The following is a 113486-nucleotide window of genomic DNA, read 5'->3' as shown; positions in this document are numbered from 1 at the left end:
GGTGAGGCCGCCCAACCGGCAGCCGTTGCCGACGACGACGATCCGCGCGGGGGCGAGATCCTGCTTGGCCACGGACTCCAGCAGCGCGTCCAGCTCCGCGGGCCGGTTCCCCATGGTGACCACGGCCACCGCGATCCTCGGCTCCGTCAACGCCCCTCACTCCATCCGACCGACCGGGGCGCGTGTCCGTGCACTGATCGCCCGGCGCCCTTCGTTCACCACGATGTTGCTTCCCGGGCGCCATGAAAACTGATACCGATTCACTTTGCGCCGTTTTTACAGCGGTTTTCCCCACGCCGCACGTATCTCCGGCACCGGAGCGTCCGGGGCCCGCCCACCCGGTACGGATCAGCCCGCTCCGGCCGCCCGCCGCCCGGATCAGGCGGACGGAGCCGTGTACAAGCCCTTCCGGCCGAGCAGTTCGAGGAAGGCCGCGGTCTGCCGTTCGTCCAGGGCCGCGGTCGGAAGGGCCATGGCCGATCGCGGAGACGTCCGCAGGACCCAGAAGCCGTCGACGCGTGAGACGCTCCGGAACGCCGTCCACGCCCGGGAGGTCGCCCGGTCAGGCCCCTGGGCGCGGTACTCCGTGTCCGTCATGGTCACCGTGACTTCCCGCTGTCTCCTGAGACAGGGCCTCAGCTGCAGCCGGACGGCGGTCTCGCCCAGCAGGAGGACGAGCGCTCCGTAGCACGCCGGCGTCGCGCCGGCCGCAGCGGCGTCGGGCACTCCGGCGAGTCCGGCGGCCGTCGCGGCGGCCCCGATCGTCACCGACCCGACGGTGACGGCCCTACGGCGGGTGTACGCGCGCCGGGAGCAGGCCCGACAGGAGCGCAGCGCCGGCGCGGGCGTGGTCACGAAGGTGGTCGTGACCAGCGTCTCGGACACGCCTGCTCTCGCGTCTCGGTAGAGGGACAAGCCGAGGAGGCGGATCAGCCGGATGCGGGACGGCCACGGCGGCCACCCCGGCGATCGGACCCACGTCCACCGGTACCGCCGCCGGTCCCGGCGCTCCGCGCGGTGCCACCGCCCGCGGCCCCGTCGGAGCGGTCGCCCGCCGCCCGCCGCCCGGATCCACGGACAGCCTTGCCGGTGCCGGTGCCGATGCCGGTGCCGGAACCGGAGCCACTGCCCGCGCCGGTGCCGGTGCCGGGCGCGGACCGGCGGCCGGAACCGCGTCGGCCGGTCGCCGACGTGTCCCCCGCCGCTGCCGCCCCGGCCCCGGCCGCGGTCCGCCGTTCCGAGCCCCGGCGCCCGGCTCCGAGAGCCGCATCCGTCGTGGCCCCCGCGCCGCCGCCGTTGCGGCGGCGGCGCGACCGGTCGCCGCCGGGCTGGGCGGCGGTGGTCCTCCGGCCCTGGCGGGACGGCGCCGTCGGCGTCGCCTGCTGCGGGATCTCGATGGTGACGGCCTCGCCGGACGGCTCGCGGGCGCCGGTGATGGTGGTGAGTTCCACGTCGTCCGACGTGACGCGTGCGGTCCGGGGGCGGACACCGGCGTCCGACATGAGCCGGGTGACGTCCCGCTTCTGTTCGGGCAGCACCAGGGTGACCACGCTGCCGGAGCCGCCGGCGCGGGCCGTGCGGCCGCCCCGGTGGAGGTAGTCCTTGTGGTCGGCGGGGGGATCGACGTTGACGACGAGGTCGAGATCGTCGATGTGTATGCCACGGGCCGCGACGTTCGTCGCCACCAGGGCGGTGACCTGGCCGTTCTTGAACTGTTCCAGGGTGCGGTTGCGCTGCGGCTGGCTGCGGCCCCCGTGCAGTGCCGCCGCGCGCACGCCGACGGCCAGGAGCCGCTTGGCGAGCCGGTCCGCGGACCGCTTGGTGTCGAGGAAGAGGAGGACCCGGCCGTCACGGGCGGCGATGCGCGTGGTGACGGCCTTCTTGTCGGTCTCGTCCTGGACGTGCAGCACATGGTGTTCCATGGTGGCCACCGCGCCCGCGGAGGGGTCCACGGAGTGCACCACGGGGTCGGTCAGGAACCGCTGCACCAGCTGGTCGATGTTGCGGTCCAGGGTGGCCGAGAAGAGCAGGTGCTGTCCGTCGGGCCGTACCTGCCGGATCAGCTTGGTGATCTGCGGCATGAAGCCCATGTCGGTCATCTGGTCGGCCTCGTCCAGCACCGTGATGCGTACGTCGCCGAGTACGCAGTCCCCGCGTTCCACGAGGTCGTTGAGCCGGCCGGGACTGGCCACGACCACCTCGGCGCCGCGCCGGAGCACAGCCGCCTGCTTGGTGAGGGAGAGCCCGCCGACCACGGTGGCAAGGCGCAGGTTCACGGCCGTCGCGTAGGGGGTCAGCGCGTCGGTGACCTGCTGGGCGAGTTCGCGGGTGGGCACCAGTACGAGGGCGAGGGGCGCCCTGGGCTCCGCGCGCAGACCGGCCGTGCGGGCCAGGAGCGCCAGCCCGAACGCGAGGGTCTTGCCGGAACCGGTGCGGCCCCGTCCCAGCAGGTCACGGCCGGCGAGCGAGTTCGGCAGGGTGGCGGCCTGGATGGGGAAAGGCGTGGTCACACCCTGAGCGGTGAGGGTCTTCAGGAGCCCCGCCGGCATGTCCAGATCGGCGAAGTGCTCGACGGCGGGAAGCGCGGGTGTCGTGCTCTCCGGCAGCCGGAATTCCCGCGACGCCGACACGGACGGCGGCGGTGACGAGGCGCGCCGGTTGGATTTCTGGGGTCTGCGGGACATGCCGTGGTCTGCCTTTCCTGGGAACAGCACAAACCGGGGTCCGCACCATGACGGTGCGGACCCCGGTGAGCGGATACGCGTCCGGCGATCAGGCGGGGACGATGTTCTCCGCCTGCGGGCCCTTCTGGCCCTGCGTGACGTCGAAGGAGACCCGCTGGCCCTCCTGGAGCTCACGGAAGCCCTGGGTGGCGATGTTCGAGTAGTGGGCGAAGACGTCGGGGCCGCCGCCGTCCTGCTGGATGAAGCCGAAACCCTTTTCGGCGTTGAACCACTTCACGGTTCCCTGAGTCTGTGCCATGACCTTCTCCTTCTGTAGGCAGAGGCCCCATCCGGAGATTCCGGAAAAAAACAATGCGCCTGAAGGAGAAACATTCCCGTCAGGCGCACATGGGTTCATGGGTACCACAACTGCAACACTCACAGCGTAGCACGGCACCCCGACCAGCGGTGGCCGACCGGTCGGTACGCGATCAGCCGGTACCCGATCAGCCGGTGGCGCGGCGCAGCCGGACGACGTTCCAGGAGACGGGCGGGAGGTGTACGGCGAGACGGCCGCCGGTGACGTCACCGGTGCCGGCGGCGCGCGGGCGGACCCGGTCGGGATGCTGCTCGGTGTTCGTGGCGCGGAGGTCCGGGTCGCTGAGCACCGAGTGTTCCACCGGCACGTAGCCGGGGAAGGCCCGCAGGTCGAGGGCGAGTTCGACGGTCTCGGACCGGTGCCGGTTGACGGCGAGGACGGTGAGTTCGTCGGCGCCCCCGTCCCCGGCCAGATGGGTGGCGACCGCGTCGACGACGGAGACCTCGCCGAACCTCGCGGTGTCGTACACCGGTGCCACCGGCTCCACCCGCAGGACGGTGCCGCGGGCGTGCCGGGCGGCCTGGGCGAAGGGGTGGAAGGTGGTCTGGCGCCAGCTGGGGCCGCCGGGCTCGCTGCGGATGGGGGCGATGACGTTGACGAGCTGGGCGAGGCAGGCGGCGGTGACGCGGTCGCTGTTGCGCAGCAGGCTGATCAGCAGCCCGCCGACGACGACGGCGTCGGCGACGCTGTACTCGTCCTCGATGACGCGCGGGGCGACCGCCCAGTCGGCGGGCTTGTCCTGTGCCTCGAAGCGGGACAGGTACCAGACGTTCCACTCGTCGAAGGAGATGTTGATCCGCTTCTTCTTGCGCTGCTTGGCCCGGACGTGGTCGGCGGTGGCGACCACCGACTCCACGAACCGGTCCATGTCGACCGGCGAGGCGAGGAAACTGCCGAGGTCTCCGTCGAGTTCCTCGTAGTAGGCGTGGCAGGAGATGTAGTCGACCTCGTCGTAGGCCTCCTCCAGGACGGTGGCCTCCCAGGCACCGAAGGTCGGCATCGAGGAACTGGAGCTGCCGCAGGCCACCAGTTCCAGGCCGGGGTCGATCATGCGCATGGCGCGGGCGGTCTCGGCGGCGAGGCGGCCGTACTCCGCGGCGGTCTTGTGGCCGGTCTGCCAGGGGCCGTCCAGCTCGTTGCCCAGGCACCACATCCGGATGCCGAAGGGGTCCCGGGCGCCGTTCTTGATCCGCTGTTCGGACCGGGCGGTCCCGCCGGGGTGGTTGCAGTACTCCAGCAGGTCCAGTGCCTCCTGCACACCGCGGGTGCCGAGGTTGAGGGCCATCATCGGCTCGACGCCGGCCTTGGCGGCCCAGGAGGTGAACTCGTGCAGGCCGAAGGCGTTGGTCTCCGTGCTGTGCCAGGCGAGGTCGAGGCGTGCGGGCCGGTCGGCCACCGGGCCGACGCTGTCCTCCCAGCGGAAGCCGGAGACGAAGTTGCCGCCGGGGTAGCGGACGGTGGTCACACCGAGTTCGCGGACCAGGTCGAGCACGTCACCGCGCAGGCCGTCCTCGTCGGCGCTCGGATGGCCGGGTTCGTAGATGCCGGTGTACACGCACCGGCCCATGTGCTCGACGAACGAGCCGAAGGTGCGGGGGCTGACGTCGGCGACGCGGAAGGCGGGGTCGACGGTCAGGGAGGCGTGCAGCATGAGTCGCTCCGTGGAGAAAGGACGCGGGGAGGGCCGCGACGCTGCGGCCGACACGGGAGGGGAGGTACGCGCGGGAGGAGGAACACGCGTGAGGAGGGGAGAGGAGGGGAAGGGACGCGTGAGGTGGGTGGGTGGGTGGGGGGAAGGGGCCCGGGCCGGGGCTACTTGAGGCTGCCGACGGTCAGACCGCCGCGCCAGTACCGCTGGAGGAGGAGGAACGTGGCGATCAGGGGCAGGATCGCCACCAGCGACCCCACGACCACCAGCGTGAACAGCACGTTGGCACCGCTCTGCACCATCGCACCCGCGTACCAGGACTGCAGGCCGACGGTGAGCGGGAACAACTTGTCGTTGTTGAGCATCACCAGCGGCAGGAAGAAGTTGTTCCAGGTGCCGACCACGGAGAACAGCAGCACGGTCACCAGCGCGGGCCGCAGCGTGGGCAGCGCGACGCTGAACAGCACGCGCATCTCACCGGCCCCGTCGACGCGGGCCGCCTCGAGCAGTTCGTCGGGCAGGGACTCCTGGACGTACACCCGCACCAGGTAGACGCCGAACGGGTTGAGCAGCGAGGGCAGGATGACCGCCCACATGGTGTCCGTCAGGGCCACCTTGCTCAGCAGCAGATAGGTGGGGATGGCCAGCGCCGTCGCGGGGACCATGATCGCGCCGAGCAGCGTGGAGAACAGCAGGTTCCGGCCGGGGAAGCGGTACTTGGCGAACGCGTACCCGGCGAGGGTGGCCACCGCGGTGGCGCCGACGCCGCTGACGCCCGCGTAGACGGCCGTGTTGCCCAGCCAGCGCAGGTACTCGCCGTCGTTGTAGGTGAACAACTGCCGGAGGTTGTCGAAGAAGGATCCCGGCGAGTGGAACCACAGGGCGGCGGTGGAGAACAGCGCGTCGGTGTTCTTGGTGGAGGCGACCGCCAGCCACCAGAACGGCATCAGGAAGTAGAGGATCATCGCCACCATCACCACGTTGACGGTGACGCGCCCCGTGGAGACGCGCGGCCTGCGGCGCCCCGGACGGGCCGTGGGAACGGCGGGGGCGGCGGGGGTGCCGGGAGTGGCTACGGCGCTCGTCACTTCAGTCCGCTCCTTCGGCGTGCGGCGAACAGGAACACGTAGGAGCCGACGAAGACCGCCGCGCCGAGGGCGAAGGAGATCGCGGCGGAGTAGTTGAACTCGGAGTACTGGAAGGCGAGGTTGTAGGCGTAGAGGTTCGGCGTGTAGTCCGGGGTGATCACCGAGGACGCGATGGGCCGGAGGACGCGCGGCTCGGTGAAGAACTGGAGCGTGCCGATGATGGTGAACATCAGTGTGAGCACCAGCGCCGAGGAGATCATCGGGACCTTGACGCGCAGCGCCGTCTGCACCGGGCCGGCCCCGTCGAGCTTCGCCGCCTCGTAGACCTCACGGGGCAGGCCCTGCAGGGCCGCGTAGAGGACGATCATGTTGTAGCCGGTCCACTGCCAGGTCACGATGTTGCCCAGTGAGGTGAGCATCAGGCTGTGGGACAGCAGGTCGACCGAGCCCAGGCCCAGCGCGCTGCTGACCGACTGTACGGGGCCGAACGTCGGGCTGTAGAGGAAGCCCCACATCAGGGCGCCGATCACCGCGGGCACGGCGTACGGCATGAACAGGGTCATCCGGAAGACCTTGGCGAGGCGGCTGCCGATCTCGTCGATGAGCAGGGCCCCGAGGAGTGCGAGACCCAGCATCAGCGGGATCTGCACGAGGCCGAAGACCGCCACCCGGGCCAGCCCGGACAGGAACTGATGGTCCGTGAACGCCTGCCGGTAGTTGGCGAACCAGCTGAAGTGGTCGCCGCCGACCAGGGTGGAGGTGCGCAGACTCAGCCAGAACGCGTAGCCGAGCGGAGCCACCAGGAAGGCGAGGAACAGCAGGGTGAACGGGGTCACCAGGAACAGGCCCATCGCCTTGTGCCGGGTACGGGAGGACAGCCGCCGGCCGGTGAGCGGTCCGCGGTTCCCGCCGGCCGTCGCGGCGTCGCGGGTGGCGCGGGTGGCGCGGGCGTCGCGGCCCCTCCGGACCGGCGGGTCGGGGGGCACGGACGCGGCGTCCGCCGCGGCTCCCTGCCTGAGCGGGTTCATGGAGAACTCCTTGCGCGTCTGGAGGCCCCCGCCGGCGGGACACGGAGCGCGACGGCGCGGACGGGGGCGGTTCGGAGGGACACCGGGGCAGGCGGGACTACTTGCTGACCTTGAATCCCTGCTTGCTCGCGTAGGAGGACACCAGCTGCTGGATGTTGTCCGCGACGGACGACCACGGGGTCCCGCCCTGGATGGCCTTGCCGACCTCGGTGGTCTGCGTGTTGTAGGAGTAGTCCTGGAACGGGCTCCAGTCGAAGGTCCCGATGCTGTTGGCGGCGGGCACGAATATCTTGTTGACCTGCTGGCCGCCGAAGAAGTCGTACTTCTTGTCGTTGAAGTACGCGCCGTTCAGGATGGGTTTGACGGTCGGGAAGAGGTAGGCCTGGTCGATGCCGATCTTCCAGGCGGCCTGCGAGGTGCCGAACAGTTCCCGGGCGACCTGGGTGGCCTCCTTGGGGTGCTGGGTCTGCTTGGTGACCGAGAAGGACGAACCGCCCCAGTCGCCCTGGGCGTTGGCACCGGCCGTCCACTGCGGCAGCGGAGCCGCGCGCCACTTGCCCGAGGTCTTCTTCGCCACGCTGGAGAGGTAGCCGGGACCCCAGCCCGCGGCGAGGTAGGTGACGTACTTGCCGCTGCTGAGCCCGTTGTAGAAGTCGGTGGTCGCGTACGACGCGGTGTCCACGAGCTTGTTCTTCACCAGGTCGCCCCAGTAGTCGTACACCTGCTTGGCACCGGCGTCGTTCAGCTTGACCCCGATGTCCGGCAGCTTGCTCGCCGAGTAGTCGTACGGGCGGGAGCCGGCCTGCCACTGCAGACCCTGGAGCCAGCCCGCGGCCGACTCGTCGCTGCCGAAGTCGGTGATGTACGCCTTGGGATCGGCCTTGTGCAGCTTGACGGCCTCCTCCTTGTACTCCGCCCAGGTCGTCGGGACCTTCAGGCCGTACTTCTTGAAGAGGTCCGCCCGGTAGAGCATCGCCATGGGACCGGCGTCGACGGGGATGGCGTAGACCTGGTCGCCGTCGGAGACCTGCTTCCAGGCCCAGTCCACGTAGTTCGCCTTGTCGTCGTTGGCGCCGTACTTGCTCATGTCGAGCAGGCCCTTGGTGAGCTGGATGGTCGGCAGCTCCTGGAACTCCAGCATGACGACGTCCGGTGCGCCCTGCCCGGCCTTGAGCACCGTCTTGAGCTTGGTGTACTCGTCCTGGCCGACGCCGGCCTGCACCCAGTCGACCTGGACGTCCTTGTGCGTCCTGTTGAACTCGGCCACGACCTGCTTGAAGTCGGGGTACCAGGCCCACACCTTGATGTGCACCGGGCCGTTCCCGGAGGCACCCGAACCGCTGCCGCCACCACCGCCGCCGCAGGCGGCGAGGAGCGCCGTCACCACGGCGGTGGACACCGCCGCGGTCATGACCCGGCGTCGGACGGGACGGGCTGCGCGGCGCGAGCCGCCCAGGGGATGCAGTCTGCTGGAAGACATCGTCGTTCTCCTCGGTCAGGTGCTGCGGGGCGAGGGGTATGGGGGGCGGGGTATGGGGGGCGGGGAGGGCGGAGTACGGGGGCGGGGACGGGGGCGGGGACGGGGGCGGAGGAGTGGATGACGGAGCGACGGCGCCGTGAAGCGCGACCGCTTCAGCATGTTCGATATCTCGAACGACGTTCGGGACGCAGGTCAGGGGACAGGTGTCTCCCTGATCACAGCACTGCTTGATCGGGCAGCCGGACCGGCTCTGTTACGCTTTTTGCAGCGCTGCAGAAGTCTTGCCCAACACCTTGCCGCGCTGCAATAGGTAACTTCGCGGAAACGCGAAGAAACTTTCAGCGCCGCAATACGACAGATCCGGCAAAAGGTGAGCCATGGGAAGAGACGTCACCCTCCGCGATGTGGCGCTGCGCGCCGGCGTCTCCAGCCGCACCGTGTCCAACGTCGTCAACGGCTACGCCCGGGTCGCCGAGGCCACCCGCGCCCGTGTGCAGCAGGCCGTGGACGAACTCGGCTACCGGCCCAACGTACTGGCCCGCAACCTCGCCGCCGGACGCTCCGGGCAGATCGCGGTGGTCGTGCCGTACCTGGACACGCCGTACTTCTCCGAGCTGTTGCAGGGCATCATCCGCGCCGCCCGCGTCCAGGGCTACAACGTCCTGATCGACCAGACCGACGGCGACGCGGAGCACGAGAAGCTGTTCCTCACGCACGGCTCCGCGCGGCTGCTCTTCGACGGCGTGATCTTCAGCCCCCTGGGCCTGGCCCAGGCGGACCTGTCGGCCAGGGACCCCGGCCTGCCGCTCGTCGTCCTCGGCGAACGGGTCAGCGACGGCACCTTCGACCATGTCGGGATCGACGACGTCACCGCGTCCCGGGAGGCCACGGAGCACCTGATCGGCCTCGGCCGGCGCCGCATCGCGGCGATCGGCGACCAGCCGTACCGCACCGGCGAGGCGGCCCAGCTGCGTACCCGCGGCTTCCGGCTGGCCCACGAGCGCGCCGGACTGCCGGTCCACGAGGACCTCGTCGTCTCCACACCACGCTTCAACCGCCCCGACGGCGCCGCCGCCATGGCACATCTCCTCGACCTGGAGAAGCCGCCGGACGCGGTCTTCTGCTACAGCGACCTGGTCGCCCTGGGCGCCCTGCACACCCTGGCCTCCCGCGGACTGCGCGTCCCCGAGGACATCGCCATCGTCGGCTACGACGACATCGAGGACGGCAGGTACGCCAGCCCGTCCGTCACGACGATCTCACCGGACAAGAAGCTCATCGCGGAAACGGCGGTCGACCGGCTCCTCACCCGCATCACCAGCCCGTCCCCCGTACCGGGCCTGGAGATCCGGGCCCCGCACCGGCTCATCGTCCGCGAGAGCACGGCGGGCCGGCAGCACGGGCAGTCCGGGCACGACGAAGCTCCCCAGGTGACCCCTCGGTCACCCGAGGACGAAGGCACGGATCTCGTCACCCACTGAGGCGACGGGCCGGCACGGTTGAGACCACCGAACGTCCGCCGATCGCCGCCACGGCCGAAATACCAAGAGAAAAGGCCCAGCTCAGGGATACGGAGCTGGGCCTTTCCACAGAGCCGCCTTCGGGATTCGAACCCGAGACCTACGCATTACGAGTTGTCCGATCTTGGTCCGTGGGCGTCCGTGGACATCTGCGACTGTGGGGAAGATGCAGGTCAACGGCGGGGATGGACGACCGTGGACGCGAGCAGAGCACGGCGGACCAACAGTCAGTTGAGACCGCAATTGAGACCGCTCGTTGTATCTCAACCACCCCGCCGCCTCGCCCCAGACCTCCAGTCCCAACCCCGCGACTACCTGCGACGCTCGACTCACGCCGAGCAGCACGACGCTCCCGCTTGTTCCCTCACCGGAAAAGCACGACCCCCCTTAAGGAGGTGGGTAGGATTAGGAAGACGCCAGCAAGAAGGAGCCATCGGTGGATGATTTCGCTTCTGAGTCCGATTTGGCAGCTTGCCGAATCCCACCTTCCGGGCTGTGCTGGTGGTGTGGGGCAGTCGCCGGTACTCGCGAGCACAAGTTCAAGCTTAGCGACCTTAAACGACTCTCGGTCGACAGTTCCGAGCCGCTAATTTGGGGAGACGGCGAAACTCAAGCCAACGTTCGCTCGCTACGGAAGAGCGACAAGGTAAAATTCAGCGCCAACCTTTGCGCAAACTGCAATAATTCACGTAGCCAAAAATTTGATTTTGCCTACGAAAAGTTTAGCGACTACGTCTGGCAGCGACAAAAGAGCCTGTGGCGGGCACGCTACATCGACATGCATCAGATCTACGGTGCGAACTGGGGAGACGAGGTGCTAAACCTGGCTCGGTACATCGTCAAGCACGCTGGATGCCGGATCGCGAATGACGGCTTTCCCGTACCGCCAGCGTTCTCCGATTTTCTAAACGGAGCCAACTTCCTAAATAATTTCCATGTCTGCGCCTTCAAAAATCCCCTCGTATATCGCGCACAACGACAAATTTCGGGAGTAAAATGTGACCCGTTCGGGGTATGGATCGGACCGATGACAGGTCGTGTAAATCGACACAAGAAGACACTCGCCGGTTTTGACAGCACACTATCCATTGGGTTCATCGGATTCGCCTATCGCTGGTACGCCGACGTCCCCGACACGGACCCTTTCTACCTTTACCGTAAAGCGCGAATTCACCGACTTGATCGAATTCCTGATTTTTGAGATCCCGAACCGGAAAATGTCGCTTCGGCCGCCTGCCGCATCGCCTTCAGGACGTGGGAAGCTTGAGCCGGACCGTGAGCCAGGCAGGGAGGGACAGTACGTGTCGCAGCCAGCGAGCCCCCGGGGGACCTTCTTGAAGGTCGCAGACGCAGTGAGAGCCCTGATCCAGGCCGACCCAGACATGACGCAACTTCCCTCCCTGGCTGAAGTCATGAATGACCACAAGGTCTCGCGTGGGGTCGCCCTCCGCGCGTTCGGTGTGCTGAGGCAGGAAGGCGTGGCCGAACCAGCGCCGGGGGGTCGGTGGCGTGTCGTACGCACGGGTGCAGGAGTGGACCGGCGCCCGCTCGATCAGCAGATCGCGGACATCATCACGGCTGAGGGACTCGAAGCAGGGGAAGCCTTCCCGAGCGCTTCCGCGCTGGCCGATCGGTTCGGGGTATCCCGTCCCACTGTGACCAAGGCACTGGAGAAGTTGGAGACCGCCGGCGTCCTGGCGGGGGGAGGACAGGGCAAGGTGCGGACCGTCCGTACCGTGCCGACGCGAGAGGAGCGTTCCTAGCTTGCCGAAGTTGACAGAGTGGGCCTATCCCCTGGCGGAGTCCCTACTCGCCGAACCTCTGCCGCGCCGTTGGCGACATTGTCTCGGGGTCGCAGAGCGAGCGCGCACCCTCGCGCTCATCCTTGACCAGGACGCGGATCTACTGGAGGCCGCGGCAGTCCTGCACGACATCGGGTATGCGCCGGATCTGGCCAAGACGGGTTTTCACCCGCTGGACGGCGCACGCTATCTCCGGGACGTGGCCGGGGCGGACAAGCGGGTCGTCAACCTGGTTGCCCACCACTCCGGCGCGTGGATGGAGGCGGAGGCCCGCGGTATGCGCGAGGAGCTGGAGGGCGAGTTCTCGCGCGAGAGTGAGCACCTGAATGACGCCCTGTGCTACTGCGACATGAACACCACGCCGGACGGCACGCCGACCAATCCTGTCGACAGGATCAACGAGATTGCGGGACGGTACGGGCCCGACAGCCTGATCGGGAAGTTCATCCGACGCGCGGAACCCGAGATCCATATGTGCACGTCCCGCGTCCTCGAACGGGTTGCCGCGGCCAAGCGTCAGCCGATGTAGGGCACCGTCCTCGCCCGGTCCATGGCGTGCTCGATGCGGAGCCGCATGGTCGGGTGGACGTCCAGCGCCGTCAGGTCCGCGGGGTCGACCCAGCGGACCTGAGTCGTCTCATCGCTGGTCCGGAGTTCGCCCCCGACCGGCCGCGCGCGGAAGCAGATGCTGAACTGCTGCCTCACCTCCCCGTCGTCGTACTGCATCACGTGGCCGGGGTCGGTGTAGAGCCCCGTGACGTCGACGACTTCCGCCTTGATGCCGGTCTCTTCCCAGACTTCCCGTACGACGGTGTCGCTGATGGACTCCCCGACGTCGTGTCCGCCGCCGGGCAGAGCCCACCGCCCGTTGTCGGAGCGCTGGATCATCAGCACGTGCCCCGCCTCGTTCTGCACGAACGCGACGACGGAGGGCACGACCGAGTTGGCCGGCGGGGCAGCAGGGTCATGGAGGTAGTCGATTCGTCCCATGCTCAGACTCCTGTGATGTCTTGGTCCGTGACCTGGCGGGCACCGCCCCAGGTCTGTTCGATGCTATTCGCATAGGTGTCGAACAGGCCGCCGCCCGGCAACCGCCGCAGGTGGAACACGGGCGCCATGTAGGCGCCGATCCCGTAGACGTGGGGGTTCACGAGCATCTCGTCATCGGACCGATAGATGGAGTTGTAGAGCGTCGTCGCATGGAGCCTGAACCCGATCTCGGGGTGGCTCGCGAAGAGTGGCCGGTAGTTCACCAACGCATTACGGATCTTGCCGTCCATGATCCGGTGTCCTTCGTCGACACCGCGTTGCCGGACGGCCTCACAGTCCGGGTCCCCCAGCAGGATGCGCACTTGGGTCGACCCTCGGACCTTCTTCTTCAGAAGATCGTGGAACAACGGATCTTCGGACAGGAAGAGCCCGGAGTAGACCAGAACGTCTAGGTTGGCCTCCGCTCGCGCATAGATGTCACGCCAGAGCCCAGACGGCACGGTGTGCCGGTGCGGGTAGACGGCCACGATCTCCGCCTTGGACAGATCCGTCGCACTCTCGACCGCACGGTCGTCGTCCCAGAGCGTTGTCACGTCGACCTTGAGCACTGCCGCCGTCGCGTACTGGTGACGCCGGTACGGCACCTTGCCCTGCGTGATCCAGCGTTCGACCGTCTTCGGACTGACCTCGATCGCTTCAGCGAGACCCTGCACGGTCATACCACGCGCGAGCAGGGCGGACCGTAAACGCTCGTTCGACATCTGCACCCCCGTAGGGACTTCTAGGGACCTCTTGACCGTAGCCACAAGTCGCACAGCTGTCCACGCATGGGGTGCCCAACTCCCCTGACCAGCAGCGATTCTGAATGTGCGCCAAGAAGTTCCGGCGCGAAACCGAGAGGGCCCGTCGCGGTACTTGACGAACCCTCATGCAGTACCTGTAAAACAGGTACTGCAAGCCGGATGCGGCAACCCAGACGGGGCGCCGCGTACGGCGTGCCTGCACAAGCCGCGCCCGGAGGAAAGCCCGCAGGGGTGAGTACGAAGGAAGCGCCAGTTGATTGAGAACTCCACAGAGTGCCTAGTTCGACGGGGTGTGACCCCCCGTCCCCGTATCGGCCCGGGTGACGGCCGTTGGCGGCCCCTTCGCGGCAGGAGAACGCGTTCTGCCCTGCGTGTCGGCTCTGGAGAAACGCCAGGGGATCGGTGGGAACCGGACCCCTTGCGCGCCACCCGCCACGCGCCGCCCTGCTGGCGTCAGAACAGCGACGATGACGCGCCCGACTCCCCCGGCTCGGGGCCGGTACTCCGTGGCAACGGCGTACCGGCGAAAGCCGTGTCCCGCTTCGTGCTGGAGGTCGGTGTGAACCGACGACATACCTGGGGCGCCGCCGCGACGGACCGGCCGCCGGCGTCCGCATCCTGCCCGGTCCATCTCTTCCGGATTCCGCAGCACTGAAGTGCTGCGGCCGGTTGCCTCCCCCGCCCGTCCGGCCCGCACGATGTGCGGCGGTCGTACGGGCGGGGTGGGGGAGCCGAGATCGTCCCGGCTTCAACGGCGAGCACCCTCCGGAGGGCGAACTCCGGAGGGTGCGGTTCGGGCCGTTCACCCTGCGAGAGGAACCACGACCCATGAAGCACATCGGTGCTGTTCGGGCGGTTGTTACCGCCGACGACTTCGACCGCGAGCCGACGGCCGCGGAGTTGGACGCGATCGAGCAGGAGATGCCGCTGATCCTGGCGCGCGTCGACCTGTTGGACGCGCAGATCATCACCCTGGACCGCCCCCCGTCCGAGCTGGACGCCCGCCGGCTGCGCCGCGCCCGCCGCAAGGTGCTCGCCGCCCGCCGGACTCTCGCCAACACCGCCGCCGCGACCGTGCCCGGTGGTGCGGCATGAGCGCCCGGACGCCGTCCCCGACGATTCACGCCCTGGCCCTGGTCCTGGTGGGCGTCGTCATCGCACTCACCGCGTCGATCACCGCCCTGGTGACCGGGCACCGGCCGCTGATGGTCGTGGCCGCGGTCGGGTTTGCCCTCCAGGTCGCCGGTTGGGTGGCCCACGGCCGCCGGAACGGCGGCGGGGCATGAGCAGCAACGAGACGGGACGTGCGGCGGTCCCGCCGCTGACGCGCCCGGAGATGGGCCTGGCCGGTCTCGGGGCGCTCGCCGCCGCGGGCGTCGGCGCGCTCGGGCTGATCGCCTCCTTCGACGCGGTGTCGGCCGCGGCCGGGCGGTGGGGGTTCGGCGAGCCGTGGATGCTGCCGATCGGCATCGACACGGCGATCCCGGTGTTCACCGTGGCCAATCTGCTGCTGATCCGGATGGACATGGCGTTGGCGTGGGTGCGGTTCGTGCCCTGGCTGCTCACCCTGGTCACCTGCGGCCTGAACGTGGCCGCGGGAAACAGCCTGTGGGCGAAGGTCGCACACGGCACCATGCCGCTGCTGTGGGTGGTGTTTTCCGAGATCGGCGCGCACGTCTACGCCGTGCGGATCGGCGCCGCCACCGGACGCAGGATGGAGAAGATCCGGTTCTCCCGGTGGGTGCTCGCCCCGGTGTCGACGTTCGCCCTGTGGCGGCGCATGACCCTGTGGGAGGTCACCTCCTACAGCCTGGCGCTCGGCTGCGAGCGCGAGCGGCTGCTTGCCCGTGCGGACCTGCGCGAGCGCTACGGCACCTGGTGGCGGTGGAAGACGCCACGCCGCGAGCGGGTCATGCTCCGGATGGGCGAACTCACCCCCGCCGCGCCGGAGCCGACACCGGCACCCACGCCCCTCACGCCCGCCCCAGTCCCGGAGCTGGCCCCCGCCCCGGCGGATGCGCCCAGGACTCCCCGGCCGGCTCGCCCGCGCAGCCCGAAACCGCGGGGCAAGGCCAAGCCCGCCCCGGTGCAGCGCACGGCGGGCGAGCTGCTCGCCGAAGCGCGCACGCTCACCGCCGACTGGCCGACGGACCAGATCAACGCCGAAGCGCTGCGCAAGGCGCTGCGCTGCGGCTCGGGCCCGGCCCGGCAGGTGCGTGACGCCCTGCTCGCCGACCCCACCGCAACCCCCGCCGCGCCCGTCGTCGACACCGACGCGCCCGCGCTGGCGTCCAGCGCGGTGGCCGAGGAGGTGGCCGCATGAACACCCCGGTCATAGTCCTGTTAGCCGTGCTCCCACTCGCCGCAGGGTGGGCGGCGCACGTGTGGTGGCTGCGCGCCTGTCTGAACACCGCGCGGCGTGACCCGCTCACCGGGCTGCGCACCCGCGACGGCTTCACCCGCCGCGCCACCCGCCTGTTACGGGACCCGCGGGCGATCGTCGTCCTCGCCGACGTCGACCGCTTCAAGCGGGTGAACGACACGTTCGGGCACGCTGCCGGGGATGCGCTGCTGAAGGCGACCGCGGACCGGCTCGCCCGCCACGCCGGACGCTCCGGGGTAGCCGGACGCCTGGGAGGCGACGAGTTCGCCGCCGTCCTGCTCGACGAGCACGGCACCGCCGCCGATCTGCTCGCCGTGCTGCACCACGCCCTCGCCCGCCCGGTCGACGGGCAGGACCCCGACATGCGGACCACGGTGTCGCTCGGCTGGGTGCGCGCTGCCGACTTCCCCGCCGATGACCTGTCCGGGCTGCTGCGGCGGGCGGACGAAGCGATGTACGCCGCCAAACAGGGCCGCACAGGCGCCCGCCGGGCGGGACTGGGGCGGCTGTTCGCCACCGTCGCCGGACGGCGCTCCGGCCGCACCGGCGCCCCGAGCATGGGGGTGGCGGCGTGAGCGGCCCGCGGATCGGCTCGGTGTGCACCGGGTACGGCGGGCTGGACATGGCCGTCCGGGCGGTGTTCGGCGGGGAACTGGTGTGGGTGGCGGACAACGACCCCGGCGCCGCGCTGATCCTCGCCCACCACCACCCGCAGGTTTCCAACCTGGGGGACATCACCGCTCTGGACTGGCACGGCGTCGGACCGGTCGACATTCTCACCGGGGGCTACCCGTGCCAGCCGTTCAGCACGGCGGGCAAGCGGAAGGGGACCAAGGATGAGCGGCACATCTGGCCGTACATCGCCCGTGCCCTTGGCGTTCTACGACCCCGGCTCGCGGTCTTTGAGAACGTCGCAGGGCACCTTTCTCTCGGATTCGACACCGTCCTCGCCGACCTTGCCGCCGGCGGGTTCGATGCGGAGTGGTGCTGTCTGCGCGCGTCCGACGTCGGCGCAGCCCACCGCCGCAACCGGCTCTTCCTGCTCGCCTGGCCTGCCGACCCCGACGGCCCGGGACTGGCGCGGCGGTGGGCAGCGCGGACAGCTCCCGACCGCCGTCACGTCGCTGCTGCCGACCCCGTCGACCTCGGAGAGCACCGGAGCCGGACACGCGGCGCAGGGCGGCATGAACCTGCGCCACGTCGTCTCGCTGCTGCCGACCCCCAGGGCGTCGGCGAACGAGAACCGGCAGACCAAACGCTCCCCCTCTCAGGAAGCCGGGACGCACGGCAGGAGCCTGGCCGCCGAGGTGGGCTCGCTGCTGCCGACACCGAGGGCGACGGACGAGAGCAAGGGCGGCCCGAACCAGCGCGGCAGCAAGGGCGACCTGACACTCCCGTCGGCGGCGCACCGGATTGGGGCACCTACGCCCCCGCCGTCGCGCGCTGGGAGACGGTCGTCGGCCGCCGCGCCCCCGGGCCAGTTGACGCTCTGGGACGGCTGAACCCGCCCTTCGTGGAATGGCTCATGGGCCTCCCCCCGGGGCACGTCACCGCCGTCCCGGACCTGTCCCGCACGGCGCAGTTGAAGGCGCTCGGCAACGGCGTGGTGCCGCTCCAAGCCACCGCCGCCCTGCACCTCCTGCTCGACCGCACCCTCCCTGTCGACGGCCCGGCTCTGGGGGTGGCGGCATGAGGTCACAGCCGATCGTCGGCGGCGCCGTCTTCACCACCGTGATGCGGGTGGCCGGCTACCGCTGCCAGTGCGGCGGGGAGTGCGGCAACCCGCACGGACGGGACGGCGGGCGCTGCCCGCGCGAGCACGACCACTACACCAGTAAGCACGGCCGACGGGTCCGGCTCATGGCCGCCCCGGTCGACCCGCTCGCTTCGGACGTCACCGCGGCCGCACTGCCCGCGAGCGGACTGCGGGCGTGGTGCCCCGACTGCCACACCGCCGCCGCCCGGCTCGCCCGCAAGCACCTGCCCGCCGCCTGTGAGGACCAGGGCGGCCTGTTCGACCTGTAGCCGACCGGGGCCCGGTCACAACCCGCCAAGACCGCGACCGGGCCCCGTCGTCCCTCCCGAGAGAAGGAACCCTCAGTGAAGCACCCCGACGACGACAACGAACTCTTCGACCGGCTGGAAGCCGAACTGTCGGCCGACTCGCACGCCGAGGTGGTCGACCTCGACAAGGCCCGGTCGGCCCGCACCGGGTCGCCCGACCCGACCGCCCGACCCGCCGCCGACCGGTCGGCCGACTCGCAGCCCGACCCGGAGCCTGTCCGGTCGGGTGACGGGTCGGGCGACCCGACCGCGCCCGTGATGGTCGACCAGCCCACCCCGACCGCGGCCGGGCCCGGCTATCTCGGTCGGCTCGCCGCCGCGCAGCGCCGGGCGGTCGTGCCGGTGTGGCTGCGCTCGCTCGCCGAACTCAAGACGGCCACGGGGTGGGTGGCGCGGCACTACGCGCACGCCGCCGGGTACCACGCCCTTCGTGCCCCGGTCTACGCCGCCCGGCTCGCCCTCCAGGCCCCGACCGGGGCCGCCCGCTTCGTGGGCGGCGCGATGCGGTGGGTGGCCGACCGCGAGGGCGAGCCGGTCCGCCTGGCCGCTGTCCGGCGTGAGGATGCCGCCGAATACCTCAAGCTGTCCCGGCAGCGCGACGGCCGGGTCCGGCTGCGGACCCTGGTGATGGTGCTGGGCATGTTCACCGGGCTCGCCGTCGCTCTGGCCGTCTACGTGCTCGCCCCGGAGTGGCTTCAGGCCCTGTCGGTCGGCGCCCTGGTCATGGCGCTCGGAGCGGTCGGCCGTCGGGCGGACGCCCCGGTCGTGCACCGCGCGGTGGAGCTGCCCCGGGCGACCAAGCTGACGTCAGACATCGTGCTGCGGGCCCTGGGGGCGCTCGGTATTCCGGCGATCAATCAGGCGCAGGGCAAGGGGCGGGACGGGTTCGAGTTCACCGCCCCGATCACCCGCGACGGCCCCGGCTGGCGCGCGGAGGGAAACCTCCCCTACGGCGTCACCGTCACCGACATCATCGAAAAGCGGGACCGGCTCGCGTCCGGGCTGCGCCGCCCGCTGGGCTGCGTGTGGCCGGAGGCGGTGCCCGACGAGCACACCGGGCACCTCGTGCTGTGGGTCGGCGACCAGGACCTCTCCCAGGCGAAGAAACCCGCCTGGCCGCTGGCCAAGTCGGGAATGGTCGACCTGTTCAAGCCCGTCCCGTTCGGCACCGACCAGCGCGGACGCTGGGTCGACGTCACCCTCATGTACATCGCCGGGGTCATCGGCGCCATCCCCCGGATGGGCAAGACGTTCCTCCTGCGGCTGCTGCTGCTGATCGCGGCGCTGGACCCGCGGGCGGAACTGCACACCTACGACATGAAGGGCACCGGCGACCTGGACCCGGTCGGCGACAACGTCTCCCACCGGCACGCCGCCGGCGACGACGACGAAGCCATCGGCTACGCGCTCGCCGACTGGCGCGCGCTGCGCGAGGAACTGCGCCGCCGCACCAAGGTGATCCGCTCCCTGCCCCGCGATGTCTGCCCCGAGTCGAAGGTGACCAGCGCCCTCGCCGACAAACGCTCCCTCGGGCTGCACCCGATCGTGGTCGGGGTCGACGAGTGCCAGGTGCTGTTCGAGCACCCCGAGCACGGCAAGGAGTTCGAGGAGATCGGCACCGACCTGGTCAAGCGGGGCCCGGCCACCGGCATCGTGCTGCTGCTGGCCACGCAGCGCCCGGACGCCAAGTCGCTGCCCACCGGCATCTCCGCGAATGCGTCCGCCCGCTGGTGCATGAAGGTCATGGGCCAGACCGAGAACGACATGGTCCTCGGTACGTCCGCCTACAAGCGCGGGGTGCGGGCGACCATGTTCGCCTGGGGTGACAAGGGCCTGCACTACTTCGTGGGCGAGGGAGCCGACGCCCGGATCGTCGCCGGAACCTTCGTGGACGCCCCCGGCGCCGCCGCCGTCGCCGCCCGCGCCCGCAAGGCCAGGGAAACGGCCGGGCTGCTGTCCGGGTACGCGCTCGGGGAGGCCCCGGAGGCGGTGACCGGCCCGTCCTACGACCTGCTCGCCGACATCCTCGCCGTCGTCCCGGCCGACGAGGCCAAGGTGTGGTCGGAAACCGTCGTCACCCGGCTCGCCGACCTGCGACCGGAGGTCTACGCCGGCTGGGACCCCGAAGCCCTCACCGCGGCACTGAAGCCGCACGGCGTGTCCACGGTTCAGGTGGGCCGCCGCATCGGCGGCAAGTTCACCAACAAGCGCGGTATCGACCGCTCCCACATCACGACCGCGATTGCGGAGCGTGACGGAAAGCGGGACGCGGGCTGAGGCTCCGGAGCCGCTATCGATAGCGGCACGCCCTGCTATCGATAGCGGCCCCGCTAGCACCCCAAAGCCCGCGTGATCAGGCCGCTAGCGGATAGCGGCCCACCTGCGCAAACCCCCGAAACACCACCCGGAGGGCCCCGATGACCCCCATCCTCGTTGCTATCGCCTGCCCGATAGTCGCCACGATCTGTTACGGCGGGCTGTGTGCGGTCTCGCCGTTCGGCGACTGCCGCAGGTGCCGCGGCATGGGCCACGCGCTGAAGACGGACCGCAAGGGCCGCCTCAAGCGCGGCAAGGACTGCCGCCGCTGCAAGGCGACCGGCAAACGCATCCGCGCCGGCCGCTGGCTCTACAACCGCTGGGCGCGCGTCTACCGCGCCGGAACCGGCTGACACGGCGACCGGCGACCGCCCGTCATGAGACGGACCCCGCATCACGCAGACGCCAGGCGGGCGCGGTCGCCGGTCCTCGCCCCGAGCTTGCCGGCACCCGGGCCCCCGCAGCCTATCCACCCCTCCCCATCGCTTGAAAGCGAGATTGCCGCCGTGCTGTTCACCGTCTCCGCCGTGCTGCTGTTCGGCACCGCGTCCGCGTTCGCCGTCCGCACCCGCTCCGCCGGGGCGGGCGCCGCCGCCGTGCTGTTCCTGTTCGGGTTCTTCACCGCCGGGACCGGCGCCGAAGAGCCCATCCGCGCCCTCGTCGAGGCGTTCGCCCACGCCGCCAACGACCTCGCCAACTGACCCGCAGGGAGCCCACCGTCATGACCGAACCCCTCCCCGTCCCCCGGACGGACACGCCCGCGGTCCCCGCGCCCGCATACGTCCCGGCGCCGCTGAGCCCCTACGAGCCCGCCCCGGCGGGCGTCGAACTCGCCGCGGAGCGCGGCCCGGTGGTGTGGGTGCCGGACGCCTACGGGCGCATGGTCCCCATGCCCAAGCACCTCGCCCCGCCCCCCACGCCCATGCCCGAGCCGCGCGACCTCACCCCGCTCCCGCTGCTGGACCCCGTCGCGCAGCGCTTCGTGGGCGCCGGTATCGGCGGCGGCGCGCTGGCCGCCGGGGTCGGCTACGGCGTCGGCGAGATCGTCAATGCCGCCGCCGGATTCGGCTCCGGCGCCCTCATGTGGGCCGCCCTCGCAGTCCTCGCCTGGCGCATGCCCATCCGCGCCGTCCACGGCGGCCGGAACGGCAGCACGGTCCACATCCGCAAGGCCGTCATCAAGCGCAGCCACTTCCACGGCTGAACACCCCACCGAGGAGAACCGTGTTCGAGATCCGCGTCATCTGCGACCCCGCCGACACCGACCGCGTCAGCGCGGCCCTGGCCCAAGCCTTCACCGTCGGCGCGGTGCGCCGGCACCCCACCCGCGACGGCGAGCGGCTGCGCCTGTACGTCACGGCCGACCACCACACCGGCCCGTGGCCGACGCCGGAAGAGGCGTACGCCCTCGCCCCGAGCATCGTCCGCGAGATCGGATGGACCGCCGACCAGGCCGCCAGCAAGCCGTTCGGCACCGCGCTGCCGCGCGACTTCTGGCTCCGCAAGGCCGCCCTCCTGGACCGCATCGCCCTGCACGACGTGGGCGACGACACGGCCGAGGTCGCGACCGAGGCCGCCGAACGACTGATGCGCCTGGACGACGCGGCCGTCATCTGCGACCCGCGCCACTACGTCCGCCAGCAGTACGCCCACTGGATCAACCACCAGTAGCCACGCCAAGGGCGGCCCCCACCTCACGCCAATGACGCGGGGCCGCCCTTGCCAACCAGCACCAACCAAGGAACTGGAGACACCCAGCATGACCCAACCCGCCACCGTTCGGCGAGCACCCACCCCGCCGGACCCGCTGCGCACCGCGCTCGCCCTCGCCGCCCGCGGCGTGCCCGTGCTGCCCCTGCGGGCGGGGAAACGGCCGTTCGGCAACTGCCCCGACTGCGCGGGCAGCGCGTGCGGCGACCGCCCCCACATGCGCGCCCAGGGCCCCTGCTGGTGCCCGGCCCCCTGCCACGGATGGGCCGCCGCCACCACCGACCCCCACACCCTCACCTCCCCCGCATGGGCCCCGGCGTGGCGGCGGGCGCATGGCGTCGGCTACCACCCCGGCGGCGCCGGCGTGACCGTCGTCGACCTCGACGACCCCGCCGCCGTCGCCTGGGCCCACGCCACCCTGCCCGCCACCCGCACCGTACCCACCACCCGCGGGGAGCACTGGATCTACCGCGGCGTGATGCGCTCCGCCAACGCCGTACGCCCCGGCGTCGACCTCAAGTCCCACATGCAGTACGCCCGATGGCTCGGCACCGGCACCGGGCACATGACGGAACTGCCGCCGGCCGTGCGCGCCCTGCTCGTGAGGGAAGACACCACCCCGCCCCGGGCAGGGGTGGTGTCTTCCCTCCTCGCACGGCCGGTGTGGGACCGGTCGGTCGCCACCGGATGCCGCCACACCGAACGCTTCGTGCGCACCGGCCTGGAACGGGGCCTGGCCCTGGTGCGGGCCCGGACCGAGTCGGGTGCGGGGTCGCAGGCGTTCGGCGCCGCGCGGTTCCTCGCCGTCCAGCACACCGCCTGTCCCGGCCCCTGCGGGCTCGCCGTGCTCGGGGAGGAGATCGTGGCCGCCGCCGTCGCCGTCGGTGTCCCGGAGCCCTACGCCCGCCGCGCCGTCGCCAACGGACTCGACACCGGCCAGGGAGCCGCCGCATGAGCACCCGCCCCACCACCGGCCCGCACGCCGCCGAACCCGCCCCGCCCCCGATGGGCGTGGGCGAGCCGACAGGCGCCGCCCGCAAGGGCGTCCCCACTGCCCCTGGTCCTGAGCCGCGGGCGGAGGAGCTGCCGCCGCCGTCCAACCCCCTCGCCGTCGCGCGCCGGCTGCTGCCTGACTGGCAGACCGAGGACGGACAACTCATCTGCCGCCGCTGGCGCGCCTCCTGGATGCGCTGGAACGGCGCGAGCTGGCGTGAGGTGGACGACGCGCAGATGCGCGCGGACCTCTACCGGCGTTTGGAGCACGCCGTCTACCTCGCCCCCGGCAAGGACGGACAGCCCGAGGAACGGGACTGGGCGCCGACGAAGCAGAAGATCGGCAACCTTCTGGACGCGCTCGGGGCCGTGACGCTGCTGCCCACCGGCACCGACGCCCCTGCCTGGCTCACCCCCACCGGCCCGGACGCGCCGGAGGACGGCGGGCCGATCGTGGCGTGCGCGAACGGGCTGCTCCGCATCCGCGACCGCGCCCTGCTGCCGCACACCCCGGGCTTCTTCAACCTCGTGTCCGTGCCGTTCGCCTACGACCCGCACGCCACCGCGCCGGCGTGGGAACGGTTCCTCACGCAGCTCTGGCCCGACAACCCCGACGCCGTCCGAGCGGTCCAGGAATGGTTCGGCTACGTCCTGTCCGGCCGCACCGACCAACAGAAGATCCTTCTCATGGTCGGCCCGACACGGTCCGGCAAGGGCACCATCGCGCGTGTGCTGAAAGAGCTGGTCGGCAAGGAGAACCTCGCCGGGCCCACCCTCGCCGGACTCGGCTCGAACTTCGGGATGTCGACCCTGATCGGCAAGCCGCTCGCCGTCATCTCCGATGCCCGCCTGTCCGGCAAGGACGGCGGACAGGTGGTCGAACGGCTGCTCACCCTCTCCGGTGAGGACACCATCGACATCGACCGCAAGTTCCGCGACCTGTGGACCGGCAAGCTGCCCACCCGGCTGATGATTCTGTCCAACGAGCTGCCGCACTTCGGCGACTCCTCCGGCGTCATCGCCCGCCGGTTCGTCGTGCTCACCATGACGGCGTCCTGGCTGGGCAGGGAAGACACCACCCTGACCGACCGGCTCACTGCGGAGATGCCCGGCATCCTGAACTGGGCCCTCGACGGACTCGCGCGCCTTCAGCGCAACGGCCGGATCACCGAACCGTCCTCCAGCCGTGAGGCCGTCGCCACCATGCAGGACACCGCCTCACCCACCAGCGCTTTCATCCGCGAGCGATGCACCGTCGGCCCGACATACAGCGTGCCCGTCGACACCCTGTGGAGCGTCTGGCGCGAGTGGGCCGAGGACAACGGCGTCCCGCTCGGCACGAAGCAGATGTTCGGCCGCAACCTCCTGTCCGTCGTACCCCAGCTCAACCGCACCCGCCCCCGCGACGCCTACGGCCGTCAGGTGATCACGTACCGGGGGATCACGCTCGCCCCGCGCGAGACACAGTCCGTTGAGTCGCGACTCAACGCGTCTCAAGACCCTTCCGAGAGCCGTTGAGTGCCGATGAGTCGCCACTCAACGCAATGTGAATCCAACTCCGCTCCGGCCCTGGGTCCGTTTCATCACGGAGGTGCACCCCGATGAGTACAGCCATCGAGCCGATCACTGACCAGTTGCTCTACACCCCCGAAGAGGCTGCCCGAGTTCTGCGCTTCGGCCGTTCCACCGTCTACGAGCTGATGGCAGAGGGCTCCCTGAGGTACGTCAAGCGCGGTCGTTCTCGCCGGATCCGCCGCAGCGACTTGGAGGCGTTCGTGAACGGCCTCGAACCGGTCGCTGCCTGACGCGCACGAGCACACCCCAACTACGGCTCCGGGCCCTGTGCCCGGGGCCGTTTCGCTGCACAGAGGAAAACATGAGCCCCCGCCCCAAGAAACCGAACATGGAGTCATCCATCTACCTGGGCAACGATGGTTGGTGGCACGGTCGCGTCACCATGGGCGTCAAGGATGACGGCAGCTACGACAGGCGCCACCGCCGGGCCCGGACGGAAACCGAAGTGCGCCGCAAAGTCCGCGCGTTGGAGGAGCAGCGGGACAGGGGCCGCGCTCCCAAGGCGGGACGCAAGCCGACCGTTGAACAGTGGATGAGCACCTATCTGACGAACATCGCGTCCCTGAAGCTCAAGCCGCGCTCCTTGGATGACTACTGGTCCAAGACCAGGAACGACATCATCCCCGGTATCGGAAAGCACCGGCTCGACAAGCTACAGCCGGAGCACCTGGAACGGATGTACCGCGTCATGCTCGACGAGGGGCACGCGCCGTCCCATGTGCTGAAGGTGCACCGGATCCTGTCCCGTGCCCTGAAAATCGCCCACCGCCGGCGCCTCATCGTGGAAAACGTGGCCACCCTCGTGGACCCACCCACAGTCGACGAGACTGAGGCGAACCCCTTCACTACCGAAGAGGCCAAGGCGTTCCTGGAGGCCGCCGCCAAGCGCCCCACGTTCATGCGGTGGTGCGTCGGCGTCGGCATGGGCTTTCGGCAGGGTGAGACCCTGGGCCTGAGGTGGTCGTACGTCGACCTCGAAAGTGAGCTGTTCCGCCCCGAGTGGCAGCTTCAGCGCCTTACGTGGCGGCACGGCTGCGCAGACCCGCATGGGTGCGGCGCCAAGTTCCACCGGTTCGAGCCGTGCCCACCGGACTGCGCTACCCACAAGGGCTACAAGCGCGGGTGTCCACCACCGTGCCCGAGCGGCTGTGTGAAGCACGCTCGCGCCTGCCCCGAGCGCAAGAACGGCGGTCTGACTTTCACCCGTCCCAAGACCAAGAAGAGCCGCAACGCCGTGCCCATCCCGCCGCCGTTCATCCCGTATCTGCTCCAGCACAAGGCGCGGCAAGACGAGGCACGGGACGCGGCCGGGGAAGCCTGGCAGGAACACCATCTGGTTTTCACCCGCCCCGACGGACGTCCGCTCGACCCGCGGCAGGACTGGCAAGAGTTCAAGGAACTGTTGGAAGAAGCCGGAATCGACGACCGTCGTCTGTACGACGGGAGTCGTCACACCGCCGGAACAATCCTGAACGAACTCGGGGTGGACATGCCCACCATCATGGAGATCCTTCGGCACACCCAGATCAGCCAGACCCGGCGGTACGTAAAGGGACGCTCGCACCTGTCCAAGGATGCTATGAGGCGCATCGGCAACACCTTCATGCCGGACGCTGGACCCGGCCCGGAGTCTCAGCCGCAGCCACGTCCTGAGCCGTCCGTTGAGACCAGGATTGAGACCACGGACAGCCGCACGGCCCGCGCCCGCCGCCGTCGTCGTATTCGATGAACACAAATGCCCAGGTCAGACAGTGTCTGACCTGGGCATGAAGAGAGCCGCCTTCGGGATTCGAACCCGAGACCTACGCATTACGAGTGCGTTGCTCTGGCCATCTGAGCTAAGGCGGCAGGCCGTCCGCACCATGGTGCGATCGGCAACGTCGGTAAGTCTACACAGTTTCGGAGGGTGCTCCGAACAGGGCCCGGAGGGGCGGGTTCCGGGGTGGGCGGAGGGGTCAGGAGCAGCGTTTTCCGTTGACGGGCGGGGTGCCTTTGAGGAGGTAGGCGTTGATCGTGGAGTCGATGCAGGTGCTGCCGCGGCGGTAGGCGGTGTGGCCGTCGCCGTCGTAGGTGAGGAGACGGGCCGAGGTCAGCTGGCGGGCCAGGGCGCGGGCCCAGGGGTAGGGAGTGGCGGGATCCCGGGTGGTGCCCACGACGACGATGGGGGCGGCGCCGCGTGCTTCGATGCGGTGCGGTTCGCCCGTCGGACGCACCGGCCAGTACGCGCAGCTCAGGGAAGCCCAGGCGAGTCCCCGGCCGAAGACCGGGGACGCCTTCTCGAAGGCGGGCAGGGCTTCCTCCACCTGTTCGGTGGTCGTGTAGGCCGCGGGCAGGTCCAGGCAGTTCACGGCGGCGTTGGCGGACATCAGGTTCGTGTAGCGGCCGTCGGCGTCGCGCTCGTAGTAGCTGTCGGAGAGGACCAGCAGGCCGGCGCCGTCGTTCTCCTTCGCCGCCGAGGACAGTGCCTCACGCAGCTGGGGCCATGCCGACTCGTCGTACATCGCCGCGATCACGCCGGTCGTGGCGAGTGCCTCGCCGAGTCTGCGGCCGTCCGCGTCGCCGGTCGGGAGGGGGCGGGCGTCCAGTCTGCGGAAGAACGCCTTCAGGGCGCGGGCCACTCCGGAGGGGGGCGTGCCCTGGTGGCCCAGGGTGCAGTCGGGGTGCCGTACGCAGTCCTTCGCGAAGGACTGGAACGCCGTCTCGAAGCCCGCCGTCTGGCCGAGGTTCATCCGGCGCGCCGGGAGTGAGGGGTCCATCGCGCCGTCCAGCACCAGTCTGCCCACCCGGGACGGGAACAGCCCGGCGTAGGTCGCCCCGAGGAAGGTGCCGTAGGAGGCGCCCACGTAGTTCAGCCGCCCGTCGCCCAGCACCGCCCGCAGGATGTCCATGTCCCGGGCCGCCTCCTCCGTGGAGACATGGCGCAGCAGGCCCGGCGAGCGGGTGCCGCAGCCCTCCGCGAACTTCTTGTCCGCGGCGACCAGCGCCTCCGTCTCCCGCGCGTTGTCGGGGGTGGGGTCGGTCTGGGTGTACGCGTCCATCGCGCGCCCGTTGAGACATTCGACGGGCTCGCTCCGTGCGACGCCGCGCGGGTCCATCGCGACCATGTCGTAGCGGGCGCGCACCTCGGCGGGGTAGCCGATGCCGGCGTACTGCTCCAGATAGCCCACCGCCGAGCCTCCGGGACCGCCCGGGTTGACCAGGAGCGAGCCCAGCCGTCCGCCCGGACCGGTGGCCTTCTTCCGTGCCACGGCCAGCCGTACGTCTCCCGCGGAGGGCTTCGCGTAGTTCAGCGGTGCCTTCAGCGTGGCGCACCGGAAACCCTCCGTTCCGCAGGGCCGCCAGGTCAGATGCTGCCGGTAGTACGGAGCCAGAGCGGGCGGCGTCGCCCTCGGCAGCGGGGACAGCAGCGCCTGCGCGGCGGCGGCCGCGGCCGTCGTGCCCGGGGAGGTCGCCGCGGGGCGGTCGGCGGAGCAGGCGGTGAGGAGGAGGGCCGCGGTGGCCGTCGCCGTGGCGGTGAGGGCGGCCAGGGTGGCGCGTACGGGTGCGGGCCCGAGACGGCGGGAGGCTGCGGGGTGAGGGGGAGTGACGGTGCGGGCGGAGGAGCGCCTGAGGTGCATCCATCGATGGTAACCCTGCGTGATCAGGCTTGGGCGATCCGTATCGATTTCCGCCCATACGGGTTACGGAGTCAACTCAGCGTGACCAGAAAGGGCGCCGACTACGCCCCGGCTTCGTCCCGGGTACGCCCTGGCTGCGCCCGCCCGTGTCAGCCCGCTCTCAGCGCCATCGTCATCGCCTCCACCGCCAGCAGCGGCGCCACATTGCGGTCGAGGGCCTGGCGGCAGGCGGCGATCGCCTCGATACGGCGCAGGGTGGACTCCGGGGCGCTGGAGCGGGCCAGACGCTCCAGGGCGTCCTCCGCGTCCGCGTTGGCCAGCGCGATCCTGGAACCGAGCTGCAGAGCGAGGACGTCGCGGTAGAAGGCGGTGAGGTCGGTGAGAGCGACGTCGAGGCTGTCCCGCTGGGTGCGGGTCCGGCGGCGCTTCTGCTTGTCCTCCAGGTCTTTCATCACACCCGCGGTGCCGCGCGGCATCCGGCCGCCCTGGGCCGCGCCGAGCGCGGCCTTCAGCTCGTCGGTCTCCTTGCCGTCCCGCTCCTCGGCGAGCTGCTTGGCGTCCTCGGTGGCCGCGTCGACCAGTTCCTGCGCGGCTCTGAGCGCACCCCCGATGTCCTCCACCCGCAGCGGCAGCTTCAGCACGGCGGCGCGGCGTTCCCGGGCCGCCGGGTCGGTGGCCAGGCGGCGGGCCCGGTCCACGTGCCCCTGTGTGGCGCGGGCCACCGAGGCGGCGACCTCCGGCTCGATGCCCTCACGGCGGACCAGCATGTCCGCGACCGCGGCCACCGACGGGGTGCTCAGGTTCAGATGGCGGCAGCGGGAGCGGATGGTCGGCAGCACGTCCTCGATCGAGGGCGCGCACAGCAGCCACACCGTGCGCGGGGCGGGTTCCTCGACGGCCTTGAGGACGGCGTTGGCCGACTTCTCGTTCAGCCGTTCGGCGTCCTCGACCAGGATGACCTGCCAGCGGCCGCCCGCCGGAGAGGTGAACGACTTCCGCACGGTGTCACGCATGTCCTCGGCCAGGATCTGCGTGCCCACGGCGGCGACCGTGGTGACGTCGGCGTGGGTGCCGACCAGGGTCGTGTGGCAGCCCCCGCAGAAGCCACAGCCCGGGCTGCCGCCGAGCGCGCGGTCGGGGCTCACGCACTGCAGGGCGGCGGCGAAGGCACGGGCCGCATGGGTACGGCCGGCGCCGGGCGGCCCGGTGAACAGCCAGGCGTGCGTCATCTTCGACGCCTCGGGCGGCGGTACGTCGGAGGCGGCAGCGGTGACGAGCGCGTCGGCGTCGCGGGCGGCCGCGCCCAGCTGCTCGCTCACCCGCTCCTGGCCGACCAGGTCGTCCCACACAGTCATGAGCCGGACCGCTCCTTCGTCGTCGGTGTTTCCTGTGACCTCTGGACCCGCCGTGTCCCGTGAACCCGCCGTGTCCTGCGGATCCTCTTGGTACTCGTCACGCACCGTCCATTGTGGACCGCACCACTGACAACGGCGTCAGCCCCGGCGTCCCCGCCCCCGGCCGCCACGGCGCCAGTCGTCGTCGTGGTCGTCGTCGCCCCGCGGGCCGAGCAGTTCGTCGGCCAGCGACGGCAGGTCGTCCAGCGGCGTCTCCTCCGCCCAGTCCGGCCGCTGACGCCTGCGCGGGGCCTCCGCCGCGGCGGCGTCGATCTGCGGCAGCTCGCGCGTCCGGTCGTCGGATCCGTCGGGACCCGTGCCGGCCGGACGCTCGTCCCGGAAGTAGCCGCGGGGCAGCCGGTCCGCGAGGGCGGCGTCCGAGTCACCTGACCCGACGGGCGGCAGCACCGCGGTCTCGTCGGCGGCGCCCGGCCGCACGGGCGGCAGCACCGCCGTCTCGTCCGCCGCACCGGGTCGGACCGGGGGCAGTACGGCCGTCTCGTCCGCCGCACCCGAGGAAACGGGCGGAACCGGCGGCTTCGGCAGCTTGGCCGTCACCTCGGACTCCGACTCGGTCCTGGAGCCGGACCCGGTCTCCCGGTCCCGTACCGCCCGGGAGTCCCCGGAGCCCACGGGCTCCACCGGTTCCCGGGACTCCCCGGACTCCCGCTTGCGGAGATCCGCACGCTCCACCACCGGCGTCGGCACGGTGAGCGCCTCCCCCGGTACGGCAGATCCGACCGGCGGCGTGACGGGCGTGGCCCGTGCGACCGGCGTGTCGGTGACCGTGGGCTGCCGGGACGCCGTGTCCGCCGCGGCCGCCGCCTCCGCGGCCAGCCGACGTGCCTCCTCGGCCTTCAGCAGCGCCTCCTCGGCCTTCCGCTGCTTCTCCAGCCTGCGTTCCTCGGCCTCGCGGCGCAGCCGGGCCTCCTCCTCGGCCTGCCTGCGGCGCCGCTCCTCCTCCGCCTTGCGGCGGGCCTCCTCCTCGGCGCGGACCTTCTCCTCCGCGAGCAGCCGCTGACGCTCCTCCTCGGCACGCTTGCGGGCTTCCTCCGCGCGCTGCCTGGCCTCCTCGGCCTGCCGCTCGGCCTCGCGCCGCTGTGCCTCCTCCAGCTCGCGCCGCTTGCGCTCCTCCTCCTCGGCGCGCAGCTTCGCCAGCTGTGCCTCGCGCTCCCGCTCCAGGCGCTCCTCCTCGGCCTTCCGGGCGGCTTCCTCCTCCGCCCTGCGGCGGGCCTCCTCCTCGGCCTTGCGCCGTGCCTCTTCCTGGGCCTGCTTCTCGGCCTCGGACAGCGGCAGCACGGTGTCGAGGCGGTGGCGGATGACGGTGGTGACGGCCTCGGGCTCCTGGGCCGCGTCGACGACCAGGTAACGGCCGGGGTCGGCGGCGGCCAGCGTGAGGAAACCGGACCGCACGCGCGCGTGGAACTCGGCGGGCTCCGACTCGAGACGGTCCGGAGCCTCCGTGAACCGCTCCCGGGCGGCCTCCGGCGACACGTCCAGCAGGACGGTCAGATGGGGTACCAGCCCGTTGGTCGCCCAGCGGTTGATGCGGGCGATCTCGGTCGGGGAGAGGTCGCGGCCCGCGCCCTGGTAGGCCACGGACGAGTCGGTGTAACGGTCCGAGACGACCACCGCGCCGCGCTCCAGGGCGGGCCGTACGACGGTGTCCACGTGCTCAGCGCGGTCCGCCGCGTACAGCAGCGCCTCCGCACGGTGGGACAGGCCCGCCGACGACACGTCCAGCAGGATCGACCGCAGCCGCTTGCCCACCGGGGTCGCCCCGGGTTCATGCGTGAGGACGACCTCGTGGCCCTTGGACCTGATCCACTCGGCGAGCGCCTCGGCCTGCGTGGACTTTCCGGCGCCGTCGCCGCCCTCCAGGGCGATGAAGAAGCCGCCGGTCGCGGGCGTCTGCACGGGGTCGTCGCCACCGAGCAGGGCGTCGCGCAGATCCTGGCGCAACGGTACGCCGGAACGGTCGTCGGCCTTGGCGAGCACCAGCACGGCCACCGGCAGCAGCAGCGCACCCACCAGCATCAGGGTGAACGCCGCTCCGCCGTGCGCGAACACGAACCGGCCGCTCTCCAGACGGTGGCGGCCGATGAGGGCCGCCACCAGCGGGGCCAGCAGCGCGCCCAGGGCGATGACGACCCGGACGACCGCGTGCAGGTGCTCGGTCGTGCGGGCGCGGCGGTAGTCCTCGGCCTCCTGGTCGAGCAGCGTGTGCCCGGTGTTGGCGGCCACGCCCGCGCCGGCTCCGGCCAGCGCGTCGATCAGCAGCACACTCGTGACGTCCGGGACGAGCCCGGCGGCGAGCAGGGCGACACCGGTGAAGGCTATGGCCAGCGAGAGCAGCCTGCGGCGCGACAGCGACACCAGCGTCCTCGGCGCCACGCGGATACCGAGGACGACGCCGCCGGTCAGCGCGAGCACCGTCAGGCCGTACAGGACCGGCCCGCCGCCCAGGTCGGTGGCGTGCAGCACCGACACGGCGACCGCGGCGGCGATCGCCCCGGCCACGGCGGCGCAGGCGAGCACCAGCAGCGGGATGGCGCCGGTACGGCCCTTGTCGGGGCCGGTGCCGGTCCTGGGGCGGCGCAGGCCCTCGAGCGGGGACCGCGCGCGCGGGGTGCGCGTGCCGGGCACCTCCAGGAAGACCAGCAGGTTCAGCGACGCGGCGAACAGTCCCGCCGCGACGTACGAGCTCAGGGCCGCCTGATGCTGGTCGAACCAGGTGACGGCGGTGCCGAGCAGATTGTTGATCAGCGCGGCGCCGACGAGGACGGCGGCGGCGAGGGGGATCGCCACGAACGTCGTGCGCAGCGACAGGCGGCGCAGGGCGTCCATGTGGTCCGGCAGCGGCCGCACCGTCGCGCCCTCGGGGGGCGGGGCGGGCAGCAGGGCGGGCGCGGCGCTCTCGCGGCACACCGTCCACAGCCGCTCGGCCACACCGGCGACGAACGCGGTGACCAGCAGGACGGCCAGCGCGTTGTCCGGCGTCCAGTCGATCCAGAGCGGGGCGATCAGCAACAGTACGGCGCGCAGCGCGTCCGCGCCGACCATGGTCCAGCGGCGGTCGAGCGGGCCGTCCGGCGCGGTCAGCGAGGTGAGCGGACCGAGGAGGACGGCTCCGAACAGGAGCGTCGCCAGGACACGCGCCCCGAGGACGGCCGTCACGGCGAACGCGACACCCCGGTAGCCGCCGCCGAAAGCGCCCTCGGCGACGGCCGCCTGAAGGGCGAGCAGGATCAGCACGAGGAGCGCGAGGGTGTCGCCGACGCCCGCCACGAGCTGTGCGCCCCACAGCCGTTTCAGCTGGGGGCGGCGCAACAGGGCGCGGACGGCGCGTTCTCGGGAGTCCGCTACGAGGGCGTCGTCGGCGGCCGGATGGTGGGCCGTTGGCTGCTCGGCTCGGGTCATGCTTTCAGCCTATCGGGACTGGCTGACATCGAGCTGTGCCCGTCCGAACGTGCGCGCGCCTCGGTATCGAAGTGTTGCCCTGCGGCACGCACTCCGCCGTGCGCCCGAACGGGTTCAGCCGTCCGGGCGCGGTATCGGGGGCACGCCCGCTGAGACGTCGTCAGCCGCAGCGTCAGCGTCTGTTCTCGGTCATGGTGGTCGTTGCCGGTGAACGGTCGTCAGTAGTCGGCCGTCGGTAGGCAGGCAGGCAGCGTCAGCCGTCGGTAGGCAGCAGTCAGCCGTCTGCCGTCTGCGGTCAGTCGTCTGCCGACGATGCCTTGGCCGCCGTCGTCTTCCGTGCCGCCGTGGTCTTCTTCGCCGTCGTGGACTTGGCCGCCGTCTTCTTCGCGGTGGTCGTCCTGGCGGCCGTCTTCTTGGCCGTGGTGGTCTTGGCGGCGGCGGTCTTGGCCGTCGTCTTCTTGGCGGGCGCCTTCTTCGCGGTCTTCTTCGCGGGCGCCTTGGCGCGCTTCTCGGCGAGCAGCTCGAAGCCGCGCTCCGGGGTGATCTCCTCGACGCTGTCCGCGGAGCGGAGGGTCGCGTTGGTCTCGCCGTCGGTGACGTACGGGCCGAACCGGCCGTCCTTCACCACCACGGGCTTCCCGCTGACCGGGTCCTCGCCGAGTTCCTTGAGCGGCGGCTTGGCGGCGGCCCGGCCGCGCTGCTTGGGCTGGGCGTAGATCGCCTGCGCCTCCTCGAGGGTGACCGTGAAGATCTGGTCCTCGGCCTGGAGCGACCGCGAGTCCGTGCCCTTCTTCAGGTATGGGCCGTAGCGGCCGTTCTGCGCGGTGATCTCCACGCCGTCCGCGTCCGTGCCGACGACCCGCGGCAGTGCCATCAGGCGCAGCGCGTCGTCCAGCGTCACCGTGTCCAGGGACATCGACTTGAACAGCGATGCCGTGCGCGGCTTGACGGCGTTCTTGCCGGTCTTCGGCGTGCCCTCGGGGAGGATCTCCGTGACGTACGGGCCGTAGCGGCCGGCCTTGGCGACGATCTGGTGGCCGGACTGCGGGTCGGCGCCCAGCTCGAAGTCACCGCTCGGCTTGGCGAGCAGTTCCTCCGCCAGTTCGACGGTGAGTTCATCGGGCGCCATGTCGTCGGGGATGTCCGCGCGCTGGTGCTGCTCGGAGTCCCGCTCACCGCGCTCGATGTACGGGCCGAAGCGGCCGACCCGCAGCACGATGTCGTTGCCCACCGGGAACGTCGACACCTCGCGTGCGTCGATCGCGCCCAGGTCGGTCACCAGTTCCTTGAGGCCGCCGAGGTGGTCGCCGTCGCCGTTGCCGGCGTCCGCCGCACCACCCTCTCCCATGCCCTCGCCGAAGTAGAACCGCCTCAGCCACGGCACGGCCTGGGCCTCACCGCGTGCGATGCGGTCGAGGTCGTCCTCCATCCTGGCGGTGAAGTCGTAGTCGACGAGCCGCCCGAAGTGCTTCTCCAGGAGGTTGACCACGGCGAAGGACAGGAAGGACGGCACCAGGGCCGTGCCCTTCTTGAACACATAGCCGCGGTCGAGAATCGTGCCGATGATCGACGCGTACGTCGACGGGCGGCCGATCTCGCGCTCTTCGAGCTCCTTGACCAGGCTGGCCTCGGTGTAGCGGGCCGGGGGCTTGGTGGAGTGGCCCTCGGCGGTGATCTCCCCGGCCGTCAGCGGGTCGCCCTCGGTGACCTGGGGCAGGCGGCGCTCGCGGTCGTCCAGCTCGGCGTTCGGGTCGTCGGCTCCCTCGACGTAGGCCTTCAGGAAGCCGTGGAAGGTGATCGTCTTGCCGGAGGCGGTGAACTCGACGTCCCGGCCGTCGGCCGACGTGCCGCCGATCCGCACGGTCACGCTGTTGCCGGTCGCGTCCTTCATCTGGGAGGCGACGGTCCGCTTCCAGATCAGTTCGTAGAGCCTGAACTGGTCGCCGGTCAGACCCGTCTCGGCGGGGGTGCGGAAGCGGTCGCCCGAGGGGCGGATCGCCTCGTGCGCCTCCTGGGCGTTCTTGACCTTGCCGGCGTACGTGCGCGGGGCGGGCGGGAGGTAGTCCGCGCCGTACAGCTGCGTGACCTGCGCACGGGCGGCCTTGACGGCGGTCTCGCTGAGCGTCGTGGAGTCCGTACGCATGTACGTGATGTAGCCGTTCTCGTACAGCTTCTGGGCGACCTGCATGGTCGCCTTCGCGCCGAAGCCGAGCTTGCGGCTGGCCTCCTGCTGGAGCGTCGTCGTACGGAACGGGGCGTACGGCGAGCGGCGGTACGGCTTGGACTCGACGGAGCGGACGGCGAAGCGGGTGCTCTCCAGGGCGGTGGCGAGGGCGCGGGCGGTCGCCTCGTCGAGGTGGAGGATGTTCGCGCTCTTGAGTTGTCCCAGGGAGTCGAAGTCGCGGCCCTGCGCGACCCGCCTGCCGTCGACGGTCTGCAGGCGCGCGACCAGCGACGACGGGTCCGACGGATCTCCGGCGCGGCCTGTCGCGAAAATGCCCGTCAGGTCCCAGTACTCAGCGGAACGAAAAGCCCTGCGCTCGCGTTCCCGCTCCACGACGAGACGTGTGGCGACCGACTGGACGCGGCCCGCCGACAGACGCGGCATGACCTTCTTCCACAGGACCGGCGAGACCTCGTAGCCGTAGAGACGGTCGAGGATGCGGCGGGTCTCCTGGGCGTCGACCAGCTTCTGGTTGAGCGTGCGCGGGTTGGCGACGGCGGCGCGGATGGCCTCCTTGGTGATCTCGTGGAACACCATGCGCTTGACCGGGATCTTCGGCTTGAGGACTTCCTGGAGGTGCCAGGCGATCGCCTCGCCCTCCCGGTCCTCGTCCGTCGCGAGGAAGAGCTCGTCGGAGTCCTTCAGCAGGTCCTTGAGCTTCTTGACCTGCGCCTTCTTGTCGGCGTTGATCACATAGATGGGCTGGAAGTCGTGCTCGACGTCCACCCCGAGGCGACGGACCTCACCGGTGTACTTCTCCGGCACCTCGGCGGCGCCGCTGGGGAGGTCGCGGATGTGCCCGACACTCGCCTCGACGATGTAGCCGGGGCCGAGGTAACCCTTGATCGTCTTCGCCTTGGCAGGCGACTCCACGATGACGAGTCGGCGGCCGCCTGTTGCGGTCTCGCTGGTCGGGGACAACTTCGCTCTTCTCTCCGGTCGACGCTGGGCCTCCCCGGGCTTCGTCAGGCTTCGTCCCGGGGGCGGGTCATGGTTACGCTGCGGAGTGTGACGGTACATCCCGCCCCCGTGTCAAACGGGAAAAGCCCGCAACGGCCACTCGAACGGTAACCCGACTACTGGCATCCCTGCCGCCCGGAGTGCCCGGCCGTCCTCCTCGCCCTGTCCGGAGCGTGACCTACCGGTTACCCGGCGGAGGAGACGTGAGCCCAGCTCACACGTGCGCGAAGCACCACGCCGCGAGGCCCAGCGCGAGCACCGCGACCATGGCCGTGAGGGTCGCGGATGCGATCTGGTTCACACCCTGCGCGACGGGCTCGCCGATCCGTACGCGGACCACGGTCCACAGCAGCAGCGCGCCGCCGAACAGGGCGAACACCATTCCCGCGAAGATCGCCGGTCCGCTCTCCATGGCTCCCCTGCCCCTGTTCCCTGTCCGCGAGTGCCCAGCGCCGGGAGACTGCCACGCGCGGGCGGCGACAGGGCGAACCGGAGGTGAACGAAGGGCGCGAAGTTGCCCGAACATTCGTTCGGGCAACTCGGGAGGGGCGCGCGGGAAACGGTGGGCGCCGGTGACTTTCAAGTCGTTTTCGGATGACGCCACATGGGGCGCACCGGTCCCGTGTACATCACTGGCACCACTGGCACCACTGCCATCGCATGCGCCGACGGGACCAGGGTGCCGCAGACACCGCGGGCACCGTGGGGCAACCGTCCCGGAATCCCGCCGGCTCAGCGCGCCGGTTCGAGGAACCCCTGCTCGACCAGCAGCCGGATCTGCGCCGGGGTGCGGTCCCGCAGCAGCACGGGGTCCTCGCCGACGAGCTGCGCGATGGCGTCCAGGATGCGTCCGGCGCTGAGCGAGCCGTCACACACCCCCGCGAAGCCGGCACCGACCGTGTCCACCTTGGTGGCCCGGCGCATTCCGCGGTGCTGACGCAGCACCACATGCTCGGGGTCCTCGGCGCCGGGCAGCCCGACCTGCTCCTGGACCACCTCGGCGGTCAGCCTGAAACGGCCCTCCAGCAGGGCCGCGTCGTCGTGCTCCCGGAGATAGTCGAGGCGCTCGAAGTGCGCCCGCACGGTGTCGCCGAGCGGCTGCTCGACCGGGTGCGGCCACTCCTCGACGACGAGCGACGGCTCGGGGGCCGCCGTCCGACGCAGCGTGATCCAGCCGAAGCCGACCGCCCTGACCTTGCGCGCCTCGAACTCGTCCAGCCAGGCGTCGTACCTCGCCTCGTACTCCGCCGGTCCGCCGCGGTGGTCGCCCGCGTCCCGGAGCCACAGCTCGGCGTACTGGGTGACGTCCTGCACCTCGCGCTGCACGATCCACGCGTCGCACCCGCGGGGCACCCATGACCTGAGTCTGTCCTGCCAGTCCTCCCCTTCCACGTGCTGCCAGTTGGCGAGGAACTGTGCGAACCCGCCCACGTTCAGCCGTTCCCCTGCCTGCTGAACGAGCGTGCGGCACAGATCGTCCCCGCCCATCCCGCCGTCCCGGTAGGTCAGCCGGGCGCCGGGCGAGATCACGAAGGGCGGATTGGAGACGATCAGGTCGTACGACTCGTCGTCCCGTACCGGCTCGAACAGAGAGCCCTGGCGCAGCTCGGCGGCGGGCACACCGGAGAGCGCCAGGGTGAGCGAGGTGATGTGCAGCGCGCGCGGGTTGACGTCGGTCGCCGTCACGCGCGTGGCGTGCCGGGTGGTGTGCAGGGCCTGGATGCCGGAACCGGTGCCGAGGTCGAGCGCGGCGGCGACGGGCGTCCGCACGGTGATCCCGGCGAGTGTCGTGGAGGCGCCGCCGACACCGAGGACGACGCCCTCGTCGCGGCTGCCGATCCCGCCGGCCCCGCCGACGGCACAGCCCAGGTCGGACACGATGAACCAGTCCTCGCCGCCCGGCCCGCCGTACGGCCGTACGTCCACGGTCGCGGCGACCTCGTCGCCGCCCGCCCGGACCAGCCACCCCGCCTCCAGGCACTCGGCGAGGGGCAGAACGGCGGCCACGCGCGCGCGGGGCACGGGCTGTTGCAGCAGGAACAGCCGTACGAGCAGTTCCAGCGGCGTGTCGCCGCGTGTCGCCCGGAGGGCCGGCACGGTCTCGCTGCGGGCCAGTGCGGCGTAGGCGGGGGCGCCGAGGAGGTCGAGCAGGCCGTCGGCGGTGAAGGCGGCCCCGAGGAGGGCTTCCCGCAGCCGGGCGGTGGTCTCGGGTCGGTCGGAGGCGGGCAGCGTCAGCAGGGTGGCGTCGGTCACGCCCCCATTGTCCCCCGCGGTCCCGGCCCGGTCCCGGCCCGGCGCGTCCTGCGCGCGGTTGCTCAGCCCTGTGTCGCCGACGCCGACGCGGCGACCTTCTGGCAGCTCGGCTGCTTGGCGATCGCGTCCTTGACGTCACCCTGTTCCAGGTTCTTCAGGGCAGCGGTACCGCTCTTGTTCTGCGCCTCGAGCGCGGTCATCTGGGTGGCGATGTCGTGCAGGCCGGTCGCGAACTTCGCCTGGTTCTTCGTGTCGAGCGCGTCGACCTTCTTCTTCAGGTCGGCGTAGGCGCCAGAGAGGTCGTTGAGGTTCTTGACGGCGTCCTTCTGGCGTGCGGAGCCGCCGTCGACGCCGGGAGGCGCGCCGGCACCGCTGATGGCGGTGGCGAGCGTCTTGTAGCCGTCGGACATGTCCTGGAAGGCCTGGGAGTCGGTCTTCTGGATGGTGGCCGGCGGGTTCGAGGTGTTCGAGGCCACCTCGGCGATCGAGGCGTTGGCAGCCTTGATCTTGGCGTCCTGGGCCGGAACCGCGTCACAGACCTTCTTGGCCCATGCGTCGAGTTCCTTGTTGTCCTTGGTGCCGCCGCCGCTGCTGCATCCCGTCAGCGCCATCACCAGTACCGCACCGCCGGACAGTGCGGCCGCGAGCTTCTTGTTCACCGGATCGGTCCCTTCCACGGCTCTCGGCCCACGGACCCTACACGCCGGTGGGGTGGTGATCGCACTTCAATGGGAGCTTTTCTTGTGTTTTTCAGTTGTTTGCACCAAGAGAGAGAAGGGTCACGGTGCGCGGCCGGAACGGCGCGCCCGGAACGCGGAGGAGCGGCCGGAACGCGGAGGGACAGGAACGCGGAGGGGCCGGTGGCCGACGCGTCGATGTGCGTCGGCCACCGGCCCCTCGTGCTGTGCGATCGTAAGACCGTCTACGACACCACCGCGGGATCCGCCGGGTTGGCCGTCTGCTCGGCGTCGGACTCGTCGCCCACGGCGATACCGCGCCGCTTGGAGACATAGACCGCTCCGACGATGACCACCAGTGCGAGGATCGCGATGAAGATCCGCACACCGATGTTCTCGTCGGCGCCGTAGCTGAACTTGATGACCGCGGGGGCGATCAGCAGCGACACCAGGTTCATGACCTTGAGCAGCGGGTTGATCGCCGGTCCGGCCGTGTCCTTGAAGGGGTCGCCGACCGTGTCGCCGATCACCGTGGCCGCGTGGGCGTCACTGCCCTTGCCGCCGAAATGACCGTCCTCGACCATCTTCTTGGCGTTGTCCCAGGCACCGCCGGAGTTGGCGAGGAACACCGCCATCAGGGTGCCCGAGCCGATCGCACCGGCGAGGAAGGAGCCGAGCGCACCGACACCGAGGGTGAACCCGATGAAGATCGGCGCCATGACGGCGAGCAGACCCGGTGTGGTGAGCTCGCGCAGGGCGTCCTTGGTGCAGATGTCGACGACCTTGCCGTACTCCGGCTTCTCCGTGTAGTCCATGATCCCGGGCTTCTCACGGAACTGCCGGCGCACCTCGTACACCACCGCGCCCGCCGACCGCGACACCGCGTTGATCGCCAGCCCCGAGAAGAGGAAGACGACCGCCGCACCCGCGATCAGACCGACGAGGTTGTTGGGCTGCGAGATGTCCATCATCAGGTTCAGCGGCGCACCGGCTCCGGAGAGCTTCTCCCCGACGTCGTGCGCGCCGGTGGTGAGCGCGTCGCGGTACGAGCCGAAGAGCGCCGACGCCGCGAGGACGGCGGTGGCGATGGCGATGCCCTTGGTGATGGCCTTGGTGGTGTTGCCGACGGCGTCCAGGTTGGTGAGCACCTGGGCGCCCGCGCCCTCGACGTCACCGGACATCTCGGCGATGCCCTGCGCGTTGTCGGAGACCGGACCGAAGGTGTCCATCGCGACGATCACGCCGACCGTGGTGAGCAGGCCGGTACCGGCCAGGGCCACCGCGAACAGGGCGAGCATGATCGACGTACCGCCGAGCAGGAAGGCACCGTAGACGCTCAGGCCGATCAGCAGGGCGGTGTAGACGGCCGACTCGAGGCCGACGGAGATACCGGCGAGGACCACCGTGGCGGGGCCGGTCAGCGAGCTCTTGCCGATGTCCCGCACGGGACGCCGGGTCGTCTCGGTGAAGTAGCCCGTCAGCTGCTGGATGACAGCGGCGAGCAGGATACCGATGGCCACCGCGACGACCGCGAGGATCCGCGGGTCGCCGTCCTTGGCCTTGATGGCCGCGTCGGTGATGCCGTGGAGGTCGGCGTACGAGGACGGGAGATAGACGAAGACGGCCACCGTCACCAGCACGAGCGAGATCACCGCGGAGATGAAGAACCCGCGGTTGATGGCGGTCATGCCGCTGCGGTCGGTTCTGCGCGGGGCGACCGCGAAGATGCCGATCATCGCGGTGATCACACCGATCGCGGGAACGATCAGCGGGAAGGCGAGCCCGGAGTCGCCGAACGCCGCCTTGCCGAGGATCAGCGCGGCGACCAGGGTCACGGCGTACGACTCGAAGAGGTCCGCCGCCATACCGGCGCAGTCGCCGACGTTGTCGCCCACGTTGTCGGCGATGGTCGCGGCATTGCGCGGGTCGTCCTCCGGGATGCCCTGCTCGACCTTGCCGACCAGGTCGGCGCCGACGTCGGCGGCCTTGGTGAAGATGCCGCCGCCGACACGCATGAACATCGCGATCAGCGCGGCCCCGAGGCCGAAGCCTTCGAGCACCTTCGGAGCGTCGGCCGCGTACACCAGCACCACGCAGGAGGCGCCCAGCAGGCCGAGTCCCACGGTGAACATGCCGACGACGCCACCCGTACGGAAAGCGATCTTCATTGCATGGTGCGAAACGGTGGTGAGATCCGCTTCCGGCTGGCCTTCCGCCGGGGTCGCTTCCCGGGCGGCCGCGGCCACGCGCACATTACTGCGCACGGCGAGCCACATACCGATGTATCCGGTGGCCGCCGAGAACGCCGCGCCGATCAGGAAGAAGATCGACCGCCCGGCACGCTGATTCCAGTCGTCCGCGGGGAGCAGCATGAGCAGGAAGAACACGACGACGGCGAATACGCCCAGCGTACGCAGCTGTCTGGCCAGATAGGCCATCGCGCCTTCTTGGACCGCCGAGGCGATCTCTTTCATGCTGTCGGTGCCTTCGTCGGCCGCGAGCACCTGGCGTACCAGGACGCCGGCGACAGCGAGCGCCGCCAGTGCCACCACGGCGATGACCGCGATGATCACGCGGTTGCCGTCGGTCAGCACTGCGGCTGCGAAGGTCGTGGGATGGCCCAACTGATGAGGGGTAGAAAGCCCCGCCATTCGTCCTCCTTGACGCTTGGGCTGAGCTCAAGATGTGGACGGATTGTAGGTACCGGAACCTGATCAAAACAGTCCGCGGTAAGTGGAATAAGTCTTCACATGCTCTTCAGCAAATGATCGCCGAGCGATCACGGAACCCGATTGGGTCATGCTTTCGAAGTATGAGAGTCCGACTCCCTCATCGCGTGAATGATCGTGAACGAATTCACGAAATCCTTGGTACGGCACCGCCCTGCCCGGCACCTCTGACGCGATCAACTCTAGGCGCGGCCACTGATACCCGCACATGCCGAAGGGCCCTACGGGGAGGGCCCTTCGGGACAGGAGTGAAGCGAGAGGTGAAACGGGTGGTCCGACGGGTGATCTGACGGATGATGACGGGTGACCTGACGGGGTGTGAAGCCCGGCGTGCGGCGGGTGACGCCGCGGTGGGGCCCTCAGGCGACCGTGACCGCCGGTGTGGTGGTCGGCCAGGTCATACGGATCAGCCCGCCGTGCTCGCCGGCGGTGACCTCGACGTCGTCGACGAGTCCGCTGATGACCGCGAGGCCCATCTCGTCCTCCTCGGCCTCGACATCCGGGTCCCCGCCCGGGGAACCGGGCACGCGGTCCCCGGGGGCCACCCGCGGCGCCTCGTCGCCGACCTCGATGGAGAACTGCTTCTCCTCCTCCGTCAGCAGCACCTTCACCGGTGCCGTGATGCCACCGTTCTGGTGCAGTCCGACCGCGCGGGTACAGGCCTCACCCACGGCGAGCCTGACCTCGTCGAGTACGGCCTCGTCCACCCCGGCCCTGCGCGCCACCGCTGCCGCCACCAGTCGGGCGGTCCGGACGTGCTCGGGCAGCGCGCTGAAGCGGAGTTCAACGGTGGCCATGCATCCCCCTCGGAAGTACGGGCGTGCGATCGGGAGGGCCGGGGCGCCGAAGAGCCCGGCCTCCCCGGTGGACTGCTTCCGTACCGGGCGCGCGGCCCGGTTCCGGTGGCGGACCGGCGCGGTGGGCCGCTCCGCGGCCCCGGCCGGTCGGCCGCGGGGGTCAGTCGGTGGCGGCCACCGCTTCGTCGACCGAGGTGTGGATCGGGAACACCTTGGTGAGTCCGGTGATACGGAAGATCTTCAGAATGCGCTCCTGGTTGCAGACCAGTCGCAGGGAGCCCTCGTGGGCGCGCACCCGCTTCAGGCCGCCGACCAGCACGCCGAGCCCGGTGGAGTCGAGGAAGTCCACGCCCTCCATGTCGACGACGAGGTGAAAACTCCCGTCGTTCACCAGCTCGACCAGCTGCTCACGCAGCTTGGGCGCGGTATATACGTCGATTTCTCCACCGACCTCGACGACCGTACGATCGCCGACGGTACGGGTCGACAGGGACAGGTCCACGGAACCTCCAGCACCTTGCTATCGAGCGGTCGCCCTCTGGGGCACCTCGGCTTGAAGCCCCCGGGACGGTTCGCCAGCCGCGATGGCATTCAATCACTTACCGGCAGGCGTGTACGACGCCTTGGCCTCATTGTCCGTCACGCCGGTGCCACACTCGATGCCGATGGCCAAGAATCACCGATCCGATGGAACCCCGGCCGGGCCCGTGACGCGCCCGGTTCCGGACGCGGTCCTGGCCCGGCTCGCCTCCGGACCGAACCGGGCGTCGCGTATCACTCATACGGAGCACTTGCCCCCGCGCGCGGGCCGTCATGCCGTCTGGCCCGACCGGATCCGCGCCGAGGTCGTCGCCGCCGTCCAGGCGTGCGGCATCGACCACCCCTGGGCCCACCAGGCCCTCGCCGCGGAGCACGCCCTGGACGGTGACAGCGTGGTCGTCGCCACCGGCACGGCCTCCGGGAAGTCCCTGGCCTATCTGGTGCCCGTCCTCTCCGCGCTGCTGGACGGCTCCGAGGCCCCCAACGGCCGCGGGGCCACCGCCCTCTATCTCGCCCCCACCAAGGCCCTCGCGGCGGACCAGCACCGCTCGGTGAAGGACATCACCCGCCCGCTGGGCAACGCCGTGCGCCCTGCCGTGTACGACGGCGACACGCCCGTCGAGCAGCGCGAATGGATCCGCCAGTACGCCACCTACGTCCTCACCAACCCGGACATGCTGCACCGCGGCATCCTGCCGTCGCACGCCCGCTGGTCCTCCTTCCTGAAATCGCTCAAGTACGTCGTCATCGACGAGTGCCACACCTACCGCGGCGTGTTCGGTTCCCATGTCGCCCAGGTACTGCGGCGCCTGCGCCGCCTGTGCGCCCGCTACGGCTCCTCCCCCGTGTTCCTGCTGGCGTCGGCGACCGCCGCCGAGCCCGCCGTCGCCGCCCGCCGGCTGACCGGGCTGCCGGTGGTGGAGGTCGCCGACGACGCCTCCCCACGCGGGGAGGTGGTGTTCGCCCTCTGGGAACCCCCGCTCACCGAACTGCACGGCGAGAAGGGGGCACCCGTCCGGCGCACGGCCACCGCCGAGACGGCCGGCCTGCTCACCGACCTCGCCGTCCAGGGCGTGCGCACGGTCGCCTTCGTACGCTCCCGGCGTGGCGCCGAGCTGATCTCGGTGATCGCCCAGGAACGCCTCGCCGAGATCGACCGCTCCCTGGCCCGGCGTGTCGCGGCCTACCGCGGCGGCTATCTCCCCGAGGAACGCCGCGCTCTCGAACAGGCCCTGCACTCCGGCGAACTCCTCGGCCTCGCCGCCACGACCGCCCTGGAACTCGGCATCGACGTCTCCGGCCTGGACGCGGTGCTCATCGCCGGCTATCCGGGCACCCGCGCGTCCCTGTGGCAGCAGGCAGGCCGGGCGGGCCGGGGCGGCCAGGGCGCACTGGCCGTCCTCGTCGCCCGCGACGACCCGCTGGACACCTTCCTCGTCCACCATCCGGAGGCCCTGTTCGACCAGCCGGTGGAATCGACCGTCCTCGACCCCGACAACCCGTACGTCCTCGCCCCGCACCTCTGCGCGGCAGCCGCGGAACTGCCCCTGACCGAGGAGGACCTCGGCCTGTTCGGCCCGGCCTGCCCCGGCCTGCTGCCCCAGCTGGAGGCGGCCGGGCTGCTGCGCCGCCGCACCAGGGCCTGGCACTGGACCCGCCGCGAGCGGGCCGCCGACCTCGCCGACATCCGCGGTGGAGGCGGGCAGCCGGTGCAGATCGTCGAATCCGGCACCGGACGGCTGCTCGGCACGGTCGACGCGGCCGCCGCCCACGCCTCCGTCCACGAGGGCGCCGTCCACCTCCACCAGGGCCGCACCTATCTCGTCCGGTCCCTCGATCTGGCGGACTCCGTCGCCCTGGTCGAGCGGGCCGATCCGCCGTACACGACCGTCGCACGCGACACGACGTCGATCTCCGTCCTGGAGACGGACGTCGAGGTCCCCTGGGGCACGGGACGGCTGTGCTACGGCTCGGTGGAAGTCACCAACCAGGTCGTCTCCTTTCTGCGCAGACGTGTCATCACGGGTGAGGTCCTCGGCGAGACGAAACTCGACCTCCCGCCGCGCACGCTCCGCACGCGCGCGGTGTGGTGGACGGTCACCGAGGACCAGCTGGACGAGGCCCGTGTCGGCCCGGAGATCCTCGGCGGCGCGCTGCACGCCGCCGAGCACGCGTCCATCGGCCTGCTGCCGCTCTTCGCGACGTGCGACCGCTGGGACATCGGCGGCGTGTCGGTGCCGCTCCATCCCGACACACTGCTCCCCACCGTCTTCGTCTACGACGGCCACCCCGGCGGCGCCGGCTTCGCGGAGCGCGCCTTCCACACCGCCCGTGAGTGGCTCACCGCCACCCGCCAGGCCATCGCCTCCTGCGAGTGCGACGCCGGCTGTCCGTCCTGCATCCAGTCCCCCAAGTGCGGCAACGGCAACGATCCGCTGCACAAGCGGGGCGCCGTCCGGCTGCTGACGGTGCTGCTGCGCGGGGCGCCGGAGAAGCCGGAGGACCCGGAGGACCCGGAGGACCCGGAGAAGGCGGAACAGGAGCAGAAGCGGGAGGAGAGGGCGCAGAAGGCCGGGGAGAGTCAGCGGGCCGGCTGAACGGCCGGCGCCCACGGTCCGGGACCGGGCGGACCGGGTGTCCTGGACGTTGCGGGCACCGGCACCGCACGCGGCCGTACGGCGCCCGTGGCCCTCGTCGCACCCGATGCGGCGGCTCCCGAGGCATCCGCCGCACCAGGCGCGGCGGCGGGCCGCCGGGCGTGGGGCTAACCGGAACCCGGCCCGGGGCCGGATACGGGCGCCGGGACCGGCCCCTCCCCCGATGCCGGCCCCGCAGGGCCCGCCCGTGCCCTGACCTCCGCCGCGAGCGGCCCCGCTCCGGACGCCGCCGTCACATCGGAGACCTCACCGCTGATCACGCACCGCACCAGCCTCGCGCCCTGGGCCCGCGCCACCCGGTCGGCCCGGGCGCAGGCCGACACGGTGCCCTCGGCCCAGTGGTCCGCCGCGGCGAGCGCCGCGAGATCGGCGCCGCCGGCCGCCCGGTGCCGGACGACCACCGCCTGGCCGAGGAGGAGCACAAGACCGAACACCGCGCACAGCCCGGCGATCACACCGACGCCCAGGACGGTCGCCGACCCCCGGTCCGGGCACCCCCGCCGCACGACCCACACCGCCGTCCCACCCGGCCACCGGTGCGCGGTACGGGTCCGCCGTACCGCCACGGCCCGCCTCACGGTCCCGCTCCCGCGGTCCCCTCGCCGAGGGTCTCCTCCGCCGACGCCACCGCCTCCTCCCGCAGTTCGAAGGACAGGCTGCCGAGCGGCACCGGCGGCCTGGCCACCACCGCCACACGCACCTGGTCGCCCTCCCGGCTCACGGTGACGGCCGCACCGCGCGGGGCCACCTGCCGGGTCGCCGCGACGACGGCCGCGTCCGGATCCTGCCGGGCCGCGGCACGGGCACCCGTCCGCGCCGCGTCCAGGCACTGGATCCGCACCGCCATGGCGTACAGACCCCACAGCAGCGCCAGCGCGACCAGCGCCAGGACCGGCAGCACCATGGCCGACTCGGCGGTCACGAACCCGCCGTCCGGCGCAGCCGCGCCGGCGGCCCGGCCCCCGGCGCGCGTCTCACGTGCCCGCATGGAGCGCTCGTTCCACGATGCCCTGCAGTTCCTCGCTGACCGCCCCGCTCGTCACGATCTTGTAGAGCACCGCGGCGAACGCCACCGCGGCGATGATTCCCACCGCGTACTCGGACGTGACCATGCCCGTGTCACGGCACATCGGCACGCAGAGCCGCGCCCACACCTTCCTGCACATCGACCTGCTCATCTCAGCCCCCTTGAGGTTCACTCGTATTGATGACCCGTCATCTCGGACGGACCGTTCACCCGGATCGACCAGCCCGTACCGTCGCCCGCACCACTCGTCGTACGGGTCTCTGGATCCGGGTCTTCAGGTCTTTGGATCTTCGGGTCTTCGCATCTTCGGGTCTTTGGATCTTTTGGCTTGATTTCACCCACCTCCTCCGAGCACCCCGCCCGCGAGCCCGATCACGACCGGCACGACTCCGACCGCGATGAAAGCGGGAAGGAAGCACAGCCCTACCGGCGCGGTGATCAGCACGGCCGCACGCCGGGCCCGTGCCGTCGCCGCGCGGGCCCGTTCGGTGCGGGCGTCCGCCGCCAGCCGGGCGACCGGAACGGCGGCGGGCAGGCCGGACTCGTCGGCCCGTTCCAGCAGCCTCGCCAGAGCCGCGGCGGACCCGGGCAGCGCGGCCAGCCGCCGCCAGGCGTCGGCGGGTTCCCCGCCGAGCCGTACCTCGGCCGCCCCGCACGCGAGTCCGTCCCCCACGGGTCCGCCCAGGGCCTCGCCGACCGCCCGGGCCGCGGTCACCGGCCCCGCTCCGGCGGCGATGCAAGCGGCCAGCAGGTCGGCGGCGAGCGGGAGCTGCCGCACCGCCTCGGTGACGTCGTACGTCTCCCCGGACCCGGACGCCCGTTTCTTCCGGCCCCACCACCACACCCCGGCCGCCGCGGCCAGCCCCACCACCGTTCCGGTGACACCACCGGCCAGCATCCAGCCGGCGCCCGCCGCACCCGCCAGGGGCAGCCATCGCCGTACGGCCGCGTCGGCCCGGAGACGCGGCCTCTCCGGCGCCTTCCCGGGTGTGCCCGGCAGCAGACGGTCCAGCCGTCGCCGGGCCCTGCGCCCGTGCCGCACGGCGCGCGCCCACCGCGCGAGCGCGCCGAGCAGCACCAGCACCCCCGCTGCCGCCCCCGCGGTGAAAGCCAGAAGCGTCAGCAGGCTCTGGACGAGTCGGGGGTTCACGCCGTCTCCACCCCCCGCACGATGTGCAGCGCCCACCACAGTCCCCCGGCCTCCAGCAGCCCCCCGAGGAGCAGGCAGGCCAGACCGGGGCCGGTGTGCAGCAGAACGTGCAAGGGGTCCGTGCCCAGAGCCGTGCCGAGCAGGAGCCCCAGCACGGGCAGCCCGGCGAGCATCACCACCGTGGTCCGCGCGCCGGCCAGCTGGGCGCGCAGGTCGGCCCGCTGGTCCCGCTCCGCGCGCAGGGCTCCTTCGAGCCGGTCGAGTCCCGCCGCGAGCCCGGCACCCCGGTCCACCGCGACACGCCAGCACGCGGCGAGTCCCAGCAGCCCCTCGGCTCCCGGCGCCGAGGCCGCGACGGCAAGCGCTCCCGGTACGTCCCCGCCGAACCGCGCCGCCGCGATCACCGCGGCCTCGGTGTCCCCGAGGCCGCCCGAATCACGCGCGGCCCGCAGGAGCGCGTCGCCCGGCTGCCGTCCGGAACGCACCTCACCGGCGAGCGCTCCGCACAACGCGAGCACCTTGTCCCCACGGCGCTCCTGTGCCCGCCGTGCCTCGGCGGCCCGTCGCGCCCGCCGGGCGAGCGGCAGGCCGGCGGCCGCCAGGACGAGCGGGACCACCGAGGTGCCCAGCACCGCCAGCAGCAGCCCTGCCGCCGGGACCCACCACTCCGCGCGCAATCGCCCGCGGAGCCGCCTCAGTCCGTCCACGGCCCGTTCCCGGGACGGCGGCCCGATGCCGGTCGCTCCGCCGTCCGCGAGCAGCAGGCGCGCCCGCCGCACGCCGGAGCAGGGCCCGCCCCGCAGCAGGAGCAGCGCACCCGCACACACCAGGACCACCGCCGCCGGCGCCGTCCGGCTCACACCCAGCACATCCAGGTCACTCATCGCATCCCTCACCGTTCTCACCGGTTCCCAGGCCTCCGGGCCGCAGATCCTCATGGCTCCCCAGCAGCCCCCGCAGCCGCTCCCAGCCCCGCTCGCGGGCGAACGCCTCCGCACCCCAGCGCAGCGCCGGAACCGTCCGCACCAGGCCCGAGGCGTCCCGCTCCAGCACATGGATCTCGGCGATGCGCCGACACCCGGCCCGGTCCCGCACCAGGTGCAGCACCACCGACAGCGCGGCCGCCAGCTGGCTGTGCAGCGCGGCCCGGTCGAGCCCGGCCGCCGTACCCAGCGCCTCCAGACGAGCGGGGACGTCCGCGGCGGCGTTGGCGTGAACAGTTCCGCAGCCCCCTTCGTGTCCCGTGTTGAGGGCGGCCAGCAGATGGACGACCTCGGCGCCCCGCACCTCGCCCACGACCAGCCGGTCCGGCCGCATCCGCAGTGCCTGGCGCACCAGGTCCTCGAGCGTGACGAGACCGGCGCCCTCCTGGTTGGCGGGTCTGGTCTCCAGGCGTACGACATGAGGATGGTCGGGGCGCAGTTCGGCGGAGTCCTCGGCGAGAACGATCCGCTCACCCGGTCCGACCAGTCCGAGCAGCGCGCTCAGCAGGGTGGTCTTGCCGGTACCCGTACCGCCGCTGATCAGGAAGGACAGCCGGGCCCGCAGCAGGGCGCGCAGGACCCGGTCCCCGCCGGGCGGCACCGTGCCCGCGGCCACGAGTTCGCCGAGGGTGAAGGCCCGGGGCCGTACGACGCGCATCGACAGGCAGGTGCAGCCGACGGCGACCGGAGGCAGCACCGCGTGCAGCCGGGTCCCGTCGGGCAGCCGGGCGTCCACCCAGGGGCGGGCGTCGTCGAGGCGGCGGCCGGTGACGGCGGCGAGGCGCTGCGCGAGGCGCCGTACGGCTGCCGCGTCCGGGAAGGAGACCCCGGTCAGCTCCAGTCCGCCGCCCCGGTCGACCCATACGCGGTCGGGGGCCGACACCAGGACGTCGGTGACCGCCGGGTCGGCGAGCAGGGGTTCCAGAGGTCCGCTGCCGATCAGTTCGGAGCGCAGCCGCCGGGCCGCGCCGAGGATCTCGGCGTCCCCGAACACCCGGCCCTGTTCACGCAGCGCCTGTGCCACGCGCGCGGGCGTCGGTTCGGCACCGCTCTCGGCGAGCCACCGGCGCACCCCGTCGAGCAGGGCCCTGCCGCCGGGTGGTTCGGCTGTGGCCGCGGCGCCCACCGCGATCTCCGTGGCCCGTGGATACCGCGCCGCCGGGTCCACCGGCCGCACCTGCCCGTACGGCGTCTCCTCGTACGGCGTCTCCTCGCGCGGTGCCCTCCTGCCGGGTGTCTCGGCACTCGGCTTGGTCGGGTTCATACGCCGCCCGCTTCCACGAGGGTCCGCTCCCAGAACTCCTTGCAGAAGCGCGCCGTCGGACCCCGGCCCGCCGCACCGGGCGGTGCCTTGGCCTGGTGCGGGCGGGTCAGAGCGGCTTCGGCGGGCAGTTCCCCGGCCAGGGGCAGTCCGAGCAGCCGGGCCACCTCGCGTCCCCCGAGTCCGGGGGCGAACGGCCCGCGCACGGCCACTCGCAGATCACGGATGATCATGCCGATGCCGGATGCGACCCGCCCGGCCGCGGCGACGGCGCGCAGTTCGGCGGGGACCACGAGGACCGCCAGGTCGAGCTGGGCGAGGACCTCGCCGACTCCCTCGTCCAGTCGGCGGGGCAGATCCACGACCACGGTGCCGCCGCGGCGCCGGGCCGCCGCGAGGACTGCGCGTACGGCCTGGGGAGGGACGGCGACACAGTCGCCGCGGTCCCAGCTGAGGACACGCAGCGAATGCAGCCGTGGCAGTGACTCTTCCAGTGCGCCGCCGCCCAGCCGTCCGCGCGAGGCGGCGAAGGCCGGCCAGCGCAGTCCTTCGGCGGTCTCCCCGCCGAGCAGGACGTCGAGTCCGCCGCCCAGCGGATCGGCGTCCACGAGGAGGCTGCGCAGCCCCTCGCGGGCGGCGGTGACGGCGAGCGCGCACGCCAGGGTGGACGCTCCGGCGCCGCCGCGGCCACCGATGACTCCCACGGTGAGCGCGGGCCGTCCCACGCCCTCGGCGACGTCGGCGATGCGGTCGATCAGCCACTGCTCGCCGTCGGGCAGCAGCAGGACGTGGTCGGCGCCGATCTCGATGGCGCGCTGCCATACCCCCGGGTCGTCCTGGTCACGGCCGACCAGGACCACTCCGCGCCTGCGCGCGGCCGAGCGCACCCGGCGGGCCGCGTCGTCGCCGACCAGGACGAGCGGTGGGTCCTCCCAGCCGCCCCGGCGCTCGGGCACCCCGTGATGGACCTCGGGTGTCGCTCCGGCAGCAGCGCAGAGGCGCAGCAGGTCGTCGAGGAGAACAGGATCCTCGGTGACGATCAGCGGTCCGCCGGGTTTTCCGCCGGCGGGCGGTGGTTGCTCTGTGACGGTTGCGGTCACGGTCGTGTCCCCCTTCACCGTGTCTCCCGCGGCCGCGGCGGCCGCGTGATGTCCAAAGGTGTGAAGAACCGGCGACGGCCTCGTCGTGCGGGGCCTGTCCGGGCCGGTCATCGGCGTCCGTCATGGGCGGCCGGCCATGAACTCGCCGCGCCCCGGACGCATCGGGAATCACGGTGCACCGATCTCGGAAATCGTGTGGATCTTGGTCGAAATCTGTGGACAACTCAGAGCTTTGTGAATATCTCCGTCACCCATAGAGGTGAGTCCGGGACCGCGCTCCGAATAAGTCCCGCAGCGCGCCCTGAAAGTTACACTCCGTAACAAATCATGAACATGACATACGACGGCTCGGAGTCATACCGGGTCGGCCCGGCGGCCGCACAGAAGAGGGAAAACCCACCCGGACATGCGACGACCCCCGCCGGGGGGGAGAGCGGGGGTCGTCCCCACGGCCGACTCGGGGGGGAGGAGTCGGGCCGGGTTAGCACGGTCGCGAACGATCCGTGACTTCCATGGTGTACCCGAGACCCATCTCAGGCAAACCCACGCGCCACACCTTACGCCGAATGGCGGGCGCCTATGCTCGGGGGGTGGAAAACCACCCGATGCCTCGCACAGCCGCCTTCTTTGACCTGGACAAGACGGTCATTGCGAAGTCGAGCACACTCACGTTCAGCAAGTCGTTCTACCAAGGCGGCCTGATCAACCGCAGGGCAGTCCTGCGTACCGCATATGCACAGTTCGTCTTCCTCGCCGGCGGCGCCGACCACGACCAGATGGAGCGCATGCGGGAGTACCTGTCCGCACTGTGCCGCGGCTGGAACGTCCAGCAGGTCAAGGAGATCGTCGCCGAAACGCTCCACGACCTCGTGGACCCGATCATCTACGACGAGGCGGCCTCACTGATCGAGGAGCACCACGCCGCCGGACGGGACGTCGTCATCGTGTCCACGTCGGGCGCCGAAGTGGTCGAGCCCATCGGTGAACTCCTCGGCGCCGACCGGGTGGTGGCGACCCGCATGGTGGTGGGCGACGACGGCTGCTTCACCGGCGAGGTGGAGTACTACGCCTACGGCCCCACCAAGGCGGAGGCCGTCCGGGAACTGGCCGGGTCCGAGGGGTACGACCTCTCCCGCTGTTACGCCTACAGCGACTCGGCGACGGACCTGCCGATGCTCCAGGCCGTGGGTCACCCGCACGCGGTGAACCCGGACCGAGCACTGCGCCGCGAGGCCGTGGCACGCGACTGGCCCGTCCTCGACTTCCACCGCCCGGTACGGCTCAAGCAGCGACTGCCCGCCTTCTCCGTACCTCCGCGGCCCGCGCTCGTCGCGGCAGCGGCGATAGGCGCGGCGGCAGCCACCGCGGGACTCGTCTGGTATGCCAACCGGCGCCGCACCACGCTCGCCTGACCTGGCGTTTCCCGGTGTTGCCCGGAGACATCACACTGACGCCCGTTTAGCGCCTCTTTGGGATTAAAAGTAAAGAACTGCGGACGGCTCTTCCACTTGCTACGGAGGTGCAGTACAAAGGACTTACACGGCCCGCGAGACCGAAGGACATCCGAGAGGATCACCTTTACCACGCATATGGCCCCACGGACCGAGCATGAACACCGGGCACCCACGCGACGTCGACCCGTCGATTACGGGCCAGCCGCACCAGGCGACGGGCGAAGTTCCCGACCTGATGGGCATCATATCGAGGACGCTTGGTAACCCGGTGGACATGCCAGCGGCGGTACGAGTTCTCGTACCGCCGCATCTTTTCGCGCACCACACATTCCTGGCCCGGTTTCCCGGGCGCACCCGGGACCTGTTTCCCGTCCCGCGCGCCCGGACATCACCTCTTGCACCCGCACACGCATGCCACCGCTTTCACCCCGTGCACGCGCGTCACGCGGCTCCCCGCTGAAGCGCCTCACACACCGCGGTCGACTCACGCGCCCCGAGTCCGATCGCCCGGCCGCAGTGGGTGATCCAGGCCGCCATCCCCTCCGGCGTGCCGGAGACATAACCGTCGAGCGCCGCCAGGTAGGCCGCCCGGCCCAGTTCGGCGTGCCCGGCCTCGGCCGGGCACACGGACTTCGGGTCGAGGCCGCTGCCCACGAGGACGATCCGCTCGGCCGCGCGCGCGACCAGGCCGTTTCCGGAGGTGAACGGGCGCAGCGCGAGGAGTTCGCCGTGCACGACAGCGGCCGACACCAGGGCCGGGGCGGAACTGTCCGCGAGAACCAGCCGGGAGAGTCCTCCGAGACGGGCGGCCACCTCACCGGCACCGGGCAGCGGAAGTTCGACCAGCGGCTCGTCGACCGGTTCGCCGTCCTGCCGGGGCCGTCCGACGTCGTCCCCCTGGCTCACGGCCGCCACCAGATGCAGCCGGGCCAGCACCCGCAGGGGAGACTGCCGCCAGACGGACAACAGTTGACCGGCCTCGGCGGTCAACCGCAGAGCCGCGCCCACGGTCCTGGCCTCGGGATCGCCGCTGAAGTCGGTGCGCCGGCGCACCTCTTCGAGAGCCCAGCCGGCACCGGACAAGGCCGCCGAGCCGCGGGCGCCGCGCAGCGCCGCCTCGGCGGTGATCTCATTGCTGCGCCGCCTCATGACACGGTGCCCGTAGACCCGGTCCACGGCCTTGCGCACGGACTCCACGGCCTCGGCCACGCCGGGCAGCGTGCCCAGGGTCGCAAGGGGGTCCTCTCCGTCCGAGCTCGCTCGAGAGCTTGGGGAAGGACCGGCGGTCGCACCTTTCGTACTCATGAGTACGACCTTACGCACCCCGCCGACCGCACCCACGAAGGAGTGGTCTTCTTCACGCCCGGCAGCCCGATTCTCCCCGAATCGCCACACAGAGCGATGAAGCCACTACCCTTTGTGAACATGAAAATTGCTTTCGTGGGGAAGGGCGGCAGCGGCAAGACCACGCTCTCGTCCCTGTTCGTCCGCCATCTCGCGGCCGCCGGCGCCCCGGTCCTCGCGGTCGACGCCGACATCAACCAGCATCTGGGGTCCGCCCTGGGCCTCGGTGACGAGGAGGCCGCCGCCCTGCCCGCCATGGGCGATGAACTGCCCCTCATCAAGGACCACCTCCGCGGCTCCAACCCGCGCATCACCTCCGCCGAGACCATGATCAAGACCACCCCGCCCGGCGAAGGCTCCCGCCTGCTGCGGCTGTGGGAGGACAACCCCGTCTACGACGCCTGCGCGCGGCCGGTGGAACTCGACGGCGGCACCGTCCGTTTGATGGTCACGGGCCCCTTCACGGACGCCGACCTGGGGGTCGCCTGCTACCACTCCAAGACGGGAGCGGTGGAGCTGTTCCTGAACCATCTGGTCGACGGCCGCGGGGAATACGTGGTGGTCGACATGACGGCGGGCTCGGACTCCTTCGCCTCCGGGATGTTCACCCGCTTCGACATCACGTTCCTCGTCGCCGAGCCGACCCGGAAGGGGGTCTCCGTCTACCGCCAGTACAAGGAATACGCACGGGACTACGGGGTCGCCCTGAAGGTCGTCGGGAACAAGGTGCAGGGCCCGGACGACCTCGACTTCCTGCGTTCCGAAGCAGGTGACGACCTGCTCGTGACGGTCGGTCACTCCGACTGGGTCCGTGCCATGGAGAAGGGCCGACCACCCCGGTTCGAGCAGCTCGGGGAGGCCGACCGGCGCGCCCTGCGCACCCTGCAGAACGCCGCGGACGCGGCGTACGAACTGCGTGACTGGGAGCGGTACACGCAGCAGATGGCGCACTTCCATCTGAAGAACGCCCGGTCCTGGGGCAACGAGCGCACCGGGGTCGATCTGGCCGCGCAGATCGACCCCGGGTTCGTGCTCGGCGAGGGCGTCGCAGCCCGCGTGTGACGGCCCCGGCCGGCTGCGCGGCCTACCCCGCCTGGCGGGCCACCGGCGGGCGGCCTACCGCCTACCGGCCGGGGCGCCGGGCACACCCTTGGGCGGCGGGGCGGGGCGCGCCGACAGGAAGGACTCCCAGCCCTCCTGCGGCGCCTCGCCCACCCCGAGGGTGCGCAGCTTCGCCAGGGTCCGCGGGTCCTGTGCATCAAGCCAGTCGGCGAGCTGGTGGAACGACACGCAGCGCACATCGGGCTTGTTGCAGACGTCCTGGACGACCTCCTCGACGGCCCGCATATAGGTGCCGCCGTTCCAGGACTCGAAGTGGTTGCCGATGATCAGGGGAGCGCGGTTGCCGTCGTAGGCGCGGTGAAAACCGGTGAGAAGGCCGTCGCGCATCTGGTCACCCCAGTAGGCGTACTTGGCGGGGTCGCCCTGGGTGCGGGTGCCGGACTGGTTCACCATGAAGTTGTAGTCCATGGTGAGTTGCTCGTAGGAGTGCCCCGGGAAGGGCACGAGCTGCATCGACAAGTCCCACAGGCCCTCCTTCTTCGCCGGCCAGACCTGGTTGTTCACACCGCTCGTGTCGTAGCGGAAGCCGAGTTCGCCGGCCGCTCTCATGAAGTTCTGCTGGCCCTCGAGACAGGGGGTACGGGCCCCGATGAGTTCCTTGTCGTAGTCGAAGGGCAGCGGTGCCGCCTTCGCCATTCCCGAGTTGCTTTTCCAGCTCTTCACGAACTGCTTGGCCTGGGCGATCTCGCTCTTCCACTCGTCCACCGACCACTGGCCGACGCCACCGTCGTTGCCGCAGAAGTGACCGTTGAAGTGCGTACCGATCTCGTTGCCCTCGAGCCACGCGAGGCGCAGTTGTGTGACGGTGTCGGCGATGCCCCGCTCGTCGTTGAAACCGATGTCGGAACGGCCCGGCGAGTGCTGAGGCGGCTTGTAGAGGTCACGTTTCTCCTCCGGCAGCAGATACACACCGCTGAGGAAGTACGTCATCGTCGCGTGGTTGGCCTTGGCGACCTCACGGAAGTGCGAGAACAGTTTCTGGCTGTCCTCACCCGCGCCGTCCCAGGAGAACACCACGAACTGCGGCGGCTTCTGGCCCGGCTTCAGCCGCTCCGGCCTGGGCAGGTGGGGCTGCGCTCCGGTGTAGGCGGTGGATCCGTCGCCGATCAGCCGGAAGGCACTCCCCGGCGGCAGGGCCGATTTCGCCCGCTGGGGGCCGGGGGCACCGGTCCCGGGGCCCGGGGAACGGCTTGCATCGGTCGCACAACCGGCCAGTGACGCGGCACATACCGCGGCGATCACGACGCCCACGGCGATCCTCTGGGTGGTGGTCATGTTCCGCCCACTTTCTTCCTTCTCTCAGGCCGACGTTGAGGGATCCGTCGTCCGGCGTCGGGCCGGATAGCGCCGGCAGCGCCGCCAAGGTCGCACGGGACCGAGAAGGAATTAATACGACAAGCCGATCAAATGACTACGTCACTCGTCAGAGTGATTTATTGACCCGTTTGCCTTTAAAAGACAGACGCTCCCTTTACTCTGCATTACGATCCATTTACCGAGCGTTGATCCATCCCGCCGCTGCACGCCGTGACCCACGGCCGCGACCGACCCCCGCCTTGGACGGGGGCCCATCCCATCCGCGACCGCGCCGCCCCGGAGGAGACGGGAACATGTCCGCCTGCGTCCCCGACAGCACCACCGACGCGCCTCAGCCGAAGCGCCTCCACCAGCCCCACAGCCCGCCACCTGCCCCGCCCCGCCGCTTCCGCGTCGCGGGCGCCGACTTCTCCGCCTCGATCGCGGTCTTCCTGATCGCCCTTCCCCTGTCCCTCGGCATCGCCCTCGCGACCGGAGCCCCGCTCCAGGCCGGTCTGGTCGCCGCCGCCGTCGGCGGACTGGTCGCCGGACGGCTCGGCGGCTGCCCCCTCCAGGTCAGCGGCCCGGCCGCCGGCCTCACCGTCGTCACCGCCGACCTGATCCAGCGGTACGGCTGGCGCACCACCTGCGCCATCACCGTCCTCGCCGGCCTCGCCCAGCTCGGTCTCGGCTGTCTGCGGGTGGCCCGCACCGCTCTCGCCGTCAGCCCCGCCATCGTCCACGGCATGCTCGCCGGCATCGGCATCACCATCGCTGTGGCCCAGTTGCACATCGTCCTGGGCGGCACCCCGCAGAGCTCCGTCCTCGACAATCTCCGTGTCCTGCCCGCGCTGCTGGCCCGGGTACGCCCAGAGGCGGTGGTGGTGAGCGCGCTGACACTCACCCTCCTGTTCCTCTGGCCCCGGCTGCCCGGCCGGGCGGGGCGCCTGCTCCGCAAGGTCCCGGCGCCGCTCGTCGCCGTCGCCGGGGCGACCGCGGCCGCCGCGCTCACCGGCATCCGCCTCCCCCTGGTCGACCTGCCGTCCTGGCGCAGCCACGCCCTGGCCGGGCTGCCGGAGGGGCCGGTGTCCGGCCTCGCCATGGCGGTGCTCGCCATCACCCTGGTGTGCAGCGTGCAGTCGCTGCTGGGCGCGGTCGCCGTGGACAAACTGACGGCTGCCCGCCCCGGCCCGGTGGTGCGCATCCCCCGCTCCGACCTGGACCGCGAACTGCTCGGGCAGGGCGCCGCGAACATCGTCTCCGGGGCACTCGGCGGCCTGCCGATCGCGGGTGTGGCCGTGCGGAGTTCGGCGAATGTGCAAGCCGGTGCCGTGAGCCGGAACTCCACGATGCTGCACGGCGTTCTGGTAGTAGTCGCCGCGCTGCTGATGGTCCCGATCCTGGAGTTCATCCCGCTCGCCTCGCTCGCCGCCCTGGTGATGGCCGTCGGCATCCAGATGGTGTCCCTGCACCACATCCGCACGGTGACACGCCACCGAGAAGTACTGGTCTACGTCGTCACGACCCTCGGCGTGGTGTGCCTGGGGGTCCTGCAAGGTGTCGGCCTCGGCATCGCCGTAGCCGTAGCCGTCGCCCTGCACCGGCTGACCCGAACCCGTATCACGCATGAGGAGAAGGAAGGAGCCCATCACGTACATGTCAGAGGACAGCTGACGTTCCTCGCGGTGCCGCGGCTCAGCCGGGTCCTGCATCTCGTGCCCCAGGGTGCCCGCGCCGTCGTGCAGTTGGACGGATCGTTCATGGATCACGCGGCGTACGAGGCCCTGCAGGACTGGCAGCGCACCCACATCGCGCACCAGGGCACCGTCGAACTGACCGGCCGCCGTCTCGGAGTCGGAACCGCCGATCCCAGACCCTCCGCCGACCGTCGGCCCACGACCGGCCACCCAGGGGCGTCCGAGGGCACGGGGGCCACCGGGTCCGCCGGTTCTGCCGGGTCCGCCGGTTCTGCCAGTTCTGTAGGGCCTGTGGAACCCCTCGGGGCCGTCGGCTGCCGCTGCCGGCCGTGGACGCCCTGGCGCAACCACCAGTGCGAGCGTGCACCGCTGCCGTCGTCCCTGCCATACCCGGCACCCGGAAACCGTCCGGGTGGACCCGCCGCGTTCGAGGCGGAGAAGACGGACCGGACAGCCGAACCGGCCGCTCCGGCCCACCGGTCGGCGGAAGGCGGACGCGCGGGAGCAGGGCCGGAGGAGGCAGTGCTCGCGGAAGCCGGCCTCGCTGGAACCAGCCCCGCGGGGGACGAGCAAGCGGGACCGGGGATGGCGACGCCTGGGATGGCGGGGCCGGAGCAGGGTGGAACCGCGCTCGCCCTGTCCGGCCTCGTCGGGTCGGGCTCGGGCGGGCATCAGTTGATGCGGGGCATCAGCGCGTTCCAGCGCAACACCGCGCCGCTCGTCCGGAGCGAACTGGCGCGGCTGGCGCAGGAGGGACAGGAACCGTCCCAGCTTTTCCTCACCTGCGCCGATTCACGGCTGGTCACCTCGATGATCACTTCCAGTGGTCCGGGCGATCTGTTCGTGGTGCGCAATGTCGGCAATCTGGTGCCCCTGCCCGGCGAGGAGAGCGGCGACGACTCGGTGGCGGCGGCGATCGAGTACGCGGTGGACGTGCTGAAGGTGCGCTCCATCACGGTGTGCGGGCACTCCGGGTGCGGAGCCATGCAGGCGCTGCTCGACACCGGCCCGGTGGACGCGTCGACTCCGCTGAGGCGGTGGCTGCGGCACGGCCTGCCGAGCCTGGAACGGCTGGCCGACGACAGCCGCCCTGCCGCCCGGCTGGCCGTCCGGCCGTCCGCCGACGCGGTCGAGCAGCTGTGCCTGACCAATGTGCTCCAGCAGCTCGACCATCTGCGCGCACACGGTTCGGTGGCGCGGGCCCTGGGCGAGGGCGTACTGGAGCTGCACGGCATGTATTTCCACGTGGGCGAGGCACAGGCGTATCTGCTCACCGAACCGGTCGGGTCGTCCGAGGTGTTCGCGCATGTGGCGGACTCGGAGGGAGCCCACAGCGTGGTGTGAGCGAGGCCGGGCGGGCCGGTGGTCCGGGCGGACGGCAGCAGGTGCCGCACCCCGGAACCACCGGCCCGCGTGGCCGGCCCTTGCCCGCCACCGGCCACCAGGCACCGGCCACCAGGCACGGCAACCCACCGCCATCGCCTACCGGTCCACGAGCCGACGTGCTCACGGGCCGACGTGCTCACGGGCCGGCGCCTGCCCGTCGTCTGCCTCCGCCGCCGGCCTGCGCACTCTGCGGAGACACCGCAGCGGCCCGGCACGTCCCGGCAGTGTGTGTGCAGCGACACCTCGGCGGTGTGAGAGGCGTTACACACCCTGAACTCCGGCGGAACGGCAGCCGTGGGTACGGAGGGACGGACAGCGCCGGTCCTGCCGAACCAGAGCCGGACCAGAGCCGGACCGGGGCCGGACCAGGGTCCGACCGGGGCGGCCACCGGAAACGGTACGGCCGCCCGGCAACGGCACACAGAGGTCTAAACCATTTTGTCTGCCGACCCTTGTCACCGGACCCCCTGGTCTGGTGAGCTGTGAGCTGGGACACAAGGGACACCCTGCGAGAGGGAGATGTCGTGAGCAACGAGAGCCTGGCCAACCTGCTCAGGGAAGAGCGCAGGTTCGCGCCGCCCGCCGAGCTGGCCGCGAACGCCAACGTGACGGCGGAGGCGTATGAACAGGCCAAGGCTGACAGGCTGGGCTTCTGGGCGGCGCAGGCCCGTCGGCTGAGCTGGGCCAAGGAGCCGACGGAGACGCTGGACTGGTCGAACCCGCCGTTCGCGAAGTGGTTCAAGGACGGCGAGCTCAACGTCGCGTACAACTGCGTCGACCGTCACGTGGAGGCCGGCCACGGTGACCGGGTCGCCATCCACTTCGAGGGCGAGCCGGGCGACAGCCGCGCCCTCACCTACGCGGAGCTGAAGGACGAGGTCTCCAGGGCCGCGAACGCCCTGCTGGAACTGGGTGTGCGGGCGGGTGACCGGGTCGCCGTCTACATGCCGATGATCCCGGAGACGGCGATCGCGATGCTGGCGTGCGCCCGGATCGGCGCGGCGCACTCCGTGGTGTTCGGCGGGTTCTCGGCGGACGCGCTGGCGACCCGTATCCAGGACGCCGACGCCAAGATCGTCATCACCTCCGACGGCGGCTACCGGCGCGGGAAGCCGGCCGCGCTCAAGCCGGCCGTGGACGACGCGGTCGGGAAGGCGGACCAGGTCCGGCACGTCCTCGTCGTGCGCCGCACCGGCCAGGACGTCGCCTGGAACGACGAGCGCGACATCTGGTGGCACGAGATCGTGGACCGGCAGTCCGCCGAGCACACGCCCGAGGCGTTCGGGGCGGAGCAGCCGCTCTTCGTCCTCTACACGTCGGGCACGACGGGGAAGCCGAAGGGCATCCTGCACACCTCCGGGGGCTACCTCACCCAGACGGCGTACACGCACCACGCGGTGTTCGACCTCAAGCCGGAGACCGACGTGTACTGGTGCACGGCGGACGTCGGCTGGGTCACCGGACACTCGTACATCGTGTACGGTCCGCTGGCCAACGGCGCGACGCAGGTCATGTACGAGGGCACCCCGGACACGCCGCACCAGGGCCGCTTCTGGGAGATCGTGCAGAAGTACGGCGTGACGATCCTCTACACGGCGCCGACCGCGATCCGTACGTTCATGAAGTGGGGCGACGACATCCCCGCGAAGTTCGACCTGAGCAGCCTGCGCGTCCTGGGGTCGGTGGGCGAGCCCATCAATCCCGAGGCGTGGATCTGGTACCGCAAGCACATCGGCGCCGACCGGACGCCGATCGTGGACACCTGGTGGCAGACCGAGACCGGCGCGATGATGATCTCCCCGCTGCCCGGTGTCACCGACGCCAAGCCGGGCTCCGCCCAGCGGCCGTTGCCGGGCATCTCCGCGACCGTCGTCGACGACGACGCGAACGAGGTGCCGAACGGCGGCGGTGGCTATCTGGTGCTGACCGAGCCGTGGCCGTCGATGCTGCGCACCATCTGGGGCGACGACCAGCGGTTCCTCGACACGTACTGGTCCCGCTTCGCGGGCAAGTACTTCGCGGGTGACGGCGCGAAGAAGGACGACGACGGCGACATCTGGCTGCTGGGCCGGGTCGACGACGTGATGCTGGTGTCCGGGCACAACATCTCCACCACCGAGGTGGAGTCGGCGCTCGTCTCCCACCCGGCGGTGGCCGAGGCGGCGGTCGTGGGCGCGACGGACGAGACGACCGGGCAGGCGATCGTGGCGTTCGTCATCCTGCGCGGTACGGCGTCGGAGGACGCGGGGCTGGTCGACGAGCTGCGCAACCACGTGGGCACCACCCTCGGCCCGATCGCCAAGCCCAAGCGGATCCTGCCGGTGGCCGAGCTGCCGAAGACCCGCTCCGGCAAGATCATGCGGCGTCTGCTGCGCGACGTGGCGGAGAACCGCCAGCTGGGTGACGTCACCACGCTGACCGACTCCACCGTCATGGACTTCATCCAGGCGAAGCTCCCCGCGACACCGAGCGAGGACTGAGAAGCAGAGAGGCGGAGAAGCAGAGAGGCCGAGGGACCTGAGGGACCGAGAAGCGGACACCCGGCCGGTGGCGTCCCGCAGCCGCCGCCGGCCGGGTGCCCCGCCCGTCCGAACTGCTCGCCACATCCCGCAACATTAGGTAAACTAAACAAAGCGGCGTGTGACCTGTGCGCTCGCCGCGCCCAGGTGTGCCGGGAAGTCTGGTCGGCAAGAGCTCCGTACTGCCCACCGACCGGAGGTCCCGCCGTGGCCGCGCCCCGCACCCGAAGCCCCCGCAGGCTCCTCGGCCGTCTGTCCCTCCCCGAGCGGACCTATGTGGCGGACGCGCTGCGCACCGAGACGGTCGGCGGTGTGCTGCTGCTCGCCGCGGCGGTCACCGCGCTGGTCTGGGCGAACGTTCCGGCGTGGCAGCACGGGTACGAGGTGGTGTCCGACTTCCACCTGGGCCCCGCCGTGCTGGGACTGCATCTGTCCGTGGCGCACTGGGCGGCCGACGGGCTGCTCGCCGTCTTCTTCTTCGTGGCCGGCATCGAACTGAAGCGGGAACTGGTCGCCGGTGATCTGCGCGACCCGCGGGCCGCCGCGCTGCCGGTCGTCGCGGCGCTGTGCGGGATGGCCGTGCCCGCCCTCGTCTACACCCTGATCAATGCCACCGGCGGCGGCTCCCTCACGGGGTGGGCGGTACCCACCGCCACCGACATCGCGTTCGCGCTGGCGGTCCTCGCGGTCATCGGCACCGCGCTGCCGAGCGCCCTGCGCGCCTTCCTGCTCACGCTCGCCGTGGTCGACGACCTGTTCGCGATCCTGATCATCGCGGTGTTCTTCACCGACCGGATCGACCTCGCCGCGCTGGGCGGCGCCGTGGCGGGTCTGATCGTGTTCTGGGTGCTGCTCAGGCTGGGAGTGCGCGGCTGGTACGTGTACGTACCGCTCGCGCTGGTGATCTGGACCCTGATGTACCACAGCGGCGTGCACGCGACCATCGCCGGTGTGGCGATGGGCCTGATGCTGCGCTGCACCACCCGTGAGGGCGAGGAGCACTCGCCCGGCGAGCGCATCGAGCATCTGGTGCGCCCGCTGTCGGCGGGCCTCGCGGTACCGCTGTTCGCACTGTTCAGCGCGGGGGTCTCGGTCTCCGGAGGCGCGCTGGGGGACGTGTTCACCCGGCCCGAGACGCTCGGGGTGGTGCTCGGCCTGGTCATCGGCAAGACGGTCGGGATCTTCGGCGGGACCTGGCTGACCGCCCGCTTCACCCGGGCCTCGCTCAGCGAGGATCTGGCCTGGCCGGACGTGTTCGCGATGGCCTCCCTGGCGGGCATCGGCTTCACCGTCTCGCTGCTCATCGGGGAGCTCGCCTTCGAGGGTGACGTCACCCTGACGGACGAGGTCAAGGCCGCCGTCCTCACGGGCTCGGTCATCGCCGCGGTCATCGCCACCGTGCTGCTGAAGCTGCGCAACGCCCGGTACCGCAGGCTGTACGAGGCGGAGGAACGCGACGAGGACCAGGACGGCATCCCGGACATCTACGAGGAGGACGAACCGGAGTACCACCTGCGCATGGCCGCCCTGTACGAGCGCAAGGCGGCCGAGCACCGCAGGACCGCCTCGCTGAAGGCCGCGGAGCGACTCGGAACCGCCGAAGTGCCGGGCGGGGCAGGCGAGGAGAACGGCCGTCCGGCATGATCTGACGGGACGGTACAAAACAGCGGGACCGTGCGCAGTGAGGCAGAACGGAACCGTACACAGCAGAGGGAGACCGCGATGAGCGCACCCGACGGCAGCCCGGTCGGCGCCGAACGCAGCATCGGCCAGCTGTTCGCCTCGGCGACGACCGAGATGTCGGCACTGGTGCACGACGAGATCGCACTGGCCAAGGCCCAGCTCAAACAGGACGTCAAGCGCGGCGCGACCAGCGGCGGCGCCTTCACGGCGGCCGGAGCGGTGCTGCTCTTCTCCCTGCCGATGCTCAACTTCGCCCTGGCGTACGGCATCCGCACCTGGAGTCACTGGAACCTCGCGATCTGCTTCCTGCTGTCCTTCACGGCCAACGTCCTCGTCGCCGTCGTTCTCGCGCTGATCGGTACGGCCTTCGCGAAGAAGGCCAAGAGGAGCCAGGGCCCGCAGAAGGTCGCCGCGTCGATGAAGGAGACGGCCGCCGTGCTGCAGAAGGCCAAGCCGCGGCCGCGCCCGGAAACGCCCGCTCTGGACGACCACACGCCCCCGGCCCTCGAGGCTGTGGCACGCTCGTCCTCATGACGGACCCCGCCACACCTTCGGCGCACCACGGCTCGGTCGTTCGCATGGACGGCCCCTGGACCCACCGGGACGTCGCCGCGAACGGCGCACGCTTCCACATCACGGAACTCGGCGACGGCCCGCTGGTGATGCTCCTGCACGGCTTCCCGCAGTTCTGGTGGACCTGGCGGCACCAGCTGGTGGCGCTCGCCGACGCGGGCTTCCGCGCGGTCGCCATGGACCTGCGCGGTGTCGGCGGCAGCGACCGCACCCCGCGCGGCTACGACCCGGCCAACCTCGCCCTCGACATCACCGGCGTCGTCCGTTCCCTGGGCGAGCCCGACGCCGCGCTGGTCGGCCACGACCTGGGCGGCTATCTGGCCTGGACGGCGGCCGCGATGCGCCCCAAGCTCGTACGGCGCCTCGCGGTCACGTCGATGCCGCACCCGCGGCGCTGGCGGTCGGCGATGATCGCCGACGTCCGGCAGTCGGCCGCGAGCTCCTACATCTGGGGTTTCCAGCGTCCCTGGATCCCGGAGCGCCAGCTGACCGCCGACGACGGCGCCCTGGTGGGCCGGCTGATCCGGGACTGGTCCGGACCGAACCTCCCGGACGACGACACCGTGGACACGTACCGCCGTGCCATGTGCATCCCCTCCACCGCGCACTGCGCGATCGAGCCCTACCGGTGGATGGTGCGCTCCCTGGCCCGTCCCGACGGCATTCAGTTCAACCGCCGGATGAAGCGACCGGTGCGGGTGCCGACGCTGCATCTGCACGGCTCGCTCGATCCGGTGCTGCGCACCCGCAGCGCGGCCGGGTCCGGGGAGTACGTCGAGGCGCCGTACCGCTGGCGGCTGTTCGACGGGCTCGGGCACTTCCCGCACGAGGAGGACCCGGTGACGTTCTCCGCCGAACTGATCAACTGGCTGAAGGACCCCGAACCCGACCGGTGACGGTGCTGCTGCGCCCGGTATCCGGAACCGCAAGGCTGTCCACCGGACTGCCAAATGCCCGGCGCATACGCCAAATGAGCGGCCCCGGGGCGGTTATCGACCTTGGGGCAGGGGCAGACGTCGGGGTATGGGCTGGACGCACGACTACAGTGACGCAGCACGCACCCGCCGCTCGGCAGGCGGCCCGGGTTCCCACAGCCGGGGCGCCCCGCAACTGGCGGCCGAGGACCCGAGGGTGGGAATCCCGCGGATCCTGCGCCGCCGGGCCCGCTGGGTCACGGTAAGGCTGCGTCACCCGCGCGGCTGAACACCCCGCCGCGCCGCCCGACGCCCGCCTGCTCGAACGGGTGACATCGCCCTTACAGCGGTTGACGCCGCACGCCGCGTGGCGGGCAACCGCCACCCGGCGCACCCGTCGGCGGTACTCCTCACCGGGCGGCCACCCGTACCGATGCCGACCGGGCCACGCGGCTGGGCGGCTGGGCGGCTGCCGATCGGATCAGAGCGCGCAGCTGTCGCTGTCCACCTGCTCGTTCGCGGTGCGCCCCTTGGTGATGTCGTCCCTGATCTCGTCGGCGGTGAGGGCGTAGCCGGTGTCGGGGTCGTCGAGCGACTTGGCGAAGACCACGCCGTACACCTGTCCCTCGGGCGTGAGGAGCGGGCCGCCCGAGTTGCCCTGACGGACGGTCGCGTAGAGCGAGTACACGTCACGGCGGACGGTGCCGCGGTGGTAGATGTCGGGGCCGTTGGCCGCTATGCGCCCGCGCAGCCGCGCCGACCGGACGTCGTACGACCCGTTCTCCGGGAAGCCCGCGACGATCGCGCTGTCGCCGCGGGCCGCGTCCCCTCCGGCGAACCGCAGGGCGCGGGCCCGGAGATCGGGGACGTCGAGGACGGCGATGTCGCGCTTCCAGTCGTAGAGGACGACCTTCGCGTCGTACTTGCGGCCCTCGCCGCCTATCTGGACGGTGGGTTCGTCGACCCCGCCGACGACGTGCGCGTTGGTCATGACGCGGCGTTCGCCGAACACGAAGCCGCTGCCCTCCAGAACCTTGCCGCAACTGGTGGCGGTGCCCATCACCTTGACGATGGACTGCCGGGCCGTCGCGGCCACCGTACTGCCCGCGAGCGCCGGGTCGGGCGGCTGCACATCGGTGATCGGTTCACTGGCGAACGGGCTGAAGACCTGCGGGAAACCGTTCTGGGCAAGGACCCTGGAGAAATCCGCGAACCAGGTGTCGGCCTGCTGGGGCAGCGCCCAGGACACCCCGTGCAGCACCTTGGAGCTGCGCACCTCCCTGCCGAGGGTCGGCAGCGTCGTACCGGCGAGGGCGGAGCCGATCAGCCAGGCGACCAGCAGCATCGCCACGACGTTGACCAGGGCGCCGCCCGTGGCGTCCAGGGCGCGGGCCGGGGACCAGGTGATGTAGCGGCGCAGCTTGTTGCCGAGGTGGGTCGTGAGGGCCTGGCCGACCGACGCGCACACGATGACGACGACCACGGCGACGACGGCCGCGGTGGTGTTGACCTCCGCGTTGTCGGTCAGCGCGGCCCAGACGACGGGCAGGGTGTAGACGGCGACGAGGCCGCCGCCCAGGAAGCCGGTCACCGACAGGATGCCGACGACGAACCCCTGGCGGTAGCCCACGATCGCGAACCACACGGCGGCGACCAGCAGCAGGATGTCCAGCACGTTCACGGACGCCACCCTGTCATGACCGCCTGTCGAGCGTGACGAGCTTCTCGCGGTCCCAGGGGCGCTCCCAGCCGGAGTAGTGCAGCAGCCGGTCGATGACACCCGCGGTGAATCCCCACACGAGAGCCGATTCCACCAGGAAGGCGGGACCGCGGAACCCTGAGGGGTGGGTGACCGTGGCGCGGTTCGCCGGGTCGGTGAGATCGGCCACGGGGACCGTGAAGACACGGGCCGTCTCGTTCGGGTCGACGGCGTCCACCGGGCTCGGCTCCCGCCACCAGCCGAGGACCGGGGTGACGACGAAGCTGCTGACCGGGATGTAGAGCTTGGGCAGCACACCGAACAGCTGGACACCGTGCGGGTCCAGGCCGGTCTCCTCCTCGGCCTCGCGGAGCGCGGCCCGCAGCGGCCCGTCGGCCGTCGGGTCGCCGTCCTCGGGGTCGAGGGCGCCGCCGGGAAAGGCCGGCTGTCCGGCGTGGGACCGCAGCGAGCCGGACCGCTCCATCAGCAGCAGCTCAGGGCCCTGCTCACCGTCGCCGAAGAGAATGAGGACGGCGGACTGGCGCCCCGCGCCGTCCTCCGGCGGCAGGAAGCGGCTCAGCTGGAGCGGCTGGACCGTCTCCGCCGCGCGCACCACCGGGCCGAGCCAGGCGGGCAGCCCGTCCTTGCTGACCACCACGGAGGCGCTCCCGGCCGCGCCCGGCGTGCCGGTCACGCCCCGCACGTCACGCATGTCATGGGCGCCTTGCGCACCGTGTACGCCATGCGCCCCGTGTACGCCGTGTGCACCGTGCGCGCCACGCACACTGTTCGGACCGTTCGAACCGTTCGGACCGTTCGGATTTCCCTGCGGGACCGTCATGCCTCCCGACGCACCCCTGCCGTACGCGCCGCCCTGACCGTGCCTGCGGCCCGTGTCCCCTGCCGTGCTCGTGCTGTCCTCCTTCTGTTCCCTGTCTCCAGCGGCCCGCCCGCTCTTCCCGGCTTGTACTGCCGGAACGGCCGGCGTCCTCGGTCTGCCGCCCGCCCGCAGCCCGTCGACTCTCCCAGGCAAGCCTTCTGCCCCACGACGGGCAGCCCTACTCGGCTCCGCTTCCCGCCCGCCGGATGTCTTTCCCGGCATCAAACCCCCAGCGGCGGGGCCGGCCTGCCGCCCGCGTCCAGATACGCCTGCGGAGGCTTCAGCCGCTGGCCGGGGAAGCCGCCCTTCTCGTACTTCAGCAGCTTCTTCGCCTTCTCCGGATCGGTCTCACCCTCGCCGTAGGCCGGACAGAGCGGCGCGATGGGGCAGACACCGCAAGCCGGCTTGCGGGCGTGGCACATCCGGCGCCCGTGCCAGACCACATGGTGAGACAGATCCGTCCAGTCCCCCTTGGGGAAGAGCGCGGCGACGGCGGCCTCGATCTTGTCCGGCTCGGTCTCGTCCGTCCACTTCCAGCGCCGCACGAGCCGCTGGAAGTGCGTGTCCACGGTGATGCCAGGCCTTCCGAAGGCGTTCCCCAGGACGACGAAGGCGGTCTTGCGTCCGACCCCGGGCAGCTTGACGAGATCCTCGAGCCGCCCCGGCACCTCTCCCCCGAACTGCTCCACCAGCGCCTTCGACAGCCCTATGACGGCCTTCGTCTTGGCCCGGAAGAAGCCGGTCGGGCGGAGGATCTCCTCGACCTCCTCCGGGTCGGCCGCGGCCAGATCCTCGGGAGTGGGGTACTTGGCGAAGAGCGCCGGCGTGGTCTGATTGACGCGGAGGTCGGTGGTCTGGGCGGACAGCACCGTGGCGATGACCAGCTCGAAGGGGTTGTCGAAGTCCAGTTCCGGGTGGGCGTACGGATACACCTCGGCGAGCTCGCGGTTGATCCGCCGGGCCCGGCGCACGAGGGCGACGCGTGACTCGCCCCCCGCCTTACCCGCTTCGGAGGCATTCGTCCCTCCCTTCCCCACTTGCGGCGGCTTCGATCGTTTCGACGTCTTCGCCGCCGCCGGAGTTCCCGACTGCCCTGCTGCTCCCGCGGCTTTCCCCCCACCGGGGGAACCTTGTTCGCCCACAGCGGAATTGCGCCGTGCAACCACCCGTTCAGCCCCCTTGGCCTGTGCTCTCACCGCGATTTGGACACCCGGCCAGCCTAGAGCCCGGCACGGACATCCGCCCCGGACCCGGAAGATCGGCCCCCGATTGGCCCCCTGACACTCACCTACCGACCCCTGTGCGGCATCCTTGTGACAGATCACACTGTTTGGACTGCCCGGCAAAATGGGGAGCACGGTCCCCTGGTACGCGGGGGAGCAAGACCCCCTGAGCAGGACGACAAGGAGAGAACTCGTGGACGACGTTCTGCGGCGCAACCCGCTCTTCGCGGCTCTCGACGACGAGCAGGCCGCGGAGCTGCGCGCCTCCATGAGCGAGGTGACCCTCGCACGCGGCGACTCGCTGTTCCACGAGGGCGACCCCGGTGACCGGCTGTACGTCGTCACCGAGGGCAAGGTGAAGCTGCACCGCACCTCCCCCGACGGCCGGGAGAACATGCTCGCCGTCGTAGGCCCCAGCGAACTCATCGGTGAACTGTCCCTCTTCGACCCGGGCCCGCGCACCGCGACCGCGACCGCGCTCACCGAGGCCAAGCTGCTGGGACTGGGCCACGGTGACCTCCAGCCCTGGCTGAACGCGCGTCCCGAGGTGGCCGGAGCACTGCTGCGCGCCGTCGCCCGGCGGCTGCGCAAGACGAACGACCAGATGTCCGACCTGGTCTTCTCGGACGTCCCCGGCCGTGTGGCACGCGCTCTGCTGGACCTTTCCCGCCGCTTCGGCGTGCAGTCCGAGGAGGGCATCCACGTCGTCCACGATCTCACCCAGGAGGAGCTGGCCCAGCTGGTCGGCGCCTCGCGCGAGACCGTGAACAAGGCACTGGCGGACTTCGCGCAGCGCGGCTGGCTCCGGCTGGAGGCCCGTGCGGTGATCCTCCTGGACGTGGAGCGCCTGGCGAAGCGCTCGCGCTGACGTCCGGCACGGCGTAGGACGCGGTTCATCGCCCAGCCGTATATCACCTGCCCCGGCGGCATCGCCGGGGCACAGTGATGCCATGGCCGAAACCGACCGCCCGAACCTCGACCCCCGCCACGCCAGCCACACCCCGCACACCCACCCCACCAGCACCGGCAGCACCGGCAGCACCAAGGGCCTCGACGACCAGGGCTACATCGCGCGTGAGGGCGCACTCGGACGGATCGCACCGGACTTCCGGCCCGTGGTCGCCACGGCGCGCGACGGGCTGCTGGACCTCTTCGGGCCGCGGCTGCACAGCGCGTACCTCTACGGCTCGATCCCGCGCGGCACCGCGCGCGTGGGACGCAGCGACCTCGACCTGCTGATCGCGTTGCGCGAACCCCCGGCCGACGCCGACCGGGCCGCCGTACGCGCCCTGGGCGACGCGCTGGACGCGCGGTTCCCGCAGATCGACGGTGTCGGAACGATCCTCCTCGACCAGGCCACGGTGCTGAGCGAACCGGAACGCCACGACCTGGGGTGGTTCGTGGCCTGCCTGTGCACCCCGTTGCTCGGCGACGACCTCGCCGAGCACCTGCCGCGCTACCGTCCCGACTCGCTGCTCACCCGGGAGACCAACGGCGACCTGGCCCGGCGGCTGCCCCGCTGGCGGGAGCGGATCACCGCCGCCGGTGACAGCGAGAGCGCCCTGCGGCCCCTCGTCCGGTCCCTGTCCCGCCATCTGGTGCGCACCGGGTTCACGCTGGTCATGCCGCGCTGGAACGGCTGGACGAGCGATCTGGAGGAGATGGCCGAGGTCTTCGGCGGCTACTACCCCGCGCGCGCCGCGCAGCTGCGCCGGGCGGCCGTCCTCGGGCGCGAGCCGGTCGGGGACGCGGAGGTGCTGCGGTCGTACGTCGACGACCTCGGGCCCTGGCTCGCCGAGGAGTACGCACGCGTGCACGGCATCAAGACGCCACGCCCGGACGAGCCCGGACCGGCACCGGCAAGCCCCGGCACGGGGCCTGACACGCCGTAGCGCCCGCCCGAACGAGCCACAGCCCGCGCCTGGACGAGCTCCGCCCGGGACGCGCGCACGGGAGCGGCCCGGCGCCCGTACCGGCTCCGGAACCGTCACCGTCCCGGACCAGGCCCGGCCAGGCTCGGCCGAGCCGCGCGTGGCCTGGAGCCGGACCAGGGCGGGCCGAGCCGGGCAGGGCAGGGTTCCAGGACGAGCCGGGCCGAGAACCGGACCAGGCCGGACCAGGCCGAGAACCGGGCCGGGGTTACGGGCCCTGAAGGCCGTCCGACCGGATGAGGCCGTGTTCCGCGAGGTAGTCCAGTTGCGCCCGTACGGACATCTCCGCCGCGGGCCACAGGACGCGGTCGACGTCGGCGTACACACGGGCGACGACCTTGCCGGGCGTGTCGTAGCCGTCCTCCACGGCCGTCTCGACCTGGGCGAGCCGGTGGGCCCGGTGGGCGAGGTAGAACTCCACCGCCCCCTGGGCGTCCTCCAGGACGGGTCCGTGGCCGGGCAGGACGGTGTGGACGCCGTCGTCGACGGTCAGCGATCTGAGCCGGCGCAGCGAGTCCAGATAGTCGCCCAGGCGGCCGTCGGGATGCGCCACGACCGTCGTACCGCGCCCGAGGACGGTGTCGCCGGTCAGCACCGCCCGGTCGGCCGGGAGATGGAAGCAGAGGGAGTCCGCGGTGTGTCCCGGAGCGGCTACGACCCTCAGCTCCAGCCCGCCGACGTCGATCACGGCGCCTGCGGTGAGCCCTTCGTCACCGAGCCGCACGGCTGGGTCCAGTGCCCGCACCTTGGTGCCCGTCAGGGCGGCGAGGCGCGCCGCGCCCTCGGCGTGGTCGGCATGCCCGTGGGTGAGGAGCGTCAGGGCGACACGCTTACCGGCCTGCTCCGCCGTACGGACGACGGTGCTCAGGTGGCCCTCGTGCAGGGGGCCGGGGTCGATCACGACGGCCAGGTCGGAGTCCGGCTCGGACAGGATCCAGGTGTTGGTGCCGTCCAGGGTCATCGCGGAGGCGTTGGGAGCGAGGACGTTGACGGCCCGGGGCGTGGCGGGCCCGGTGAGGACCGCTCCCCGGGGCCGGCCGGGCAGGGTCGCTGCGTCCGTCATACGGAGTCTCCACCGGTCACAGGTGCGGGATCAGGAGCGGACTGATGGGCGGAATCGGGAGCGGAATCGGGAGCGACGGCGGAAGGCGGGGCGGGGTCCGGAGCCGGAGCAGTTGCCCGCTCCGGACCCCGCTCCGGCCCCGGAGCGGTGGTGGCGGCCGGGATGAGCTGCGTGAACTCCGTATGCCCCGGCCAGGACAGTTCGATCTCCCCGTTCGCCAGGCGGGCGCGGGCGAGGACAGGCGTCAGGTCGCGGTCCCGGGCGGCGGTGAGCGCACCGGCCGCGCTGCCGTGCGGGGCGAGGGCACGGAGCGTGGCGATGGTGGGCGGCATCATCGTCAGTTCGCCCTTGTCGTACCCGGCCGCCGCCTCCTCGGGCCGGATCCACACCGTACGGTCGGCCTCGGTGGAGGCGTTGCGGGTGCGCTGCCCTTCGGGGAGGGCGGCCACGAAGAACCACGTGTCGTAGCGGCGGGACTCGAACTCGGGGGTGATCCAGCGCGCCCAGGCGCCCAGCAGGTCGGAGCGCAGGACGAGGCCGCGGCGGTCGAGGAACTCCGCGAAGGACAGCTCGCGGGCGACCAGGGCGGAACGATCCTTCTCCCAGTCGGCGCCGGTCGTGTCGCCGACCACGGAGTCGGGTGCGGGTCCGGCGAGCAGGACGCCCGCCTCCTCGTACGTCTCCCGCACGGCGGCGCAGACGATCGCCTGGGCCGACGTCTCGTCGACACCGAGCCGCTGAGCCCACCACGCGCGCGTGGGGCCCGCCCAGCGGACGTGGTGCTCGTCGTCGCGCGGGTCGACGCCGCCACCCGGGTACGCGTACGCGCCTCCGGCGAAGGCCATGGAGGCGCGTCTGCGCAGCATGTGCACGGCGGGACCGGCGGGCGTGTCCCGCAGGAGCATGACGGTGGCCGCGCGCTTGGGTGTGACCGGGCTGAGGCTGCCGTCCGCGAGCCCGCGGATGCGCTCCGGCCAGTCCTGCGGGAACCACTGCCCATTCGCCATGGGCGGAGGCTATCCCGTGGTGCGCGAATGTTCGAGAGGTGGACGGAACCCGGTCAGGAGGACGCCCACACCCGCGGAAGGCCCGTACGAGGGAGGCCTCTGGCGGGCGCCGGGGACGGGCCGCGCGAACGGGGGAGGCCACACCGCGGCCGCAGGGCTGGGGTGTGGTCCCCACGCCGTACGGCCCTGGCGTCGTCCCCCACGGCCCCGCCCCGGCCCTCCGCAGGCACCCGTTCGGACCTACGGCCCCCGTCGGCCCGCCGCTCCGTCCCGACCCGTTACGGCACCAGCTCCACCTGGACCTCGACCTCCACCGGAGCGTCCAGCGGCAGCACCGCCACGCCGACGGCGCTGCGCGCGTGCACGCCCTTGTCGCCGAGGACCTCGCCCAGCAGCTCGCTCGCGCCGTTGATGACGCCGGGCTGGCCGGTGAAGTCGGCGGCCGAGGCGACGAAGCCCACGACCTTCACCACGCGCGCGATGCGGTCCAGGTCGCCGGTGACGGACTTGACGGCGGCCAGGGCGTTCAGCGCGCAGATCCGCGCCAGTTCCTTGGCCTCCTCGGCGGTGACCTCGGCACCCACCTTGCCGGTGACCGGGAGCTTGCCCTCCACCATGGGCAGCTGGCCCGAGGTGTACACGTAGCTGCCGGACTGCACGGCGGGCTGGTAGGCGGCCAGCGGGGGCACGACCTCCGGAAGGGTGAGGCCGAGTTCCGCGAGCCTCGTCTCCACGGCGCCCATCACTGCTTCTCGCGCTTCAGGTAGGCCACCAGCTGCTCGGGGTTCGGGCCGGGGACGACCTGCACCAGCTCCCAGCCGTCCTCGCCCCAGGTGTCCAGAATCTGCTTCGTGGCGTGGACGAGCAGAGGTACGGTCGCGTATTCCCACTTGGTCATGGGGCCGACTGTAGCCTCTGCCCGGGGCTGGTCACGCGGTGGCCGTGGCAGGTTGTCCACAGCCCCCGGCGTGACTTCCGGCCGGACTGGTTAGGCTCGAAGGCGTGAGCAGGCTCCAGGTCGTCAGCGGCAAGGGCGGGACCGGAAAGACGACGGTCGCCGCCGCACTCGCGCTGGCCCTCGCCACGGAGGGGAAGCGGACGCTCCTCGTCGAGGTCGAAGGCCGGCAGGGCATCGCACAGCTCTTCGAGACAGAGGCGCTGCCCTACGAGGAGCGGAAGATCGCGGTCGCTCGGGGCGGCGGGGAGGTGTACGCACTCGCCATCGACCCCGAGCTGGCCCTGCTGGACTACCTCCAGATGTTCTACAAGCTGGGCGGAGCCGGGCGGGCCCTGAAGAAACTCGGCGCGATCGACTTCGCCACCACCATCGCGCCGGGCCTACGGGACGTCCTGCTGACCGGCAAGGCGTGCGAGGCGGTGCGCCGCAAGGAGAAGAACGGCCGGTTCGTGTACGACTACGTCGTCATGGACGCCCCGCCGACCGGGCGTGTCACCCGCTTCCTCAACGTCAACGACGAGGTGGCGGGCCTCGCCAAGATCGGCCCGGTGCACCATCAGGCGCAGGCCGTGATGCGGGTGCTGAAGTCGTCGGAGACGGCCGTCCACCTGGTGACGCTGCTGGAGGAGATGCCCGTCCAGGAGACCGCGGACGGCATCGCCGAGCTGCGGGCGGCCCGGCTGCCGGTGGGGCGCGTCATCGTGAACATGGTGCGTCCGGAGACCCTGGACGCGGCCGGTCTCGAGCACGTACGGACCCTCCCGCGCACCGCCGTCGCCAGGTCGCTGTCGACCGCCGGTCTCGGCGGGGCGCGCCGCGGCGGGAACGCGGAGAAACTGGTCGCTCCGCTCCTGGCCCAGGCCGAGGAGTACGCCGAGCGCTACGAGCTGGAGCACGAGCAGCGCTCCGTCCTGACCGGACTCGGCCTGCCGCTGCACGAACTGCCTCTGTTCGCCGAGGGCATGGACCTGGCGGGCCTGTACGAACTCGCCACCGAGCTGCGGAAGCAGGGGATGTCATGAGTCCTGACCCCTCCGAGCCGACCCCGGCCGAGTCCTCCACCGCCCCCGCTCCCGCCGCCGGTGACGGCGGCAGTGGGCGCGGCGGAGGCGGTGGGGGCGACCGTCCGCAGGATCCCGGCCGTCATCATCTCGCCCCCGCGCGCGTGCTCGACGTCGATCCGCTGCTGGACGATCCGCACACCCGGATCGTGGTGTGCTGCGGCTCGGGCGGGGTGGGCAAGACGACCTCGGCGGCGGCGCTGGGGCTGCGGGCGGCCGAGCGGGGGCGCAAGGTGGTCGTGCTGACCATCGACCCGGCCCGGCGGCTGGCGCAGTCCATGGGCATCGACTCGCTGGACAACGTGCCGCGCCGGGTCAAGGGCATCGACGACACGGCGGGCGGCGAACTGCACGCCATGATGCTCGACATGAAGCGCACCTTCGACGAGATCGTCGAGGCGCACGCGGACCGCGAGCGCGCGGACGCGATCCTGGGCAATCCCTTCTACCAGTCGCTCTCCGCGGGTTTCGCCGGCACGCAGGAGTACATGGCGATGGAGAAGTTGGGCCAGCTGCGGGCGCGTGACGAGTGGGACCTCATCGTCGTCGACACGCCACCGTCCCGGTCGGCGCTGGACTTCCTCGACGCACCCAAGCGGCTCGGTTCCTTCCTCGACGGCAAGCTGATCCGGGTGCTGCTCGCGCCGGCGAAGGTCGGCGGGCGCGCGGGCATGAAGTTCCTGAACGTCGGCATGTCGCTGATGACGGGCGCCCTGGGCAAGGTGCTCGGCGGTCAACTGCTCAAGGACGTCCAGACGTTCGTGGCCGCCATGGACTCCATGTTCGGCGGGTTCCGTACGCGCGCGGACGCCACGTACAAGCTGCTCCAGGCACCGGGGACGGCGTTCCTGGTGGTGGCGGCGCCGGAGCGGGACGCGCTGCGTGAGGCGGCGTACTTCGTGGAGCGGCTGGCCGCGGAGGACATGCCGCTCGTCGGACTGGTCCTCAACCGGGTGCACGGCAGCGGCGCCGGCCGGCTGTCGGCCGAGCGTGCGCTCGCCGCCGCAGAAAATCTTGAGGAACCCCGCATTGTCGATCAGAACGGCGGGAAAGCTGGACTTCGTAACTCCCCCGACACGTACGGCCGTTCTGCATCTCATGCTTCCGCATCCCCCGCTTCCGGAGCCCACGGGTCCGGATCCCAGGCGTCCGGGCCCGCTTCAGGGCACGAGCCGGAGCCCGTGACCGAGCCCACGACGGAGCCCGCAACCGACCTCGTGCCCGAGCCCGCCCAGGTGACCGCATCCGCAGCCGACTCCCCCGCCGGCACGGAGCGGGACGCCGACCAGCTCACGGCGGCCCTGTTGAGACTTCACGCCGAACGTATGCACCTGCTCGCCCGTGAGCAGCGCACGCGGGACCGCTTCATCGCCCTGCACCCCGAGGTGGCGGTCGTCGAAGTGGCCGCGCTGCCCGGCGACGTCCACGACCTCGACGGACTGCGGAACATCGGCACCCGGCTCGCGGCAGGCCGCCCGGAACTGCCGCCCGAGCCGCAAAGCTGAACGCCTGAACACCTCACCGGCCGAACACCGAGCACCGAACGCCTGACCAGCTGAACACCTGACCAGCTGATCGACTCATCGGCTCATCGAGCCATCGACTCATCGGCCGAACGCCTCATCGGTTGATCGGCCGGCCGGAGGCTGTGCTCAGCCCACCGCCGCGTAGCTCTCGTACACCTCGTCGCTCTCGAGAGGAACGATGCCGAGGCTCCGTTCGTACTCCGAGCGGGCGGTCTCCAGAAGCCTCCGCCAAGAGGTCACCGTGGGCCGCCGGCGCAGCAGTGCGCGGCGCTCGCGCTCCGTCATGCCTCCCCACACGCCGAACTCGACGCGGTTGTCCAGTGCGTCCGCCAGGCACTCCGTGCGCACCGGGCAGCCGGTGCACACCGCTTTCGCCCTGTTCTGCGCTGCTCCTTGAACGAACAGTTCATCCGGATCGGTAGTGCGGCAGGCCGCCTGCGCACTCCAGTCGGTTACCCAGCCCATACCGGCGCCGTCCTCTCCCGAATCGAGGCTCCCCCACGGCGGCGACGGCATATTCACCACCGCCAGTTGAGGACGTTACGGAAGGGCGGCACAGCGCAACACCCCCGTGGGGCCCAATCTTGAATGGTCCGAACGGACTATGGGTAAGCGGCAGATCACCCGCGGGAGTGAGCTGGCGACATGTGGGGCCATTCCGGCCTACCGCACCATTCACGGCACATCACATCGGACACCGGGGGACACACGAGGCGGTTCAGGACACGCCCCTCTCACATGCCGCCCGCCCCTGCCCCCTGCTCCCGAGCGGAGCGGACGGGTGGGCAGGCGGCCGGCCGGCGCGGACGGCACGGACAGCGCGAAAAAAAGTTGTGCAGAATCCGGAACGATTCGGGGTCGCCGGACGTATGGATACGTAACCGCTTGATACGCAACCGCACTGCTGGGACATGTGGCGGCTGAGAGCAGCTTAGGCCAATGCCTATACGCGTGTCCGGCGAATGAGAACGTAGGCTGCCCTCATGCCAAAGACGCGCTCGGGCGGCGGGCTGACCACGACCCAGCAGGCCGCCAAGTTCCTCGGTGTCAGTGTGCTCGCAGGAGCCGTGCTGGCGGGTATCGCGCTGCCCGCGGCCGGGGCGCTCGGACTCGCGGCCAGAGGATCGGTCCAGGGATTCGACGAGATCCCGGACAACCTCAAGAGCCCGCAGCTGAGCCAGCGGACCACCATCCTGGACAACGCGGGCAACCAGATCGCGTCGGTCTACTCGCGGGACCGCACGGTGGTGGACCTCAAGGACATCTCGCCGTACATGCAGAAGGCGATCGTCGCCATCGAGGACTCGCGCTTCTACCAGCACGGCGCGATCGACCTGAAGGGTGTGCTGCGCGCCCTCAACCAGAACGCGCAGAGCGGCGGGGTCGCGCAGGGCGCCTCCACGCTCACCCAGCAGCTGGTGAAGAACTACTTCATCGAGGAGGCCGGTGACGACCCGACGAAGGTCGCGCAGGCCACGCAGCAGACCATCGGGCGCAAGATCCGCGAGCTGAAGTACGCGATCCAGATCGAGGAAAAGCTCGGCAAGAAGAAGATCCTCGAGAACTATCTGAACATCACCTTCTTCGGCGAGCAGGCCTACGGCGTCGAGGCGGCCTCCCAGCGCTACTTCTCCAAGCACGCCAAGGACCTGAACGTCCAGGAGGCGGCCCTCCTCGCCGGCATCGTCCAGTCCCCGAGCCGCTACGACCCGGTGAACGACGAGGCGGAGGCCACCAAGCGCCGCAACACCGTCCTTCAGCGCATGGCCGAGGTCGGCGACATCTCGCAGGCGGAGGCGGACACCGCCAAGAAGAAGCCGCTCGGACTGCATGTGACCCAGCCGAAGAACGGCTGCATCACGGCGGTCAAGGGCGCCAATTTCTTCTGCAAGTACGTCGAGAACGTCTTCCTCAGCGACCCGGTGTTCGGCAAGACACGCGAGGACCGCGCCAAGGTCTGGAACCAGGGCGGCCTGACCATCCGTACGACGCTGGACCCGCAGTCCCAGGAATCGGTCCAGACGTCGCTGAAGGACCACGTCAACAAGTCCGACAGCGTCGCGGCCGCCGCCACCCTCGTCGAGCCCGGCACCGGCAAGATCCTGGCGATGGGCCAGTCGAAGCCGTACGGCTACGGGAAGAACGAGACGGAGTACAACTACTCGGTCAACCGCGACATGGGCGGCTCGAACTTCGGCTTCCCGACGGGTTCGACGTTCAAGCCGTTCGTCGCGGCGGCCGCCGTGGAGGGCGGCAGGCCGGCGACGCAGGAGTACTCGTCGCCGTACAAGATGCCGTACCCGAGCCCGGTCCAGACGTGCAGCAGCTCCCCGTGGCTCAACGACAAGAACTACACGGTGGAGAACGAGAGCGAGTCCGAGGTCGGCCCGTTCCGGATGAAGGAGGCGATGGCCAAGTCGGTCAACACCTACTTCGTGCAGCTGATCTCCGACATCGGCCTCTGCCCGGTCGTCAAGATGACCGACGCGCTGCACGTGGTGCAGGGCAACGGCGACAAGCTCCCCCAGAGCCCCTCCATCGCCCTCGGCGCGGTGGGCCTCTCCCCGCTGACCATGGCGAGCGCGTACGCCGCCTTCGCGTCCCGCGGCATGTACTGCACGCCGATCGCCATCGAGTCGATCACCCAGAAGATCGGCAACCAGCAGAAGTCGCTCGCCGTGCCCAAGTCGACCTGCTCGCGCGCGATGAGCGAGAAGACCGCAGACACCGTCAACACCCTGCTGCGCGGTGTGGTCGACTCCGGTACCGGTCAGCAGGCCGGCCTCACCGACCGAGAGAGCGCCGGTAAGACGGGTACGACGGACGAGCGCAAGAACGCCTGGTTCGTCGGCTACACGCCCAACCTCGCCGGCGCGGTCTGGGTCGGCAGCGCCAAGCAGAACATCCAGATGACCAACATCACCATCGGCGGCGTCTACCACGACCTCGTCTACGGCGGCCAGGTCCCCGGCCCGATCTGGAAGGACGCCATGAGCGGCGCCCTCGTGGGCAAGCCCGTGGAGTCCTTCAACCTGATCGACATCCCGGACGACAACCCCAAGGACAAGGGCAAGGGCAACGGCGGGAACAACAACGGCGGGAACAACGGGGACAACGGCGGCGCGAACGGGGGCAACACCTTCCCGACGCCGACGTTCTCCTTCCCGAACGGCTTCTTCCAGGGCAACGGCAACGGAGGACGCCGGGGCAACTGAGGCACGCACCGGTAGCCGTACGTACGACGGAGGGGCCCGCACTTCCCGGTGCGGGCCCCTCCGTCGTACCGTGCCTCAGCCGGCCAGCAGCCTCTTCACGACGGCGGCGACACGCCCGCCCTCGGCCAGCCCGGCGACCTTCGGGTTCACGATCTTCATCACGGCGCCCATGGCCCGCGGCCCCTCCGCACCGGCGGCCCGGGCCTCCCCGACGGCCTGGGCGACGATCGCGTCCAGCTCCTCGTCGCTCAGCTGCTTCGGCAGATACCCGGCGAGCAGCTCGCCCTCCGCCTTCTCCCGCTCGGCCTGCTCGGGACGACCGCCCTGCTCGAAGGCGTCGGCGGCCTCACGGCGCTTCTTCGCCTCCTTGGCGATCACCTTGAGCACCTCGTCGTCGGAGAGCTCACGCTTCTCCTTGCCCGCGACCTCCTCCTTGGTGATCGCGGCGAGGGTGAGCCGGAGCGTGGAGGAGCGAAGCTCGTCACGTGCCTTGATCGAGGCGTTGAGGTCGTCGTGCAGCTTCGACTTGAGCGTGGTGGTCATGTGTCCGATTGTCGCAGGTGCGGGGGCGGTGACGCCCGCCGATTTCGGGGCGGCGGCGACCAGGCCCGCCAGGACGGCCGCCACCGGCACCGGCCGCCGCCCGGCCGTACTGCTTGGTCATTGCTTGATCATCGCTTGGTCCTGGAACGCTCTTGCGGTCTGACACGATGGTGATATGCGCGCGCTATACGGAGTACCCCTGGGCATCACGGCGGTAGCGGCCGCCGGTCTCGTCTACTCGGCCGGGTTCGAGGCCCGTTCGTTCCGGCTGCGGCGGGTGACGGTGCCGATCCTCCCGGCGGGTATGCGTCCCCTGCGGGTCCTCCAGGTGTCCGACATCCACATGGTCGGCGGCCAGCGCAAGAAGCAGCGCTGGCTGCGCTCGCTGGCGGGCCTGCGCCCGGACTTCGTGATCAACACCGGCGACAACCTCTCCGACCCGGAGGGCGTACCGGAGGTGCTGGACTCACTGGGCCCGCTGATGGAGTTCCCGGGGGCGTACGTCTTCGGCTCCAACGACTACTACGGCCCCAAGCCCCGCAACCCCGCGCGCTACCTCACGGAGAAGATGCGCGGCCACCACGGCCTGAACGGTAACCGGCCCGCCACCGGAGTGATCCACAACCCGTGGGAGGACCTGCGGGACGGCTTCGACGCGGCAGGCTGGCTGAACCTCACCAACACGAGGGGCGTGCTGAAGGTCGAGGGCATGTCGGTGGAGCTGACGGGCCTGGACGACCCCCACATCAAGCGTGACCGCTACGCCCAGGTGGCCGGCGGCCCGTCGGGCTCGGCGGACGTCGCGCTGGGCGTGGTGCACGCACCGTACCTGCGCGCGCTGGACGCGTACGCGGCGGACGGCTACCCCCTGATCCTGGCCGGCCACACCCACGGCGGCCAGCTGTGCATCCCCTTCTACGGCGCCCTGGTCACCAACTGCGACCTGGACACGGACCGCGTGAAGGGCCTGTCCCGGCACACCTCGGAGGGTCGTACGTCGTACCTCCACGTCTCGGCGGGCTGCGGCACGAACCGCTACACACCGGTACGTTTCGCCTGCCCGCCGGAGGCGACGCTGCTGACACTGGTGGGCCGGGAGTAACAGGGGCCATGGCCCCGCCGTAACCCACACGCCGCACCCGCATGGCCCGTAATGCCCCCTTTGCCTAGCTTGAGGGCATGACGGCCCCGATCCCCAGGGACATCCCGGACCTCCCCGTGATCCCGGGCATAGCCACCCTGTTGCACTCGCACTCCCCCGTGCCCGCCACCGCGGTGGTCCCCTTCACCCACCGCCCCCTGACAGCGGCCTTCCGTACCCTGATCGCCGTGGCGGCGGCCGGAGCGACGGCGCTGTCCCTGCTCCTGACCCCGGCGCCGACGGCCCTGAGCTACTTCTCGGTCCAGACCGCGATCCTCATATCCCTCGTCCACGCCGTATCGGCCCGCAGAGCGTGGACGGCCCGCCGCCCGGTCTCCCCGAACGTGACGGCCGCGATCCTCCTCTACGCGGCGATCACGGCGCTGACGTACCACTTCCTGCCCGGCCACGCCTCGCCGGCGCTCCCGGTGGCGCCCCCCTCTCCCCCGCCGCCCGCCTCGACCTGGCAGACCCTGACCGACGTCACCCTCCACACGGCACTCCCCGTCGCGGTGGCCCTGGACTGGCTCCTCCTCACGGCCCCGGGCCCCCTACGCCTCCGCCGAGCGGCGACCTGGCTGCTCTACCCCCTGACCTACCTGGCCTTCACCCTCGCCCGCGGCACCCTCCTCACCCCGCACACCGCGCCCGGCCGCTACCTCTACCCCTTCCTCGACGTGGCCCGGCACGGCTACAAGCACACCCTGGGCAACGCCCTCCTCCTGGGCCTCACCTGCTACGCCCTCGCGGTCCTCCTCATCGCCCTGGACCACGCCCGCCCGAACCCCACCCGCCGCCGCACCAAAACCGGATTTCGTCTCCAGCCGCCGGTGGGCTAAAGTAAACGTCGTCGCCAGCGAGAGCAGCGACATCGGGGTGTAGCGCAGCTTGGCAGCGCGCTTCGTTCGGGACGAAGAGGTCGTGGGTTCAAATCCCGCCACCCCGACGCTGGTCAGAGGCCGCTTACGGAATTCCGTAAGCGGCCTCTTTCATGCTCGGGGGGCCAAACAGGGGGCCAAGGGATTACGGGCAAGCCTCGCGGGCGGGTGCCTCGCTCCGCTGAGCGAAGATCACGTCCATGGCCTCTGCGCCCTCTGTGATGACCGGTCGAAGCTGCTTCCGGTACACGGCCTCTGTCGTCGCCTGGCTCGTGTGCCCGACAAGCTGAGCGATGCGCTCCAGCGGGATTCCATGGTCCGAGAGCAGTGAGACGAAGCTGTGCCGCAGCTCGCGCGGCGTCCACTCCGGTTCCAGTCCGGCTCTCTTGACGATGGCCTTGAAGTCACGCCGGACGTTGGCCGCGTCCAGCGGCTCACCGGTCCGGGTCGTGAAGACACGGCCGGTCGGGCTCCACTCCATGCCCCTCAATGCCCGCTCCTGCTTCTGCCACCGCTTGTGCTCTTCGAGGACAGCGACCACCTGCATCGGCAGCGCGATGGTCCGCCGGCTCTTCCTGGTCTTGGTCTCACCGTGCTTGCGCACCGAGCGCCACACCGCGACGTGAGGCGGCACTCCTTCCCCACTTTCCAGAAAGACGTGGTCCCAGGTGAGAGGCCGCGCCTCTTCCGTGCGCACGCCACTGAGCAGCGAGAGCACGAGGTAGGCGTACAGCCGTGACGGACGTGCGGCAGCGAGCACGGCTTTCGCCTGCTCCAGGTTCAGCGCCTTGCTCGGACGTCCGGGGCGTCCTTCCGGCGCGGTGACGAGCAGGGCGACATTCCGCGCAGCCTTGTCTCTGCGCTGCGCGTGCTCGATGGATCGGCGCAGGACGGCGAGCAGGTCGCGCAGGCTGCGCGTCGCGAGGAATCCGGCCCTGTCGTCCAACCAGTCGTCGACGTCATCGGCGCTGAGATCCTTCAGCTTGGCCTTGCCGATGTACGGGATGAGGTGCTTGTGGGCCATCGAGCGGTTCTTGCCGATGGTGCCCTTCTCGTCTCGCCCCTTGAGCCCGCGCTCCAACCAGTCGTTCACCGCGTCGGCCACGGTGTAGTTGGCCGGCGTCTTGACGCCCGACTGCACTTCCTTCTTCAGGTCTCGGATCTTCTGACGGACCTCGGTCTTGGTCTTGCCGTACACCTTCGGGCGGCGGCGCTTGCCGTTCGGGGCGTACCCCAGGGACACGGCACCGACATAGCGGTTCTTCGTCGCGTCCCAGTAGATCGTGTCTTCACCGTGCCCAGCCCTGCGGGCGGGCTTCGGGGTCTCGGTCATGTGGTGTTCTCCAAGCGACCGGGCCGCGCCAGTGGCGCGGCCCGGTTGGTTCGAGCGAACGGATGGGAAGTCAGGCGGCGGCTTCCGCCTCGCGCTTGAGCAACTCGACGTACTGCGCGATGTACTCGGGCGGGATGAGCCGCCGACGGCCGATACGAACCGACTGGAGGCGCCCAAGGCGGATCTCCTCGTAGACCAGCGAGCGACCGACGCCCAAGACGACCGCTGCCTCTTCCGGTCGGTACAGAACCCGCTCAGCGGGAGAGACAAGCGTGATGCTCATCTGCATTGCTCCTCGGTCAGTCCTGCGGGGGCTTCTCTGAGGGCCGCTACTTCCGCTACCGCCGCTACCGCGCAGGTCAAGGCCCTGTCGGGGGTAGCGGGAGGGGGTAGCGGTAGCGGATAGGTAGCGGCGGGGTAGCGGCTCGCGGTGGCGCTTGCCGCTACCCCGTTGTCGCTGGTCAGGCCATGTTTTCGGTGCCCGGTAGCGGAGGTAGCGGACTTTCCGGGGGTGGGGGGCAGTAGCGGGCCCACGCGTCGTGCAGATCGGCGGCGTAGTAGCCCTTGAGGACGCTCCCGGCGGTCTTGATGTTGCGGGAGGCGATCGGCTCGTTGTCGCCGGTCATGTACTCCGCGAGCATCTTCGACAGGCGCCGGTTGTCGAACGGCTTGCCGTTCAGGTCGGCCCATGGGGCGTCGTCGAGGGCGTTGAGTCGGTCGAGGATGGCGACGGTGGGCAGGCGGTCGATGCCGACCATGACGTGGTCGCGCAGGTCGGTCAGCAGCCGGACCCCGAGGCTTCCCTTGTCGTTGGCCCGGGAGGCGGTCACGAGCGTCACGCACGCTTCGCGGGCGCGTTCGGGCCAGTGGCCCCCCGCGGCATCGGCAATGGCGAGCAGGGGTTCCCACACGTCTGCCGGGCGGTCGGTGACGCCGTCGGGCATGTCCGGCCAGGCGCCCATGACGGACTCTCGGGCGTGTTCGGCCCACTGCGCGAGCCGTTCCCGCAGCTTGTTGCCCTCCGCCTCATGGACACGGGCCCGGAACGGTTCGATGTGTTCGTTGCGGGCCCGCCGGCGCATCCGGATGATGACGGACCGGGTCATGATCGTGTCCGGCAGGTTGCCGAGTCCGGCGACGGCAACCCCGGCGTACGAGGGGAATGCCTGCACCGTCTGGTTGCCGCCGTCTCCGATGCACCGGTACGTCACGCCCGTGCGGCGGTGCCCGGCGTTCAGGAACCCGCGCAACTCCTCGTTGTCCCCTGCCTTGGGGCCGAAGACGGTATCGATCTCGTCGAACAGGATCGTGGGCCGTCCGCCGGGGTTGGACACGGACCGGAACAGGGCGGCGGCGGACGCGTTGACGGCCGTCATCGGCTGCGGCACCAGCGTTTCCACGATCTCCAGTGCCCGGGACTTGCCCGACCCCGGCTCCGGCGACAGGAACGCCAGCCGGGGCGTGGAGTCGAAGCAGTCGAGCAGGTGCGCGTGCGCGTCCCACAGGGCGACGGCGACGTAGGCGGCTTCGGTGGGGAAGACGTTGAAGCGCCGGTGGAAGGCTTCCACCTCGTCGAGCAGCGCGGCCCCGTCGATGGTGGGGGTCATGCGGCGTTCCTCCGTTCGGTGCGTGTGGCCGGCACCCCGGTGCAGGCGGCTTTGTGGGCGTCGTACTCCCGGGCGAGCGCGGTCACGGCGTCGGCTCCGGTGGCGGTGTTGGTCTGTCCGCAGCCGCAGGCGTAGGCGGCGGTGGGGGTGTCGCCGGGCCGAGTGGACCAGCGGGCACCGTCCCAGTGGTGGCGGTAGACCGGTGGGGCGTAGATGCGGATACCGGGCCGCTGCGGGGTGGGGTCGTCCGTGTTGTGGCGTGCCTGGTCGCTGCGGAAGCGGTCAGAACGAAGGGCAGTGACGACGCCCTTGCGGGCGGCGCCTTTCGGCTCGCCCACGGCCGCCGGGGGCGTGCCCGGTCGGGCGGGGTGCGGGCCGGTCGGGGGTGGGGGTTGGCCTTCCAAGCGGGGACGGGGCAGGGTGGTCATGCGGCGGTCCGGGGGCGTGCGGTGCGCTGGGAGCTGTCCAGGGCGCTGCGGATGGTGGCGCGGCACTCGGCCGCGGTGAGTCCGGCCGCCTCCCCCGCCTCTTGGAAGGCCATCTCCGCCACCTGGCGGGGGAGGTCGCCCCATGCGACGAAGCGCCCCACCTTGAACGCGGACCGGTTCAGCGTGGTGTTGCGCAGCCCGTCCGGGGCCGCGGCCACGCTCGCACACTCGGCGTCCAGCGCGGCGAGGGCGGCGCGGCTTCCGTCGACCGCGGGCAGCCGCAGCGCCCCCACCGGCCGGGCCGGGGCCGGTTGCAGGAGCGTGTGCAGCCACGCGGGCAGCGGGGCCACCGGGCCCGTGCCGAGCGGCTCGTACGGTCCGGCGGGGGTGATGCTCCCGGCCGCGACGACGTAGCCGCCCCACCCGCGGGTGTCGACCGAAGCGGCGACGGTGCCCGCGGTGTTGGCGAGCCGGACCCCGGCCGGGGCGGTGAAGTACAGGTGGGTCCCGCCGCTCGCGGTCCGCACCCGGTAGGTGGTGGGCACGGCGTGCCCGGCGCGCTCGCAGAGCGCTGCGAAGGTCGCCGCGCCGCAAGGCGCGTCCGAACTGCCCTTGTGCTCCGGGGTGTCCAGATCGACGACCAGCAGCCCGGACGGACCGGTCGCGATGCCGACGTTGTACGGCGCCCGCGACCAGGCCGCGCGGATGCGGTCCGGGTCGGTGGTGGCGCGCTGCTCCCACTTGCGGTGCCCCTGCTCGCACGGCCCGGTGCCGGTGCAGGACTTCTCACCGTGCAGCGCGGGCCGCTTGGTGCCGGGGCGCAGGGGGAATACGTGCCGGCCGCGTGCGGCGGCGTCCAGGGCGGCGTGCAACAGGTGCTCGCTCACGCGGCCACCTCCTGAGCCGGTACGGCCGTGGTGGCGCCGAGCAGGAGGCCGTAGGCGTGGTGGGCTTGTTGGGGGACGACGCCGTTGCCGATGATCCTGAGTTGTTCCTTGCGGGGGATGTCGGGTACGGCGGTGACCCAGCCGGCGGGCAGGCCCATGAGCCATTCCGCGAACGCCGGTGACAGGCGCCGGTTGCCGCGGGTGCCCGGTTCGGTCGGGCAGGGCGCCGCCCGTCCGGTGATGTGCTCCCACCGGCGGATGGCGGGCCCGTAGTCGGTTCCGTCGGATGCGACCCACCGTCCGTCGAGTCGTACGGCCTGGCCGGGCAGGTAGTAGCGGCCGGACGTGTCGCGCTGGTTCGGCCCGCCGTGCGGCCCGTCGCTGACTTTGGGGGTGGGCAGGAGGTTGACGACCACCTCGTTGAGCGGGCGGGCGTTGCGGCCGAGCAGGTTCGACGCGCCCGACTTCCAGTCCCGCGCCGCCGGGGTGGGCAGCAGGCTCACTCCGTGGGGGGTGCGGGCAGCCTGGTCACGGCGGTGCGCAGGTTCAGTCCGCCCTTGCGTTTCGGGCTGGTGCCGGGGCCGCCAGTGCCGTCCGAGGTGGTGGGGGTCGGCATCAGCGGGATGGGCGACGGCGAACCAGCGGTCCCGCGGGTGCGGGGCGCCGATTTCGGGGTCACCAGCTCGTAGACATGTCCACCGGACGTCATACCGGATCGCGGCCAGGTCCGCGGCGACGACGTCCAGCCCCCGCGAGCGGAGCGCCGCCACGTTCTCCAGGAAGACGTAGCGCGGTCGAACGACGCCCACAGCCTCAGCGACGTTCTTCCAGACCTTCGACCAGCGGCCATTGATCCCGTCCCTTCGTCCGGCGTTGCTGATGTTGCGGCAGGGGAAACCGGCGCCGATCACGTCCGGCCGGTACACGTCGCGGACCTGGTCCCAGTCGACGGCGGTGATGTCGCCGAGGTTGGGCACCTGGGGGTGGTGGGCGGCGAACACGGCCGCCGCGTAGGGGTCGTTCTCGGCGTAGGCGGCGACCCGGCCGCCGAGACCGGCCCGGAGCGCCGTTTCCAGGCCGCCGTAGCCGGCGCACAGCGCCAGGATCGTCGGCGGCGAGCCGGGGGCTCGCCCGATGGGGATGGGTTGGGTCATGCTGGGAGACCTCCAACAGGTCTGTAGTGGGTCCGGTTGGGCAAGGGCGGCCCCGACTTCTTGCCGGATGCGGGGGCCGCTCTTGGCGTGTCTAGTGGTCGTGGTTGGTGGTCTTGGCCCATATGCCGGTGGTGCGGGTGGTGATGGTGCGCTGGTCCTGGTGGACGGGGCCGTCGTAGTGGTGGTGGTGCACGTCGGGCATGGCGTCCTTGGCGCGGCGCAGCAGGCGACCAGCGGCGAGGACGGCCCCGGCGGGGGCGGCGCAGATCATGCCGATGACGGCCGGGTCGGCCTGCCCGGACGCGAGGAGGATGCTGACGGCCACGGCGCCGACCGGCAGGGACGCGGCCCCGGCGGACAGCATGAGCGTGCTGGCGTCCACGGCCCGCTGGCTCATCGGCGGGCGTCCCGGCTGGACGACCGGCGGGGCGTTGCCGCGGGCGGGCAGCGGGGTGTCGTCGCGGTAGGCAGTGGGGGTGGCGGGTGCGGGCCGGTAGGCGTCGGCGATGATCCGGGCGGCCTCTGCGGCGGCCTCGGTGTCGCTCATCCGGACGCCGGCCGGGGCCGTTTCGGGGGTGGTGTCGGGGGACATGTGGAATCCCTTCCGGGGCGGGTTCAGGGAGGCTTGGGCACCCCTTGCTGGGGGCGTGGTGAGGGGGTTTCGGGGGTGTGAGCTGGGGTGCCTCCCTGTCTCCCTGCGCGATCATTCGCGCAGGTCACGGGGAGGGAGGCGGGTCAGGGAGGGGGTGAGGGAGTTCTCCCTGCCTCCCTGCCCCGGACGGCGGTCGCTCCCTGCCTCAGGAAGCGGAAGCGGAACCGTCCCTGTCGCGGTCGGCGAGGGCGCGGGCGACGCGTTCGGCACCGACGACCATGACCCCGTCGCTCTTGTAGGGCTCGGCGCCGGCGGCGGACAGTTCGCGCTTGAGGTCGATGAACGACCAGTCGCCGTAGGTGTGGGAGTCCAGTGCGGACAGCCGCTTGAGGACTTCCTGCGTCTTCACCCGGGGCGCGTCTCCGAGGACGGCCGCGATGTCCGCGAGCGCGTCCCGGTCCGCCCCGGTGTCGACGGCCCGCAGCACGGTGACCCCGTCGCGCAGGGCCTTGGCCCGGTCCGCGATCACGGCCGCGTCGTCGGTGCTGATGAAGTGGGTGCGCACGGTGATGCTGGCCTGCCCCTTGGGAATGTCGATCCCGGAAGAGGCCACCACCACGGTCCCCTGGTCGAGACCGGGGCGCAGGAGGTTGGGGGCGGCGCCGCCGTCGACGGCCTTGTCCCCCAGGGCCATGCGGGCCTGCGACTCGGTGCCCAGGGCGAGGGAGGCGCGGGTGTGGGCGCCCTCGCGGACCAGCTTGGGAAGGTTCTGGTCGGTGGGGTCCTGGGTGCCCTGCCACAGCAGCACGTTCACGGCCCGCCCCTGGTTGTGGATCTTCCGGGCCGCCATGAAGTACCGGGAGGTGGCCTTGGAGCCGCCGTAGGGCCGCTTCCCCCCGTCGACCAGCGGGCACATGAACGCCACCTGCGCCTCATCGACCAGCAGGATCAGCGGCGGGAACTCTGTCCCCGGCGGCGCCTGGATACGGTCGTTCATCTCCTCGACGCCGAGTTCGAGCATCCTGGTCGCGTCGACGACGTGGTCATCGGTCGGCCCCTGGATCAGGTCCGTCGCCAGCCCCTCGAACATGGCCCAGTCACCCACGCCCTTGAGGTCCGCGATCCGGAACTCAACCCGCTTGTCCAGCGCCAGCCACAGGGCGAGCGCGCGCAGGGCGGCGGTCTTGCCCTGGTTGGACAGGCCGGTGATGAGCAGGTGGCGCTGATACAGGCTCAGGGTCGCGGCGTCGCCGCGCAGGTCCTGCCCCCACGGTGCCTTGCCCTTGGCGTAGTCGGCGGTCATCGTGTCGTCCGTCATCAGCGGGGACGGGCCGATCGGCTCGTCCAGCGCGCCGGAGTCGGCAATCCACAGGCGGACGGTGCGGGCCGCGGTCGGGATGGTGATGAACACTTCATGCTCGTGCCGGGTGAGGTTCTCGGCCAGCTTCCTACGGCGCTGCTGGACCTCGACCGTGGAGACGCCGGACGGCAGGGTGACATCGACCTCCACCCCGCACCCGGCGATCCGGATGGGTCCGAGCATGGACGCGCCGGCGTCGCCCATCTCCTTGATGGCGTTGCGCAGGGCGGGGACGCCGAGGTCGCGCAGGGCTTTGACCACGATGGACGGGGTGATCGGCTCGCCCTCGCCCGATCGGTGCTGCTCGGGCAGGACCCACGCGGGGGCGGCCTTCTGGTGGGCGCCGACGGACCACAGGGCGAGCAGGGCCAGGAACGGGCCGAGGGACACGGCCGGTCCCCAGACGACTTGCACGATGGTGATCATCAGGTTGATGAACTTGATGACCGCCATGAGCGGGGTGACGACCTCGGCAGGGTCCTTGGTGGCGATGGCCATGCACACTCCGAGGGCGACCAGGACGCCGACGCCGGTCCCGGCGGTGACGGCGGCGCCCCGGGCGGCTTCCAGCGGGGAGTGCAGGAGGTCCATGCGGCGGCGGTGGCGGGCGTCGCGGAAGTGCTGCCCGCGCTCCTCCCACTCGCGCGCCTCCTCGAGGTTCCCGGCGGCCTCCGCGGCCCGCATCATCCGCTCGTAGCGGGCGGGCGTACGGGCCTCCCAGGTGCGGCGGGCGACGATCCTTCCGCCGCCGGCCACGTAGAGGGTGTGCCGGGCCAGGGCGCGGGCGGCCGTCGTGGTGCGCTCGTGAGTGACGGCCGTCTTCACGGCCCGTCCGGAGCGCACCCACAGCGGCACCGGCGGGGCCGGGGGCACGATGGTGAGGACGGTCGGGGCGTCGGGGCCGGTGGGCGGGTCGGTGGGCTTGTGGAGATTGATGACGTTGCCGGTCATGCTGGGACTTCTCCTGACTGCCCCCGGCAGGGGGCGGGAGGTGAGGGAGAGTGCCGGGGCGGGCCGGGCCTGTGGAAAGAAGCGGCCCGCCCCGGGTGCTGCGCGCTGGTCAGAGCCAGCCGGACGACTTGCGGGCGGCCTTGGCGCGCGCGGCCTCGGTGAGCAGCCGCCGCCGCTCGACGTGCAGGGCGTTCAGTTCGGCGGTCAGCCGGGTCTCGGCGGCGGACCCGATGGAGTCCATGCGGTCCTCGGCGTGGCCGGTGCTGCGGCCCCGGTTGGCGTTGCGGGCGCCGCCGGCCATGGCGCGGGCCATGGCCAGGCGCTCGCGGCCGGTCAGTGGCCACCACTCGCAGCGGCGGACCGCTTCCAGCTTGTTGGTCACCGTGCGGATCTCGCGGTCCAGACGGCGGATCTCGGCGTTGCCCATGTCAGGCAGTCCCTTCGGACCCGTACGGGTCGGGGTGGGCGTAGTGGTCGGGGTAGGCGCACGGCACGCACATGCCGAGCGAGGTCGGCAGGCAGTAGCTGTAGGTGATGCCGCAGACGGGGCAGGTGCGGCGGGCGAGCATGGCCAGCGCGAGCGCGCCCCACCGGCGCGAGGTCATCGGCCGTACCGGCCGGGCGAGGTCGAGCCGGTAGAGGTAGGCGACCTGGACGCCGGCCTTGCGGCCGCGGTGGCTGCGCATGAGCTGCGCGGCCACCGGCTGGCCTCCCGGCCGCAGGCCCCGGGCCCGTAACTGACGGCGGGTGGCGTAGCCGTCCGGGGCGAAGTGCCAGGGATACGTGGGCAGCCCGTAGCGGGCGCCCGTCGGGTCGAAGCACTTGGCGTAGGCGCTCATCACGCCACCCGCTTCCACGCGGCCCGCAGCCGGACCTCGGACGCGGAGTGCCCGGCCGCCCGGAACCGCACGGCCAACTCGCGATACGACAACGGGGGTGTCTGGGCGTGCGTGATGCCGTCGACCAGGACGTCAAGTTCCGCGTCCGTCAGGGCCGGACCCGCCTCCAGCGCGAGCGCGGGAAGCGGGTCCGTCGGGCCCCACACCGGCAGCTCCCACCGGGCCGTCGTGACGCCCGTGCCGTCGGGTGTGACGGGGGCCGTCACACAGGTCAGGGCCCTGCCGGTGTCCTCGCCCTGCCGCGCCTGTTCCAGGGTCGACCACGCCCCCGCGAGGGTCGCGGCCGTCTCGGCCTGGACGCGTGCGACGCGCGCCCCGGCGGCCGTCACGGCCGTCAGGCGGGTCTCCTCGGTGGCCGCTTCCGCCCGCAACCGGGCACGGGCCACCGCGGCTTCGTCCCGGGCCTCCTGCTGGATACCCCGGATGGCATCGAGTGCGTCCGCAGTGAGGGCGGTGCGCTCCCACAGCCCGTGCACGAGCCACAGGGCTTTCGCGGCGAGCGGCAGCCACGCCACCGCCAGCCACGCCCCCGGTGATCCGTCGGCGGTGAGGGCGTGCGTGACCAGGACGGCGGTGGCGAGGGCGCCGAAGGACCAGCCGACGGCCGTCACGGTGCGGTTGTGGTCGCCCTGCGCGGCGAGACGTCGTTCGTAGGCGAGGGTGGCCAGCCAACCGCCGTCGATACCGAGACCGACGACCAGGGCGACCGGCCGCGGCATCGACCCGCCGAGCCACATCACGACCACCGCGAGGGTCAGCACCATCGACACGGCCGTCATCGCGACGGCCGGCAGAGCGGTCTTCCGCGCGCTCATGACGTCACCTCCCCGCGGGGGCGGACGGTGACGGCGGCGATCAGCAGGACCGGGGTGGTGATGTCGTCGGGGTCGCGGCTGTCCTCGCACCACGACCATCCCGCACCGGGTGTGGTCTCGTAGCCGAGGACGGCCAGCGCCGCGCGGCGTTCCGCGACGGTCGGCACCGGCCCGGTCCCCTCCCATCGGAACTCCGGCCACCTCGGCTCGCCGTACAGGACCACGTACAGGCGCCACGGGCCGCCGTTGTTCGACATCTGCGCGGTCACGCTGCTCATGCCGCACCGCCGGGCACGGTCGCGGCGGCGGTGTTGGCGAGCGAGCGACGGGCGGCGAGGACCCGGCGGCGGGCGCGGCGCAACCGGCGGGCGTCCAGCTCGGAGGGCTCGCGGTCCAGGGTGATGATCTGCGCGTCGAGCAGGTCGACGCCCGCCAGGATGAGCGGCATCTCCTGCTCGATCGCGTCCAGTTCCGCGGCCGTCGGCTTGCGGTCGACGGCGTCGGTGGTAACAACTGCCTGAACAGCAGCGATGTGTTTCATGGGTCGTTGTTCCTCTCGAAGGGTTGGACGGCCCGAAAAGGCACCCCCGGAGTTGGCGCTCCGGGGGTGCGTGCCGTCAGGGGGAAGCCGCGGGTGCGGCGGGTTCAGCGTCCGCTCATACCCGGTGCGGGTGCGGACGCGGGGGACGGACCGGCAACGGCGGCTTGGTCTTCTCGTGCTCCGCGCCGGCCATCAGCGGCCACCGCGCACGCGGGCGTTGTCCTCGCTGCGCTTGTTCGCCCCGGCGTTCTTGCGCGACAGTTCCTCGCGCTCCTTGTCTGTCAGACTCGTCATGCAGATGCCTCCAGCTAGGCGTCTGTACGCGGGTCCCGGGGTGCGACCCGGGGCCCGCTCCCGTAACGGAGCCAGCCGATTCCAGCTCCCCCGCCCCGCCCGTACGGCTGCCGTGGAGGGCGGGCCGGACGGGCGGGGCGGGGCAACCGGCCGCAGTGCGGCGGGCCTTGTGCTGGCTGCGTGGTCAGCGGCCCCAGCGGGGGAAGCCGCGGCGCTCGGACTCGTCGAGCATTCCGCTCAGGTCCTCGTGGAACGCGGCCTCACGCTGCTTGTCGCCCTCCCGGCGGGCCTCTTCCGCAGCGGCGGCGGCCAGTTCCATGCTCTGCACAAGGTCCGCGTCCGAAGCGTTGCTGAACCAGGCCATGACGTTGTCTCCCTGCTCAGGTCGGTTGTGGCGGAACACTGAACGGTTCCCCTCACCACCCGTGCGCGACGGGCGGATCAGGCAGCCCTTCAGCGCTCGACGACGTCCTTGCCCAGGTCGCGGTGACGGACGCTCACCCGGTGACCGGCGGCCGTCAGCCTCTCCGCCAGCACGTTGGCGAAGGTCGGGGCACGATGCCGGCCGCCCGCGCAGCCGTCCGCGACGGTCACGCTTGCGGCGCTCGGACCGGAGGCGAACGCCAGCACGGCGGCGGCGGTGGCCGTCACCAGGTCCGTGATGCCCGGCGTGGCGAGGACGGCGGCGCGTACCGGCTCGTCGTCGGCGGTCATGTGACGCAGCTCCGGCGATACGTGCGGGTCGCGGAAGTGGTGACGCAGGTCAACAGTCAGGTGCGCCGACGGCGGCGCATCGTGCAGGTAGCCGAACGAAACGATCTCAACAACAGCCATGAGGACTCCCGAAGGGCGAAGGGGTGTTCCGGCTCCCCGCCGCCCCGCCCGTACGACCAGCGCACGAAGCACGGTCGGACGGGCGGGGGAGGCAACCGGCCGCAGCACATGAGCTGCGGAAAGGCCGAATTGCGCTGTACCCGCACGCAGGGCAGAACCTGCGTGCGCCGCCCGCTTGCTCGCGGAGGTGGGGCGGTCTACCTCGGCACTCTGTTGAGTTTTCAACCAACGGACGCTTCCTTCGTACTCACCCCTGCGGGCTTTCCTCCGGGCGTACTAACGAGACATCAGGAGATGGAACAGATCGAGCAGTTGGACTTGTTCCAACAACCTGACGAGTCATGAGTTTGCATGTCCCGGTTGGGATGCGCAAGCGCTTCGGCGTATGTTGTTGGAACAAGTCCGTCAAAGATCAGGGAGGGTCAACGTGGGTGAGCAGACGCCCCGTTACCACCGCATTGCCGATGACCTGCGGCGACTCATCGACACAGGGGAGCTGAAGCAGGGTCAGCAGCTACCGACAGAACATCGGTTGATGGAGGACTACTCGGCGAGTCGCAACACCATCCGGTTGGCCCTGCGGCGCCTGACGGAGGAAGGCTTGGTGGTGGCAGGGCAGGGGCGCGGTAGCTTCGTGCGCAAGCGGCATCCGGCCGCCGTCTGGGACTGGTCGGTCCTCGAATCGCGCTCGCGGCACTCGGCACGTCACAACGGTGATCAGTGGTCGACCATCGTTGAAGAGAGTGGTCGAGAGCCTCGTCAAGAGATCAACGTGTCAATCAGACGCCCGCCGCCGGATGTGGCCGAGCAACTAGGGCTTGACCCTGAAACCGCGTTGACCGTTGTCCGTGAGCGCGTCAGGTATGTCGACCAAGAGCCCTACGCCCTCGCGGACTCCTACTTCCCCGAGGAACTTGTGAGAGGGACACCGCTCATGCTGCCCGAGGACGTCTCGGCGCCCGGCGGGGTGTTGGCGAGCAGCGGACTCATCCAGACGCACTATCAGGATGAGATCACGGTGCGGATGCCGACTCGTGCAGAGTCCCAAAAACTTGCCCTACCTGCCGGAACGCCGGTGGCTGTGCATCGGCGTACTGGCTACGACAAGGATGGACGCGCCTTGCGCGTCATGATCACCATCATGCCCGGGGATCGCCACATCATCCGCTACGACGTTGCGGCGGAGTAGTCCTTGATCATCCCTAGGAGACTGGACCGACTCGCGCCAGATACCTCCGAGTCGGTCCATCCCCGGCACGTGTGGTACGCGGCATTCGGCTCCAACATGCACCTGACGCGCCTGAACTACTACCTGGTCGGAGGGCAGCCTCCCGGCGGGCGCCGCACGTACCCGGGCTGTCGGAACGGCACCCCACCGCAGCGTACGGCCGCGGTCATACTTCCCGGTGAGCTGTACTTCGCTCTGGAGTCTCAGGCATGGACCGGCGGGATGGCTTTCTACGATCCGAACGCCGAAGACCAGATGGCCGCGCGGGCGTACCTGGTCACGGCAGAACAGTTCTCAGACATCGCTGCTCAGGAAATGTACCGAGAGCCGGGGAAGAACATCGATCTTGCCAAGGTGCTTTCCACAGGGCGAGCCGTCATGGGCCCGGGGCGATACGAGACGCTCGTCTGCCCCGGCTACCTTGACGGGCACCCCGTCCTGACGTTCACCGCCCCATGGAGCATGGGCGACGTCGAGTGGAATGCACCAGATGCTCGCTACCTACGCCACCTCGGCTCAGGCTTGAAGGAAGCTCATGGTTGGCCGTCCGAGCGCATCGGCAAGTACCTGGCCACGCGTCCCGGGGCAGCGGGCCACTGGACGGCCGAATCGGTGGCCGATCTTCTCCACGGGGGAGTCTCTGGGGGCCAAACGGGGGGCCAAACGGAGCAGCCATAGCGAGACTGTGCCGGACCGTAGTGGACAGTGCTGACGGCCACACAAGCTGATCGACGGTGTCTCGGCATGGTCGCTAGCCCCTCAATCGCGTTCGGGACGAAGAGGTCGTGGGTTCAAATCCCGCCACCCCGACAGCCGAAACACCAGGTGAGGGGTCTACTGATTTCAGTAGACCCCTCACCTGTTTCTGCCTGCGTGTCTACGGCTGCCGTTCCTACGCGCCGAAGATGCCGCCCATGACTTCGACACAGCGCGCCGGCAGAGCCAGAGTGCGCCGGGACTTCAGAGTCTTGGTGTCCCCGCCCCGGCGGACCGAGCGCCACACCGCGATGCGCGGAGGCTGAGGCGGGTCGACGTCCGACTTGCCCTTCAAGAAGACGTGATCCCAGGTGAGCGCCCCCAGTTCCTCGGTGCGCGCACCGGTCAGCAGGGCGACGACGATGTACGCGTGCATCGAGGTGCCCTCGGCGCCCCTGAGCACCGCCTCAGCCTGGCCTCGGCCTGAGAAGGTGAGCGCCTTGGACGGACGCCCCTGTTGCCCCTGAGGCACCGAGCACAGCTCGACGACGTTCGGCTTCACCTTGTCCCGCGTCATGGCCCGCTTAGCCGAGCGGTTCAGGCACGAGTGCACCGACTGAAGGGCGCGTGTGCTGAGCGTCTTCGCCTTGGCCGCGAGCCAGCGGTCTGCGTCCTCCGCGCTCAGGGTTCTGCACCACGAGGCGGCAGCAACCGGGCAAGCCAGCCTCAGCGATCACCAACGACCCCGAGCATGATCCAAACTTTCTCTACCGGTTCAAGTGCCCGCGCAATGCGCGGGCCGGCCCTGGGGCCGTAGCGCACCACAACACATGAGTCGATCACCGCACAGCGCGGCCCACAGTCAGAACAATGCCTCTGGCGGGGGATCGGTCGGCACCGGGATGGAGGGGGCGCCGTTGCCGGCCGCGGGTTCGTGAGTGGCGTGCGTGGGAGCTCCCATCCCGACCACCGTCGACCCAGGCAGAGCCGAGCAGACACGGCCCAGGGCGTCAAGGTCGTTCGTACAGTGGCGCGCTCCACCTTGACGCCCTGAACCACGCCCGCTCCACGGTGTGTGGGTCGACGGCGGACGGGATGGGAGCCGGGGTGATTGGTGGGTGGAGGATGGGGCCAGGGCCCGGGCAGCGGCGCTTGGCTGGGGCAATGAAACTCCAGCCCAAAGCCGTTCCGCCGACCGCGCGTACACTGCCGCTCGCAGCCCGATGAGCAACCCGTGGAGGATGGCATGGCGGATGTGTCCAGGTTCCCCGGGAGGGCCGGCCGCATCGCAGTGCTCGCCTTGGTGACTTGCGGCTGGATGGCCACCCCGATCTCCACATTCATCGAGCTGCCCCACATCAGTTGGCCCGGAGCGGTCCTGTTCTTCGTGGTCGGCGCATTTCTTGGCCGGGAGTGGCGACGCGTCTGGCGTCGAGAAGCCCCGTACGACGTACGGCAGCAAGCCCCAGAGCTCCACGTCTTGGGCGCGAGCAGTCCCGGAGCCATCTCCGGGCCGTCCGAGGGCAGTTGACAATGCAGCTGCGTAGGCCACCCGCCATCCGCATACGCCGTCTTCTAAATGGTGCTCCAGGACCGAGAGAACGGCCGCGCTTGTCAAGGCTGCATCCGGGGCTGACACCAACGGCTGCCACCAACAAGCATGAACAGCAGCGATTGGCACCGGACCTCAGCGGACGGCCGACCGAGGCACGGGGGCTGTTGGCCGACGGTGACCGACCCCCGTGATCGACCCGATAAGGAAAAGGCCACAGGTTCAAGCCCTCCGACCCCTCTCTTTTGTGGAGTTTTTGGTGAGTATCTTCGCTTGGTTCACTTTTGCCGTCATTACCTGGATGGCCTACTCGGTGTGGCGTATGCGCCTCCTGCCCGCTCAGAGACGTTGGCTACCGTTTGTGCTTCTTATCGCCGGTGTTGCAAGCGTTGTATCCGGATCCGATCAAAGTGTCGGCACCCCAGCGGACAGGACCCTTGTGGTCTCCGGCCTCGTCTTAATTCTTATCTCGTGGGTAGTGAGCCTGAAGGAGCGCCGAGGGCAGGGCAAGCGCCCGTCTGACACCAGCTCCAACCCTGAAGCCGACATCACCGCGTGACATCAACGTCGCCGGACGACGGCGGACAGGCTTGGCCGGGGGAGGACCGAGAGTCGCCCCCCGAACAGCGGTTCCGGCAGGTGACACGGGTCCGGCATCGAACTCCTAAAGCGGCTGTCGATTGCCTCCGCATGCTTCGGTGGAACCGCGGTCAGTCGCTGGCACCATCCCTCCACGCCGTTGCCGGTTTGGTTCCCCACATCAGATGCAGGACCGATCATGGGGGTCATGGTGTCAAGCATCGTCGTTCAATACACCGATCTACTGCGGACCAGCGACTACGACCTATGGAGCCGGTTGCGGGAACTCTTGAATCGCCAGGGACTCGATCCAAAACGGACGGTCGTCGTCGACCTCCTGCAAGAAGGGCCCGATCACGAGGACGGCCAAATCATCTCCGCAGACGGCAGGGTGTACAGGTTCACCCTCTTCTATGACCAATCAGCAGAACACGGCGCTGCCAGCGCCCACCTCAGCGACTGGACCGACATCACTGATTCTTGGCGAATCGGATCGCTGGCTACCCGAACAGCAGACGCCCTCGCGTGGATGTCTTCGCCCACCGAGTCGAGTTGACCGCTCGCGCAGGGCTGTCAGCCCTGGACCAGTTGAGTATCTAACTGCGTGACAACGCCCACAGACAACGGCGGACGAGCACGGACGCCAGCGGACCATCACCCCAAGTGAGAGGCGCCCCAACCCAAGGCACAGCCCTCACCCAAGTTGCTTCGGGACGAAGAGGTCGTGGGTTCAAATCCCGCCACCCCGACAGCCGAAACACCACATCAGGCCCTGTGCTGGGTTCCCAGCACAGGGCCTGATGTGTTATGCGGCCTCGATTCATCCGAAATCCGACCGCAAGGCCACGAGAACCACCTCGGCCGTGCGCGGCGTACCGGGCACCAGCCAGTCCCTTCGGTAGACCATCACAGGATGCAAGGAGATGGTCACAGGATGTCATGTCGGGGTGATCGGTTGGCTGATCATCAAGAAAATGTCACTCTGCATTTGCCGGGATCGTCCGGCGTCCTGCGGGCTGGGGAGCCTCCGGGGTGAAGGGTGAAAGTGAATACTTACCATTTCAATGCGCCGCCGGGTTGGCCCGTACCACCTGCGGGATGGATGCCGCCACCGGACTGGCGGCCCGATCCCACCTGGCCCCCGATGCCGGCAGGATGGCAACTATGGGTCCCGGAGCCCGGCTCCACGCCTGACGCCCACGCCTTCAGCCCTGCGGCCGCCGGCTCTGAGGGGGCGGACGCGGCCGCTTCCAGGAGTACGACAGAGGTGCCGGCTCCTCGGAAGGGCGGGCTGTTCGGACGACGTCGTTCGGCTGCCGAGACCGAGGTTGAAGAACTACGGGCGTGGATCGCGCGAACACAGGGGCTGGACGCCGCACAGGTGGTGAGTCTCGTACGGCAGATCGAGACGGAGGCCGCCGCACTGCGTGAGAAGGCGTCCGCCGAAGCCGTCGAGGAAGCTGAGGGAATCCTCAAGGACGCACGTGAGACGGCGAAGGATATTCTCGGCGACGCACGCCGGACAGCTAAGGAGACCGAGCAGGTCCGCAAGGAGGCCGACCGGTACCGCAAGGGCATCTTCGACGCTGAGCGGCGGCTTGCCGAACTGCAGGGCCGGATCGTCAACGCCGAAGAGACCGCCATGCTGCAGGAGGCCGGGATCTATGCCTACCGGCACGCTCTGCACGACGCGATCGCCTACCGCAGCCGACTCGACACGCTGCAGAACGAGATCAAAGCGCTCGCTCGTGCGGGACGCGCCGTCCAGGCAGCCACGGACTGGACGGTCAACGGCTCCAAACGCGAGGGCCAGAAGATGGTCCGCGACTTCTCCAAACTCATGCTGCGCGCCTACAACGCCGAAGCGGACTACGCCGTGCGGTCCATGCGGCCGCACCGGCTGAGCTCGCTCGTCGACCGGCTCTACAAGAGCCGTGAAACGATCGCCCGGCTCGGCGCCACCATGCACATCAGAATCACCGACGAGTACCACAACACGCGCGTGAGGGAGTTGGAACTGACCGCCGACTTTCTGCAGAAGAAAGAAGAGGAAAAAGAGGCCCAGCGCGAGGCGCGTGCCCGGGACCGTGAGGAGGCGGCGGTACAGCGGGAACTTGACCGGCAGCGCGAGAAGCTGAACAAGGAACTCGGCCACTACCAGACGGCGCTTGAACGCCTGCGCGAGCGCGGCGATGACACGGGTGCGGCGGAGATGCAGGCCAAACTGGACGAGATCGAGAACGCCCTGCAGGACGTCGAGTCCCGCGCGGCGAACGTCCGCGCCGGCTACGTTTACGTCATCTCGAACATCGGCGCCTTCGGCGATCGTATGGTGAAGATCGGCATGACGCGGCGACTCGAACCTTTGGAGCGGGTCTACGAGTTGAGTGGCGCGGCCGTGCCCTTCCGCTTCGACGTCCACGCGCTGATCTTCAGCAAGGACGCAGTCGGCTTGGAGACTCAGCTCCACCGGCAGTTCGCTTCTCAGCGGGTCAACCAGGTCAACAGTCGTAAGGAGTTCTTCTATGCCACCCCGGCGGAGGTGCGGGACGCACTGCAACGGTTCGCCGGACAGCATCTGATCGAGTTCACCGAGGAACCCCAGGCCCTGGAATGGCGAGCCGGCAGGCATATGGACGAAGCCGGTGCATCCGTCGGAAGTACAGGAGGAGTTGCAGCGCAGTCGGCATGATGCGCGGCGAAACGTCTTTACGATCACCGGCGCGGGTTGGCTGAAGCGTACCGCGAGGCTGAGGCAGTCGAGCCGGGGCGGGGTGCGGACGCCGCACAAGCCGTTGCTGGTGCGGTACGAGCCGGGCAGTTTGCAGGCGGACCCACTGTCACGTTGCCGTACAGCGGCCGTGTCCCGCGGCGCCTTCTTCGGGCAACAGACGGAGACCGCACGTTGCCGTCTACGCCGCGTCAGCGGCACCGGCCACAGCCGCGATCCGAAGCAGCCGCTCCAGCTCCTCCCGCCCGCGCCTGATCAATTGGAAGGCCACTGCCGGGTCCATGTCGGGCGGCAGCGGGGTATCGGTGAGGAGATCTGTAAGGGTGTATCGGCTGAGCAGCCAGCGCTGCAGTGCGCGCCAATCGGTACTCCGGTCAAAGGGCAGATCGTCCGCCCATGGCAACGCCTCGTATCTGGTGCCGTCGGCACCGTTCGCTCGGAGTAGCCCGGAGCGGCGCACGAGACACGGGAAGCAAACACCGCAGTTGGCAAGGGGAGGGCCACCGCTTCGGCGAGTTGGCGGCTTGCCGCAGCTCAGGGTGGACTCCAGGTCGGACGAGGTGAGGCCCGCGTCACGTCCGACCTTGCACACCTCGCCTTTCGTCAGCTGTGCCAAGGGGTTGACCACCTGTACGGCACTCCCGGCGTCAGCCACGCCGGTTACCAAGGCGTTCAGACTACCCAGCGTCCGCGGGTGCACCGAACGCGTGGAACACGCGGCCGAACGCGCTGGCGTCAGAGATGGATTGAGGGCGAGCTGGCCATTCTCGGGGATGTGGACCGTGGCCACTCCGTGCGCGGTCGCGGCGCGGATCGCGCCCGCCGCGTACAGCAGGCCGCGGGTGCGAGAGGAGGTTTCCAGCCGCAGCCTGGAGCCGTCGCCCGCCGGGGTCTGGCTCATCGGTAGCAGCATCATCGGCCGGGTTCCGTCCAATCGCTCGACGGCGTTGTACACACGCTGTTGGAGACGCAGCAGGCCGATCTCGCGGAACATCACGAGCAACAGCGGCCGCGGGTCATCAGCGCGCGAGCGGGTGGCGGCCCAGCTGAGGGAATCAAGCCCGCCGGAGAACAGCGCGACTTCCGAGGCACGCGGGTCATCGGGGGAGACCATCGCCTCCTCGACGTGGTGACCGGTGAGAGGGCGGAAGTCCACATCCCAAAAGTCCCCGGTGAGAATCTGGAGAAGCGCGGTGAGGTGACTACGGACGGCTGCACTCTGCCACCGCTCATGTTCCGTGACGGGTACCGCAAGGCTGATGCGGCGGGTCCATCGATCCTGAACGCCGACCCGGCGGACGTACTTGTCGGCGATGAACGTGGCCCGGGCGACGCGGAACAGGTCCTCGGCCCAGTCGGGGACCGGGCCGGGTAGACGGTGCCGACCGGTGATACGGCGCTCCGTTTCCTGGAAGGCTTCTTCTCCGATCTCCATCCAGCGGTCACCACGAGGCCGGTCCGTTCGGGAGCCGCGCCACCACAGGAAATGGTCGGAACGGGTCACGCCACAGCTCCCTCTTCTCCGGTGATCTCCTCGGTGATGAGGCCAAGTGCCTTTCCGACCGCCCGCGGTACCAATGACGCGGCGATCTTGGGTAGCGCGGCCGACGGATCCTGTACAGCGCCCACCACCGACTGCGCGGTGCCCACGGCATCTGCGAGATCCGTCGCTTCGGCGGACTCCTCGCAGGGATTCGGCACCAGGTCCACCACCTTCCCTGCGACCCAGTCGGCGATCCGGCCTTCCGGATCCGTCACGACGAGCACCGGCACGGCCAGCTTGATGTGCTCGGCGACAACGGACCGGAGGAACTCCGCCACCATGTCGGCGAAGAACACCTGGTACAGATCGCACAGGATGTCCCAGGCGAAGCCGCCGGCCGCCGCACCTCCGCCCATGGCGTCGTCCAACTCGGGATGTCTGTCCCGAACGTCCCGCACCGCCGCGGCCACACCTCTACGCACCGCGGCGTCGGCGAGCGTGCCGCCGTCTCCGCCGACCTCCGAGATGAGACGCGCGACAAGCGCGTCCTCCGACTCCGCGCCCCCTGCGGCCAGCGACCCCAAGACCACGGCGAGTCGTTCACCGGCCGCACAGGCCGTGTCGTACAGGCCGAAAGCCGACTGATCGCCACGGAGCGTCTCGTGCAGGGTGCTGAGGTGGTCCGCAGCAATCTCTTCCAGCCGCTGATCCGCGTCGCGCGAGTCGTCCCGCCAGCGCGCCAGCTGCTTGGCAGCGGAACTCCACCGGTCACCTTTCGGTCCCGCCCATCGCGTGGATGTCCCCACAGCGCCCCCAACCCGATGGTCCCCTCCCCCGCTCTCCCCGCCATGGCATCAGATCGGGCGTGCCCCAGGTAGGGCGAGACTCGGACAGCGCACCGTGGGTCGCTCCGGCGGTCAGCCAGTCGGGGATATCACTTTCTGCAACGATCGCATCCTTTTACGTAACCAATCGTAGCCCTGAGTAACAGAGAACACTCAATTCCAGGTTCGAGGCAGGTCACGGACTGGCAAGTTCGGCGTCCTTACGTCATGTAATCGTGTTGCGCGTGCCTGCTGCGGGGACACACCGGACTCTCTCCAGAAGACTCAGCGGTGGGTCGAGCCGCCCGCCGCGATCGGCCTCGGCGGACACGGCGGGCAGCCGGGGCGGGAACAGGTGGTCGTGTCGGTGCGGTTGCATCGAGCGAGTGGTCGGCGCCGCACGGGTGGGGATCGTGGTGCGCCTGTCGCACACTCGGACCACGTTGTACGTCTTCAGGAGGACTGTTTCATGGCTGACCGGCCTTTGACGCTCATGGCAGTGCACGCCCATCCCGACGACGAGGCCACCGGGACCGGAGGGGTTCTCGCGCGGTACGCGGCGGAAGGCATCCGCACGGTTCTCGTGACGTGTACCGACGGCGGTTGCGGTGACGGACCGGGAGGTGTCAAGCCGGGTGATCCCGGGCACGATCCGGCGGCGGTCGCCTTGATGCGGCGGGAGGAGCTCGAGGCGAGCTGTGGCGTCCTGAAGATCAGCGATCTGGAGATGCTGGACTACGCCGACTCCGGGATGGCCGGCTGGCCGAGCAACGACGCCCCCGGATCCTTCTGGCAGACGCCCGTGCAGGAAGGTGCGGCCCGGCTCGCGGAACTCATGCGGCACTACCGGCCTGATGTGGTCGTCACCTACGACGAGAACGGCTTCTACGGCCACCCCGACCACATCCAGGCCCACCGCATCACGATGGCGGCGCTGGAGATGACCGGGTCGGCACCGAAGGTGTACTGGACGACGATGCCCCGCTCGGGGATGCAGCGGTTCGGCGAGATCATGCGCGAGTTCCATGAGGACATGCCGGAGCCGGACCCCGCCGAGGCCGCCGCGCTGGCCGAGATCGGCCTGCCCGACGACGAGATCACCACGTGGGTGGACACCACCGCGTTCAGTGGTCAGAAGTTCGACGCGCTGGCCGCGCACGCCAGTCAGGGGGAGAACATCTTCTTCCTCAAGATGGGCAAGGAGAGGTTCGGCGAGTTGATGGGCATGGAGACCTTCGTACGGGTCCAGGACGGCACCGGAGCGGCCGTACCCGAGAACGATCTCTTCGCCGGGCTGCGCTGATCCGCCCGCGCTGAGCGGGCGGGAACGACCGAGTTCCTGAGGGGAGTGTCGGCCTTCTTCGCGGAGAAGCATGATCGGCGAGCGCGGTGTGCCGGTTCATCCATGTGAGGAAGGCGGACCGTCCGGACCGTCCGGACCGTCCGGCCGCAAGAGCAGTGGCACGGGTCGGTCCGTGGTGCGGTCGGGGGTTCAGTCCGTGGTGCGGTCAGGGGCTGGGGTGGGGGGGATGGTTGCGACCGCTGCCGCGGTCATTTGGCGTGCTGTGGTCACGAGGCCGGCGATCGCGTCGTCGGGGGGCAGGGCGCAGAGGTCCATCAGGGCGAACAGCGACTCGGCACTGATCACGAGGGCGAGACCGCGGACCAGTTGTTCCACGTCCGCGCGTCCCGCGGAGCCGCAGCTGTCGATCCACGGTGCGAGCGCGTGCTCGATGAGCCCGAACCGGTGGGCGGGACGGTCGCCGGCTGTCGAGGGTTTCGCGATGGTCGAGGCGACGACCACCCGGACTGCGCCCTGTCTGCGCAGCACCGCCCGGCCCAGGATCTCCGCGGCCTGACCGATCCGTTCGACCGGGTCGTCGCCGCGCGTCGCCGATCGCAGGACCGCGACCAGGTCCTCCGTCATCACGGCGGCCCGCAGGAGCGAGAGGAGGTCGGGAAAGTAGCGGTAGGCGGTCGCTTCCGAGACCCGCGCCTCGGCCGCGACCTTCGGCATCGTGATCTCCGCCCCGGTGTCGGCGAGCTCGCGGGCGGCCGCCACGATCGCCGACCTGGTGCGTTCCATCTGACTGCTGAGCCCGTTCGGGCGACTCCGCTCGGCCATGGTCTTCCCTTCCTGCCGACCGAGAGCATATCGGCCGGACCCTCACGAAGAGAGTCGACTCTTTTTTTGAGAGTCCACTTGCATGCGGGCTCGGATCGATCATATGGTCCTTCCGCAGGCAACCAGCAGCCAGGGAGACTTCATGACCAAGGTGTCGATCATCGGTCCCGGCGAGGGCGAGCTCATCGTCAGCGGGCCGTCGACGATCCGGATCCTCGAGGACGGCAGCAGCACCGAACACCGGCTGGGAATGGGCGAGATCACCATCCCCCCGCACACCCCCGGTCCTCCCCAGCACCGCCACTCACAGCACGACGAAGGCTTCTACGTGCTGTCCGGCCGGGTGAGGTTCACCGTCGGGCAGGACGACCACGACGCCGGAGCCGGCACGTGGGTCATGGTCCCGCCGGGCGCACCGCACACGTTCGCCAACGTGAGCGACGAGACGGCGGTCATGCTCAACACCTTCACCCCGGACCTGTACGTGCAGTACTTCCGCGACCTCAAGGCGATGGTCGATTCCGGGCAGCCGTTGTCGCACGACTCCCTCGCAGCGGTCTGGACGAAGTACGGCACCGAACCGTCGACCGACTACGCCTCGTGAACGTCCTTCTCGCGGCCAACGCCGTCGCCGCTGTCGCCAGTGTCGCTTTCGCGCTGGTGGGAGGGGTGCGTCCGGCGGCGCTGAGCGAGAGCGGTACGCCGACCGCCGGGGAACGTTTCTACGGCTGGATGTACGCGACCAGGGGAGTGCCGCTCGGGGTGGCGGCCGCCCTCGCACCGATCGCCTGGCCGGGGTCGGCCAGTTCACTCATCCTGTCCGCGGCGGCCGCGGCCCAGGTGGGCGACGCCGCCATCGGGATCGCCACGCGGAAAGGGACGATGATCGCCGGTGCCTCGGTCCTGACGGCGATACACGTCGCGACGGCCGTCGCCACGGCGTGAGCGCGACTCGCGCCAGCGGCGGCAGCGGCAGCGGCAGCGGCAGCGGCATGAAGTGGGCTCTCCTCCCCGTCCCCAAGGCGAAAGGCCACCGCCGGGGGTGTCCCGGGCGGTGGCCTTTCGGTGGTGCTTCGGAGGTGGTCATCCACCCCGTTCGTCAGGTCAGTTGGAGAAGTACAGGTACTTCCACGAGCCGTAGGTCGTCGTGTTGACGTTGTCGCCCGAGGCGTTGTTGATGTACGACGAGCGCATGCGGACCTTGATGCCGGAGGTGCCGGGGGCGTCCAGGCTCACGGCCGACTTGCCGTTCGAGGCGAGCTTGAAGTACTGGGGGCTGTTGCCGTCGGTGTACCACTTGCCGGAGTAGTAGACCTGAAGTTCGACGCGCTGCTTGCGGCCCGGGTAGTACGACATGGTCGTGGTGAGCAGCGGGTCGGTGTTCTTGTGGAACCAGTAGTACGTCGTCGAGCCGATCTTGGCCTTCTTGTAGTACTTCGACACCGCGGTGGAGTTCTTCACCTTGGCGTAGGCCGTCGACCTGACCGTCTTCGGCTTGTAGCGGGCGTCGCCCTTGTAGACCGCGGTGACATCGGTGTCGCGGGTCATGTCGACCGTCGCGGAGAGGTTGCCGTGCGAGTCGACCGTCCCCGACTTGATCAGCTTGTTGGGCTTGTCGCCGCCGTAGGGGTTGGCCCAGATCTCGACCGTGCGGTTCTTGTACGTCGTCCCCAGGTGCGCCGTGAACTTCACGTCGGCGCCGTAGGAGTACACCTTGCCGTTGTTGTTCAGGCTCAGCGAGGTCGCGGCGCGGGAGACGTCGACCTTGTCGGACTTGGTGACCGCGGAGTGCGCGGCGTCGCCCGCGTACGTCACCTTGTAGGTGACCGTGCCGCCGGCGGGCGGGGTGTCGGAGAAGGAGTACGTGCCGTCCGACTTCACCGTGACGGCGGGCAGCGCCTTGCCGCTCGGGGACTCCACGTCGGTCCGGGTGACCTGGAGCTTCACTCCGGTGGGCAGCGGGACCGTCGCGGTCAGCTTGCCGGTGACGGTGAGCGCCTTGGCGCGGGTCGCGGTCGCCGGGGCGTTGACGGTCAGGGTCGGGCTGTTCAGTCCCGGGCCGGTGAGCGCCTTGAGGGTGTAGTCGTTGCCGCTGCTGGTGCCGACCAGCGCGAAGATCCGGGAGTCGTCCGGCGCCCAGGCGAGGTCGGCGGTGTGGGAGGACGTGCCCTGGTCGTAGGTGTGCAGCGGCAGGGTGGCGTTGGGCTGGTACGTCAGGATCTTGGTGCCGCTGATCTGGGCGACCAGCCCGTTGGAGGCGATGTCGGCGGACTGCCCGCCGGGGTAGGAGCCGGCGGCCTTGAACCTGCCGTCGGCGTAGGCGTCCCGGTCCTGGCCGTTGACCAGTACCTGCTTGCCGCCGGGCACCAGGTCGATGTCGCCGATGCCGCTGTTCAGCGAGTAGTCGCCCTGGTAATAGGCGACCGCGGTGGGCTTGGCGCCGGAGACGTCGAGCACGGCCATCGAGTCCGTGGAGATCCCGGTCTCGCCGACGGCGAGGATGCCCGGCTGGGTCGGGTCGGTGTCCAGCAGGCCCTGGCCCCAGATGCCGATCGAGGTGCCCTCGGTCGGGAACTGGTTCATCGTCACCGGGTCGGTGTCGCTCGCGGGGTCCACCGTCGGGTCGACGGAGCCGAGGTCGCCGTCCCACTGGTCGCCGTAGGAGAACCACACCTTGCCGGCGCTGAACGCGACATGGCGCGGGCCGGTGTTGGTGGGGACGGTGTAGCGGACCTTGACGGCGAGGGTGGTCGCGTCGATGGCCCAGATCTCGTGGAGCTGCGGCGCGGCCGCGTACACGGTCGCCCCGTCGTCCGAGACCGCGAGGTCGCTGACGCCGGTGACTCCGGCGACCGAGCCGAGGACCGTACCGGAGTAGTCGGTGGCCGTGACGGTGTTGGCGGTGCTGTCGCCGACGAACACCCGCTTCACGACGCCGTCCACCGCGAGGCCGCCGGGCGAGGTGACCTGGGCGGCCGGTGCGGCCGAGGCGGTGCCGACCGTACCGAGGCTCAGCGCCGCCGAGCCGAGGAGGACCGCGAGAGCCGTCGCGGTCGAGATGCTGCGCCTACGCACAGTGCTGTTACCCCCACGAAGAAACCCGGTGCGCGACCGGGGAGACGAGTGCGCCGCGCAGCACCCGGACGGGACCGCTGAAGTGCGGTGTCGTCTGGGGCGCGGCTGCTGGAATCAGCCTATGACACGCCTGTGACAGTCGGGGAAGGGGTTTTCGGCCCTGATCGGATCCACCGCGCCGACTCCGCCCGACTCCGCCCGACTCCGGCCGACTCAGGCCGACTCCGCCCGACTCCGGCCGGCTCAGGCCGACTCCGCCCGACTCCGGCCGGCTCAGGCCGGCTCCGCCCGGCTCCGGTCAGCCGGGACGGCGGGCGGTACGGGCGGTGCGGGCGGCGGCGCCGCCCACGCGGGGGAGGCGCAGCGCCAGCAGGAAGCCGGCGAGGGACAGGACCGCCATCCCGACGGCCGCCACGGTCAGCGCCCGGCCCCTGGCACGGGCGTTGACGCGTACGAGTTCGTCGGCCGCCGCACCCGTGACGCCCTGGGCCGCCGCCTTGGTCCGGACCGCCTTGTCGGTCACGGCGGTGATCTGGATCTGATGGTCGACCGTCTCGTGGGCGAGGCGTTTCTGAGCGGAGGTCAGGACGTGGCTCCCGTCCACGCCGGCCTCGAACGCGAGCACCAGTGACGTGGTCATGAACGCACCGGCCAGCGCGACTCCGAACGCGCTTCCCAGGTACGCGGCGGTACGGGTGAGGCCCGTCACGTCGCTCACCTCCTGGGGCGGGGGTGCCGACTGGATGAGGTCGTGCACCGTCGCGGCCAGGCCCCGGCCCAGCCCGAGGACGGCGAGACCCGGTGCGAGCGCCAGGCCGATGGCCGACACGTCCTGCCGGCGCGGGTCGAACATGACGGCGATCATGAGACAGCCCGCGGCCATGAGCAGGAACGCGCCTTTCTGGGCGCCGCGGTGGGTCATCCTCCCGCGCACGATGAGGCGCGCGGTCACGGAGCCCGCCACCGTCAGCCCCAGGGGCACCAGGATCAGCACGACCCCGCTCCGCAGCGCGTCGAACCCGTACGTCGTCTGTAGGAAGACCGGCACCAGGAAGGTCACGCCGGTGGGCACCAGGATCTGCATCACCAGGGTCACGGTCCCCACCCGGATCGTCCGGTCGCGCAGCACCGACGGCCGTACCAGCGGGTCCCCGCCCTTCCTGACGAGGTGGCGCTCCCATCCCGCGAACGCCCCCAGCACCAGCGTTCCGAGGCCGGCGACCAGGGGTACGGGTGACACCTGTCCCCGGTGGAGCAGGGTCTCGCCGAGGACCGTGAAGTCCTGCCGGTTCCTGAGCAGGCCGTACCGGCCCGCCAGGAGGGTCGCGATGACGAGCAGCCCGGAACCGGTCGCGGACAGCACCATGCCGAGGACGTCGAAGCGGGGCGCGGTACGGACGCGGGGCGGTTCGGGGAAGGCCGTCCGCCGGGTGAGCAGCAGCACCACCGACAGGGTGATCCCGGCCTCCAGGAGGAACGACGCCCGCCAGTTCAGGTAGGTGATGATCAGGCCGCCCACCACGGGACCGGCCCCCGCGCCGATTCCCGCGGTCATCCCCAGCGTCGACAGGATCTTCGTCCGGGCGTCTCCGGTGTAGGCGGCGGTGAGCATCGACACCAGGGCGGGGAGCATCAGCGCCACGCCGATCCCCTGGAGCACGGACCAGCCGAGCAGCATGAACGGCAGGGTCGGGCCGACGGCGGTGATCAACGCGCCCACGGCGAAGATCCCACCGCCGAGGACGAAGAGCCGCCGGTGCCCGTGGCGCGCGCCGAGCTTGCTTCCGGTGATCAGGAACGCGGCGACCACCAGCGCGTACAGCGCGATCGCCGCCTGTACGCCCGTCAGCGACGTGTCCAGGTCGTGGACGAGCACGGACAGGGCGACGTTCATGGCGGTCGAGGTGTAGTTGATCAGGAGGTTCTGGGCGGAGAGCAGGACGAACAGTTTCCTGGCGGCCGACGGCCCTCCGGCGGCGGCCGGTCGTACGCCGTCCCCGGCCGTTCCGGTCACATCGCCCCCTCGGCCCTTCCGGTCACATCCCGTCGCCGCGCGTCCTCACGCCTTCGCCGCGCCGTCCTCACGTCATCGTCGGCCCGGAAGCGGTACCGGAGCGGCTGATCTTCCCCCACCTGCGGACAAGCCACCCGAGCGGCGCTGTTCGCGGGGCGGTGGCGCGGCAGCTGAAAACCTGTCACGGCCGCACCACATGTGCGCGTCCGGCGGCGTCGGAGTCGTCCGCGCCTCGGCGGCCACGGCTTCCTCTTGATCGTCGGCCGGCCCGGGAAGCCGGACGGGGGCGGCACGGAATCTAGTGTGGCCGACACAGAAATATGTGCCCCGACAGGGCCAGGAATCCGGTCATCCAGAAAGGTATGGGGTTTCCACCCAATCTGTGTTAGCGTGATAGCAGTTGCAGTTTTGGTTGCCAGAGACATGTTTCTCCATAGACTTTCCGGATCCTTCCGGAGGGGTGATCATCGCGGCGACTCGGATCCGTAAAGTGCGGAATCCGGCACTGCCCCAAAGGGAGATTCAATATGGCGTCTGGCACCGTGAAGTGGTTCAACGCGGAAAAGGGCTTCGGCTTCATCGAGCAGGACGGCGGCGGCGCTGACGTGTTCGCCCACTACTCGAACATCGCCACCTCCGGCTTCCGCGAGCTTCAGGAAGGCCAGAAGGTTACCTTCGACGTCACGCAGGGCCAGAAGGGCCCGCAGGCCGAGAACATCGTTCCCGCCTGACGCTGACGCAAGCACTGTGGCTGGGGCCCGCACTCTTGGGGTGCGGGCCCCAGCCTATTGTCGTCTCCTACGCCGTCCCCGCGCCGTCCCCTGTATTTCACGCGTCACCGACCGCTCCTCCCCGAGCCTGATGACCGGCGTCCCGGCACCTTGACGGAGTCCGGCCCCTTTCGCATTCCGTCCGGTCCATTCGCGTGAATCCCTTTATTTTCTGTCCGCCGTTGGACTGAATTTCTCGACACGTAACGAGACGTTTCAGGAAAGGTTCCGTCCGGCCGAGGAAGGCGTTCCTCCCGGAGACCGGACAAACCTCGCACGGCTACGCCATGGGTGTACTCGCCCTCTCCCGCCGACCGCCCTCAGTGGCCGGCCCTTCCGGAGTTTCGTCCCCAGCCCTGTGGAGGCATCCATGCGCTGTGTCATCGCCCGTTTCCCGTTCGATCTGCTCAAGCGTGAGGTCGAGCAGTCGATGGAGGGCGTCACGCCCGAACCCGTGACCGGGGTGGCCGTGACCATCGGCCGCCACGTCTACCCCGTCAAGCAGGTGGGAGTGGTGATCACCCGCCTGGACCCCCGTGACATCACCGCGGGCGAGATGCGCCGGGCGCTCACCCGGCTGGGTTTCACCTGCCACGACGCACCCCAGGCCACCGCACCGGCCCAGCCCGCGCCCACCACCCACGGTCCGCTGTCCTGGTGACCGGTCGGGTGTCCTGGTGACCGGTCAGGCCGCCGGGCGTGCTGCCCTGCGCGTGACCGCAGGGCAGCCGGGGACCGCGCGTCGGGCAGGTGCGCCGCTCACTACTCGACCGGGGTCAGGGTCACCGTGCCGTCGTCCGCGACCGACCAGCCGGGGTTGTGGCAGATCTCCCAGCGGTGGCCGTCGGGGTCGGCGAAGTAGCCGTGGTAGCCGCCGAACACCGCGCGCTGCGGCTCCTTGAGGACGGTCGCCCCCGCCGTACGGGCCTGCTCCACGACCGCGTCGACCTCCGCGGGTGAGTCCAGGTTCTGGGCGAGGGTGAACGGTGTACCGGCCGTCGCCGGGTGCCCGGTGTCGGCGCCGAGGTCGGCCAGCGGGAAGAGCCCCAGGACCAACCCCTTGCCGATCTGGTAGAAGACGATCCCGTCCACGTCGAGCAACGCCGTCCAGCCCAGGCCGTCGCCGTAGAACCGGCGGCTGACCGCCAGGTCCCCGACGCCCAGAGTCACCAAGTTGAGTTGCTGGTCCATGCACCGCTCCCCTGTGTCGCCGGCAGCAGATCACCGCTTTGCCGCCACGTTACCGTCGCGATGGAAGCCGCGGTGGCTGCGGTACGCGGTGGCACGACGGCCGCTCGGCGCGGCCCTGTGGCCCGGTGGCGCGTCCGAGAAGGGGCGGCCGGCAGCCGACCGGCACCTCCGCCCACACCGTCTCGCTCACCGGGTCGCGCGGCGTCCGGGACAGTAACCGTGCCGGAACCCACGACCGCACCGCCAGGTCTCTGCTGTGCGCCGTGGAGAACCCGGGCACTGTGGTGCGGTCCGTCCACGTGTGAAGTCCGGTGCCACGCGGTAAGGAGCCAGGTGCAAGCGCACCGTGTGAGCCGTCGGGAGTCGTCATGAGCAGTATCGCCGTCGTGGGGGCCGGGCCAGGGCTGGGGGCCGCCGTGGCTCGGCGGTTCGGGCAGGAGGGGTTCGGCGTCGCGCTCATCGCCCGGAACGAGAAGCACGTCGAGGCCCTCGCGGGGGAGATCGCGGAGCTCGGTGTCCGCGCGCACGGGTTCGCCGCCGATGTGCGGGATCCGCTCGCCCTTGCCGAGGCCCTGCGGAGGGCGGCCGAAGCTGTCGGCACCATCGAAGTCCTGCAGTACAGCCCCGCACCGCACCGGGACTTCATGCGGCCCGTACTGGAGACCACCCACACCGATCTGCTCGGGCCGCTCGAGTTCTCGGTGTACGGCCCCGTGGCCGCCGTACAGCAGGTTCTGCCAGGAATGCGGGAACTGGGGCGTGGGACGGTCCTGTTCGTCAACGGCGGTACCGCCGTCGTTCCGCATCCGGACCGGGCCGGGACGTCCATCGCCTTCGCCGCCGAGAGCGCCTACGGGCATCTGCTGCACGACCGGCTCGCCGGGGAAGGGATTCATGTGGCGCAGCTGATCATCCCGGGGGCGATCACGGCCGGGCACGCACGCAAGGATCCCGCGGTGCTGGCCGACGTCCTGTGGGGCATGCACCGTGACCGGCACGGGTTCCGGCACTACGCCGACGATCTCGAGGCGTAGTCCTTCCGGGTGTCGCAGGTGCTCACTCTCGGCCTCCGGGACCTGGTCGGTGACCGTGCAGCCGTCGGCGGTGCGGTCCAGCGGGCGGCGCGGGCCGTGGACGGGACGGACCGGCGCGCCGGGGGCCGGGTGCGGGTAGGCGAAG

General features: G+C 70.6%; 105 protein-coding genes, 2 tRNA genes and 1 pseudogene (1 of these 108 cut by a window edge). 47 read left to right on the top strand and 61 right to left on the bottom strand.

Going from position 1 to position 113486, the window contains the following annotated elements; translation table 11 throughout:
* The 8 genes from ABZ862_RS08415 to ABZ862_RS08380 all read right to left on the bottom strand — a co-directional run.
* Positions 1–150: the start of a glycosyltransferase gene (locus ABZ862_RS08415; RefSeq protein ID WP_360954291.1), read on the bottom strand. It extends 744 nt beyond the left edge of the window; 150 of the gene's 894 nt are visible here — the first part of the coding sequence; its start codon is at positions 148–150; the stop codon falls past the left edge of the window.
* 228 nt (positions 151–378) lie between these two features.
* Positions 379–885, bottom strand: coding sequence for a hypothetical protein (locus ABZ862_RS08410; protein ID WP_360954288.1), 507 nt, complete (start codon positions 883–885; stop codon positions 379–381).
* A 44-nt stretch (positions 886–929) separates the two neighbouring features.
* A complete protein-coding gene (locus ABZ862_RS08405; protein ID WP_360954285.1) occupies positions 930–2684 on the bottom strand; it encodes a DEAD/DEAH box helicase in 1755 nt (584 codons plus the stop codon).
* 88 nt (positions 2685–2772) lie between these two features.
* Entirely contained in the window at positions 2773–2982 is a 210-nt protein-coding gene (locus ABZ862_RS08400; protein WP_360954282.1) for a cold-shock protein, read from the bottom strand.
* Between the two features lie 187 nt (positions 2983–3169).
* The gene (locus ABZ862_RS08395; RefSeq protein ID WP_360954279.1) at positions 3170–4693 is read right to left on the bottom strand and encodes an alpha-N-arabinofuranosidase; all 1524 of its coding nucleotides are present in this window, start codon (positions 4691–4693) and stop codon (positions 3170–3172) included.
* 161 nt (positions 4694–4854) lie between these two features.
* Complete coding sequence (locus tag ABZ862_RS08390) at positions 4855–5778, bottom strand: carbohydrate ABC transporter permease (RefSeq protein WP_360954276.1); 924 nt, start codon at positions 5776–5778, stop codon at positions 4855–4857.
* Positions 5775–6806: a sugar ABC transporter permease gene (locus tag ABZ862_RS08385; RefSeq protein WP_360954273.1), complete on the bottom strand. Its 1032-nt coding sequence runs from the start codon at positions 6804–6806 to the stop codon at positions 5775–5777. The genes ABZ862_RS08390 and ABZ862_RS08385 overlap by 4 nt, the downstream gene beginning before the upstream one ends.
* 97 nt (positions 6807–6903) lie before the next feature.
* Positions 6904–8286 (bottom strand): extracellular solute-binding protein, encoded by a 1383-nt coding sequence (locus ABZ862_RS08380; RefSeq protein WP_360954270.1) that lies wholly within the window; start codon positions 8284–8286, stop codon positions 6904–6906.
* A 377-nt stretch (positions 8287–8663) separates the two neighbouring features.
* On the opposite strand from ABZ862_RS08380, the gene ABZ862_RS08375 reads away from it, so the two are divergent.
* The 4 genes from ABZ862_RS08375 (at position 8664) to ABZ862_RS08360 (ending at position 12137) form a co-directional block, all read left to right on the top strand.
* Entirely contained in the window at positions 8664–9767 is a 1104-nt protein-coding gene (locus tag ABZ862_RS08375) for a LacI family DNA-binding transcriptional regulator (protein ID WP_360954267.1), read from the top strand.
* A gap of 475 nt (positions 9768–10242) precedes the next feature.
* A complete protein-coding gene (locus ABZ862_RS08370; RefSeq protein WP_360954264.1) occupies positions 10243–11007 on the top strand; it encodes a hypothetical protein in 765 nt (254 codons plus the stop codon).
* Positions 11008–11023: 16 nt separating this feature from the next.
* The gene (locus ABZ862_RS08365) at positions 11024–11569 is read left to right on the top strand and encodes a GntR family transcriptional regulator (RefSeq protein ID WP_360954536.1); all 546 of its coding nucleotides are present in this window, start codon (positions 11024–11026) and stop codon (positions 11567–11569) included.
* A gap of 1 nt (position 11570) precedes the next feature.
* Entirely contained in the window at positions 11571–12137 is a 567-nt protein-coding gene (locus tag ABZ862_RS08360; protein ID WP_360954261.1) for an HD domain-containing protein, read from the top strand.
* On the opposite strand, the gene ABZ862_RS08355 is transcribed toward ABZ862_RS08360, so the two are convergent.
* Positions 12125–12598 (bottom strand): NUDIX domain-containing protein, encoded by a 474-nt coding sequence (locus ABZ862_RS08355; RefSeq protein ID WP_360954258.1) that lies wholly within the window; start codon positions 12596–12598, stop codon positions 12125–12127. The genes ABZ862_RS08360 and ABZ862_RS08355 overlap by 13 nt on opposite strands.
* A 2-nt stretch (positions 12599–12600) precedes the next feature.
* The gene (locus tag ABZ862_RS08350; protein WP_360954255.1) at positions 12601–13359 is read right to left on the bottom strand and encodes a helix-turn-helix transcriptional regulator; all 759 of its coding nucleotides are present in this window, start codon (positions 13357–13359) and stop codon (positions 12601–12603) included.
* Positions 13360–14229: 870 nt separating this feature from the next.
* Between ABZ862_RS08350 and ABZ862_RS08345 the strand changes: the two genes are divergently transcribed.
* The 15 genes from ABZ862_RS08345 to ABZ862_RS08275 all read left to right on the top strand — a co-directional run bounded on the left by ABZ862_RS08345 (position 14230) and on the right by ABZ862_RS08275 (position 26171).
* On the top strand, positions 14230–14496 hold the full coding sequence (locus ABZ862_RS08345; protein WP_360954252.1) for a DUF6284 family protein: 267 nt from the start codon (positions 14230–14232) through the stop codon (positions 14494–14496).
* Entirely contained in the window at positions 14493–14687 is a 195-nt protein-coding gene (locus ABZ862_RS08340) for a hypothetical protein (protein ID WP_360954249.1), read from the top strand. Before ABZ862_RS08345 ends, ABZ862_RS08340 begins: the two co-directional genes overlap by 4 nt.
* On the top strand, positions 14684–15724 hold the full coding sequence (locus tag ABZ862_RS08335) for a DUF2637 domain-containing protein (RefSeq protein WP_360954246.1): 1041 nt from the start codon (positions 14684–14686) through the stop codon (positions 15722–15724). Before ABZ862_RS08340 ends, ABZ862_RS08335 begins: the two co-directional genes overlap by 4 nt.
* Positions 15721–16359: a GGDEF domain-containing protein gene (locus ABZ862_RS08330; RefSeq protein ID WP_360954243.1), complete on the top strand. Its 639-nt coding sequence runs from the start codon at positions 15721–15723 to the stop codon at positions 16357–16359. The genes ABZ862_RS08335 and ABZ862_RS08330 overlap by 4 nt, the downstream gene beginning before the upstream one ends.
* Entirely contained in the window at positions 16356–17477 is a 1122-nt protein-coding gene (locus tag ABZ862_RS08325; RefSeq protein ID WP_360954240.1) for a DNA cytosine methyltransferase, read from the top strand. The genes ABZ862_RS08330 and ABZ862_RS08325 overlap by 4 nt, the downstream gene beginning before the upstream one ends.
* Entirely contained in the window at positions 17474–17809 is a 336-nt protein-coding gene (locus ABZ862_RS08320; RefSeq protein WP_360954237.1) for a hypothetical protein, read from the top strand. Before ABZ862_RS08325 ends, ABZ862_RS08320 begins: the two co-directional genes overlap by 4 nt.
* Before the next feature lie 75 nt (positions 17810–17884).
* Positions 17885–20125 (top strand): cell division protein FtsK, encoded by a 2241-nt coding sequence (locus ABZ862_RS08315; protein WP_360954234.1) that lies wholly within the window; start codon positions 17885–17887, stop codon positions 20123–20125.
* A gap of 140 nt (positions 20126–20265) precedes the next feature.
* Positions 20266–20517, top strand: a complete 252-nt coding sequence (locus ABZ862_RS08310) for a hypothetical protein (protein ID WP_360954227.1) — start codon at positions 20266–20268, stop codon at positions 20515–20517.
* Between the two features lie 153 nt (positions 20518–20670).
* A complete protein-coding gene (locus tag ABZ862_RS08305; protein ID WP_360954224.1) occupies positions 20671–20865 on the top strand; it encodes a hypothetical protein in 195 nt (64 codons plus the stop codon).
* Positions 20866–20885: 20 nt separating this feature from the next.
* Entirely contained in the window at positions 20886–21368 is a 483-nt protein-coding gene (locus tag ABZ862_RS08300) for a hypothetical protein (RefSeq protein ID WP_360954221.1), read from the top strand.
* A gap of 20 nt (positions 21369–21388) precedes the next feature.
* A complete protein-coding gene (locus ABZ862_RS08295) occupies positions 21389–21835 on the top strand; it encodes a hypothetical protein (RefSeq protein ID WP_360954218.1) in 447 nt (148 codons plus the stop codon).
* Between the two features lie 88 nt (positions 21836–21923).
* On the top strand, positions 21924–22829 hold the full coding sequence (locus tag ABZ862_RS08290) for a bifunctional DNA primase/polymerase (RefSeq protein WP_360954215.1): 906 nt from the start codon (positions 21924–21926) through the stop codon (positions 22827–22829).
* Positions 22826–24385, top strand: coding sequence for a phage/plasmid primase, P4 family (locus ABZ862_RS08285; protein WP_360954212.1), 1560 nt, complete (start codon positions 22826–22828; stop codon positions 24383–24385). The genes ABZ862_RS08290 and ABZ862_RS08285 overlap by 4 nt, the downstream gene beginning before the upstream one ends.
* A gap of 83 nt (positions 24386–24468) precedes the next feature.
* Positions 24469–24672, top strand: a complete 204-nt coding sequence (locus ABZ862_RS08280) for a helix-turn-helix domain-containing protein (RefSeq protein ID WP_360954209.1) — start codon at positions 24469–24471, stop codon at positions 24670–24672.
* Positions 24673–24743: 71 nt separating this feature from the next.
* On the top strand, positions 24744–26171 hold the full coding sequence (locus ABZ862_RS08275; RefSeq protein ID WP_360954206.1) for a tyrosine-type recombinase/integrase: 1428 nt from the start codon (positions 24744–24746) through the stop codon (positions 26169–26171).
* 45 nt (positions 26172–26216) lie between these two features.
* On the opposite strand, the gene ABZ862_RS08270 is transcribed toward ABZ862_RS08275, so the two are convergent.
* The 11 genes from ABZ862_RS08270 to bldG all read right to left on the bottom strand — a co-directional run bounded on the left by ABZ862_RS08270 (position 26217) and on the right by bldG (position 43015).
* Positions 26217–26290: transfer RNA gene (locus tag ABZ862_RS08270), tRNA-Thr, on the bottom strand.
* Between the two features lie 107 nt (positions 26291–26397).
* Positions 26398–28059, bottom strand: coding sequence for an alpha/beta hydrolase (locus ABZ862_RS08265; protein WP_360954203.1), 1662 nt, complete (start codon positions 28057–28059; stop codon positions 26398–26400).
* Positions 28060–28208: 149 nt separating this feature from the next.
* Positions 28209–29414: a DNA polymerase III subunit delta' gene (locus ABZ862_RS08260; protein WP_360954200.1), complete on the bottom strand. Its 1206-nt coding sequence runs from the start codon at positions 29412–29414 to the stop codon at positions 28209–28211.
* Positions 29415–29552: 138 nt separating this feature from the next.
* A complete protein-coding gene (gene tmk / locus ABZ862_RS08255) occupies positions 29553–32873 on the bottom strand; it encodes a dTMP kinase (protein WP_360954197.1) in 3321 nt (1106 codons plus the stop codon).
* A 295-nt stretch (positions 32874–33168) separates the two neighbouring features.
* Complete coding sequence (gene topA, locus ABZ862_RS08250) at positions 33169–36018, bottom strand: type I DNA topoisomerase (protein WP_360954194.1); 2850 nt, start codon at positions 36016–36018, stop codon at positions 33169–33171.
* Positions 36019–36271: 253 nt separating this feature from the next.
* Positions 36272–36469 carry a hypothetical protein gene (locus ABZ862_RS08245; RefSeq protein ID WP_360954191.1) on the bottom strand — a complete coding sequence of 66 codons (198 nt, stop codon included), beginning with the start codon at positions 36467–36469 and terminating at the stop codon, positions 36272–36274.
* A gap of 320 nt (positions 36470–36789) precedes the next feature.
* The gene (locus ABZ862_RS08240; RefSeq protein WP_360954188.1) at positions 36790–38310 is read right to left on the bottom strand and encodes a methyltransferase; all 1521 of its coding nucleotides are present in this window, start codon (positions 38308–38310) and stop codon (positions 36790–36792) included.
* Between the two features lie 62 nt (positions 38311–38372).
* On the bottom strand, positions 38373–38969 hold the full coding sequence (locus tag ABZ862_RS08235; protein WP_360954185.1) for a small secreted protein: 597 nt from the start codon (positions 38967–38969) through the stop codon (positions 38373–38375).
* A 263-nt stretch (positions 38970–39232) separates the two neighbouring features.
* On the bottom strand, positions 39233–41638 hold the full coding sequence (locus ABZ862_RS08230) for a sodium-translocating pyrophosphatase (protein WP_360954182.1): 2406 nt from the start codon (positions 41636–41638) through the stop codon (positions 39233–39235).
* Between the two features lie 437 nt (positions 41639–42075).
* A complete protein-coding gene (locus ABZ862_RS08225; RefSeq protein WP_360954179.1) occupies positions 42076–42513 on the bottom strand; it encodes an ATP-binding protein in 438 nt (145 codons plus the stop codon).
* A 160-nt stretch (positions 42514–42673) separates the two neighbouring features.
* The gene (gene bldG, locus ABZ862_RS08220; RefSeq protein ID WP_005475923.1) at positions 42674–43015 is read right to left on the bottom strand and encodes an anti-sigma factor antagonist BldG; all 342 of its coding nucleotides are present in this window, start codon (positions 43013–43015) and stop codon (positions 42674–42676) included.
* An 82-nt stretch (positions 43016–43097) separates the two neighbouring features.
* On the opposite strand from bldG, the gene ABZ862_RS08215 reads away from it, so the two are divergent.
* Positions 43098–45650 carry a DEAD/DEAH box helicase gene (locus ABZ862_RS08215; protein ID WP_360954176.1) on the top strand — a complete coding sequence of 851 codons (2553 nt, stop codon included), beginning with the start codon at positions 43098–43100 and terminating at the stop codon, positions 45648–45650.
* A 167-nt stretch (positions 45651–45817) separates the two neighbouring features.
* On the opposite strand, the gene ABZ862_RS08210 is transcribed toward ABZ862_RS08215, so the two are convergent.
* The 7 genes from ABZ862_RS08210 to ssd form a co-directional block, all read right to left on the bottom strand.
* Positions 45818–46225, bottom strand: a complete 408-nt coding sequence (locus ABZ862_RS08210; RefSeq protein ID WP_360954533.1) for an Rv3654c family TadE-like protein — start codon at positions 46223–46225, stop codon at positions 45818–45820.
* 59 nt (positions 46226–46284) lie between these two features.
* Positions 46285–46698, bottom strand: a complete 414-nt coding sequence (locus ABZ862_RS08205) for a TadE family type IV pilus minor pilin (protein ID WP_360954173.1) — start codon at positions 46696–46698, stop codon at positions 46285–46287.
* Positions 46685–46888: a DUF4244 domain-containing protein gene (locus ABZ862_RS08200; RefSeq protein WP_360954170.1), complete on the bottom strand. Its 204-nt coding sequence runs from the start codon at positions 46886–46888 to the stop codon at positions 46685–46687. The genes ABZ862_RS08205 and ABZ862_RS08200 overlap by 14 nt, the downstream gene beginning before the upstream one ends.
* A gap of 183 nt (positions 46889–47071) precedes the next feature.
* Positions 47072–47887 carry a type II secretion system F family protein gene (locus ABZ862_RS08195; protein WP_360954167.1) on the bottom strand — a complete coding sequence of 272 codons (816 nt, stop codon included), beginning with the start codon at positions 47885–47887 and terminating at the stop codon, positions 47072–47074.
* Positions 47884–48771 (bottom strand): type II secretion system F family protein, encoded by an 888-nt coding sequence (locus tag ABZ862_RS08190; RefSeq protein ID WP_360954164.1) that lies wholly within the window; start codon positions 48769–48771, stop codon positions 47884–47886. Before ABZ862_RS08190 ends, ABZ862_RS08195 begins: the two co-directional genes overlap by 4 nt.
* Complete coding sequence (locus ABZ862_RS08185) at positions 48764–49954, bottom strand: TadA family conjugal transfer-associated ATPase (protein WP_360954530.1); 1191 nt, start codon at positions 49952–49954, stop codon at positions 48764–48766. The genes ABZ862_RS08190 and ABZ862_RS08185 overlap by 8 nt, the downstream gene beginning before the upstream one ends.
* Before the next feature lie 176 nt (positions 49955–50130).
* Positions 50131–51231 (bottom strand): septum site-determining protein Ssd, encoded by a 1101-nt coding sequence (ssd, locus tag ABZ862_RS08180; RefSeq protein ID WP_360954161.1) that lies wholly within the window; start codon positions 51229–51231, stop codon positions 50131–50133.
* Positions 51232–51836: 605 nt separating this feature from the next.
* On the opposite strand from ssd, the gene ABZ862_RS08175 reads away from it, so the two are divergent.
* Complete coding sequence (locus tag ABZ862_RS08175) at positions 51837–52643, top strand: HAD-IB family hydrolase (RefSeq protein WP_360954158.1); 807 nt, start codon at positions 51837–51839, stop codon at positions 52641–52643.
* Between the two features lie 483 nt (positions 52644–53126).
* On the opposite strand, the gene ABZ862_RS08170 is transcribed toward ABZ862_RS08175, so the two are convergent.
* Positions 53127–53990 (bottom strand): oxidoreductase, encoded by an 864-nt coding sequence (locus ABZ862_RS08170; RefSeq protein ID WP_360954155.1) that lies wholly within the window; start codon positions 53988–53990, stop codon positions 53127–53129.
* Positions 53991–54110: 120 nt separating this feature from the next.
* Here ABZ862_RS08170 and ABZ862_RS08165 point away from each other — a divergent pair, with 120 nt between their 5' ends.
* The gene (locus ABZ862_RS08165) at positions 54111–55091 is read left to right on the top strand and encodes an ATP-binding protein (protein ID WP_360954152.1); all 981 of its coding nucleotides are present in this window, start codon (positions 54111–54113) and stop codon (positions 55089–55091) included.
* 54 nt (positions 55092–55145) lie between these two features.
* Here ABZ862_RS08165 and ABZ862_RS08160 read toward each other — a convergent pair whose 3' ends face one another.
* Complete coding sequence (locus ABZ862_RS08160; RefSeq protein ID WP_360954149.1) at positions 55146–56426, bottom strand: hypothetical protein; 1281 nt, start codon at positions 56424–56426, stop codon at positions 55146–55148.
* Positions 56427–56761: 335 nt separating this feature from the next.
* Between ABZ862_RS08160 and ABZ862_RS08155 the strand changes: the two genes are divergently transcribed.
* The 6 genes from ABZ862_RS08155 (at position 56762) to ABZ862_RS08130 (ending at position 65508) form a co-directional block, all read left to right on the top strand.
* Positions 56762–59488: a SulP family inorganic anion transporter gene (locus tag ABZ862_RS08155; RefSeq protein WP_360954146.1), complete on the top strand. Its 2727-nt coding sequence runs from the start codon at positions 56762–56764 to the stop codon at positions 59486–59488.
* 566 nt (positions 59489–60054) lie between these two features.
* Positions 60055–62010 carry an acetate--CoA ligase gene (acs, locus tag ABZ862_RS08150; protein ID WP_360954143.1) on the top strand — a complete coding sequence of 652 codons (1956 nt, stop codon included), beginning with the start codon at positions 60055–60057 and terminating at the stop codon, positions 62008–62010.
* A 246-nt stretch (positions 62011–62256) separates the two neighbouring features.
* Positions 62257–63693, top strand: a complete 1437-nt coding sequence (nhaA, locus tag ABZ862_RS08145; RefSeq protein WP_360954140.1) for a Na+/H+ antiporter NhaA — start codon at positions 62257–62259, stop codon at positions 63691–63693.
* 78 nt (positions 63694–63771) lie between these two features.
* Complete coding sequence (locus tag ABZ862_RS08140; protein WP_360954137.1) at positions 63772–64266, top strand: phage holin family protein; 495 nt, start codon at positions 63772–63774, stop codon at positions 64264–64266.
* Positions 64263–65201: an alpha/beta hydrolase gene (locus ABZ862_RS08135; RefSeq protein ID WP_360954134.1), complete on the top strand. Its 939-nt coding sequence runs from the start codon at positions 64263–64265 to the stop codon at positions 65199–65201. Before ABZ862_RS08140 ends, ABZ862_RS08135 begins: the two co-directional genes overlap by 4 nt.
* 127 nt (positions 65202–65328) lie before the next feature.
* A complete protein-coding gene (locus ABZ862_RS08130; protein WP_360954131.1) occupies positions 65329–65508 on the top strand; it encodes a hypothetical protein in 180 nt (59 codons plus the stop codon).
* Positions 65509–65700: 192 nt separating this feature from the next.
* On the opposite strand, the gene ABZ862_RS08125 is transcribed toward ABZ862_RS08130, so the two are convergent.
* The 3 genes from ABZ862_RS08125 to nth form a co-directional block, all read right to left on the bottom strand.
* Entirely contained in the window at positions 65701–66900 is a 1200-nt protein-coding gene (locus tag ABZ862_RS08125) for a MarP family serine protease (protein WP_360954128.1), read from the bottom strand.
* Between the two features lie 13 nt (positions 66901–66913).
* The gene (locus tag ABZ862_RS08120) at positions 66914–67630 is read right to left on the bottom strand and encodes a CoA pyrophosphatase (protein ID WP_360954125.1); all 717 of its coding nucleotides are present in this window, start codon (positions 67628–67630) and stop codon (positions 66914–66916) included.
* A 389-nt stretch (positions 67631–68019) separates the two neighbouring features.
* Positions 68020–68835, bottom strand: a complete 816-nt coding sequence (gene nth, locus ABZ862_RS08115) for an endonuclease III (protein WP_360954122.1) — start codon at positions 68833–68835, stop codon at positions 68020–68022.
* Between the two features lie 379 nt (positions 68836–69214).
* Between nth and ABZ862_RS08110 the strand changes: the two genes are divergently transcribed.
* Positions 69215–69889, top strand: coding sequence for a Crp/Fnr family transcriptional regulator (locus ABZ862_RS08110; protein WP_046581525.1), 675 nt, complete (start codon positions 69215–69217; stop codon positions 69887–69889).
* Between the two features lie 82 nt (positions 69890–69971).
* Positions 69972–70913: a nucleotidyltransferase domain-containing protein gene (locus tag ABZ862_RS08105; protein ID WP_360954118.1), complete on the top strand. Its 942-nt coding sequence runs from the start codon at positions 69972–69974 to the stop codon at positions 70911–70913.
* A gap of 247 nt (positions 70914–71160) precedes the next feature.
* Here ABZ862_RS08105 and ABZ862_RS08100 read toward each other — a convergent pair whose 3' ends face one another.
* From ABZ862_RS08100 to ABZ862_RS08085, 4 genes are all read right to left on the bottom strand, one after another.
* Positions 71161–72015, bottom strand: a complete 855-nt coding sequence (locus ABZ862_RS08100; RefSeq protein ID WP_360954115.1) for an MBL fold metallo-hydrolase — start codon at positions 72013–72015, stop codon at positions 71161–71163.
* The gene (locus ABZ862_RS08095; protein ID WP_360954112.1) at positions 72012–73022 is read right to left on the bottom strand and encodes an NUDIX hydrolase; all 1011 of its coding nucleotides are present in this window, start codon (positions 73020–73022) and stop codon (positions 72012–72014) included. Before ABZ862_RS08095 ends, ABZ862_RS08100 begins: the two co-directional genes overlap by 4 nt.
* 278 nt (positions 73023–73300) lie before the next feature.
* The gene (locus tag ABZ862_RS08090; protein ID WP_360954109.1) at positions 73301–73765 is read right to left on the bottom strand and encodes a RidA family protein; all 465 of its coding nucleotides are present in this window, start codon (positions 73763–73765) and stop codon (positions 73301–73303) included.
* Entirely contained in the window at positions 73765–73920 is a 156-nt protein-coding gene (locus ABZ862_RS08085; protein WP_100202903.1) for a DUF4177 domain-containing protein, read from the bottom strand. The genes ABZ862_RS08090 and ABZ862_RS08085 overlap by 1 nt, the downstream gene beginning before the upstream one ends.
* A gap of 104 nt (positions 73921–74024) precedes the next feature.
* Here ABZ862_RS08085 and ABZ862_RS08080 point away from each other — a divergent pair, with 104 nt between their 5' ends.
* A complete protein-coding gene (locus ABZ862_RS08080) occupies positions 74025–75002 on the top strand; it encodes an ArsA-related P-loop ATPase (RefSeq protein WP_360954105.1) in 978 nt (325 codons plus the stop codon).
* Complete coding sequence (locus ABZ862_RS08075) at positions 74999–76546, top strand: ArsA family ATPase (RefSeq protein ID WP_360954102.1); 1548 nt, start codon at positions 74999–75001, stop codon at positions 76544–76546. The genes ABZ862_RS08080 and ABZ862_RS08075 overlap by 4 nt, the downstream gene beginning before the upstream one ends.
* 147 nt (positions 76547–76693) lie before the next feature.
* Here the strand turns inward: ABZ862_RS08075 and wblA are convergent, their stop codons facing one another.
* Positions 76694–77032, bottom strand: a complete 339-nt coding sequence (wblA, locus tag ABZ862_RS08070; protein WP_360954099.1) for a transcriptional regulator WblA — start codon at positions 77030–77032, stop codon at positions 76694–76696.
* A gap of 518 nt (positions 77033–77550) precedes the next feature.
* Between wblA and ABZ862_RS08065 the strand changes: the two genes are divergently transcribed.
* A complete protein-coding gene (locus tag ABZ862_RS08065) occupies positions 77551–79782 on the top strand; it encodes a transglycosylase domain-containing protein (protein WP_360954096.1) in 2232 nt (743 codons plus the stop codon).
* A 75-nt stretch (positions 79783–79857) separates the two neighbouring features.
* Here the strand turns inward: ABZ862_RS08065 and ABZ862_RS08060 are convergent, their stop codons facing one another.
* The gene (locus ABZ862_RS08060; protein WP_360954093.1) at positions 79858–80325 is read right to left on the bottom strand and encodes a GatB/YqeY domain-containing protein; all 468 of its coding nucleotides are present in this window, start codon (positions 80323–80325) and stop codon (positions 79858–79860) included.
* Positions 80326–80500: 175 nt separating this feature from the next.
* Here ABZ862_RS08060 and ABZ862_RS08055 point away from each other — a divergent pair, with 175 nt between their 5' ends.
* The 3 genes from ABZ862_RS08055 to ABZ862_RS08045 all read left to right on the top strand — a co-directional run bounded on the left by ABZ862_RS08055 (position 80501) and on the right by ABZ862_RS08045 (position 82412).
* Positions 80501–81427 (top strand): metallophosphoesterase, encoded by a 927-nt coding sequence (locus ABZ862_RS08055; RefSeq protein ID WP_360954090.1) that lies wholly within the window; start codon positions 80501–80503, stop codon positions 81425–81427.
* 77 nt (positions 81428–81504) lie between these two features.
* A complete protein-coding gene (locus tag ABZ862_RS08050; protein WP_360954087.1) occupies positions 81505–82305 on the top strand; it encodes a Pr6Pr family membrane protein in 801 nt (266 codons plus the stop codon).
* Positions 82306–82338: 33 nt separating this feature from the next.
* A tRNA-Pro gene (locus tag ABZ862_RS08045) sits at positions 82339–82412 on the top strand.
* Between the two features lie 77 nt (positions 82413–82489).
* Here the strand turns inward: ABZ862_RS08045 and ABZ862_RS08040 are convergent.
* The 15 genes from ABZ862_RS08040 to ABZ862_RS07970 all read right to left on the bottom strand — a co-directional run bounded on the left by ABZ862_RS08040 (position 82490) and on the right by ABZ862_RS07970 (position 94039).
* Complete coding sequence (locus ABZ862_RS08040) at positions 82490–83677, bottom strand: site-specific integrase (protein ID WP_360954084.1); 1188 nt, start codon at positions 83675–83677, stop codon at positions 82490–82492.
* 70 nt (positions 83678–83747) lie between these two features.
* On the bottom strand, positions 83748–83960 hold the full coding sequence (locus tag ABZ862_RS08035; protein WP_360954081.1) for a helix-turn-helix domain-containing protein: 213 nt from the start codon (positions 83958–83960) through the stop codon (positions 83748–83750).
* A gap of 178 nt (positions 83961–84138) precedes the next feature.
* Complete coding sequence (locus ABZ862_RS08030) at positions 84139–85284, bottom strand: DUF3631 domain-containing protein (protein WP_360954078.1); 1146 nt, start codon at positions 85282–85284, stop codon at positions 84139–84141.
* Positions 85281–85622 (bottom strand): hypothetical protein, encoded by a 342-nt coding sequence (locus ABZ862_RS08025; RefSeq protein WP_360954075.1) that lies wholly within the window; start codon positions 85620–85622, stop codon positions 85281–85283. The genes ABZ862_RS08030 and ABZ862_RS08025 overlap by 4 nt, the downstream gene beginning before the upstream one ends.
* 86 nt (positions 85623–85708) lie before the next feature.
* Positions 85709–86599 carry a bifunctional DNA primase/polymerase gene (locus ABZ862_RS08020; protein ID WP_360954072.1) on the bottom strand — a complete coding sequence of 297 codons (891 nt, stop codon included), beginning with the start codon at positions 86597–86599 and terminating at the stop codon, positions 85709–85711.
* Positions 86596–87753 (bottom strand): DNA cytosine methyltransferase, encoded by a 1158-nt coding sequence (locus ABZ862_RS08015; RefSeq protein ID WP_360954069.1) that lies wholly within the window; start codon positions 87751–87753, stop codon positions 86596–86598. Before ABZ862_RS08015 ends, ABZ862_RS08020 begins: the two co-directional genes overlap by 4 nt.
* 91 nt (positions 87754–87844) lie before the next feature.
* A complete protein-coding gene (locus tag ABZ862_RS08010; protein ID WP_360954066.1) occupies positions 87845–88345 on the bottom strand; it encodes a hypothetical protein in 501 nt (166 codons plus the stop codon).
* Between the two features lie 205 nt (positions 88346–88550).
* Positions 88551–90656 carry an ATP-binding protein gene (locus tag ABZ862_RS08005; protein ID WP_360954064.1) on the bottom strand — a complete coding sequence of 702 codons (2106 nt, stop codon included), beginning with the start codon at positions 90654–90656 and terminating at the stop codon, positions 88551–88553.
* A gap of 109 nt (positions 90657–90765) precedes the next feature.
* Positions 90766–91083: a hypothetical protein gene (locus ABZ862_RS08000; RefSeq protein ID WP_360954061.1), complete on the bottom strand. Its 318-nt coding sequence runs from the start codon at positions 91081–91083 to the stop codon at positions 90766–90768.
* 1 nt (position 91084) lies between these two features.
* A complete protein-coding gene (locus ABZ862_RS07995) occupies positions 91085–91495 on the bottom strand; it encodes an RRQRL motif-containing zinc-binding protein (RefSeq protein WP_360954058.1) in 411 nt (136 codons plus the stop codon).
* The gene (locus ABZ862_RS07990; protein WP_360954055.1) at positions 91495–92370 is read right to left on the bottom strand and encodes a protein spdB; all 876 of its coding nucleotides are present in this window, start codon (positions 92368–92370) and stop codon (positions 91495–91497) included. The genes ABZ862_RS07995 and ABZ862_RS07990 overlap by 1 nt, the downstream gene beginning before the upstream one ends.
* Complete coding sequence (locus ABZ862_RS07985) at positions 92367–92648, bottom strand: DUF6303 family protein (RefSeq protein ID WP_360954052.1); 282 nt, start codon at positions 92646–92648, stop codon at positions 92367–92369. Before ABZ862_RS07985 ends, ABZ862_RS07990 begins: the two co-directional genes overlap by 4 nt.
* Positions 92645–92911, bottom strand: coding sequence for a DUF6284 family protein (locus ABZ862_RS07980; RefSeq protein WP_360954049.1), 267 nt, complete (start codon positions 92909–92911; stop codon positions 92645–92647). The genes ABZ862_RS07985 and ABZ862_RS07980 overlap by 4 nt, the downstream gene beginning before the upstream one ends.
* A gap of 478 nt (positions 92912–93389) precedes the next feature.
* Positions 93390–93569, bottom strand: a complete 180-nt coding sequence (locus ABZ862_RS07975; RefSeq protein ID WP_360954046.1) for a hypothetical protein — start codon at positions 93567–93569, stop codon at positions 93390–93392.
* A gap of 89 nt (positions 93570–93658) precedes the next feature.
* Entirely contained in the window at positions 93659–94039 is a 381-nt protein-coding gene (locus ABZ862_RS07970) for an RNase adapter RapZ (RefSeq protein ID WP_360954043.1), read from the bottom strand.
* 427 nt (positions 94040–94466) lie between these two features.
* Here ABZ862_RS07970 and ABZ862_RS07965 point away from each other — a divergent pair, with 427 nt between their 5' ends.
* Together ABZ862_RS07965 and ABZ862_RS07960 are read left to right on the top strand one after the other, a co-directional pair.
* Positions 94467–95228, top strand: coding sequence for a GntR family transcriptional regulator (locus ABZ862_RS07965; RefSeq protein ID WP_360954041.1), 762 nt, complete (start codon positions 94467–94469; stop codon positions 95226–95228).
* 261 nt (positions 95229–95489) lie between these two features.
* Positions 95490–95945: a hypothetical protein gene (locus ABZ862_RS07960; protein ID WP_360954038.1), complete on the top strand. Its 456-nt coding sequence runs from the start codon at positions 95490–95492 to the stop codon at positions 95943–95945.
* Between the two features lie 241 nt (positions 95946–96186).
* On the opposite strand, the pseudogene ABZ862_RS07955 reads toward ABZ862_RS07960, so the two are convergent.
* Positions 96187–96654: pseudogene (locus tag ABZ862_RS07955) on the bottom strand (site-specific integrase); the annotation flags it as partial.
* A 1120-nt stretch (positions 96655–97774) separates the two neighbouring features.
* Between ABZ862_RS07955 and ABZ862_RS07950 the strand changes: the two are divergent.
* The 3 genes from ABZ862_RS07950 to ABZ862_RS07940 all read left to right on the top strand — a co-directional run bounded on the left by ABZ862_RS07950 (position 97775) and on the right by ABZ862_RS07940 (position 100786).
* Entirely contained in the window at positions 97775–98074 is a 300-nt protein-coding gene (locus tag ABZ862_RS07950; RefSeq protein WP_360954035.1) for a hypothetical protein, read from the top strand.
* 228 nt (positions 98075–98302) lie between these two features.
* Positions 98303–98650, top strand: coding sequence for a hypothetical protein (locus tag ABZ862_RS07945; protein ID WP_360954032.1), 348 nt, complete (start codon positions 98303–98305; stop codon positions 98648–98650).
* A 711-nt stretch (positions 98651–99361) separates the two neighbouring features.
* The gene (locus tag ABZ862_RS07940) at positions 99362–100786 is read left to right on the top strand and encodes a DUF4041 domain-containing protein (protein ID WP_360954030.1); all 1425 of its coding nucleotides are present in this window, start codon (positions 99362–99364) and stop codon (positions 100784–100786) included.
* Positions 100787–101006: 220 nt separating this feature from the next.
* Here ABZ862_RS07940 and ABZ862_RS07935 read toward each other — a convergent pair whose 3' ends face one another.
* Both ABZ862_RS07935 and ABZ862_RS07930 read right to left on the bottom strand, forming a co-directional pair.
* A complete protein-coding gene (locus ABZ862_RS07935) occupies positions 101007–102329 on the bottom strand; it encodes a 7-cyano-7-deazaguanine synthase (RefSeq protein ID WP_360954027.1) in 1323 nt (440 codons plus the stop codon).
* The gene (locus ABZ862_RS07930; protein WP_360954024.1) at positions 102326–103114 is read right to left on the bottom strand and encodes a hypothetical protein; all 789 of its coding nucleotides are present in this window, start codon (positions 103112–103114) and stop codon (positions 102326–102328) included. Before ABZ862_RS07930 ends, ABZ862_RS07935 begins: the two co-directional genes overlap by 4 nt.
* A gap of 487 nt (positions 103115–103601) precedes the next feature.
* Between ABZ862_RS07930 and ABZ862_RS07925 the strand changes: the two genes are divergently transcribed.
* On the top strand, positions 103602–104435 hold the full coding sequence (locus tag ABZ862_RS07925) for a PIG-L family deacetylase (protein WP_360954021.1): 834 nt from the start codon (positions 103602–103604) through the stop codon (positions 104433–104435).
* Between the two features lie 189 nt (positions 104436–104624).
* Here ABZ862_RS07925 and ABZ862_RS07920 read toward each other — a convergent pair whose 3' ends face one another.
* A complete protein-coding gene (locus ABZ862_RS07920; protein WP_360954018.1) occupies positions 104625–105257 on the bottom strand; it encodes a helix-turn-helix domain-containing protein in 633 nt (210 codons plus the stop codon).
* 142 nt (positions 105258–105399) lie between these two features.
* Between ABZ862_RS07920 and ABZ862_RS07915 the strand changes: the two genes are divergently transcribed.
* Both ABZ862_RS07915 and ABZ862_RS07910 read left to right on the top strand, forming a co-directional pair.
* A complete protein-coding gene (locus ABZ862_RS07915; RefSeq protein ID WP_360954015.1) occupies positions 105400–105861 on the top strand; it encodes a cupin domain-containing protein in 462 nt (153 codons plus the stop codon).
* On the top strand, positions 105858–106202 hold the full coding sequence (locus ABZ862_RS07910; protein ID WP_360954012.1) for a hypothetical protein: 345 nt from the start codon (positions 105858–105860) through the stop codon (positions 106200–106202). Before ABZ862_RS07915 ends, ABZ862_RS07910 begins: the two co-directional genes overlap by 4 nt.
* Before the next feature lie 159 nt (positions 106203–106361).
* Here the strand turns inward: ABZ862_RS07910 and ABZ862_RS07905 are convergent, their stop codons facing one another.
* Together ABZ862_RS07905 and ABZ862_RS07900 are read right to left on the bottom strand one after the other, a co-directional pair.
* Complete coding sequence (locus ABZ862_RS07905; protein ID WP_360954009.1) at positions 106362–108332, bottom strand: Ig-like domain repeat protein; 1971 nt, start codon at positions 108330–108332, stop codon at positions 106362–106364.
* 298 nt (positions 108333–108630) lie between these two features.
* Positions 108631–110346, bottom strand: a complete 1716-nt coding sequence (locus tag ABZ862_RS07900; RefSeq protein ID WP_360954006.1) for an MFS transporter — start codon at positions 110344–110346, stop codon at positions 108631–108633.
* A gap of 527 nt (positions 110347–110873) precedes the next feature.
* On the opposite strand from ABZ862_RS07900, the gene ABZ862_RS07895 reads away from it, so the two are divergent.
* Complete coding sequence (locus ABZ862_RS07895; protein WP_007383480.1) at positions 110874–111077, top strand: cold-shock protein; 204 nt, start codon at positions 110874–110876, stop codon at positions 111075–111077.
* 409 nt (positions 111078–111486) lie between these two features.
* On the top strand, positions 111487–111777 hold the full coding sequence (locus tag ABZ862_RS07890; protein WP_360954002.1) for an SCO5918 family protein: 291 nt from the start codon (positions 111487–111489) through the stop codon (positions 111775–111777).
* A gap of 101 nt (positions 111778–111878) precedes the next feature.
* Here ABZ862_RS07890 and ABZ862_RS07885 read toward each other — a convergent pair whose 3' ends face one another.
* A complete protein-coding gene (locus tag ABZ862_RS07885) occupies positions 111879–112307 on the bottom strand; it encodes a VOC family protein (RefSeq protein WP_360953999.1) in 429 nt (142 codons plus the stop codon).
* Between the two features lie 368 nt (positions 112308–112675).
* Between ABZ862_RS07885 and ABZ862_RS07880 the strand changes: the two genes are divergently transcribed.
* The gene (locus tag ABZ862_RS07880) at positions 112676–113341 is read left to right on the top strand and encodes an SDR family NAD(P)-dependent oxidoreductase (RefSeq protein WP_360953996.1); all 666 of its coding nucleotides are present in this window, start codon (positions 112676–112678) and stop codon (positions 113339–113341) included.
* Positions 113342–113486 lie beyond the last annotated feature (145 nt).

This window comes from Streptomyces sp. NPDC047000, assembly GCF_040644295.1.
GTDB lineage: Bacteria > Actinomycetota > Actinomycetes > Streptomycetales > Streptomycetaceae > Streptomyces.
The sequence above is the reverse complement of the archived record's forward strand: the minus strand, read 5'-3'. Positions and strand labels throughout refer to the sequence as shown.

Bases quoted from the DNA above. Each gene is read 5' to 3' on its own strand.
- ABZ862_RS08055 (WP_360954090.1), top strand. From the start codon at position 80,501: ATGCGCGCGCTATACGGAGTACCCCTGGGCATCACGGCGGTAGCGGCC.
- ABZ862_RS08285 (WP_360954212.1), top strand. From the start codon at position 22,826: ATGAGCACCCGCCCCACCACCGGCCCGCACGCCGCCGAACCCGCCCCG.
- ABZ862_RS07880 (WP_360953996.1), top strand. From the start codon at position 112,676: ATGAGCAGTATCGCCGTCGTGGGGGCCGGGCCAGGGCTGGGGGCCGCC.
- ABZ862_RS08000 (WP_360954061.1), bottom strand. From the start codon at position 91,083: ATGGGCAACGCCGAGATCCGCCGTCTGGACCGCGAGATCCGCACGGTG.
- ABZ862_RS07990 (WP_360954055.1), bottom strand. From the start codon at position 92,370: ATGAGCGCGCGGAAGACCGCTCTGCCGGCCGTCGCGATGACGGCCGTG.
- ABZ862_RS08165 (WP_360954152.1), top strand. From the start codon at position 54,111: ATGAAAATTGCTTTCGTGGGGAAGGGCGGCAGCGGCAAGACCACGCTC.
- ABZ862_RS07945 (WP_360954032.1), top strand. From the start codon at position 98,303: ATGGTGTCAAGCATCGTCGTTCAATACACCGATCTACTGCGGACCAGC.
- ABZ862_RS08205 (WP_360954173.1), bottom strand. From the start codon at position 46,698: ATGCGGGCACGTGAGACGCGCGCCGGGGGCCGGGCCGCCGGCGCGGCT.
- ABZ862_RS07985 (WP_360954052.1), bottom strand. From the start codon at position 92,648: ATGAGCAGCGTGACCGCGCAGATGTCGAACAACGGCGGCCCGTGGCGC.
- ABZ862_RS08365 (WP_360954536.1), top strand. From the start codon at position 11,024: ATGTCGCTTCGGCCGCCTGCCGCATCGCCTTCAGGACGTGGGAAGCTT.
- ABZ862_RS08335 (WP_360954246.1), top strand. From the start codon at position 14,684: ATGAGCAGCAACGAGACGGGACGTGCGGCGGTCCCGCCGCTGACGCGC.
- ABZ862_RS08085 (WP_100202903.1), bottom strand. From the start codon at position 73,920: ATGACCAAGTGGGAATACGCGACCGTACCTCTGCTCGTCCACGCCACG.
- ABZ862_RS07925 (WP_360954021.1), top strand. From the start codon at position 103,602: ATGGCTGACCGGCCTTTGACGCTCATGGCAGTGCACGCCCATCCCGAC.
- wblA (WP_360954099.1), bottom strand. From the start codon at position 77,032: ATGGGCTGGGTAACCGACTGGAGTGCGCAGGCGGCCTGCCGCACTACC.
- tmk (WP_360954197.1), bottom strand. From the start codon at position 32,873: ATGACCCGAGCCGAGCAGCCAACGGCCCACCATCCGGCCGCCGACGAC.
- ABZ862_RS08065 (WP_360954096.1), top strand. From the start codon at position 77,551: ATGCCAAAGACGCGCTCGGGCGGCGGGCTGACCACGACCCAGCAGGCC.
- ABZ862_RS07980 (WP_360954049.1), bottom strand. From the start codon at position 92,911: ATGAAACACATCGCTGCTGTTCAGGCAGTTGTTACCACCGACGCCGTC.
- ABZ862_RS08105 (WP_360954118.1), top strand. From the start codon at position 69,972: ATGGCCGAAACCGACCGCCCGAACCTCGACCCCCGCCACGCCAGCCAC.
- ABZ862_RS08385 (WP_360954273.1), bottom strand. From the start codon at position 6,806: ATGAACCCGCTCAGGCAGGGAGCCGCGGCGGACGCCGCGTCCGTGCCC.
- ABZ862_RS07915 (WP_360954015.1), top strand. From the start codon at position 105,400: ATGACCAAGGTGTCGATCATCGGTCCCGGCGAGGGCGAGCTCATCGTC.
- ABZ862_RS08395 (WP_360954279.1), bottom strand. From the start codon at position 4,693: ATGCTGCACGCCTCCCTGACCGTCGACCCCGCCTTCCGCGTCGCCGAC.
- ABZ862_RS08280 (WP_360954209.1), top strand. From the start codon at position 24,469: ATGAGTACAGCCATCGAGCCGATCACTGACCAGTTGCTCTACACCCCC.
- ABZ862_RS08290 (WP_360954215.1), top strand. From the start codon at position 21,924: ATGACCCAACCCGCCACCGTTCGGCGAGCACCCACCCCGCCGGACCCG.
- ABZ862_RS08050 (WP_360954087.1), top strand. From the start codon at position 81,505: ATGACGGCCCCGATCCCCAGGGACATCCCGGACCTCCCCGTGATCCCG.
- ABZ862_RS07890 (WP_360954002.1), top strand. From the start codon at position 111,487: ATGCGCTGTGTCATCGCCCGTTTCCCGTTCGATCTGCTCAAGCGTGAG.
- ABZ862_RS08155 (WP_360954146.1), top strand. From the start codon at position 56,762: ATGTCCGCCTGCGTCCCCGACAGCACCACCGACGCGCCTCAGCCGAAG.
- ABZ862_RS08040 (WP_360954084.1), bottom strand. From the start codon at position 83,677: ATGACCGAGACCCCGAAGCCCGCCCGCAGGGCTGGGCACGGTGAAGAC.
- ABZ862_RS07920 (WP_360954018.1), bottom strand. From the start codon at position 105,257: ATGGCCGAGCGGAGTCGCCCGAACGGGCTCAGCAGTCAGATGGAACGC.
- ABZ862_RS08010 (WP_360954066.1), bottom strand. From the start codon at position 88,345: ATGTCCCCCGACACCACCCCCGAAACGGCCCCGGCCGGCGTCCGGATG.
- ABZ862_RS07975 (WP_360954046.1), bottom strand. From the start codon at position 93,569: ATGGCCTGGTTCAGCAACGCTTCGGACGCGGACCTTGTGCAGAGCATG.
- ABZ862_RS08200 (WP_360954170.1), bottom strand. From the start codon at position 46,888: ATGAGCAGGTCGATGTGCAGGAAGGTGTGGGCGCGGCTCTGCGTGCCG.
- ABZ862_RS08030 (WP_360954078.1), bottom strand. From the start codon at position 85,284: ATGACCCCCACCATCGACGGGGCCGCGCTGCTCGACGAGGTGGAAGCC.
- ABZ862_RS07970 (WP_360954043.1), bottom strand. From the start codon at position 94,039: ATGGCTGTTGTTGAGATCGTTTCGTTCGGCTACCTGCACGATGCGCCG.
- ABZ862_RS08215 (WP_360954176.1), top strand. From the start codon at position 43,098: ATGGCATTCAATCACTTACCGGCAGGCGTGTACGACGCCTTGGCCTCA.
- ABZ862_RS08265 (WP_360954203.1), bottom strand. From the start codon at position 28,059: ATGCACCTCAGGCGCTCCTCCGCCCGCACCGTCACTCCCCCTCACCCC.
- ABZ862_RS08120 (WP_360954125.1), bottom strand. From the start codon at position 67,630: ATGCGTGACGTGCGGGGCGTGACCGGCACGCCGGGCGCGGCCGGGAGC.
- ABZ862_RS08160 (WP_360954149.1), bottom strand. From the start codon at position 56,426: ATGACCACCACCCAGAGGATCGCCGTGGGCGTCGTGATCGCCGCGGTA.
- ABZ862_RS08090 (WP_360954109.1), bottom strand. From the start codon at position 73,765: ATGGGCGCCGTGGAGACGAGGCTCGCGGAACTCGGCCTCACCCTTCCG.
- ABZ862_RS08400 (WP_360954282.1), bottom strand. From the start codon at position 2,982: ATGGCACAGACTCAGGGAACCGTGAAGTGGTTCAACGCCGAAAAGGGT.
- ABZ862_RS08340 (WP_360954249.1), top strand. From the start codon at position 14,493: ATGAGCGCCCGGACGCCGTCCCCGACGATTCACGCCCTGGCCCTGGTC.
- ABZ862_RS08075 (WP_360954102.1), top strand. From the start codon at position 74,999: ATGAGTCCTGACCCCTCCGAGCCGACCCCGGCCGAGTCCTCCACCGCC.
- ABZ862_RS08175 (WP_360954158.1), top strand. From the start codon at position 51,837: ATGCCTCGCACAGCCGCCTTCTTTGACCTGGACAAGACGGTCATTGCG.
- ABZ862_RS08140 (WP_360954137.1), top strand. From the start codon at position 63,772: ATGAGCGCACCCGACGGCAGCCCGGTCGGCGCCGAACGCAGCATCGGC.
- ABZ862_RS08345 (WP_360954252.1), top strand. From the start codon at position 14,230: ATGAAGCACATCGGTGCTGTTCGGGCGGTTGTTACCGCCGACGACTTC.
- ABZ862_RS08230 (WP_360954182.1), bottom strand. From the start codon at position 41,638: ATGGCGGGGCTTTCTACCCCTCATCAGTTGGGCCATCCCACGACCTTC.
- ABZ862_RS07895 (WP_007383480.1), top strand. From the start codon at position 110,874: ATGGCGTCTGGCACCGTGAAGTGGTTCAACGCGGAAAAGGGCTTCGGC.
- ABZ862_RS08170 (WP_360954155.1), bottom strand. From the start codon at position 53,990: ATGAGTACGAAAGGTGCGACCGCCGGTCCTTCCCCAAGCTCTCGAGCG.
- ABZ862_RS08350 (WP_360954255.1), bottom strand. From the start codon at position 13,359: ATGTCGAACGAGCGTTTACGGTCCGCCCTGCTCGCGCGTGGTATGACC.
- ABZ862_RS08355 (WP_360954258.1), bottom strand. From the start codon at position 12,598: ATGGGACGAATCGACTACCTCCATGACCCTGCTGCCCCGCCGGCCAAC.
- ABZ862_RS08320 (WP_360954237.1), top strand. From the start codon at position 17,474: ATGAGGTCACAGCCGATCGTCGGCGGCGCCGTCTTCACCACCGTGATG.
- ABZ862_RS07885 (WP_360953999.1), bottom strand. From the start codon at position 112,307: ATGGACCAGCAACTCAACTTGGTGACTCTGGGCGTCGGGGACCTGGCG.
- ABZ862_RS08060 (WP_360954093.1), bottom strand. From the start codon at position 80,325: ATGACCACCACGCTCAAGTCGAAGCTGCACGACGACCTCAACGCCTCG.
- ABZ862_RS08100 (WP_360954115.1), bottom strand. From the start codon at position 72,015: ATGACGGACGCAGCGACCCTGCCCGGCCGGCCCCGGGGAGCGGTCCTC.
- ABZ862_RS08015 (WP_360954069.1), bottom strand. From the start codon at position 87,753: ATGACCCAACCCATCCCCATCGGGCGAGCCCCCGGCTCGCCGCCGACG.
- ABZ862_RS07960 (WP_360954038.1), top strand. From the start codon at position 95,490: ATGGCTTTCTACGATCCGAACGCCGAAGACCAGATGGCCGCGCGGGCG.
- ABZ862_RS08005 (WP_360954064.1), bottom strand. From the start codon at position 90,656: ATGACCGGCAACGTCATCAATCTCCACAAGCCCACCGACCCGCCCACC.
- ABZ862_RS08380 (WP_360954270.1), bottom strand. From the start codon at position 8,286: ATGTCTTCCAGCAGACTGCATCCCCTGGGCGGCTCGCGCCGCGCAGCC.
- ABZ862_RS08405 (WP_360954285.1), bottom strand. From the start codon at position 2,684: ATGTCCCGCAGACCCCAGAAATCCAACCGGCGCGCCTCGTCACCGCCG.
- ABZ862_RS08300 (WP_360954221.1), top strand. From the start codon at position 20,886: ATGACCGAACCCCTCCCCGTCCCCCGGACGGACACGCCCGCGGTCCCC.
- ABZ862_RS08225 (WP_360954179.1), bottom strand. From the start codon at position 42,513: ATGGCCACCGTTGAACTCCGCTTCAGCGCGCTGCCCGAGCACGTCCGG.
- ABZ862_RS08275 (WP_360954206.1), top strand. From the start codon at position 24,744: ATGAGCCCCCGCCCCAAGAAACCGAACATGGAGTCATCCATCTACCTG.
- ABZ862_RS08130 (WP_360954131.1), top strand. From the start codon at position 65,329: ATGGGCTGGACGCACGACTACAGTGACGCAGCACGCACCCGCCGCTCG.
- ABZ862_RS08245 (WP_360954191.1), bottom strand. From the start codon at position 36,469: ATGGAGAGCGGACCGGCGATCTTCGCGGGAATGGTGTTCGCCCTGTTC.
- ABZ862_RS08035 (WP_360954081.1), bottom strand. From the start codon at position 83,960: ATGAGCATCACGCTTGTCTCTCCCGCTGAGCGGGTTCTGTACCGACCG.
- ABZ862_RS08190 (WP_360954164.1), bottom strand. From the start codon at position 48,771: ATGAGTGACCTGGATGTGCTGGGTGTGAGCCGGACGGCGCCGGCGGCG.
- ABZ862_RS08095 (WP_360954112.1), bottom strand. From the start codon at position 73,022: ATGGCGAATGGGCAGTGGTTCCCGCAGGACTGGCCGGAGCGCATCCGC.
- ABZ862_RS08330 (WP_360954243.1), top strand. From the start codon at position 15,721: ATGAACACCCCGGTCATAGTCCTGTTAGCCGTGCTCCCACTCGCCGCA.
- ABZ862_RS08310 (WP_360954227.1), top strand. From the start codon at position 20,266: ATGACCCCCATCCTCGTTGCTATCGCCTGCCCGATAGTCGCCACGATC.
- ABZ862_RS07995 (WP_360954058.1), bottom strand. From the start codon at position 91,495: ATGAGCGCCTACGCCAAGTGCTTCGACCCGACGGGCGCCCGCTACGGG.
- ABZ862_RS08135 (WP_360954134.1), top strand. From the start codon at position 64,263: ATGACGGACCCCGCCACACCTTCGGCGCACCACGGCTCGGTCGTTCGC.
- ABZ862_RS08375 (WP_360954267.1), top strand. From the start codon at position 8,664: ATGGGAAGAGACGTCACCCTCCGCGATGTGGCGCTGCGCGCCGGCGTC.
- ABZ862_RS08260 (WP_360954200.1), bottom strand. From the start codon at position 29,414: ATGACTGTGTGGGACGACCTGGTCGGCCAGGAGCGGGTGAGCGAGCAG.